The sequence below is a fragment of the Pigmentiphaga humi genome (assembly GCF_900606115.1).
GTDB lineage: Bacteria > Pseudomonadota > Gammaproteobacteria > Burkholderiales > Burkholderiaceae_B > Pigmentiphaga > Pigmentiphaga humi.
The window spans coordinates 1-110924 of record NZ_UWPJ01000022.1; the positions used below are offsets into that span (position 1 = coordinate 1).

The window sequence follows — 110924 nt, forward strand, 5'->3', positions numbered from 1 at the left end:
CGGCCTGGCCGGTCCGCCAGCGCCGCCCCCCCTGGGCCCGGCGCCGGGCCGCCCCAAGGCGGGCCCAGGCCCCCTCGGGGGGCTGCCGCGTAGCGGCTGGGGGCCCACCACTCTGGGCCCGCGAAGCGGGCAGGGGGTGGGCTCCCTCCTGCTAAACTGCGGCGATCCCTCGTTTTCTACAGGACCCAAGACCATGGGCTTTCTCGCCGGCAAACGCATCCTCGTCACCGGGGTGCTGTCCAATCGCTCCATCGCCTACGGCATCGCCAAGGCCTGCCGCCGCGAAGGCGCCGAACTCGCCTTCACCTACGTCGGCGAACGCTTCAAAGACCGCATCACCGAATTCGCCGCCGAATTCGACAGCAAGCTCATCTTCCCCTGCGACGTCGCCGAAGACGCCCAGATCGAGGCCACCTTCGCCGAACTCGGCAAGACCTGGACCAAGCTCGACGGCCTGGTCCACGCCATCGGCTTCGCGCCGCGCGAAGCCATCGCCGGCGATTTCCTCGACGGCCTCTCGCGCGAGAGCTTCCGCATCGCCCACGACATCTCCGCCTACAGCTTCCCCGCCATGGCCAAGGCCGCCCTGCCCCTGCTGCAGGGCCCCGAAGGCAACGGCACCGGCGCCGTGCTCACGCTGAGCTACCTCGGCGCCGAACGCGTCGTAGACAACTACAACACCATGGGCGTCGCCAAGGCCGCGCTCGAAGCCGCGACCCGCTACCTGGCCACCTCGCTGGGCCCCAAGGGCATCCGCGCCAACGCCATCTCGGCCGGCCCCATCAAGACCCTGGCCGCCGCCGGCATCAAGGATTTCTCGAAGATCCTCAACTTCGTCGAGACCTTCGCGCCGCTGCGCCGCAACGTCACCATCGACGACGTCGGCAACGTCGCCGCCTTCCTGCTCTCCGACCTCGCGGCAGGCGTGACCGGCGAAGTGACGCACGTCGACGCCGGCTTCTCCACCGTCGTCCCGGGGATCGCGTAAGCCGCTGCATGACCCGTCGCCCGCCCGTCCGGCCCGCCGACCGCCACGCCTTCGACACCATCATCGACGCGCGCTCGCCCTCGGAGTTCGCGCTGGACCACATCCCCGGCGCGATCAACTGCCCGGTGCTGGACGACGAAGAACGGCGCATCGTCGGCACGCTCTATAACCAGACCGGCGCGTTCGAAGCGCGCCGGGTCGGAGGCGCCATGGTGGCTGCCAACCTGGCCCGCCATCTGCATGAGCGATTCGCCGACCAGCCCGCGAACTGGAAGCCGCTGGTGTACTGCTGGCGCGGCGGTCTGCGCAGCGGCTCCATGGTGACCTGGATGCGGCTGGTGGGCTGGGACGCGCAGCAGCTGGCCGGCGGCTACAAGGCTTTCCGCCATCACGTGGTGGACTTGATCGACACCCTGGCGCCCCGGCTCGACCTGCGCGTGCTGTGCGGCGCCACCGGCAGCGCCAAGACCCGCATCCTGCACGCCCTAGCCGAGCGCGGCGCCCAGGTGCTGGACCTGGAATGCCATGCGTGCCACAAGGGCTCGCTGCTGGGCGCGCTGCCCGGCGTGGAGCAGCCCGGCCAGAAACGCTTCGAGACCCTGGTCGGCCAGGTGCTGGAATCCGTAGACCCGTCCCGGCCGCTCTATGTGGAAGGCGAAAGCGCGCGCATCGGCAGGCTGTCGCTGCCCTTGCCACTGGTCGCCCGCATGCGCGCCGCGCCGTGCATCGAGATCCAGGCTCCAGCCGCGGCGCGCCTGGACTTCCTGCTGCGCGACTATGCCTACCTGGGCGACGATCGCGAAGCGCTGGCCGACAAGCTCGACTATCTCAAGGCCCAGCAGGGCGGCGAAACCGTCCAGCGCTGGCAGGCCTGGGCCCGTGCCGGCAACCTGCCGCCGCTGTTCACCGAGTTGATGGCGCAGCACTACGATGCCCACTACGAGCGCTCGCAGGCCCGCCATTTCTCCGCCTGGCCGCAACGGACGGCGGTCGCCGCCGCCGAACTGACGCCGGCCGGCATTGCCGCCGCGGCACAGGCCGTGCTCGCTCTGGAAACGGCGCGCCCAGTCCCTGCGCCTGCCGATTCGTGAAGCCGCAAAAAATGCCCCCACGCTAGGCCCTGTGGGCCGTCGCTGCCCCCCGAGGGGGCGCTTTTTGCCTCGGGGCGGCCCAGCGGCAAAAAAGCCCCCACGCTACGCCTTCGGCTGCGCTGCCCCCCGAGGGGGCGCTTTTTGCCTCGGGGCGGCCCAGCGGCAAAAAAGCAAAAAGCCACTCGGTGGCGAGTGGCTTTTCACATTGCGGACCAGCGCGTGCGGGTGAGGCAGGCGGGCCCGGATCAGGCGCTCAGGCGCGCTTGATTTTCTCGAGCATCTTGAAAATGCCCTTGGGCGCCCCCACAAAAAGACGTTTGAAGGGCTTGCCCAGGCAGCGGCGCTCCAGGGTGTTGCGGCGCGTGCGTTTCTTTTCGGCCATGTCAATCTCCAGTCGATGAATCCGGTTAACCCGGCATTCTAGCCGATATTCGGCCTACTGGGGGGCCGGCGCATCGGCGGCGGCGGCGGGTTCGAATTCGAGCGCCCCGCCGACGAACTTGGCGGTCTGCTGCTCGGCGCGGCCCAACACCCGGCCCAGGACCTTGCCGGTCTGGTGGGAGACCACGTGCCAGACATGGCCGACCTCGGGAACGGTATGGACGGCAACGGTGCCACCCAGCAGAGCAAGCGCCAACGCGACCGTCACCACCACGCGCAGGCTGCGCGGAGGCGGCGGAACGTCGCCCAGCGTCGGCGGCGGGAGATAGACGCCCGCCTCGGCGCCGAACAGATCGGCCTGGGAGGTTTTTTGCTTGCTCATGACGCTATCGTACCTTGCGGCCTGCTGCGGGTTTGTGCGTTCTTGTTACCTAGGCTTGTCAAATGTTGCGATTTTCGCGGCGCTCTCTAACCAGCTACGATTGAAAAATTGCCGGCGTTTTTCCGGCCTCTGAAGCGAACGATGTCCTCCTCCCCCAATACCCCCCAGGACGCCAGCGCCGAACCCGAGATCCGGGTGATCGGCGCGCGCCAGAACAACCTCAAGAACCTGAGCCTGACCCTGCCGACCAACGAGCTGGTGGTGGTCACCGGCGTGTCCGGCTCCGGCAAGAGCTCGCTGGTCTTCGACACGCTCTATGCCGAAGGCCAGCGCCGCTACGTCGAGACTTTCTCGCCCTATGCGCGCCAGTTCCTGGACCGCATGGACAAGCCGCAGGTGGACCGCATCGAGGGCATACCCCCGGCCATCGCGATCGACCAGACCAATCCGGTGCGCACCTCGCGCAGCACGGTCGGCACCATGACCGAGCTGAACGACCACCTCAAGCTGCTGGTCGCCCGCGCCGGCCGGCTCTTCTGCCGCCAGTGCGCGCGGCCGGTGCAGAAGGACACGCCCGAATCCATCTATGCTTCGCTGGCGCGGCGCAGCGCCGCGGCCGGCGATCCGCGCCTGGCGGTCACCTTCCCGGTGCAGGTGCCGGCCAACTACAGCGAAGACGAGATCCGCGGCTTCCTGGAGCGCCAGGGCTATACCCGGGTGCACGCCCAGCGCAAGGTCGGCACCGGCAAGCATGCGGTGCAGCAGCTGGACGTGGTGCAGGACCGCTTCCGCTTCGGCAACGCCGAGCGCGCGCGCGTGATGGAAGCGCTGGACGCCGCGCTGCGGCTGGGCGCCGGGCGCGTGGACGCGCGCGTGCTGGGCGACGACGGCGCCGAGACCGCGCTGTGGAAATACAGCGACGAACTGCACTGCGCCGACTGCGACATCGCCTATTCGACCCCCACGCCCAGCTCGTTCTCGTTCAACTCGCCGCTGGGCGCCTGCGAGGCCTGCCGCGGCTTCGGCCGGGTGATCGGCGTGGACTACGGGCTGATCGTGCCGGACGAGGGCAAGACCCTGCGCGGCGGCGCCGTCAAGCCCTGGCAGACCGCCAGCTACAAAGAGTGCCAGGACGACCTGGTCAAGTACGCGGCCCGCGCCGGCATTCCGCTGGACGTGCCCTGGCGCAAGCTCACCGATGCCCAGCGCGAGTGGGTGCTGCAGGGCACCTCCGACTGGAAGGGCGGCAACGACGCCTGGAAGACCCAGTGGTACGGCGTGAAGCGCTTCTTCGACTGGCTGGAGACCAAGGCCTACAAGATGCACATCCGGGTGCTGCTGTCCAAGTACCGCGCCTACACGCCGTGCCAGGCCTGCGGCGGCGCCCGCCTCAAGCCCGACTCGCTGCTGTGGCGGGTGGGCGGCAAGGAAGAGGCCGACAGCGTGCTGCCCGAATCGGACGGCACCTACACGCGCTTCCGCCCGGTGGGCGCATCGTGGGGCGCGGCCACGCTGGCCGCGCTGCCCGGCCTGTCCATCCACGATCTGATGCTGTTGCCCATCGAACGGGTGCGCACCTTCTGCGACGCCTTGCGTTTCGAAGGCGCGATGGATGCGGCCACCGAGCTGCTGCTGCAGGAAGTTCGCGCGCGCCTGAAATTCCTGTGCGACGTCGGCCTGGGCTACCTGACGCTCGACCGGCAGAGCCGCACGCTGTCGGGCGGCGAGGTCCAGCGCATCAACCTGACCACCGCGCTCGGGACCTCGCTGGTCAACACGCTGTTCGTGCTCGACGAGCCTTCCATCGGCCTGCACCCGCGCGACATGAACCGCATCGTCGAAGTCATGCACCGGCTGCGCGACGCGGGCAATTCGCTGGTGGTGGTCGAGCACGATCCGCAGGTCATGCTGGCCGCCGACCGCGTCATCGACATCGGCCCGGGGCCGGGCGAGCGCGGCGGCCACATCGTCTTCAACGGCTCGCCCGAGCAATTGCGGCAGGCCCCCACGCTCACCGGCGACTACCTCTCGGGCCGGCGCCACGTGGCCGCGCCGCGGCCCATGCCGGTCAACGCGAACACGCCGCGCCTGATCGTGGAAGGCGCGCGCGAACACAACCTGAAGAACCTGCACGCGGAGTTCCCGCTGGGCCGGCTGGTCTGCGTGACCGGCGTCTCGGGTTCGGGCAAGTCCACGCTGATCCAGGACGTGCTGTATCCGGCGCTGCTCAAGCGCAAGGGCAAGCCCACCGAGGCGCCCGGCGCGCACGACCGCATCCTGGGCGACGACTGGATCGCCGAAGTGGTGATGGTGGACCAGTCGCCCATCGGCAAGACCGCGCGCTCCAACCCCGCCAGCTACGTGGGCGCCTTCGACGGCGTGCGCAAGCTGTTCGCCCAGGCGCGGCTCTCGAAAGAGCGCGGCTATACCGCCGGCATGTTCAGCTTCAACGCCGGCGACGGCCGCTGCCCGACCTGCGGCGGCACCGGCTTCGAACACGTCGAGATGCAGTTCCTGTCGGACGTCTACCTGCGCTGCCCCGATTGCGACGGCACCCGTTTCCGGCCCGAGGTCCGCGAAGTCACGATCACGCGCAAGGGCCGCGAGGCCTCGATCTCCGACGTGCTGGAGATGACCGTGACCGAGGCGCTGGACTTCTTCGAAGGCGAGCGCGACATCCAATGGGGCCTGGCGCCGCTGGCCGACGTGGGCCTGGAATACGTGCGCCTGGGCCAGCCCGTGCCGACGCTGTCGGGCGGCGAGGCGCAGCGCCTCAAGCTGGCCGGCCACCTGGCCGAGGCCGCGCGCTCGGGCATCTCGACGCTGGGCGCCAAGCTCTCGAAGAAAGGCAGCCTGTTCCTGTTCGACGAGCCCACCACCGGCCTGCACTTCGACGACATCGCGCGGCTGATGGGCGCCTTCCGCAAGCTGCTGGCGGCCGGCCACACGCTGATCGTGATCGAGCACAACCTCGACGTGATCCGCGCCTCGGACTGGCTGATCGACCTCGGCCCCGAAGGCGGCGACGCCGGCGGGATGATCATCGCCGCGGGCACGCCGCGCGACATCATGGATTCGCCTGCCTCCTACACCGGGCAGGCGCTGCGCGAATATGAGCTGCAGATCGGCAGCCTGGAAACCGCGCAGGCGAAGACGAACGGCAGCACGGCGGCCGACGACACCGCCCAGCCGGCGCAGGCCGCCTATGCGGCCGAACCCGCGCAAACCGTGCCCGTCGTGGCCGAGGCGGCCGTTTCCTATGGCGCCGCCGACGCCGGCGTGCCGCTGCAGAACCTGCTCGCGCGCCGCCGCCACGCGGCGCGCGCCATCCAGATCAAGAACGCCCGCGAGCACAACCTGAAGAACGTCGACGTCGAGATCCCGCGCGACACCTTCACGGTGATCACCGGGGTCTCGGGCTCGGGCAAATCCACCCTGGCCTTCGACATCCTGTTCAACGAAGGACAGCGGCGCTACCTGGAGTCGCTCAACGCCTACGCCCGCTCCATCGTGCAGCCGGCCGGCCAGCCCGACGTGGACGCGATCTTCGGCATCCCGCCAACGGTGGCGATCGAGCAGCGCACCAGCCGCGGCGGACGCAAGTCCACCGTCGCCACGATGACCGAGACCCACCACTTCATGCGCCTGCTGTACATGAAGCTGGGCACGCAGTACTGCCCCAACTGCGACATCCCGGTCGAGCCGCAGACCTTCGACCTCATCGTCAGCCGCATCCTGCGCGACCTCAGGGGCCAGCACGTCGGCATCCTGGCGCCGCTGGTCAGCGCGCGCAAGGGCTACTACACCGACCTGGCCAAGTGGGCGGCCAACAAGGGCTATACCCACCTGCGCGTGGACGGCGCCTTCATCCCCACCGCCAAATGGCCGCGTCTGGACCGCTTCAAGGAACACGACATCGACCTGCCGGTGGCCGACTTCATCGTCGACGCCGCGCACGAAGCGCCGCTGCGCGCCGCGATCCACGAAGCGCTGGAACACGGCCATGGCGTGCTCAGCGTGGTCTGGCCGCTGCAGAAACTCCAGGTGGAGATGGCCAGCGGGGCCGACGCGCCGGCGCCCGAACTCGAGCAGCGCGTGTTCTCGGTCAAGCGGGCCTGCCCCTCGTGCGGACTGAGCTTTCCCGAGCCCGATCCGCGCATGTTCTCGTACAACTCCAAGCACGGCTGGTGCACCTCCTGCTTCGGCACCGGGGTCAGGCTGCCGGGCTTCGACGCCGAGCAGACCGGCGAAGAAACCGCCTGGAACGCCTGGTACGAAGGCGAGGCCCTGCCCTGCCCGGATTGCCACGGCCAGCGCCTGAACCGCAACGCGCTGGCGGTGCGCTGGCGCGGCCGCTCGATCGCGCAGCTGTCGTCCATGGCGGTGCGCGAGGCCGGCGGCTTCTTCCGCGAGCTGCGGACCGAAGGGCGCGAGGCCGAGATCGCGCGCGACATCCTCGCCGAACTGCGCAGCCGCCTCGAATTCCTCGAGGAAGTGGGCCTGGGCTACCTGGCCCTGGACCGCGCCGCGCCCACGCTGTCCGGCGGCGAGGCCCAGCGCATCCGCCTGGCCGCGCAGCTGGGCTCCAACCTGCAGGGCGTCTGCTACGTGCTGGACGAACCCACCATCGGCCTGCACCCGCGCGACAACCGCATTCTGCTGAACGCGCTGTCGCGGCTGGAAGGCAAGGGCAACACGCTGGTCGTGGTCGAGCACGATGAAGACACCATCCGCCGCGCCGCCCACGTCATCGACATCGGGCCCGGCGCCGGCGTGCGCGGCGGCACCGTGGTGGCGCAGGGCACGGTGGACGACATCATCGCCAGCCCGGACTCGCTCACCGGCAAATACCTCGCCCATCCCCTGCAGCACCCCCTGCAGCCGCGCCGGCCCGTCTCCCCGGACACGCCGCGCATCGCCGTGCGCAAGGCCAGGCTGCACAACCTGCGCGACGTCGACGCGAGCTTCCCTGTGGGACGCCTGACCGTGGTCACCGGCGTCTCGGGTTCCGGCAAATCCACGCTGGCGCGCGACGTGCTGCTCGACAACCTGCAGCGCCGCATCGGCAAGGACGCGGAGAAGCAGGCGGCCTGGACCGGCTGCGCCGCCATCGCCGGCTGGGAAGGCGTGGACCGCGTGCTGGAAGTCGACCAGACTCCCATAGGCAAGACCCCGCGCTCCTGCCCGGCCACCTACGTCGGCTTCTGGGACACCATACGCAAGCAGTTCGCCGACACTACCGAAGCGCGCATGCGCGGCTGGGCCGCAGGCCGCTTCAGCTTCAATACCGGCGAAGGCCGCTGCCCGGTCTGCGAAGGCCAGGGCATGCGCACCATAGAAATGAACTTCCTGCCGGACGTGAAAGTGCCGTGCGACGCCTGCAACGGCGCGCGCTTCAACCGCGAGACACTGGCCGTGCACTTGCGCGGCAAGAGCATAGGCGACGTGCTGGCCATGGAAATCGACGAAGCCGTCGACTACTTCGGCGCCCACCCGTCCATCCTCAACCCGCTGCAATTGCTGCAAAGCGTGGGCCTGGGCTACCTCACCCTGGGCCAGCCCTCGCCCACCCTGTCCGGCGGCGAAGCCCAGCGCATCAAGCTCGTCACCGAACTGGCCAAGGCCAGGCTCGACGAGGGCACGATGCGCACCGGACGCGCCTACAAGATGCCGCACACGCTGTACGTGCTGGACGAACCGACGGTGGGCCTGTCGATGGCCGACGTCGAGAAACTGATCCGCGTGCTGCATCGTTTGGTGGATGCCGGCAACACGGTCGTCGTGATCGAACACAACCTCGACGTCATCGCCGAAGCCGACTGGCTGCTCGACATGGGTCCCGAAGGCGGCGGCGAAGGCGGCCAACTGGTGGTCGAAGGCACGCCCGAACACGTCATGGAGCAGAGCGCCCGGTCGCATACCGGACAGGTACTGGCGGAATTCATGCAGACGGCGGCCGCCGGCAGCGCTGCCGCCGAAGCCCACGCCGAGGCAGGCTGATGCGCCCCCAGCTCATCGAAACCCTGCGCGTCGAAGCCGACGGACGCATGCCGCTGCTGCCCTGGCACCTGGAACGCCTGGGCAGTTCCTGCACCGAGCTGTCCTACCGCTGGTCGGTGGACGCCGTCCAGCGCGCCATCGCCCGCGCTGCCGCCACCTTGCCCGACGGCGTGCGGCACCGGATGCGCGTGCTCGTTTCCGACGACGGCGGCATCGCCGTCGAAACCACGCCGCTCCCCGACTTGCCGCCGCACCCGAAAGTCGCGCCGGCTTCCGAGCCGCTCGACTCCCACGCCCCACTGCTGCGCCACAAAACCACCTGGCGCCCGTGGTACCGGCAAGCCGCCGACTGGCTCGCCGCGCACCCCGACCACTTCGACCTGCTGTTCCTGAACGAGCGCGGCGAACTGTGCGAAGGCAGCCGCACCAACCTCTACCTCAAACTGGACGGCCGCTGGATCACCCCGCCCGTCGAATGCGGCCTGCTGCCAGGCGTGCAACGGGCGGCATTGATCGACGATGAACTCGCGGAAGAAGGCGTTCTCACGCTGGAGGATTTACGGCGCGCCGAAGGCATCCGCCTCTCCAACGCGCTGCGCGGCTGGTTCGACGTCGCGCTGTCCACGACGGCCTGAAGATCAGAGGCCGGCGGCCCGGGCATCCGTTCCGCCCGCCGCGATGAAACCAGACCAGAACAGGGAGTCCTGGCCGACATCGACGTCGTAGCGCCGGCGAAAAGCCAGCCCCCCTTTCTCGTCCACCTCGAAAACCGCGAGGCCCGGCGGAATCGCCGTCTCGACATCGCCTTCTCTGAGCAGGCGCTGCTGCATGTTGCCCACGACCATCATCGTCTGGGAAGGATCGATGGAGAAGGTGCGCGGCCGGTTTCCCCGCGTGTCCGCATGTTGGGCGAGCAGGGGTTCGCCGGTGGCGGGATCGAGATCGAAGCGCACGACGGCATTTTCGCCGCCCAGATGGACTTCGAGAGGATTGTGAGGCCCGCCGCGGTTGACGACGTAGAGCGCCTTGCCGGAGGGATGCAGGCCGATCGCGCCCACCACCTGCTTGTGGAAAATACGGCCCGGGTCCTTCAGGGTTTCCTTGATGTAGAGCGGCTCGTCACGAACGGTGCCGTCCACGGTTTCGAAAACGAACAGCTTGTTCTGGCGCTCCAGCGCGACGTAGATCCACGGCTTGCGCGGGTGGAAGACGATATTGCGCGGCCCGAATCCATAACCTCCGCCCGGCGCGACGCTCTTCTGGAAAGTCAGGCGGCCATCGTCGTAGTCGAACACCTTGAGCGCGCCCGGATCTTCCGGCCGGCCATCCTTGGCGTCGTTGCCGCGCGCGCACAGAATGGCGAGACGGCTGTCCGAAGACACCAGGATCTGGTGCGCGTAGACGCCCGCATCGAGGTCGGATGGCTGGGGCACCTCTTCGCCAACCGTGCCGTTCTCCTCCACGCGGTGCACCGACAGCCCGGAGGGCTTATGGTAGGCCACCAACAGGTGGCGGCCGCGCGGGTCGATGCAGACGTGAACCGGGCGCGAGCGCAGCGGCGCCGGCTTTCCATGGGCGGCAAGCATGCCTTGCCCGTCGATGCGGAACGCGCGAAGTTCGTGCGTATCGCCCGCGACCCGGGGCCCGCCGTTGCTGACGGCCGCGTAGAACAGCCCGGTCGCGGGTGCCTGGCAGGCATATTGCACCGCGCCCGCGAGCGGAATTTCCTGTATTGGCCGCAGGGAAAAATCCGCCGCATCGACGGCATGCACCACGAGTCTCGGCCCGACGCCGGCGCAGAAGAGGGAGGAATGGTTCATGTTTTCGCAGAGAGCCGGATCGGTCAGGAAAGCCTCGGACGAGCGATGAGACCGCGGTTGAGTTCGTCGATGGCGCGGCAGCCCAGAAAGGCCATGGTTTTCTCCAATTCGTTCGCCAGCAGGGCAAGCGCGCGTTTGGCGCCCTCCTTCCCGCCGACCGTCACGCCGTAAAGCGGCGCCCGGCCCACGAGCACGGAATCGGCGCCCATGGCGATTGCCTTGGCGATGTCGCTGCCGCGGCGGACGCCGCTGTCGAGAATGACGGTCATGCGGCCGCCGACCGCGTCGACGATCTCCGGCAGCACGTCGATCGAGGCGATCGAACTATCCATGTTGCGCCCGCCGTGATTGGAGACGACGATGCCGTCGGCGCCATGCTGGAGGGCGAGCCTGGCGTCTTCCGGATGCATCACGCCTTTGACCAGCAGCGGCCCCTGCCAGCGCGCGCGCAGCCGGTCCACGTCTTCCCAGACCAGGGAATCCGCCCGCAGCGCGGAGCGGGCCGTCGGATCGGCCGTGATCCTGACCTTGTATTCTTCGGGGAAATTTTCGTTGCGCGGCATGCCGCTGGTCATCATGTAGCGCAGCATGACCAGGGCGAACCAGCGGGGGTGCATGAGCATGTCGGCGACGGAGCGCGCGGAGATGCGGTAGGGAACGCTGAAGCCGTTGCGCTTGATCTTTTCGCGCAGGGAGCCCCGGCCGAAATCGGCGCTGACGAGCAGCGTGTTGTAGCCGCTGTCGCGGGCACGCTCCACCAGCCTGTACGAGAGTTCGCGCTCGCGCCACATGTAGAGCTGGAACCAGAGATTGCCGCCGGCTTCCCTGGCGACTTTCTCCAGAGGCGTGATCGAATTGGTCGACAAAATGAACGGCACGCCGACGTCGCGCGCGGCGCGGGCCAGCTCCACCTCGCCTTCGTACCAGCAAAGGCCGGATATCGCGGTCGGCGCGACGGCAAGCGGCAGGCTGACCGGCTGGCCGAACAGCGACGTCGCCAGATCCATGCTGGAGACGTCGTTCATGATCCGGCTGTACATCTTGACCAGGCGAAACGCCTCGCGGTTGTTGGCCAGGGAAACCAGGTCCTCGCTGCCCGAGTCCATGTACTCGAACACACCCCGGGGCAGAATGCGCCTGGCTTCCTGGCGCAGGTCTTCGATGTTCAGGTATTTTTTCAGATTGGACATACAACCCCGAAGGATCAAGTCTTGGCGCCAAGAAGCTTGACCGCGTCTTCGGCCAAGGACATGTCCGCGACCTGCGAGAACGGCAGGACGGTCTTCTGGGTATGGAAGCGCACGTTCACTTCCTGGACGTAGTTCATCCTCGCCTCGGAGACGACGATGTCTTCCGAATAGGGCTTGTATTTCTGGAGGAAATTCCACTGCGACAGGGCCTCGGCCTCGTGCCCTCCCCGCTGGCCTGTCGCGGCCGCGTATGCCTTCACGAAATCGTCGCGGGATTCCGGCGACTGGACGTAGCGGTAGAGTTTTGCAAAAGCCGCCAGCGCTTTCACCAGGCCGTCGCGCTTTTTGGCGATGGCTCGCTCGGACGTGTATGCTGTCTGATACGTGTAGTCGGGGATCTCTTCCCAGAAATTGCCGTGTTCCGGCACATGCACACCGTACTTTTCCTGCTGATCGTAGACGTCGATGCCGGAAGCTCCCGCGGCGATCGTGCCGCCGGCAACGGCTTTGAAGATCGCCGCATTGCTGCCGATGTTGCGGAACTGCACCTTGCTCACATCGACCCCGTTCTTCGCAAGCACCAGCGTGGTCAGCATGTGGACGGCGGCGCCGATGGCCCCCGAGCCCATGACCTTGCCTTCGAGATCCTTGAGGGTCTTGATGGCGGGGTCCTTCGCGTAGATCGCGGCCTGGTAGAGCATGGAGCTGCCGCCGATGATCTTGAGCTTGGCGCCCTTGGACATGGCGGGGAAAACGCCGTTGAAGGCGACGATCGTCGCCATGTCCATTTCCCCGCTGATCAGGCTCGGAATGACCTGGGAATTGTCGGTGACCTTGGTGACTTTTGCCTCGATCCCGAAATCGGCATCGTATTTCTTCTGCAGAAGCATCTGGATAAGCGTGTTGGTGAGCGTGGAGTTCGACGTGATGATGTTCACGCTCTCCCCGGCGGCGAACGCCAGGTTCACGAACGTCGACGTGCTCGCGGCGGACGCAAGTCCGGCGAACGCGCTGAAACGAAGAAATTCGCGCCTGTCTAAGCGGTTGTCCATGTCTCTTTCCTCCTGGTGGGTATCGGGCTCCATCCATGCAGGCGATGCGCCTTCGAAGCCTTGACTACGTCTTGCGGTATCCATCCCATCCGAGCCAAGCGCATACGGCTTTGCCCATGATGAGTTCCTTGTCGCGCCGCGACAGCCAGTCGATTTCTTCGGTGATGAACGTCACGCACTGGCGGTAGCTGCATGTCATGCGCGACAGGTCGGTACCCCAGAACACGCGCTCCGGGCCGAACGCATCGACCGTCCGGCGCAACGGCTCATGCAGATCGAGAAAGGGGTAGGCCTCGGCCGAATGCAACGGCAAGCCCGTGATCTTGACCGCGATATTCGGGTGCTTCGCCAGCGCCAGCAGTTCGGGCAGATGGTCGAATGCCCGGGGGCCTTTCCGGTTGCGTGTCAGCCCCATGTGATCGACGGCGAGGCGCAGCTGCGGGTGTGCCTGCGCGATCTTCGCGAAGCGATCGAGGTGGCCCGGCGCCAGCATCATGACCGGAATGCCGGCTGCCTCCGCGGCCGGCCATATCCAGTCCGCCTTGCCATCCACGAGGAGGTGGCTGTGCTCGGGATTGAAGACGAGGCGGATGCCGAGCGCGCCCGGCCGACCCTTCCATTTCCGCAGGATCTCGCGGCTTTCAGGCGCATCGACCTTGACGCGGCCCATGACCGCGAAGCGGTCGGGATGCGCGGCAGCGGCCGCGAAGGCATGCTCGTTGTCATCCCAGCTCGGCGGAACAATGATCACTCGGTCCACCCCAGCTCGGTCCATTTCCGGCAGCAGATCGTCCTTGGAAAAGACAGCCTGCTGGCGGTGGTGGGCGTTGGCGGGGGTCACTTTCCGTCCGCTCGTCCAGAGATGGACCTGGGCGTCGACGATCATCGTTCGGTAGAACCCAGGCGATCGAGCCGGTGGATTTCCGCAAGCTGATCCAGCGAGTTCCGCCATTCCGCGTCCGGCGCCTCGCGCAGAGCGGGACGCTGGTCCACGGCGTCGGCGACCCAGTCGATGCGCTCGGCGATGGCGCTGGCCATCAAGGGCGTCATGCCGATCTCCGCGACCGTGTCGGCGGACTCGCGCATTTCCGCCGCGCGGCGGCGGCCGTGTTCGAGCAGGCGGCCGATCTTGTAGCCGGCGAAATCTTCCCAGTTCATGCCGGGATAGCTCCGCTGCAAGGATTCCAGCACGCCCTCTTCGACGCCATAGAGCCGGGCGGCCAGCAGGCATTCGGTGGCAAGCGCTTCGAAGCCTTTCACCATCACGCTGCGGCACATCTTCAGCGCCGATGCGCGGCCGATCTCGTTGTCGCCGAGGGTCAGCTTCATGCCCGTCCCGTCCATGACCCGCTTCACTTCCGCCGAAGCCTTGCCGCCGAGCGTGATGGGCACCTTGATGCCGTAGGGTTTGATCGGCGACATCACGGCGGCCTCGACGTAATCCGCCCCCGACTGCTCGACGGCGGCGGCGTCCTTGCGCTTGGTGGCCGGAGACACCGAGTTCAGATCGACGAAGATCTGGCCCGGACGCAGGTAGCCGCCGGCTTGCGCGGCGACGTCGTAGGCCGAGGCCGCGGTAACGGCCGAGAAAACGATCCTGGCATCCCGCGCCGCTTCCGCCGCGGATCCGGCTATCGAGACGCCATTCGACCGCGCGGCCTGCGCCAGCGGATGCCGGGTCGCGTCCCGGTCGAACAGGATGTCGTAGACCGTGACGTCCTTCAGGCCCGAGGCGACGAACTCTTTCGAGAATCGCGCCCCCACTTCGCCGAAACCGATAATCGCGATCTTGCGGTTGCCGTCAGTCATGTTCAGTCCTCTCTCCAAACTCTCCAGGGGGCGATCCAGGACTCGACGCGCCGGGCAAGCACCGTCAGGATGACGCCCATCAGCATCAGGACGAAGATCGGCACGAACATCGAAGCCGTATCGAACTGGTTTCCGTACTTGACGATCAGCGCGCCCAGCCCCGTGATCGAGGTAAAGAACTCGGCGACGACCATGCCGATGATGCCCCGGCCGATGCCCAGGCGGACGCCCGTCATCATGTAGGGAAGCGCGGAAGGGAGGATGATCTTGACGAAGACCTGGTGCTCCCTGGCGGCGAAGGCATTGCCGACGTCGAGTAGCGCGGCCGGCACGTTGCGCACGCCGGAAATGGTGTTGATCAGGACCGGGAAGATCGTCAGGATCACGACGATGAAGAGCTTGGACGTGTTGCCCAGGCCGAACCACAGGATGACCAGCGGAATGATGGCGATCAGCGGCGTGGCGTACAGCGCGTTGACGAGCCAGTCGGTGGCCGCCTCCACCGCGCGGTACCGGCCGATGACCAGGCCCAGGACCAGGCCGAGAACCGTGGCGATCGCAAAGCCGAAGAGCAGGGTCTGCAGGCTGCTCGACATGGCGGCCGGCAGTTCGCCGTTCATCGTCATTTCGTAGGCGGCCATGCCGATGGCCGAGGGATAGGACATGAACAGCGGGTCTATCTGCCGGCCGAAGATCTCCCACATCGCGAATGCGAAAACGATCGAACACAGCCGGATGATCCGCAGCCGCCTCGCGGGAGATGCCGCCTCCAGATATTCGATCTCATGGGCAGCGGCGTCCGGCGCATCCGGTTTGCCGTCGTCTTTCCTGGTCATGCCGCGGCCTTTTCGTCGTTGCGGATGAGATCCCACATGTGGGCGCGAATGCGGAGGAACTCGGGATCGCCGCGCAATTGGGCGATGTCGCCGCGATCGCGGGGAAAGGGGATGTCGATGATCTTCCGCACCCGCCCGGGCCTGGCGCCGAGGACGATGACGCGATTGCTGATGTAGATCGCCTCGTCGAGATCGTGCGTGACGAACAGCACGGTATTGCGGGTTTCGGTCTGAATGCGCAGCATCTCGTTCTGAAGCACCTCGCGCGTCTGCGCGTCCAGCGCGCTGAACGGTTCGTCCATCAACAGGATGGATGGGTCGATGGCGAGCGCGCGGGCGATTCCCACTCGCTGCTGCATGCCGCCGGACAATTCGTGCGGATACTGGTTCTCGGCATGGACGAGGCCGACCAGCTCCAGCAGCTCCCGGGCTTTGCGGGCGCGCGCGGCGGACGGCACGCCCTGCAGTTCCAGGCCGAACTCGACATTCGCGCGGGCGGTGCGCCAAGGCAACAGGCTGGCCTGCTGGAACACGAAACCGCGATCGCGTCCGGGGCGCCGGATGGGCACGCCGTCCACCTTGGCCACGCCTGCGTCGTAGTGGACAAGGCCCTGGATGATGCGCAGCAGGGTGGTCTTGCCGCAGCCGCTCTCGCCCACCAGCGTGACGACCTCGTTCTCGTGGACGTCGAAGCTGATCTCTTTCAGAACCGGAAACAAAGAATCTTTTTTGTTATTGCCATCGCCCCGGACCCGAAAGGATTTGGATAGTTTCTCCACGGAGAGTTTCACTTTCTGCACGATGCTTGTCCCTTCTCAGATCTACTCTATGGTGCGGCGCGAAACGCCCGTGATCCGTCCGTTCTCATGGCGTGCCGCCTGGCCTTTCGGCCGGCGCGCTCGAGAATTCTTTATGGCCGTGAGACTAGCACCGGCCTGGCCGAATGCCTTATTGGATTACTGCCGGACGGCATAAGTTTTCTGCTTTGCGGGAGGATTTCTAATGATCCGAAGCGCACCATTGACGTCTCAAGAAACAAGAGCGAGTTCTCATCGATGAACCTGTCAACGTTTCCCAATCTTCGGCACTTGCGCGTGTTCGAGGCGGTCGGGCGATTGCAGCGGCTGGGCCTGGCTGCCGCCGAACAGAACATGACGCAGCCCGCGGCGACCCAGGCCATCTGCAAACTCGAAGAGCAATTCGGCGCCACGCTGCTCACCCGCAGCCAGAACGGATCGACGCTTACCGAGGAAGGCAAAATGCTTGCGGCACGGCTGGCGCGCTTCTTCGACCAGATCAACGCGGCGCTCTCCGAACCGCTGCTGCCGGCCAACCGAATATCGGTCGAGCAGATCAGGAACCGGATCACCAGCGGACACTTGTGCGCCCTGGCGGCGCTCGCGGAAAGGGCCGGCATCGACAAGGCCGCCCAGGCCCTGGCTATTTCGAAGCCCTCCTTCCAGCGCATCGTGCGCGAGGCGGCGCGCATTCTTCACCGTCCGATCTGCCAGCGCACGGCGCATGGCATCGTGCTTACGCGTTTCGGCACGGAGCTGTCACGCCACATGAAGCTGGCCACGCTGGAGATCGAGGGCGCGGCCGAGCAGATTCAATCGATGTCGGGCCCCATCCAGGCATGCATCAAGATCGGCATCCCGCAGTTGGGGAACTCGGTCTTCCTCGGCACGGTGCTGAGCGAGCTCATGAAGAAGCATGGCGAGATCCAGCTTCTGGTTACCGAGCGGCCGAAAGACGTCCTGCTGCAGGAACTGCACTTCGGCACGCTGGACATTATTTACGGCACGCTGAGCGAAACCGACATCGGCAACGACTTCGTTGAGGAGTCTCTGTTCCGCGATCCCTATTGCCTCGTCGTTCGGACCGGCCATCCGCTGACCGGCGCAGCCAGGATTTCTGTCGGCGATCTGGCGAAGTACAAATGGATCGTGCCCCGGGTCGGGTCCTTCAGGCGCGGCATTTACGAAAGCCTGTTCGCCAGGCATGCCCGGAAGCCGAAGACCGCCATCGAGACCACATCGCTGAACATCCACTTATCGCTGCTGCAGACCAGCGACTACGTGACCTTGATGAAACACGAGGAGATCATGCTCCACGAGCGCCTTGGCACCCTGATCACGCTGCCCCTGCCGCTCAGGAATCTGCACGGAACCGTCGGCATCACCACGCGCGCGGGCTGGCATGCGACGCAGGCCCAGTCGCATCTTCTGGAAATCATGCGCGAACAGGCGGCCCGAATGCCGCCCGCGACGCCTCATGCGGCGCGACGCGCGCGAATGCCGCGCGGGGATGCCTCCATCTGAAAAAGAATGCCCCGCCGGCGCTCCGGCGGCGACCGCATCGGCCATTCAATCCGTCATCGCGGACGCCCGTCCAGTACGCCCCTCACCACCTCGTTCGCCGCAGCCAGCCCCATCCCCGCCGTCACCATCACCACCGAGCCATACCCCGCGCAAGACAAGCCCTGCGGCGCCTCTCCCGCGCGCGCCGAGTCCGCAGCGGCCCATACCGCGGGCAAGGTGGCAGCCTGGTCCACCCACAACGCCCGCACCTTCATCTTGGGCACGCGCCGCGCTACCTTGCCCCCCGCCGCGCCCGCCTTCGGGAACCCGTGCTGGCGCCGCAGCTGATTGCGTATCTTCGCCAGCAGCGCGTCGTTCGCCGCCTCCGACAGATCCCCCGCCCGCAGCGCCAGCGGATCGGTCTTTCCTCCCGCCCCGCCGCACACCACCAACGGCATCCCGCTGCGCCGCGCATGCAGGATCATCGCGATCTTCGCCGACACCTGGTCCGTGCAATCCACGATGGTTCCCGCCCCCGCCAGCAGCGCTTGCGCGTTATCCGGACCGAGAAAATCGTCCACCAGTTCCAGTTCGCACAGCGGGTTGATATCGCGGATGCGCTCGGCCATCGCCTCGACCTTCGACTGCCCCAGCGTGCGGCCCAGCGCATGCACCTGGCGATTGATGTTCGACTCGGCGATATGGTCCAGATCGATCAGCCTCAGCGCTCCCACGCCACACCGGGCCAGCGCCTCGGCCGTCCACGCGCCTACGCCGCCCAGGCCCACCACGGTCGCGCGGGCGGCACGCAGCGCCTCCAGCGCGCCCGGCCCATAGAGCCGGTCGATGCCGCCGAAGCGGCGTTCGGTATCGAAATCGCAGGAATTCATCATCGAGACTCCGCCCCACGGGGGCACATCCAACGGCGAGAGAAACACCGTACGCCGCCCTGGCGGCGCGGAAAAGCGCCGATAGTAGCAGGCGGGCGTCGCCGGGCGGGCCTTCGCGGCGAGGCATCGCAAGAGTAGAATCGGAGCACGACACGACTCCAACACGAACACAATAGCCGGCGGCCCCGTCCCGCACCGGCGTGCCTCACGACTTGCCCGACACCCAGCCGCACCTCCCCTCTCCCGCCCCCGAGCCGCCCCGCCCAGAGCTCGAGGCGGACGCGGGCGCGCACGCCGCGCCGCTGGACAATACCGGCGTTGCCATTTTCTGTTGCCTGGCCATCCTCACGCACATGGCGTTGACGGGCGGGCGCGTCACCGTCGCCCTGGGCGCGCTCGCGCAGGGCGCGTCCAGTTTCACGGTGGGCATCCTGATGGCGCTGTTCGCGCTGGTGCCCATGCTGATGTCGGTGCACGCCGGCCGCTGGGTGGACCACGTGGGCGCGCGCCGGCCCATGGCCACGGGCGCCGGCCTGCTGATCGCAGGCAGCCTGCTGCCCGCCATCCTGCCGCACACCTACGTGCTGTTCGCATCCAGCTGCCTGACCGGCATAGGCTGCTTGGTGTTCCAGATCGCGGTGCAGAACCTGATGGGCTTGCATGCGGGTCCCGACCGCCGCATCGTCAACTTCTCGCGCCTGTCGCTGTCGATGTCGATTTCCGGCTTCGGCGGACCGCTGGTGGCGGGCCTGGCGATCGACAACCTGGGCCTGCGCTGGGCATTCTGCCTGCTGCTGATCGGCCCGCTCGCCGCACTGGCCGTCTACCTGCGCCAACGCGACCGGCTGCCGCCTCCGGCCAGCGCTCCCGTCCAGGCCGCGCCGGCGCAGATCCGCGACCTCCTGGCCGCGCCCATCATGCGGCGCGTGCTGATCGCCACCGCGCTGCTGTCGGGCTCGTGGGACCTCAACTCCTTCATGGTCCCCATCTTCGGCACGTCCATCGGCCTGTCCGCCACCACCATAGGCGTGATCCTGTCGGCCTTCGCCGTCGCCACCTTCGTCATCCGCATACTGCTGCCGTGGATCCAGCGCCGCCTGGCTCCCTGGACGCTGCTGCGCACCGCCATGTTCGCGGCCAGCGCGGTCTACGTCGCCTATCCGTTCTTCCGCGACGTGCCCGTGCTGATCGCGCTGGCCTTCGTGCTGGGGCTCGCGCTCGGCAGCGGCCAGCCCAGCCTGCTGGCGCTGCTGCACGCGCACGCCCCGCACGGCCGCGCCGCCGAAGCGCTGGGCCTGCGCATGGCCATCATCAACGGCGGCCAGTTCGCGCTGCCGCTGGCTTTCGGCAGCCTGAGCGCGCTGGCCGGCATCGGCCTGCCGTTCTGGACCGTGGCCGTCCTGCTGCTGGCCGGGGGCATCTTCAACCGCGCGCCGCGGCCCGGCCGTGGACGCGGCGCCTGAACGCCGCCCGCCGTCGCAAGGCAATCCCCCGCTTCCCGGCATCATGCACGCATCCGCTCCCGACCTGCCCCTGCTCACGCCCGCCCAGCGCCAGGCATCGATCGGCGCCGCGCTGACGGGCTGGAACGGCCACGACGACGTCTGGGTCTTCGCCTACGGCTCGCTGATCTGGAATCCCGGCTTCTCCGTGGCCGAGCGCCGCATGGCGCGCGTGAGCGGGCACCACCGCTCGCTGTGCCTGTGGTCGCGCGTGAACCGCGGCACGCCGGCCAATCCTGGGCTGGTGTTCGGCCTCGACCGCGGCGGCAGCTGCCGCGGCTGCGTGCTGCGCGTGGCGGCGGCCGAGGTTCCCGCCATCTTCGCCGCGCTGTGGGACCGCGAAATGATGACGGGCGCCTACCTGCCGCGCTGGCTGCGCTGCCTCACGCCGGCAGGGCCGGTGCAGGCCCTGGCCTTCGTCATCGACCGGCGCGGCTCCGGCTATGCCGGCGCGCTGGAAGAAGCCCGCCTGCTGGCGGCCATCCGCGGCGCGCACGGACGCTACGGCGCCTGCGTGGACTACGTGCTGGATACGGACCGCGCGCTGCGCGATCACGGCATCCGCGACCGCCAACTGGAAAGGCTGGCGCGGCTGCTGGCGCCGCTCGCAGGCGCGCCGGCCGACCCGGTATAGTTGGGGCTGCACCTTTTTTCCGTTCGATCATGTCCATCGCCGACATCCGCCTGAACTACCAGCAAGGAGCCTTGCTGGAAGCCGACGCCCCCGCGTCGCCCATCACGCTGTTCGGCGCCTGGTTCGGCCGCGCCGTATCCGACAAGCTGCTCGACCCCAACGCCATGTCGCTGGCCACGGTGGACGAACGCGGCCGGCCCGCGGTGCGCACCGTCCTGCTCAAGGGCTACGACGAGCGCGGCTTCGTCTTCTATACCAATTACCATTCGCGCAAAGGGCGCGACCTGGCCCACCTGCCCTACGCCAGCCTGCTGTTCTTCTGGCCGGCGCACGAGCGGCAGGTGCGCATCGAAGGCCGGGTGGAACTGGCGGCGCCGGAAGAGTCGGACGCCTACTTCCACAGCCGCCCGCTGAGCTCGCGCATCGGCGCGTGGGTGTCGGAGCAGAGCAGCGAGATCCCCAATCGCGACCTGCTGCGCGAACGCGAGGCGCGCCTGCTCGCCGAATTGGGCGAGCATCCGCCCCGGCCCGAGCACTGGGGCGGCTACCGCGTCGTGCCCGACTCCATCGAATTCTGGCAAGGCCGCCCCTCGCGCCTGCACGACCGCCTGGTCTACCGGCCGGAACCGGAAGGCGCTTGGCGCATCGTCCGGCTGGCCCCTTGAAGCAATGACTCGGCAAGACCGCACGCCCGACGACCGCGAACCGCAAGACGCGGAGAACGGCGGCGCTTCCCAAGGGTCGTTTTTCGACGATGCGCCCGCGCCCGCCAAGCCGGCGGCGAAGCGGCAGAAGACGATTCCGGCTGCCGAGCATCCCGCCGCGCTGCGCGCGCTGGGAGAAGGCAAACCGCCGGGCTTGTACCTGGGCACCTCGTCGTGGTCTTTCCCGGGATGGGAGGGCATCGTCTATGGCGCCAAGGCCAGCGAATCGCTGCTCTCGCGCGAGGGGCTGCCGGCGTATTCCGCGCATCCGCTGCTCAACAGCGTCAGCCTGGACCGCACCTTCTATGCGCCGCTGACGGCCGAGCAGTACGCGCGCTACGCGGCGCAGGTTCCCGACGGCTTCCGCTTCGTGGTCAAGTGCCCGAACCTGGTCACCGATGCGGTGCAGCGCGACGACCGCGGCGCGCCCACCGGCCCCAATCCCAGCTTCCTGGACCCGGTGCTGGCCGCCGACCATTTCGTCTCGCCCTGCCTGGAGGGCCTGGGGAACAAAGCCGGACCGCTGGTCTTCCAGTTCTCGCCGCTGCCGCCCGAGATCCTCGGCGATCCGGCGGGCTTGGTGGCGCGGCTGGGGGATTTTCTGGCGGCGCTGCCGCCGCTGCCCGCATCCGAAGGGCACGTCCGGCCTTTCTACGCGGTGGAGTTCCGCGATCCGCAAGCCGTTACGCCGCGCATGATGAAAATGCTGGCCGAGCGCGGCGTGCGCTACTGCGTGGCCATCCACGCGCGCATGCCGTCCGCGGCCCGGCAGATGCAGGCCGTGGCGGCGACCGGGCCGGGGCCGCTGGTGGTGCGTTGGAGCCTGCTGGCCGGGCAGCGCTACGAAGCCGCCAAGGCGCGCTTTTTCCCGTTCGACAAGATCCAGGTGGAAGACCCGGAGACCCGCCGCGTGCTCGCCGCCGCGGCGCGCGCCGCGCAGGCGGCCGGCCAGCCGGCGTGGATCGTCGCCAACAACAAGGCCGAAGGCTGCGCCCCGCGCACGCTGGAGCTGCTGGTAGGGGAAATCGCGGCGCCGGCCGGCTCGCAAGGCTAGAATGGGGGTTTCCGAGCCACATCGGCTGCGCGGCCCAGCAAGCCGGCGCGCCGCCCTCCCTGGATGCCAGCAGCTCTTCCGGACTTCGACTCCTCCGCTTTCCGTTCCGCCCTGGGCCGTTTCGCCACCGGCGTGACCGTGGTTACCGCCGTCCATCCCGACGGCCACCCGCTCGGCCTCACGGTGAGCTCCTTCAATTCGGTATCGCTGGCTCCGCCGCTGGTGCTATGGAGCCTGTCGCTGACGTCGAGCTCGCTGGCCGCGCTCGAGGCGGCCAGCCACTACGCCATCAACGTGCTGGCGGCCGATCAGATCGACATCGCCAGGCGCTTCGCCACGCGCGGCAACGCCGCCGAGCGTTTCACCCAGCTCGCGTGGCGCCCGGGCGCCAGCGGCGCGCCGCTGCTCGAGGGCTGCACCGCCTGGTTCGAATGCCACAACCGCAGCCGCTACCGCGAAGGCGACCATTGCATTTTCGTCGGCGAAGTGGAACGCTGCGGCCATACGGATGCCATGCCGCTGGTGTTCCACGCCGGCGGCTTCGACCTGACCCCGCAACGCCCCCGCAAAACGCCTTCCACGCCCTGATCCGCCATGACCCTGCTCCCGCCCCTGCGCCGTGCCGCCCTGCTCCTGCTCTGCACCCTGCCGCTGGCCGCCTGCAATTATTTCGGCTCGTCGGACGACGACGGCGGTGGCGGCGGCAACAGCGATGCCCAAGGCATCTGGAATGGCTCGCTGACCAGCGACACCCTGGCGCTGCACATGCTGGTGGCGCCCAATAACGAGTTGTGGGCCATGTCCTGGAGCGAGCAGTACACCCAGGTGCGCCGCATGACCCGAGGCACGGGCTCGCTCAACGGCAAGAGTTTCTCCGGCACCGGAACCACCCTGGGGACCGGCGACACCACCGCGGAAAACGCCACGATCACCGGCACGGTCGCCACCGGCGCCAGCTTCGACGGCAACCTGGGGCAGAACGTCACGTTCACCTCGACCTTCAACAGCCAGTACAACAATGCCTTCGAACTCGGCAGCTTCGCGGGCACCTGGCAAGGGCGGGACAGCACCAACTCCGCCGTCAACTTCACCATCCAGTCCAACGGCGACCTGGAAGCGCGCTTCACCATCAGCGGCCGGCCCGACGATTGCATCGTCCGCGGCGCGCTGGCCAAGCCGTCTTCCGGCAAGAACTACGCGACGCTGTCGGCAAGCTTCGGCAACGCCACCAATTGCCTGAGCCAGCATGCCGGCGCTTCCATGCAGGGCGTGGCGATGCGCTTGACCGAACAAGACAAGCAGCCGCTGCTGCTGGTCATGGCGACCAACACGGGCAAGACGGCGGGATGGTTTGCCTATGCGCGCCTGAACGCGGCCGAGGTCGACGACGAGACCGAGACCGAGACCGAGACCGGAACCGAAGACAAAGCCGAATAGCGCGTGAATCCCGGCCGGGCGCTCAAGCGCCCGAGCCCACCGCGGCGCGGTCCAGGCGGTCGCGCACGGCGGTCCATTCCGGACCGGCCGGCGGCTGTTCGAAAATCAGCAGGTCCAGCCCCTTGCCGTCGAACGCGCGCAGCGTCGCATACAAGGCCTGGGCATAGCGAGCGGGCTCGGCGGGCGCCTCGATCCAGGCCGCCGCTCCGCCCGGGTCGCGCACGGACCACACCCCTACCTCCTGGCCGCGCGCCGTGGCTGCGGCGATCTCGGCCCGCAATTCGGCGCCGCCCGCCAGCCTGAGCGGCGTGCGCGGCGCATAGTGCGCCGACAGCGAACCCGACACGCGCGGCACGTCGCGGCGCGCGTCCATCTCGGCGCGGGTCAGCACCACCGTGCCGAGCACCGCCGACAGTTCGACCGGGGAAATATGGCCGGGGCGCAGCAGGATGGGAATCTCGCTGGAAACGTCGACGATGGTCGATTCGATGCCGACGCCGCAGGCGCCGCCGTCCAGCACCACCGGCACGCCTGTGTCGAACTCGTCGGCCACGTGCTGCGCCGTGGTCGGGCTGACCCGGCCGAAGCGGTTGGCCGACGGCGCCGCCAACCCGCCGCCGAAAGCCTTGAGCAGTGCCTGGGCGACCGGATGGGCGGGACAGCGCACGCCCACCGTGTCCTGGCCGCCGGTCACGGCATCGAGCACGCCGGTCGCGCGCGGCAGGATCAAGGTCAGCGGGCCGGGCCAGAAAGCGGCCATCAGTTTGCGCGCGGCCGCCGGCACCCGCACGGCCCAGTGCGACAAGTCGTCGCCCTCGGCCACGTGCACGATGACGGGATGGTCGTTGGGCCGCCCCTTGGCCGCGAAAATGCGCGCAACCGCCTCGGCGCTGGACGCGTCGGCAGCCAGCCCGTAGACCGTCTCGGTAGGCATGCCGATGGGCTGGCCGGCGCGCAGCAGCGCGGCGGCCTCGACAATGGCCTCGGGAGTCGGCGGCAGGATGCGCGCGGGCACGGGGCTACGGGAAGGCGATGCCCAGCACGGCCGCCGCATGGGCGGCGCTGCGTCGGGCCTGCTCAGAATCCAGCCCGAGGCAGGTGACGTGGCCCATCTTGCGTCCCGGCCGCGCGTCGGTCTTGCCGTACAGGTGCAGCTTGGCGGTGCCGGTCTGCAGCAGCTCGCTCCAGGCCGGCTCCGCCTGGCCGCCCTGCGTGAACCAGGCATCGCCCAGGATGTTGAGCATGACGGCCGGCACCATCTGGTTGGACAGGCCCAGCGGCATGCCCGCCAGCACCCGCACCTGCTGCTCGAACTGGCTGGTGACGCAGGCGTCGATGCTGTAGTGGCCGCTGTTGTGCGGACGCGGGGCGATCTCGTTGACCACCAGGCGATCGCCCGCCAGCACGAAGAATTCCACGCACAGCACGCCGTGATAATCCAGCCCGGCGGCGACCTGCAGCGCGGCGGCGGCGGCGCGGCGCGCGATATCGGCCGAAGCGCGCGGCGACGGCGCGGTGGTGATCGCCAGAATGCCGTCGCGGTGCACGTTCTCGGCCACGGGGTAGGTCATGACTTCGCCGTCGAAGCCGCGCGCCACCACCACCGAGACTTCGAACTCCAGCGGCAGCATGGCTTCGAGCACGCACGGCACGCCGCCGAACGACGCGAAGGCGGCGCGGGCCTCCGCGGCCGACGCGACGCGGGCCTGGCCCTTGCCGTCGTAGCCCAGGCGGGCCACTTTGAGAATGCCGGGGAACAGCGAGGCCGGCGCGGCCTCGATGTCGGATTCGGCGCGGATCTCGGCATAGGGCGCGACCGGCACGCCTATCGAGGCGATGTAGCCTTTCTCGGCGATGCGGTCCTGCGCGATGGCCACCGCGCCCGCTGCCGGGCTGACCTGGCAGCGCTCGGCCAGCTTCTGCAGGCTGGCGGCCGGGACGTTCTCGAATTCGGTGGTCACGGCCCGGCAGCGCTCGGCCAGCTGCGCCAGGCCCGCTTCGTCGTCGTAGTCGGCGCGGATGTGCAGGTCGGCCACGGCGCCCGCCGGACACGAGGCGATCGGGTCGAGCACCGCGACGCGATAGCCCATGCTCTGGGCCGCATGGCAGAACATGCGGCCGAGCTGGCCGCCGCCGAGCAGGCCGAGCCAGTCGCCCGGCTGGATCTTGCGCACGTTCGGCTTGTCCGTCATGCCTGGCCTCCCGGCGGCAGCGCCATGGCGCGCGCGGCTTCGGTCTGGCGGGCGCGGAAAGCTTCGAGCTTCTGGCGCAGCGCCGGATCGGTACAGGCGATGTTGGCGACGGCATGCAAGGCGGCGTTGGCCGCGCCGGCCTCGCCGATGGCGAAGGTGGCGACCGGCACGCCCTTGGGCATCTGCACGATGGACAGCAGGGAATCCTCGCCGCGCAGGTACTTGGACGGGACCGGCACGCCGAACACCGGCACCGCGGTCAGCGCGGCCATCATGCCCGGCAGGTGGGCCGCGCCTCCGGCGCCGGCGATGATCGCGCGCAGGCCGCGGCGGGTCGCCTCGGCGCCGTACTCGACCATGTCGAGCGGCATGCGGTGCGCCGAAACGACGCGCGCTTCATGCGGGACGCCGAATTCCTCGAGGATGGCGACCGCGTGTTTCATGATTTCCCAATCGCTGGAAGACCCCATCACGATGCCGACTTGCACCGGCTGGGGGGAAGAAGAAGGAGTGGACATGGTGGACCTTGCGGGCGTCCGCGGCCGCAAGGCACGGGACGGACATCTAAAGCGGGGATTTTAACCCGCCGCCGCCGCGCCGGCATGGCCGGCTGCGCACAGGCGCGGCCCGGCCGTGGCGCCGCAGGCCGGCCATGCCCCGAGGGTGTCCGTTTATCCCAACAGCGCGTTCACCGCCGCGCCGCCCCCCACCAGCCAGACGAACAGCGCGCCCGCCAGCACCAAGGGCTTCAGCCCGGCGCGGCGGATCGCGCCCACGTGCGTGGTCAGGCCCAGGGCCGCCATGGCGATCGCCAGCAGCAAGGTATCGAAGTCGATCAGGGCCGACTTCATCGGCGCCGGGATCTGCACCAGCGAATTGAATGCCACCATGGCGATGAAGCCGACCGCGAACCACGGGATGCACAGGGCCGCCAAGCCGCGCGGCCCGCCTTGCTCGCCCGCGCGCGACTTCGCGCCGTCCCAGAACAGCCAGGCCGACAGCGCCATCAGGAATGGCGCCAGCATCATCACCCGCACCATCTTGGCGATGACGGCGGTGTCGGCGGCCTCGGTACCCACTGCCCGCGCAGCCGCGATCACCTGCGCCACCTCGTGGACGGTCGAGCCGATGTACACGCCGAAGCCGTGCGTGCCGCCAGGCAGCAGATGCCCGCCCAACTCGTACATCAGCGGATACAGGAACATGCCCAGCGTGCCGAACACCACCACCGTCGCCACCGCCACGGCGACCTGGTCGGCCTTGGCCCGCACTACCGGGGCGGTCGCCATCACCGCGGCGGCGCCGCAGATCGCGCTGCCTGCGCCGATCAGCCAGGCCGAGCTGCGGTCCATCCGGAATACCCGCGTGCCGAGCAGCCAGGCCAGTCCGAACGTGGACAGCAGCATGATCGCGTCGATCGCCACGCCCGCGGCTCCCACCCCGCCGATGTCCTGCCAGGTCAGGCGCAGGCCGTAGAGCACCACGCCGGCGCGCAGCAAGGTCTGCTTGGCCACGCCGACGCCGGGCGTGGCGGCGGCCGCGACGCGGGGGTAGACCGTATTGCCGGCCACCATGCCCAGCACGATGGCGAGCGTCAGCGCGCTCAGGCCGCGGCTGGCGAACATGTCGAGATTACCCAGCAGCACCGACGCCACACCGATCGCGCCGGCCAGCAGCAGGCCGGGGCCCGCCTGCCTGCAAAAGCGCATGGCGGCCTGCCCGGGGGCAGGCGTCGATATGGAAGAAATCGATGGATAAGGCATAAGCTAATAACTTCTGGAATTAATGCCATCACTCTACCCATCGAAATCGATCCACGGAAACGGTTTATTTTTGTATATTCAACCTACAAAACAGGTTGAAAACATTCATGGACACATTGCGTCTGACTTTGCGGCAACTGCAGATTTTTGCCGCCGTTGCCGCGGCCGGCAGCACCAGCGCGGCGGCCTCGGCCGTCTCGCTGTCCCAGTCGGCCACGAGCGCCGCCGTCAACGACCTCGAGCGCGCGCTCGACATGGCGCTGTTCGACCGTGTGGGCAAGCGGCTCGTGCTCAACGACAACGGCCGCGAGCTGCTGCCCCAGGCGCGCGAACTCCTGGATCGCGCCGCCGCCATCGAACGCTGGGCGCAAGACGGCCAGGGCCACGTCGGCCTGTTGCGCATAGGCGCCAGCACCACCATAGGCAATTACGTGCTGCCGGCCCTGCTGGCGGGTTTCCAGCGCGACCTGGAAGCCTCCGGCCAGCCGCGCTGGACCGCCCACGTCGCCATCGCCAATACCCTGGCCATCGCCAACCAGGTCGTGAATTTCGAACTCGACCTGGCCCTGGTCGAAGGCCCCTGCGAACAGCCCGAGCTGACGGTGGAGCCCTGGCTGGACGACGAGCTGGTGATCGTGGCCGGCGCGGGCGATCCCATCGTGCCGCCCGAGCGGGAGATCGTGGGCACCGGGCAGCTGCGCAACGCCACCTGGCTGCTGCGGGAGGAAGGGTCGGGCACGCGCGAGACCATACGCGAAGCGCTCACGCCGCACCTGCATCACATGAAATCGGGCATCGAGTTCGGCAATTCGGAGGCGATCAAGCGTGCCGTGGCGGGGGGATTGGGCATTACCTGCCTGTCGCGCTGGGTGGTGGGCGACCTGATCGAGAGCGGCGAGCTCATCGAACTGCGCACCGACCTGCCGCGGCTGGCCCGCAGCTTCTACCTCATCGCCGACGCCCGCAAACGCGCCACCCCGGGGGTGCGCCGGCTGCTGGACTACCTGCGCGGCTACGCGCGCGATCCCGTGCGGCGTCCGCCCATGCCGCGCCAGCCAGCTCCGCCAAAATGAAGCACAATCTCTTTTTGCACATCGCTACATAGGACTTCCCGGCATGGATGTCACGCTCGCCAATTTCGAGCGCGAGGTATTGCAGGCCTCGCGCGACGTACCCGTCCTGGTGGACTTCTGGGCGCCGTGGTGCGGCCCCTGCCGCTCGCTGACGCCCATCCTGGAAAAGCTGGAACGCGATTACGCCGGCCGCTTCAAGCTGGTCAAGGTCAACGTCGACGAAAACCAGCAGCTGGCCGCGCACTTCCAGGCGCGCAGCATCCCGCTGGTCGTGGCCCTCCTGGACGGACGTCCGGTGGACCAATTCACCGGCGCCCTGCCCGAAGGCCAGATCCGCGCCTTCATCGACCGCCTGCTGCCGCTGCCCCACGAGCAGGAGCACCAGCAAGCCATGGCCGCCATGCAGGCGGGCGACGTCGCCACCGCGGAAAAGCACCTGCGCGCCGCGCTGGTGCTGGACGCCGGCTACGATCCCGCGCGCATGGACTACGTCGAGCTGCTGCTGACCACGGGCCGCCCGGAAGACGCCAAGGCCCAGTTCGAGTTGCTCACGCCCCAGGCCAAGGCCGAGCCCCACTACGCCAACCTGGAAACCGCGCTCAACGCGGTCGAACAGGCCCAGGACTCCCCCGAGGAAACCGACCTGCTGGCCCGCATCCAGCAGAACCCGGACGACCTGCAGGCGCGCCTGGATCTCGCCAACAAGCGCATCGCCCGGCGCGCGTGGGCCGGCGCGATGGACGAACTGCTGGAAATCGTCCAGCGCGACCGCGGGTTCCAGGAAGAGATCGGCAGGAAAACCATGATCGCCGTATTCGACATGGCCTCCGCCCAACCCGAACTCGTCTCCCAGTACCGCCGCAAACTGTCGACTGTATTGTTCTAAGCCCCTGCGCGCTTACGCGCCCCGGGGGCGAAGTTTTTATCCCAGGGCACAGCGGATCCGGCTCCGCCGGTCCGCCAGTGCCGCCCCCTGGGGGGCGCGCGTAAGCGCGTACGGGGGGGCCCTACTCTATTTTGATGCCGCTCTCGGTCACGACCTTGCCCCAGCGCAGCGTTTCGTCATGCACCAGCTTGGCCAGGTCCGCCGGCGACGAGGCGGCGGGCTCGGCGTAGACGCCGGCCAGCTTGTCGGTCACCGATTGGGTCTTGGCGCCTTCGGCCACCTGGCGGGAGAGCCAGTCCACCACCGCGGGCGGCGTGCCCTTGGGAGCGAAGAGCGCGAACCATCCGCCCGATTCGAGCCCATCGACGCCGGCTTCGGCGAAGGTGGGAATATCGGGTGCGAAACGCGAGCGCTGGGTGCCGGTAACGGCGACCGCCTTGATGCGGCCGTCCTTGACCAGCGGCATCGCCGGCGGCATGCCCGCCACGACCAGGTCCAGTTCGCCGCGCGCCAGCGCCGGCAGCGCCTCCGCGAAACTGCGGCTGTACGGGATGTGCAGCAGCTTCAGGCCGTAGCGGCTCTCCAGGTAGGCGGCCATCAGATGCAGATTGGTGCCCACTCCCGGCGTGCCGTAGCGCAGTTCCTTCTGTTTGGCCAGCGCGATGAATTCCTGCGGGGTGGACACCGGCAGCTTGGGCGCCGCCAACAGGATGTTCTGGATGCGCGCCAATAGCGCGACCGGCGCGAAATCCTTTTCGGGATTCACCCGCCATCCCGGATACAAGTGCGTCAGGATGCCGTGCGTATCCTTGCCGCCCAGCAGCAGCGTGTAGCCGTCCGCCGTCGCGTCGGCCACGGCCTCGGTGCCTATCTTGCCGCCGGCGCCGAGCCGGTTCTCCACCACGAAGGCCTGTCCGGACTGCCGTCCGAGCTGCTCGGCGTAGACCCGCGCGATCAGGTCGGGCCCGGTGCCCGGCCCATAGGGCACGACGATGCGCACGGGGCGCTCGGGGTAGGAAGGTGAAGGTTTCTGCGCCGCGGCCGATGCGCATACGAACATGGCTGCGACCGCGCAGCGCGCGATGAATCGATGCATGAATGTCTCCTCGTAAAACGCACGCCGCAGTCGTCGAGTGTCGTATCCGGTATGCGTAGCCATGATGCTAAACCTCAAAAGCTCAAAAATCTATACTTTTGATTTTTATGAGTCTAGAATGACTGCGCTGATCGAACCGCAGGAGCATCATGGCACGCCTACCCCTCACCATCGCCACCTGGGACTACGACCGGGTCCGTCCGCTGCTGGACGGCCGCGTCGAGGTCGAAGGCTGCGACATCAACTATCTCCCCATGCCGGTCGAGGAATGCTTCCACCGCGCCTACTTCCACGGGGAATTCGACGTCGCGGAAATCGGCTTCAGCCCCTTCCTGATCGCGCTGTCGCGCGGCATCGCGCCCTACGTCGCGCTACCCGTGTTCCTGTCACGCACCTTCCGCCACTCGGCCATCTACATCCGCAATGACCGCGGCATCGCCAGCGCGGCCGACCTGCGCGGCAAGCGCATCGGCCTGCCGGAATACCAGATGTCCGCGGTGCTGTGGGTGCGCGGTTTCCTGAAGGACGAATACGGCATCGAGGCGGACGACATCACCTGGGTGCAAGGCGGATTGGAGCAGTACGGCCGCAAGGACAAGTTTCCGCTCAACCTGCCGCCCGGCTTTCCGCTCGAGAGCGCGCCCGAGGGGCGCTCGCTGTCCAGCCTGCTGGCGCAGGGCGAGCTGGATGGCGTCATCTCCGCGCGCGCGCCTTCCTGCCTGACGCAAGGGCACCCGCACGTGCGGCGCCTCTATCCCGACTACCGCGCGGTCGAGCAGGACTACTACGCGCGCACCGGCATGTTCCCCATCATGCACGCGCTGGGCGTGCGCAAGGAGCTCGCGCAAGCCCATCCGTGGCTGCCGGCCAGCCTGTACAAGGCCTTCGTCCAGGCCAAGGAAATCGCGGAACGCGACCTGCGCGAGGTCACCGCGCTGAAGATCGGCCTGCCGTGGGTGACGGCCGAGCTGGAATCGACCGAGGCGGTCATGGGCAAGGACTTCTGGCCCTATGGCGTGGAGGCCAACCGCAAGACGCTCGATGCCATGGCCCGCTACTCGTACGAACAGGGACTTGCCGTGCGCAAGCTGGAGGTGGACGAGCTGTTCGTCCCGAGCACGCTGGACCTGGTCCACATCTAGGAGGCTGCCATGCCCGCCCAACTGATCTGCTGCTCGCACAGTCCGCTGATGATGGCGGACATCGAGGCGTCCGAGCCCGAGGGCCAGCGCGCCTTCTTCGACACCATGGACGCCGTCTCCAAAGAGGTCCATGCATTCTCGCCCGACTTGGTCGTGTGCTTCGGTCCCGATCACTTCAACGGGTTTTTCTACGATCTGATGCCCGCCTTCTGCCTGGGCATGGCGGCGCACGGCACGCACGACTGGGGGCTGCCCGGCGGCCCGCTGCGCGTGCCCGCCGACCTGGCGCTCGACTGCGCCCGCGCGCTGCACCGGCAAGACCTCGATGTGGCCGTGTCCTACGACATGTGCGTGGACCACGGCAATGCGCTCTCGCTGACGCAGCTGACCGGCGCGCTGGCGCGCTACGACGTGCTGCCGGTCTTCCTGAACTGCGCCGCCGATCCGCGCCCGTCGATGCGCCGCTCGCGCCTGCTGGGCGAGGCGGTCGGCCGCTTCCTGGCCGACCGCGGCCTGCGCGTGACCTTCATCGGATCGGGCGGCCTGTCGCACGATCCTCCCACGCCGCGGCTGCGGCAGACGCCATCGGACATCGCCCAGCGGCTGATCAAGCGCCACACGCCCTCGGCCGAAGAACTGGCCGCGCGCGAGGCCCGCGTGATCCAGGCCGGCCGCGACCTGGTCGCCGGCAAGGGTCCGTGCATGCCGCCCGACCAGGAATGGGACCATGACTTCATGTCGCGGCTGTGCGCCTGGGACGTCGAAGCGCTGGACGCCATGGACGATGCGCAGATCGACCGCAAAGGCGGCTTCGGCGGGCACGAGATCCGGACCTGGGTCGCGGCGGCGGCCGCCGCGCGCGCCATCGCCGCCCACCCCATGCAGGTGCGCTACTACCACGTCATTCCCGAATGGCTCACCGGCATGGGCATCGTCACGGCCGGCTGAACACGACGCAGAATCCACCAGGAGGCAGCATGTCCCAACCCGAGCATTCCACCGGCTGCGCCCCGAGCGGCGAGGTCGAGATCTTCTACCGCCGATTCGGCACGCCGGGCGCCACGCCGCTGCTCATCGCCCACGGCCTGTCGTACATCTCGTACGACTGGACCGGCATCGCGCAGGAATTGGCGAGCGACCGCGAAGTCGTGGCCATCGACCTGCGCGGCTTCGGCGAATCCGGACGCAGCCCGCAGCGCAACTATGAACTGCGTGACTTCGCCGGCGACATCGTCGCCGTGCTCGACCACCTGCAATGGCCGCGCGCCATCCTCGCGGGCCACTCCATGGGCGGCCGCATCTGCCTGTGCACGGCGCATTGGCATCCCGAGCGGGTGGCGGCGCTGGCCTGCCTGGACTTCGCGCCCGACGTGGCCGCCGCCGGCCGCCGCAACGTCGCCCTGCGCATCGGCAACCAGCCCGACTTGTTCGAATCGGTGGACCAGGCCATGGCCTACCACGGCCTGCCCGCCGGCCTCCCGGCCGATGCGCCCGAGCGCAAGCGCTACGAGGCTTTCCTGAAACCCGTGGCGGGCGGCTACGAACTCAAGCGCGACCTGCATTTCCGCGACAACTTCCGCCAGACCCTGCAGGGCAAGCCCGCTCCCGCACCCGCCGGCCTGGACCTGTGGGCCATGGTGCGCGAGCTGTCCATGCCAGCGCTGTTCGTGCGCGGCAGCCGGTCCGACATGTTCGAGGCGCCGACGATGGACAAGCTGCGCCAGGCCAACCCGCATGCCCGCGTCGAGCAGATCGACGCCAGCCACGACCTGGCCGGCGACAACCCGCACGACCTGGCGCGCGTGCTGCGCGCGTTCATCGCCCCGCTCTGATTCGCGGGCCCGCGCCCGCCACCGGATACGACAACGATCAAGGAGGAAGACATGTCCCACGAAAAACTGCTGCCGCGCCATCGCGACCTCTACTACGGCGGCGCCTGGCACCGCCCCGAGGGCGGCTACGTCGATTCGTTCAGCCCGTCCACGGGCGAGAACCTCGGCCCCTGCGCGCAGGCCAACCGCGCCGATGTCGATGCCGCGGTGCGCGCGGCGCACCAGGCCTACCGTTCATGGCGGCGCACCGCGCCGGGCGAACGCGCCGCGGTGCTGCGCCGCATCGCCGAGACGATGCGCGAGCACCGCGAGGAGCTGGCGATGATCGACGCCATCGACTGCGGCAACCCGGTATCCGCGCTGATGAACGACGTCGACATCGCCACGCAGCTGATCGATTATTTCGCCGGCCTGGTCTACGAATTGCGCGGCTCCACCATCCCGATGGGCGAAGGCGTGATCGACATGACGGTTCGCGAACCCTACGGCGTATGCGCGCGCATCGTCGCCTACAACCACCCGCTGATGTTCACCGCCAGCCGGCTGGCTGCGGCCGTGGCGGCGGGCAACACGGTCATCATGAAGCCGCCGGTGCAAGCGCCGCTGTCGGCCTATCGGCTGATGGAACTGATCGACGGCATCGCTCCGCCCGGAGTGATCAACGTGCTGTCGGGCGGCACGGAATGCGGCCAGGCGCTGGTCGATCATCCGCTGGTGCCCAAGGTCACGCTGATCGGCAGCATCGCCACCGGCAAGGCCATCGCGCGCGGCGCGGCGGAGAACCTCAAGAGCGTGAGCCTGGAGCTGGGCGGCAAGAACGCGCTGGTCATCTACCCGGACGCCGACCTCGACCGCGCCATCAAGGGCGCCGTGGCGGGCATGTGCTTCACCTGGTGCGGCCAGGCTTGCAGCTCGACCACGCGGCTGTTCGTGCACGAGTCGGTCTACGACCAGGTGGTGCAGGGCGTGCTCGAAGGCGTGCGCGCCTACGCGCCGGGCATCCCGACCGACAAGGCCACCAGCATGGGCGCCATCGTCTCGCGCGAGCAGTACGACAAGATCATGCACTACATCGAGCTGGGCAAGCAGGAAGGCGCGCACCTTGCCGCGGGCGGCAAGCACCCGGCCGATCCGGCGCTGGCCAAGGGCTACTTCATCGAGCCCACGGTGTTCACCGGCGTGACCATGGACATGCGCATCGCGCGCGAAGAGATCTTCGGCCCGGTGCTCTCCATCCTCAAGTGGTCGGACGAGGACGAGATGTTCGACCAGGTCAACGCGCTGGAATACGGCCTGGCGGCGGGCGTCTACACCACCCGCCTCGACACGGCCCACCGCGCCGTGGGCCGGCTCGAAGCCGGCTACGTCTGGGTCAACAACGCCGCCAAGCACTTCTTCCCCGCGCCCTTCGGCGGCTACAAGCAATCGGGCAACAACCGCGAAGAGTCCTTCGAGGAGCTGGTGTCCTACACGCAATTGAAGAACGTCTACATCACGCTGTGAACCACGAGGAAGAGACAGGCATGAACTTCGATCAATTGAAGAACGTCAAAGTCGAGATCGCCGACGGCATCGGCTGGGTCACGCTGAACCGCCCCGACAAGCGCAACGCGATGAGCCCGGACCTGCACTTCGAAATGGTGGACGTGCTCAAGGAACTGGCCGAGGAACCGGCGGTGCGCGTGCTGGTGCTGACCGGCGCCGGCGAGAGCTGGTGCGCCGGCCAGGACATCGGCCTGTTCTTCCGCGCGCTCGACGACAAGCCCAGGCAGCGCCACCTGGCGCGGCTGGCCAACCACGAATGGCGCTGGACGCTGCTGAGCAGCTTCCCCAAGCCCACCATCGCCATGGTCAACGGCCACTGCTACGGCGGCGCCTTCGTGCAGTTGTTCGCCTGCGACTTCGCCGTCGCCGCGGACGAAGCGCAATTCGGCCTGTCAGAAGTGAACTGGGGCATTCTGCCCGGCGGCCTGGTCGGCAAGGTCATCGTCGACGGGCTGGCCTATCGCGACGCGGTCTACTACGCCATGACCGGCGAGCCCTTCGACGGCAAGGCGGCCGCGCAGATGCGGCTGGTGACCGAATCCGTGCCGCTGGAGCGCCTGCGCGCGCGCACGGTCGAACTGGCGAGCACGCTGGCGCGCAAGAATCCGCAAACCCTGCGCACCATCAAGGAAAGCCTGCGCCTGGTGCGCGGCATGAGCGTGGACCAGGCCGCCGACTACCTGCTGGCCAAGGAACGCGAAATGCGCTTCATGGACAACGAAGGCGGGCGCGAGCAGGCCATGACGCAGTTCCTGGACGACAAGACCTACCGCCCCGGCTACGGCGAGTACCAGCGGGGCGCGCAGTGAGCGCGCCCGCCCGGCCGCCCGAAGGGCGCGCGTCCTCCCCCGGGGAGGATGCCGCGCAGCGACAGGAGGGCACGCCAATGAGCGCGGCGGGCGGCGACGTGCTGCAGGGCGTACGGGTGCTGGAGCTGGGCAACTTCATCACCGGCCCCTACGCCGGCATGCTGCTGGCCGACCTGGGCGCCGACGTGATCAAGGTCGAACGCCCGGAGGGCGATCCGTTCCGCGCCTTCCGCGACGGCCAGTACAGCCCCAACTTCGTCGCCTTCAACCGCAACAAGCGCAGCGTCCGCCTCGACCTGGGCAGCGCGGCGGGACGCGACGCGCTGCTGCGGCTGATCGATACGGCCGACGTGCTGATCGAGAACTTCCGTCCGGGCGTCATGGAAAAAATGGGACTGGGATGGGAGACGCTGCACGCGCGCCGGCCGTCGCTGGTCTACTGCGCCATCGGCGGCTTTCTGCCTGGCAGCCGCTACGAAGGCCAGCCCGCTTTCGACACGATCGGCCAGGCGCTCAGCGGCATGCTCGACACCTTCCTGGATCCGGACCGCCCGCAGGTGCGCGGCCCGACCATCTCGGACCAACTGGCCGGCATGTACGCCTGCTACGGCATCCTGGGCGCGCTGTACGCGCGGCAGGCCGGCGGGCCCGGGCGGCGCGTGGACGTCAACATGATCGAAGCCTCGATGTCCTTCATGCCGGACTTCTTCGCCAGCCATACGCGCGAAGGCACGCGCATGAACTCCACGACGCGCGCGTCGTACTCGCACAGCTTCGCCTTCGAATGCGCCGACGGCGCGCGCATCGGCCTGCAGCTCTCGTCGCCGGGCAAGTTCTGGGAAGGGCTGCTGCGCGCGCTGGAGATGCCCGAACTGCGCGACGACCCGCGCTTCGCCAGCCGCTCGGCGCGCATCGCCAACTTCGACGCCTTGTCGGAGATCCTGCGCGAACGCTTCCGGACGCGGCCGCGCGGCCACTGGCTGGATGCGCTGCGCGCCGCCGACGTGCCCCATGCGCCGGTGCTGACCGTGCCCGAGATCGTCGATGACCCCGAGTTCCGCGCCGCCGGCAGCTTCCACGACCTGCACCATCCGGCCATGGGAGCGGTGCGCGCGCTGAGCCGGCCGGTGCGCTACGACGGCGAGCGCCCGCCCAGCCGCTACGCGCCGCCCATGCTGGGCGAACATACGGCCGAGATCCTGGCCGAGTGCGGCCTGCCGCCGGCGCAGATCGCCGCGCTGGAGAACGGGCGTCCCGGCTGAATGCCCACTTGCCCTGACGGTACGCCATACAACCCCATCCGCGCATCCGGCACCGAACCGGACGCATAGAGGAGACAAGACATGCCAGACGACCGCAACAACCCGATCACCCGCAGAACCTTCCTGGCGGCCGGCGCCGGCCTGGCCGTGGCCGCCGCGCCCGCTGCGCGCGCCCAGGACAGCGCCTACCCCAGCCGCACCGTGCGCGTCATCGTGCCGTTCCCGGCCGGCGCCGGCGCCGATTCCAACGCGCGCCTGGTCGCGCAGAAGCTGACCGAGCGGCTGGGCCAATCCGTCATCGTGGACAACCGGCCCGGCGCCAACGGCATCATCGGCACCGAGGCCGTCGCCAGGGCGGCGCCGGACGGCTATACCGTGCTGTTCGTCGACCGCGGTGCGCTGGGCATCAACCCCAGCCTGTACAAGAAGCTGCCCTACGATCCGCTGAAGGATTTCTCCTACGTGGGCATCGCCGTCTGGGGGCCTTATGTGCTGGTGGCCGGGTCCAAGCAGCCGGCGCGCACCATGCAGGAACTCGTCGCGGCCGCCCGCAAAGCGCCCGGCCGGCTGACCTACGCCAGCTTCGGCAACGGCAGCATGACCCAGCTGGGCACCGAATCGCTGTGCGCGCGCCTGGGCATGCAGCTCACGCACGTGCCCTACAAGGGCGGCGCGCCGGCATTGACCGCGGCCATGTCGGGCGAAGTCGACATGGCGCTGGTCACCATCGGGCCGGCCCTGGGGGCGATACGCGAAGGCCGCGTGCGGCCGCTGCTGGTCGGCGGCAGCCGGCGCTTCCCCTTGCTGCCCGACGTTCCGGCCGTCACCGAGATCGGCGGCGAGGAGAACACCATCCCGCACACCTACTTCGGCTTCGCGCTGCCTGCGGGCGCGCCCGCCGCGATCCGCGATCGGCTTTCCCGCGAAGTGCGCGAGGTGCTGGCCGACCGCGCGATCCGCGCCCAGCTGGCCGCCAACGGCTTCGAACCGGCACAAGGCACGCCCGAGGAAATGCGCGCCACCGTCGAACGCGACATCGCCGCCTTCGGCCAGCTTGCGCGCGAGCTGAAGATCCAGCCCGAATGAGCATGCTGCCGGCACGATAATGGCAGGGATGGAATAATCGCGGTCAGCCGCCGGGCGTCCCCGGCGGCCGGACGCACACCCAGGATCCGTTCTTTCCCATGCCCGCATTCACCGACACCACGCTCGACCGGATGGCACGCTACCTGCAGCTGGCGTCGCTGTTCCGCAATAAGATCATCACTGGGGATTGGCCCGTCGGCGGCCGCATCCCCAACGTTGCGGATCTTGCCGAGCGCTTCGAAGTGGCTCGCGGCACGATCCGCGAAGCGCTCGGCGTGCTGGAAGACGAAGGCCTGATCGAGCGCTTCCGCGCCAAGGGCAGCTTCGTGCGCAACACGCCCAAGGAACGCAGCGCGCACCGCCTGGCGATAGACTGGGCCTCGCTGATCTCCGCCCACGAGGGCGCGGGCATCGAAGTACTGGAACAGCACGATCTGGACGAACTGCCCGCCTTCGCAGCGGGCGAAGGCGAACCGGCCCGGCGCTACACCATGATGCGCAGGCTGCACTCGCGCGACGGCCATCCCTACCTGGCGGCGCGCTTCATTCTCGACCAGGAGCTGTTCGAACAAGGCCCCCCGGAGCGCTTCCGGCACGAGGCCACGCTGCCCATCCTGCACGAGGTCGCCGGCAAGCGCATCGCCCAGGCCAACCAGGTCATGACCATAGGCAGCGCCGACCGCGACATGGCCGCCTTGCTCGAATTGCCGATGAACGCGCCCGTGGCGCACGTCGTGCGCCGGGCCATCGATACTTCGGGCCGGCTGATCTATGTCGGGGAAGGGATATACCGCGGGGATTCGGTCAGGCTGGAGATCGCGCTGATCTGAAGCAGGCGGCGCGCGGGTTCAGAGCAGCTTGTCCAGCACGGCCATCACGCCTACGGCGACGACGAGCAGCGAACCCAGCTTGATGGTCATGCGTTGCTCCAGGAGGCGCAGCTCGCCTTTGAGCGAGGCTTCGATCCGTTCGCCATCTGCATGGGTAAGCAGATCTCCCGTACTGGCGCCCAGCACGTGCGCCAGCGCTTCGGCCTGGGCTTCCGCCAAGGGCGCGGCCATGCCGGCCTGCTGCAGGCGTTTGGAATACTGCAAGGTATCGAAGGTCAGGGCGGCGGTCATGGGCACATTCTAGCCCGCATCGCGTCCATGAAAAACTACGGGCAGGACGTTTCCGTCCTGCCCGTTCCACTCGAAACCGCTGCGTTTCCCGCCCTCAAGCCCCGAGCCGCACCTTGGCTTCGCGGTACTTGTCGGAGGTGCGCTCCAGCACGTGCTGCGGCAGGCGCGGCGCGGGCGCGGTCTTGTTCCAGGGCTGGGTTTCCAGCCAGTCGCGCACGAACTGCTTGTCGAACGACGGGGGACTGGTGCCGGGCTTGTAGGAATCGGCCGGCCAGAAGCGCGAGGAGTCGGGCGTCAGCACCTCGTCCATCAAATGCAGCACGCCTTTGTCGTCCAGGCCGAACTCGAACTTGGTATCGGCGATGATGATGCCGCGCTGGGCCGCGTATTCCGAGGCTTCGCGGTAGATCCGCAGCGACACGTCGCGGATCTGCTCGGCCAGTTGCTGGCCGACTTCCCTGACCACGTGGTCGAAGCTGACGTTCTCGTCGTGCTCGCCCAGCTCGGCCTTGGCGGCCGGCGTGAAGATGGGTTCGGGCAGTTTCTGCGCCTGCACCAGCCCGGCCGGCAGCTGGATGCCGCAGACCGCGCCGGTCTGCTGGTAGTCCTTCCAGCCCGAGCCGATCAGGTAGCCGCGCACCACGGCTTCGACCAGCACGGGCTTGAGGCGCTTGACCACCACCGCCCGGCCGGCGACCTGCTCGCGCTCGCCCGGCTCGACCACGCTCTCCGGCGCCACGCCGGTGGTGTGGTTGGGGATGATGTGCGCGAGCCTGTCCAGCCAGAAATTGGTGAGCGAGTTCAGCACTTCGCCCTTGCCGGGGATGGGGTCGTCGAGAATGACGTCGAACGCCGACAGGCGGTCGGACGTCACGATCAGCAGCTTGTCGTCCCCGACGGCATACATGTCGCGCACTTTGCCGCGCGCCAGCAGCGGCAGGGAACGAATGGTGGATTGGTAGAGCGGTGCGGACATGATGCGGCCTGCTTCGACGGTTGAGTGCTTATTTGACGATTTGGGCCAATTTGCCAGAAGCGTAGTCGGCGGCGATCTGGCTGAGCGGGATCGACTTGATCTTGCCGGCGTTGCCGGCGGTGCCGAACTGGTTGTAGCGCTCGACGCAGATCTTCTTGGCAGCGGCGCGGGCGGGCTTGAGGTACTCGCGCGGGTCGAACTTGGAAGGGTTCTCGGCCAGGAACTGGCGGATCGCGGCCGTCATCGCCAGGCGGATGTCGGTGTCGATGTTGATCTTGCGCACGCCGTGCTTGATGGCTTCCTGAATTTCCTCGACCGGCACGCCGTAGGTTTCCTTCATGTCGCCGCCGAATTCGCGGATGATGGCCAGCAGGTCCTGCGGCACGCTGGAGCTGCCGTGCATCACCAGGTGGGTGGTCGGCAGGCGGCGGTGGATTTCCTTGATGCGGTCGATGGCCAGGATGTCGCCGCTGGGCTTGCGCGAGAACTTGTAGGCGCCATGGCTGGTGCCGATGGCGATGGCCAGCGCATCGATCTGGGTGCGCTTGGCGAAGTCGGCGGCCTGCTCGGGATCGGTCAGCAGTTGCTCGCGGGTCATGGTGCCCTCGGCGCCGTGGCCGTCTTCCTTGTCACCCTTCATGGTTTCGAGCGAGCCCAGGCAGCCCAGCTCGCCTTCGACCGAAATGCCCTGCACGTGGGCCATCTTGACCACCTGGGTGGTGACGTCTACGTTGTAGTCGTAGTCGGCGATGGTCTTGCCGTCGGCCAGCAGCGAGCCGTCCATCATGACGCTGGAGAAGCCCATGGCGATGGCGCCCTTGCAGACGTCGGGCGACTGGCCGTGGTCCTGGTGCATGACCACGGGGATGTGGGGATAGGACTCGACCGCCGCGGCGATCAGCGCCTTCAGGAAGCCTTCGCCGGCATACTTGCGGGCGCCGGCCGAGGCCTGCATGATGACCGGGCTGTCGGTCTCGTCGGCCGCTTCCATGATGGCCTGGACCTGTTCCAGGTTGTTGACGTTGAACGCCGGGATGCCGTAGCCGTTCTCTGCCGCGTGGTCCAGCAGTTGGCGCATGGAAACGAGTGCCATAGTGTGCTCCTGAATGTCCTGAATGATATGGGAATGGGTTGCCGGGTCAGCCTTTCTGGCCCACCCGCACGATTTTCAGCGTATTGGTTCCACCGGGCGAGCCCATGGGCTCGCCTACCGTAAACACGATCAGGTCGCCCAGGCTCGCAACGCCCTTCTCGACCAGCAGCTTCTCGGCCGCCAGCAGCGCGGCGTCGCGGTCGCCGACGTCCTCGAGCTGCAGCGTGCGCACATTGCGGTACAGCGCCACTTTACGCTGGGTCGCCAGGCGCGATGTCAGCGCGTAAATCGGCGTCGCGCTATCGTGGCGGCTCATCCACAGCGTGGTCGAGCCCGAATGCGTCAGCGCGCAGATGGCCTTGCAGCGCATGTGGTGCGCCGTGAACAGCGCGGCGCAGGCAATGGACTGGTCCACGCGCAGGAAGGTCTGGTCGAGGAAATCCTTGTCCAGCGCGGAATGCTGGGACTTCTCCGCCTCGATGCAGATCGAGGCCATGGTCTCGATGGTTTCCACCGGATAGCGGCCCACCGCCGTCTCGGCCGACAGCATGACCGCGTCGGTCCCGTCGAGCACCGCGTTGGCCACGTCGGACACTTCGGCGCGCGTGGGCATCGCATTGGTGATCATGGATTCCATCATCTGCGTGGCCGTGATGACGGTGCGATTGCGCGAACGCGCCATCTGGATCATGCGCTTCTGCAGCGCCGGCACGGCCGCCGCGCCGACCTCGACGGCCAGGTCGCCGCGCGCCACCATGATGCCGTCCGAAGCGTCGATGATTTCCTCGAGCACGGCGATGGCCTCGGCCCGCTCGATCTTGGCGATCAGCTGCGGGCGCGGCCCCGATCCGGCGGCGACGGCCACCAATTGGCGCGCCATTTCCATATCGGTGCGGTTCTTGGGGAAGCTGATGGCGATGTAGTCCACGCCCATCTGCACCGCGGTGCGCAGGTCTTCCATGTCCTTGGCGGTCAGCGCCGGCGCGGTCAGGCCGCCGCCCTGGCGGTTGATGCCCTTGTTGTTGGACAATTCCCCGCCGACCACGACTTCGGTATGGATCTCGGTGCCCGAGACGCGCACGACGCGCAGCCGGATCAGGCCGTCGTTGAGCAGCAGGATGTCGCCCGCGCGCACGTCGCGCGGCAGGTCGGGGTAATCCAGCCCCACCTTGCCGTCGTCGCCCAGTTCGCAGGAGGCATCGAGGATGAAGGGCTGGCCGGGCTGCAGCTCGACCTTGCCGTCGGCGAACTTGCCGACGCGGATCTTGGGGCCCTGCAGGTCGGCCATGATCGCAACCTCGCGCTCACAGGCCGCCGCGGCCTCCCGGACCATCTGGCCCCGCGCCAGGTGATCCTGCGCGGTGCCGTGGGAAAAATTGAGCCGCACGACATCCACGCCGGCACGGATCATCCGTGCCAGCATCTCGGCCGAGCTGGAAGCGGGGCCGAGTGTCGCGACGATTTTGGTGGCGCGTGCGGCGATCAGGTCCATAGCGATCAGGCGCCCTGGCGGGCGCGCTCCTCCAGGATGGCGACGGCGGGCAGCGACTTGCCTTCCAGGAACTCCAGGAACGCGCCGCCGCCAGTAGAAATGTAGCCCACTTGTTCGGTGATGCCGTACTTGGCGATCGCCGCCAGGGTATCGCCGCCGCCGGCGATCGAGAACGCCTTCGACGCCGCGATGGCGCGCGCCAGGGTCTCGGTGCCGTGCGAGAACGCGTCGAACTCGAATACGCCCACCGGGCCGTTCCAGACGATGGTGCCGGCGGCCTCGAGCAGCCCGGCCAGGCGCGCGGCCGTCTGCGGGCCGATGTCCAGGATCAGGTCGTCGGCCGCGACGTCCGCGGCGCCCTTGGTCTGGGCCGGCGCATCGGCGGCGAAGGTCTTGGCGCACACCACGTCGGTCGGGATGGGCACGGCGGCGCCGCGCTTCTCCATGACCTCGATGATGGCCTTGGCCTCGTCCACCAGGTCGGCCTCGGCCAGCGACTTGCCGATGGGCAGTCCCTTGGCCAGCATGAAGGTGTTGGCGATGCCGCCGCCGACAATGAGCTGGTCGACCTTGTCGGCCAGGGTCTTGAGGATGGTCAGCTTGGTCGAGACCTTGGAGCCCGCCACGATGGCCACCAGCGGACGCCGGGGCGCCGACAGCGCGCGGCCCAGGGCATCGAGCTCGGCCGCCAGCAGCGGGCCGGCGCAGGCCACCGGGGCGAAGCGCGCGATGCCGTGCGTGGTGGCCTCGGCGCGGTGCGCGGTGCCGAAGGCGTCGTTGACGTAGACGTCGCACAGCGCAGCCATCTTGCGGGCCAGCGCCTCGTCGTCTTTCTTCTCGCCCTTGTTGACGCGGCAGTTCTCGAGCAGCACGACCTGCCCCGGCTCGACCCGGACGCCATCGGTCCAGCCGGCCAAGAGTTCGACCGGCTGGCCGAGCAGTTCGGCCAGACGTTCGGCCACCACCGCCAGCGAATCGGCAGGCGTCAGGGTGCCCTCGGTGGGACGGCCCAGGTGCGAGGTGACCATGACCGCGGCGCCGGCGTCCAGCGCCAGGCGGATGCCCGGCACCGACGCGCGGATGCGCGTGTCCTCGGTGATCCTGCCCTGGTCGTCCTGGGGCACGTTCAGATCGGCGCGGATGAAGACCCGCTTGCCGGCCAGTTGTCCCTTGGCCGCCAGATCGGCCAGCGTGATGACCTTGCCCATGCTTACTTGGCCGACATCAGCGCGACGGTGGTGTCCAGCATGCGGTTGCTGAAGCCCCACTCGTTGTCGTACCACGACGAGACCTTGACCAGATTGCCGTTGACCTTGGTCAGCGTGGCATCGAAGGTGCTGGAGGCCGGATCGTGGTTGAAGTCGGACGAGACCAGCGGCTCGGTGGTGTAGTTCAGGATGCCCTTGAGCTTGCCTTCCGAGGCTTCCTTGAGGATGGCGTTGACTTCTTCGACGGTGGTGTCGCGCTTGGCGATGAAGGTCAGGTCCACCACCGACACGTTGATGGTCGGAACGCGGATGGCGTAGCCGTCCAGCTTGCCGTTCAGTTCGGGCAGCACCAGGCCGACCGCGGCGGCGGCGCCGGTCTTGGTCGGGATCATGTTCTGCGTGGCCGAGCGGGCGCGGCGCAGGTCTTCGTGGTAGACGTCGGTCAGCACCTGGTCGTTGGTGTAGGCGTGCACGGTGGTCATCAGGCCCGAGACCAGGCCCAGCTTTTCATGCAGCGGCGCGACCAGCGGGGCCAGGCAGTTGGTGGTGCACGAGGCGTTGGAAATCACGGTGAAGTCGGACTTGAGCACGTCCTGGTTCACGCCGAACACCACGGTGGCGTCCACGTCCTTGCCGCCGGGGGCCGAGATGATGACTTTCTTGGCGCCGCCCTTCAGGTGGGCGCCGGCCTTTTCCTTGGAGGTGAAGAAGCCGGTGCACTCCATGACCACGTCCACGCCCAGCTCGCCCCAGGGCAGTTCGGCCGGGTTGCGGTTGGCCAGCACGCGGATCTTGTCGCCGTTGACGACCATGTAGTCGCCCTCGACCGTGACGGTGCCGGGGAACTTGCCATGGGCCGTGTCGAAGCGGGTCAGGTGGGCATTGGTCTTGGGATCGCCCAGATCGTTGATAGCAACGATCTCGATATCGTGCTTCTTGCCGCCTTCGTAGTGGGCGCGCAGGACGTTGCGGCCGATGCGGCCATAGCCATTGATCGCGACACGGATGGTCATGGTATTTCCTTTGCCTTTGATAAGAAGAATTTTCGACGACTCGAATGGGCCTCGCCCCGCTCAGCCCACCAGTTTCCGAACGGCCTCGACGACGCGCTCGGCGGTAAATCCGAAATGCTTGAACAATACGCCGGCCGGCGCGGATTCGCCGTAGCTGTCGATGCCTACGACCTCGCCTTCCAGCCCCACGTACTTGCGCCAGTAATCGGTCACGCCGGCCTCGACGGCCACGCGCGGCAGGCTCTTGGGCAGCACGCGCTGGCGCCACGCCGCGTCCTGGCGGTCGAAGGCCTGGGTGCAGGGCATGGAGACCACGCGCACGAACACGTCCTGCTGCGCCAGGGCTTCCTGCGCGGCCAGCGCCAGCGCGATCTCGGAGCCGGTGGCGATGATGACGGCGCGCGGGTTCAGCGCGTCGCGCAGCACGTAGCCGCCGCGCGCGATCTCGGCGATGGTGGCCTGGTCGCGCTCGACGAAGGGCAGATTCTGGCGCGACAGCAGCAGCGCGCTCGGGCCGCCCGCCTTCACGTCCATGCCCACGCTGGCCGGGCGGCCGACCGCAGCGCCCCACGCCACCGCGGTCTCGATGGTGTCGCAGGGACGCCAGACGTCCAGGTTGGGAATCAGGCGCAGGCTGGCCGCATGCTCGATCGACTGGTGGGTGGGGCCGTCTTCGCCCAGGCCGATGGAGTCGTGGGTGAACACGAAGGCCACGCGCTGCTTCATCAGCGCCGCCATGCGCAGGGCATTGCGGGAATAGTCGGAGAACGTCAGGAAGGTGCCGCCGAACGGCAGGTAGCCGCCGTGCAGCGCGATGCCGTTCATGATGGCGCTCATGCCGAATTCGCGCACGCCGTAGTTGATGTGGCGGCCGAACTCGATGCCGTCCTTGCCGGCGCGCACCGGCGCCACGCCTTTCCAGTCGGTGTAGTTGGAGCCGGTCAGGTCGGCCGAGCCGCCCAGCAGTTCCGGCAGGATGCCGGCCAGCGCGGTGATGCTCAGCTGCGAGGCCTTGCGGGTGGCCAGGGTTTCCTGCTTGGCATTGGTCTCGGCCACGAAGGCGGCGAACTTCTCGGCGAAGTCGGCCGGCAGGTCGCTGCGCATGCGGCGCTCGAATTCCCTGGCCTCGGCGGGGAACTGGGAGGCGTACTTGGTGAACAATTCGTTCCAGGCGCCTTCGAACTGCGTACCGCGCTGCTTGGCGTCCCAGAAGGCATAGGCTTCGGCGGGAATCTCGAACGGCGCGTAGGGCCAGCCGATGGCGTCGCGCGTGGCGGCGATTTCCTTGTCGCCCAGCGGCGAGCCGTGGACCTTGTCGGTGCCCTGCATGCCGGGCGAACCCTTGCCGATCACGGTGCGGCATTCGATCAGCGTAGGGCCGGCATGGGCGGCCTTGGCCTGGGCGATGGCGGCCTCGACCGCCTGGGCGTCATGGCCGTCCACGCCACGGATCACGTTCCAGCCATAGGCCTCGAAGCGCTTGGCGGAGTCGTCGGCGAACCAGTCCTTGATCTCGCCGTCGATGGAGATGCCGTTCGAGTCGTACAGCACGATCAGCTTGGACAGCTTGAGCGTGCCCGCCAGCGAGCAGACTTCGTGCGAGATGCCTTCCATCAGGCAGCCGTCGCCGACGAAGGCGTAGGTGTAGTGATCGACGATGGGCAGGCCCGGGCGGTTGAACTCCGCCGCCAGCAAGGCCTCGGCCAGCGCCATGCCGACCGCGTTGGAGATGCCCTGCCCCAGCGGGCCGGTGGTGGTTTCGACTCCGGGGGTGATGCCCACTTCGGGGTGGCCGGGCGTCTTGGAGTGCAATTGGCGGAAACTGCGCAGCTCGTCCATGGACAGGTCGTAGCCCGTCAGGTGCAGCAGCGAGTAGATCAGCATCGAGCCGTGGCCGTTGGACAGCACGAAGCGGTCGCGGTCGGCCCAGGCCGGATTGGCGGGATTGTGGCGCAGGTGTCCGTGCCAGAGGGCCAGCGCGATCTCGGCCATGCCCATGGGCGCGCCGGGATGGCCGGAGTTGGCCTTCTGGACGGCGTCCATCGAGAGGGCGCGGATGGCATCCGCCATGTTGAGTTGGGGGGCGGCTTGGTTGCTCATGAGGACACTCGTTCCGACGGGAAATCCCGCAGCTACAAAGCTTTCGAGTTTAACATTCGTCCATGGCCCCCGCCCTCGCGGGGGTCGGAACGTTCGTTGCCAGTTATATCCGTTACGCCGCCATGCCACTGCCCCGCTTCCATATCGACCTGCCCATGAGCCCCGGCGCGCGCCTGGCGCTGCCCGACGCCATCGCCCACCATGCGCTGCGCGTGCTGCGCCTGCGCGAAGGCGAGGCGATCGTGGTGTTCGACGGCCGCGGCGGCCAGTATCCGGCGGTGCTCGAGGCCGAAGGCAAGCGCGGCTACGCCCGGCTCGGCGCACACGACGCGCGCGAGGCCGAATTGCCCGGCCGCATCGTGCTGGCGCAGGCCATTCCGTCGGGCGACAAGATGGACTGGGTCATCGAGAAAGCGGTGGAGGTCGGCGCGGCGGCGATCCAGCCGCTGGCGGCCGCGCGCAGCGTGCTCAGACTGTCCGGAGAGCGCCTGGAAAAGCGCCTGCAGCACTGGCGGCGGGTGGCCGTGGCGGCCTGTGAGCAATGCGGCCGCAACCGCGTTCCGGAGGTCGGCGCGCCGCTCACGCCGCAGCAATGGCTGGAGACGCCGCCGGCGGACGGCGCGGTGCGCCTGTTGTGCGATCCCGACGCCGGCGTGCGCCTGACCGACTGGGCCGGCGCGCCGGCCGCGCCGCCCGCCGCCATCGAATTGCTGGTGGGGCCGGAAGGCGGCTGGTCGGACGAGGAATACGCGCTCGCACAGCGCCACGGCGTGCGCATGGTCCGCTTCGGCGACCGCATCCTGCGGACCGAGACCGCCGGCACCGCGCTGGTTTCGGCGCTCAGCGCCAAGCTGGGCTGGATCTGACGCTGCCCCCACGGCGCGCGGGCCTCAGCCGGGAATCACGCCGCAGGCCATGCGCGCGCCGCCGCCGCCCAGCGGCAGCGGGTGGTCGGAGTGGTTGTCGCCGCCCATGTGCACCATCAGCGAACGCCCCTTGATGTCTGCCAGCGACTTGAGCCGCGGCGCCAGCACGGGGTAGGACGCCTTGCCTTCGGTGTCGACCACCAGCGCCGGCAAGTCGCCCAGGTGCGCGCCGTCGTCCCAGGGCTCGCCGTGCTTGCCGGTTTTCTTGGGGTCCAGGTGCCCCCCTGCGGCCAGCGCGGCGACCGGCTTGCCGTCCTGCCGGCCCGGCTCGCAGCTCGGGTTGGCATGCACGTGGAAACCGTGCATGCCCGGCGCCAGGCCTTTCAATTCGGGACGGAACACCAGCCCGTAGGCGGTTTCCGCCACCTTCACCGTGCCCAGGTCGCGCCCCTTGCCCTGGGCGTCGACGGCGGAGACGGGAATGGACAGATCGGCCCAGGCCGGCGCGCCGGCCAGCGACAATGCCAACGCGAACCCCAAGTGCAGCTTCATGGCGAACTCCTTTGGTAGTGATGCACCCGGCGGCGTCAGCCGGCCGGCGGCGCGATCGCGGCCGGCTCGGCGGCGCCATCGGCCTTGTCCAGGATGAAAGCAAAGGTCTTGCCGTTCTCGCGCGCGAACTCGACCACGTCCTCGCCCACTTGCGCGATGGCCGGCGCATGCTCGGCCAGGCCCGGGTCGTCTTCGTGGATCCGGCGCAGCGCCAGCACCATGCCGACATCCTGGTCCAGCACGGTGTCGCACAGACAGTCGTAGAGGGCATCCAGGTTGCCGCCGAAATGCTCGGGAAAATCGACCGCGTTGGCGATGGCGCGCAGCACCGCCGACTTGCTCTTGGCGCGCGAACAGTCCACGTCGAACAGCGCCAGCTTCAAGGCCTGCGATTCCCGCTTGAGCGCCTGCGCGTCAATGCCCCGCCCATGCAGGGCGCCGCCTGTCGTGAGGCACTCGCTCAGTGTTTTCGCGTCCAGGGACATGGCTTACTCCCGTATGCGCCGGAACGATGCGTAGTGATCGGATGTATACCAGTATTCGCCGCTGGTGGCCGGATCGCCGGTGCCGCCCCTGCCGGCGACGATGCGGCGCGCGCCGCGGTTGCGCGCGCCCGGCGTGGGTACCGTGTACTCGATATAGTAACCACGCTGCCGCTGCGGCAAAAGCCGCTCGCGGTTATAAAACGTGATCCCGTCGCGCGGATGGGCAAACGGCCGCCGCGCCTGGATCTGCACCAGCACCTGCCGCGCCTCGGGCGGCAGGTCGCGCAGTTCGACGACGCCAGGCCCGCCACGCCCCCAGGCTGCCGCTGCGAGCGCGGCGAACAACAGTCCTGCCGCGAGCCAGCCCAGCAGGCCGCCGGCCCGGCGCGCCGCGACATTGCTGCGTGACATGGCTACTCCTCGTCCGTGCGGAAAAAGGCGAGCACCTCTGCGCTGCGGTCCAGCGTATCGCCAAACCCCAGGGCGATCAACTCGCGCGTATATCCCGGTTCGAACATGAGGTACGAGGCGAACGAGGTGCCGGTCGCCTCGTCGTTGTCGGCGGACGCGCCCATCCCGCGCAGCAGCGTGCGCAAGGTGCCCGGCAGGCTGTCCAGGTGGCGCCCGGCGATCTCGTCCAGCCGCTGGCTCGGGGAAATCGCCAGCACCCTGACCGGGCGCAGCGGGCCGCGCCAGCGTTCGGCGGCGGGCAGCCTCGCCAGCGTCTGGTTGATGCGCGTCACCCGCTCGATGTCGGAATCCAGGCTGTCCAGGAAGATATTGGAAAGCGCGTGGCCGCCTATCTGCGCCAGGGTCGGATAGGCGGCCCCGGCCGCGCGGCGCTGCGGATCGACCTCGGTATCGGTGCGGCCGCCGCCGACGATCAGCACGCGCGTCGCGCCCAGATGGATGGCCGGGCTGATCGGCGCCAGCTGACGCATCGAACCGTCGCCGCACCACTCCGGCTCGCCATGCACCAGCAGGCGCCGCGCCGGAAAGATGAAAGGAATCGCGCTCGATGCCAGCAGGTGGTCGACGCCGATCTCGGATCGCACCGCCGCGCGCAGCGAGCGCCGCCAGGGTTCGATCTCGTAGGCCGACTGGTAAAAAGTGATGTGCTGGCCGGAGGTGTAGCCGGTGGCCGCGATGGCCAGCGCCTGCACTACCCCGCCTGCGAGATTGGCCTGCAGCCGACCGAAATCCAGCACGCCGCGCAACAATTCGCCCAACGGCTCGTTATCGAGCAGCGAAGGCCGTTTCTTGCGTCCGACCCGCGCCAGCATCAGCCCGAAGGACAGCATGGACAGCCAGCCGCTGCGGCTCAGTCCCTGGAGCGCATCGGTGCGGTAGACCTGGTTGCAATGGAAGTTCTCCCATACGTCCAGCATGTGCTGGACGGTCAGCGCCAGGCGGTCGGCGCCGCAGGCCAGCACGGCGGCATTGATGGCGCCGGCCGAGGTGCCGCACAGGATGTGGAAGGGATTGGCATGCAGGCCGCCGGGCCGCTGGCCCAGGATGTGCAGGATGGCCTTGAGCACCCCCACCTGGTAGGCGGCGCGAGCGCCGCCTCCGGCGAGGATGAGGCCAGTGCATGCGGGACGCAGCACCGGCAGGGTGGAGGCCGCGCGCGCGGCCTCCCGGACGGGATCAGCGCTGGCCGCTGCCATCCAGGCGCGAGGCGTTGGCATCCATGACGGCCAGCGCGGTCATATTGATGATGCGCCGCACCGTCGAGCTGGGTGTCAGAATGTGGACCGGCGCCTGGCAGCCCAGCAGAATGGGGCCGATGGCCACGTTGTTGCCGGCCGCCGTCTTGAGCAGGTTGTAGGCGATGTTGGCGGACTCGATGGTCGGGCACACCAGCAGGTTGGCCTCGCCCTTGAGCGTGCTGTCGGGCATGACGCGGTTGCGCACGGACTCGTCGAGCGCGCAGTCGCCATGCATCTCGCCGTCGATCTCCAGCCAGGAAGCACGCTCCTGGATCAGCGCCAGGGCTTCGCGCATCTTGGCGGCCGAGGGCGCGTTGCTGGTGCCGAAGTTCGAGTGCGACAGCAGCGCCGCCTTGGGCTCCACGCCCAGGCGCTTCATTTCCTCGGCGGCCATGATCGTGATCTCGGCCAGTTGCTCGGCGCTCGGGTTCTCGTTGACGTGGGTATCGACCAGCACGACGGTGCGCTGGGGCAGCACCAGGAAGTTCATCGCGGCGTAGACCTTGGCCTGCGAGTTGCGGCCGATGACCTCGTCGACGAATTGCAGGTGGTTGGTGTAGGGGCCGACCGTGCCGCAGATCATGCCGTCGGCGTCGCCCTGGCGCACCATCATCGCGCCGATCAGCGTCAGGCGGCGGCGCATCTCGATCTTGGCGTATTCCTTGGTGATGCCCTTGCGCTGGGTCAGCTCCCAATAGATCTGGGAGTAGTGGCGATGGCGCTCGTCGAACTCGGTGTTGGTGACCTCGACGTCGTGGCCCAGGCGCAGGCGCAGGCCGAGTTTCTCGATGCGCTTGGCCAGCACGGCCGGACGGCCCACCAGGATGGGCCTGGCCAGGCCGTCGTCGACCACCGCCTGCACGGCGCGCAGCACGCGCTCGTCTTCGCCCTCGGTGTAGACGATTCGGGCCTTGCCGCCGTCGCGCACCGTGCGGCGCGCGGCGCCGTACAGCGGACGCATGAAGGCGCCGGAATGGTAGACGAATTGCTGCAGCTGCTCGACATAGGCGTCCATGTCGACGATGGGCCGCGTGGCCACGCCCGAGTCCATCGCCGCGCGCGCCACGGCCGGCGCGATGCGCACGATCAAGCGCGGGTCGAAAGGCTTGGGAATCAGGTACTCGGGGCCGAACGACAGGTCGTTGACCTCGTAGGCGGCGGCCACGATCTCGCTCTGCTCCTCCCGCGCCAGTTCGGCGATGGCGTGCACGGCGGCGATTTCCATCTCGCGCGTGATGGTGGTCGCGCCCACGTCCAGCGCGCCGCGGAAGATGTACGGGAAGCACAGCACGTTGTTGACCTGGTTCGGATAATCCGAACGGCCGGTGGCGATGACCGCATCGTCGCGCACCGACGTGACCACTTCGGGCAGCACTTCGGGCGTAGGATTGGCCAGCGCCAGGATCAGGGGCTGCTTGGCCATGGACGCGACCATCTCTGGCTTGAGCACGCCGCCGGCGGACAGGCCCAGGAACACGTCGGCGCCGTCGATGACCTCGGCCAGCGTGCGCGTATCGGTTTCCTTGGCGAAACGCTCCTTGTCGGGATCCATCAGCGTCGGGCGGCCCTTCCAGACCACGCCGTCGATGTCGGTGACCCAGATGTGCTCCACCGGCAGGCCGAGATCCACCAGCAGGTTCAGGCAGGCCAGCGCCGCGGCGCCCGCGCCCGAGGTGACCAGCTTGACGTTCTCGATGCTCTTGCCGACCACCGCCAGGCCATTGATCACCGCCGCCGCCACCGTGATGGCGGTGCCGTGCTGGTCGTCGTGGAATACCGGGATGTTCATGCGCTCGCGCGCTCTGCGCTCGACCGCGAAGCACTCGGGCGCCTTGATGTCCTCGAGGTTGATCCCGCCGAAGGTAGGCTCGAGCGCGGCGATGATGTCGACCAGTTTGTCGGGGTCGGTTTCATTGACCTCGATGTCGAACACGTCGATGCCGGCGAACTTCTTGAACAGGACGGCCTTGCCCTCCATCACGGGCTTGGAGGCCAGCGCGCCGATGTTGCCCAGGCCCAGCACCGCGGTGCCGTTGGAGATCACCCCCACCAGGTTGCCGCGCGCGGTGTAGCGGAACGCCGCGGCCGGATCGTCGACGATGGCCTCGCAGGCCGCGGCTACCCCCGGGGAATACGCCAGCGCCAGATCGCGCTGGTTGAGAAGTTGCTTGGTCGGGGCAATCGAAATCTTGCCCGGACGACCTTGCTCGTGATAGGCAAGCGCAGACTTGCGCAGATTGGGGTCGAGCGGTTGAGCCATGGACATACGCCCCGGGGAAGGGGTTACACAAAAGTTGGGCAAGGAGCGGATTATCCGCCGGTCAGACACGTTACACAACCGGAGAGGGAAAAACGCCTCCCGGATCGAAGGCGGCCTTGATGTAGGCGTCGAGCCGGTCGGCGGGGGTTTCGCGGCCGGAGCCTGCGCCCTCGCGCTCCCGGGCATCCCGCAGCGGCACAGGCGTGCCGGCCGCGCGCAGGCGCAGGCGCAGTCGCACCGGCCAGGCCAGGGCGCCTGCGCTGCCCAGCAGCAGGTGGGCCGGATTCGGTACGGCATCGCGCTCCGGCGCCGGCGCATGCGGCACCATCGCGTCGATGCGGTAGCCTCCGCTCCAGGCCGGCTGCGCCATCAGGCCGGCCACCGCGGGGTCGGCGGACAGCTGGAACAGCTCGGGCACGAGCCGGCTGCCCGCGGCGCTGCGCAGCGGCTGGGTCGAATCCGCGCCGAAAGGCCCGAGTTGCTCGAAGGCCCCTCCGGCCAGCATGACCTGCGCCGCATCCAGTCCCGAATCTGCGCAGCGGCCCGGCAGCCAGCCGTGCGTACGCTGCAGCCAGCGGCCGATGGGCTCGGCGTCGGCACCCTCGTGCCATTGCCAGGCGGAGCCGGCCAGGCGGGCGCGCAGCGACGCCATCGTGCATCCGGCCTGCACCACCGCGATGCCGTGCCGTTCGTCGAACGATTCGATGGCGTCCATGGCGGTTTCGTCCAGCAGCAGCCACTGGCGGTCGGCCGGCAGCGCCTGTTCCGGCGTGGCGGACGGCACCAGCAGCACGCCGAACTCGGCGCACAGCGCGCGGGCGTGATAAACGTCCTCTTCCCGCGCCGCGGCCAGGCGCGCGCGGCCGGGCGTGCCGGGCGCGGCGGTCTCGTCGCTCACGGCTCCCTTGGCCTGGCGCGCCAGGCGCTGGCAGAACGCGGTCCACGGCGTATCCGACAGCATGCGCGGCAGGAAAAAGGCACGGCGGCCAGGCTTCATGGCCGTCCTTCCCAAGCGAATGGCGGCGCCGGACGCCGGCCGCGCTCCATCATGGGCATGGCCGGCAACGGGCGAAAAGAAGATGGCCTGTTCATGTCCGGCATTGTATCGTTCCGCCATGCTCCGCCTCTCCCCCCGCATTGCCCGCATTTCCCCTTTCCAGGCCATGGAAGTCGTCAAGCAGGCCGCCGCGCTGCAGGCGTCCGGACGGGATATCGTGCAGATGAGCATAGGCGAACCCGATTTCACCGCCGTTCCGGCGGTGGTCGAGGCCCTGGAGCGCGCCGCGCGCGAAGGCCGCACCCAGTACACCGAGGCTGTCGGCCTGGCCGCGCTGCGCGAGGCCATCGCCGGCTTCTACCAGACCCGTTTCGGCGCCCGCGTGGACCCGTCGCGCATCATCGTCACCGCCGGCGCATCCGGCGCGCTGATGCTGGCCTGCACGGCGCTGCTCGATGCCGGGGCGCAGGTGCTCATGCCGGACCCCACCTATCCGGCCAACCGCCACATCGTCACCGCGGCCGGCGGCGAACCCGTGCTGATCCCGGCCGGGCCGGCAGACCGCTTCCAGCTCTCGGCCGAGCACGTGCGCCGCCATTGGACGCCCCGCACGGCCGGCGCGATCGTCGCGTCGCCCGGCAACCCCACCGGCACCTCCGTCGCGCCCGACGCGCTGGCCGAACTCGTGCGCGAAGTCCGCAGCCGGCAGGGCTTCACGCTGGTGGACGAGATCTACCTCGGACTGGGCTACGACGCCGAACGCCGCTCGGCCGTGGCGCTCGGCGACGACCTGATCATCGTCAACAGCTTCTCGAAGTATTTCCACATGACCGGCTGGCGCCTGGGCTGGCTGGTCGTTCCGCCGCAACTGGTTTCCGCTTTCGAGAAACTTGCGCAGAACCTGGTGATCTGCGCCCCGACGCTGTCGCAGCATGCGGCGCTGGCCTGCTTCGCGCCCGACTCGCTCGCCATTTTCGAGGCGCGCCGGCAGGCCTTCCGCGAGCGCCGCGACTACCTGCTGCCGGAGTTCGAACGTCTCGGCCTGCACGTTCCGGTCGCGCCGGACGGCGCCTTCTATATCTATGCCGACGTGCGTGCCCATGCATCGGACAGCACGGCATTCGCCAAGCGCCTGCTGAACGAGGCCGGCGTATGCGCCGTGCCTGGCGCGGATTTCGGCCAGGCCGAAACAGCCGCCTACCTGCGCTTCTCGTACGCCACGGAACTGGCGCGGCTGCGGGAAGGCGTGGCCCGCATGGGACACATGCTGGGCCGCTAAAGCTGCCCTACCCGACGAACAAACAAAAAAGTGCCGGTGTCAAGTCTTTCGTGCCAATCACGCAAGGCTTGAAACCGTATATGGGACAGTAGGTTAGCTCTTTTCCAGGCCACTTTGCAGAAGTTTGGCCGCGTGGGCTAGGAGCCACATAAGAGCGTCGGGAGAGAAAGCCGCATCGCACTGTGTCGTGCTGGATTGCCGAGGAACGGCGGGCCTGTCGCAGCATCATAGCCCAAGCGGCTCTTGGCGGCGTCCAGAATGAAGAACGCGCAGCCTTGGGCTGCGCGTTCAATGGCTGCCGCTGGATGATGGGCCAGGCCATCATGTCGGCTTCGGTGGCGCGCTCCGCGTCGCGGTGCCCTTCTTGAACCCCCGATCCCCCGCCATGAACGCCTCCAGCATGTGCGGGATCAACTTCTCGGCATCGACCGCCTCGCCGTAGGTCTGCGCGTGCAGCGCGGCGTAGCGGTCGAGGTCGGCTTTCAAGCTGGCCGGGCAGGCAAAGGTTAGCTTGACGCTCTCGGTCTTGGGCAGCGGCCCGAGCCGCAGCTTCTTCGTGCTCATTGCGAAGCCCCCCGGTTGAAGAACAGCGGCTGGTACGGCCGCAGCACCAGATCCCGGTTCACGATGACGCGAACCGGCAGGCCCGGCCTGATGGTCAGCGTCGGCTGGATGTCCATGTTGCGCCGGGTAATCTCCTGGCCGACTTGGTTGATGCTGTCCTGGGCACCATCGCGCCCGGCGATGATGATGCGGTTGCCGTCCTGGCGATTCTCCGGCGAGGCCAGCTCGGCACCGACCCCTAGCAGTGTCGTCAGCACCGCGCCTGCAACGATGCGATCCCAGTGCCAGTCCACGTCATCCTCCAGGCCGGAGTAACCGGCCGGGTCGGTGCCGATGAGGTTGTCGAGCGTCAGCGAGGACGTGTCGGGCAGGATGACCCGATTCCAAACCACCTGCACGCGGCTCTGCCCGTGGCTGACTCGGCTGTTGTAGCGCCCGAGGATCCGCGATCCCTGCGGAATCAGCAGGAACTTGCCTGTGGCCGAGTCATAGACTGGCTCCGTCACCGTGGCGATCACGTCGCCCGGAAGATCGGACTTGATGCCCGTCACCAGCGCGCCCGCGATCACCGTTCCGGCCATGACCTGATAAGGCGACGCGGGCAGCGCCAGATTGCCGGAATTGCGGGTTTCCGTAGAACCGCTTTGCAGGAATGCTTCGTTCTGGTCTTGCCGACTCCGCGCAGCGGCTGGGGCGGCAACCTGGGCCGCCACCGAGGCCGGCCCGGCAGCGAGCGGGTCGAAGGCCGCGAGCGCATTGGCAGCACTAGGCACACCCGGCGCCGTCTGCGCCATCGTGGCGGTGGCGGTGGCGACGGCCTGGCCCTGACCGCCCGAGCGGAAGAACACCGACGAAGCCGCTGCGGCTTCGGCCTCCTTGCGCAAGGCATCGTTCGGATCGTGGCCGGGGGCCGCGTAAGCGGCCACGGCTGGCTGCTGCGAGTTCACGATGGCCGGGCCGAGGTCGCCCGGCAGCGGCGGCCCCAACTCGGGCGCCTTCGGCGGCAGCTTCGAGTAGTCGGCCGGCAGGCCATCCAGCCCTTCAGACTTCGAGACGCGATCGACGTTGTAAAGCTCGGTCTGCTCGTTGGCACCACGCCGCTGCGGTTGCAGCGACCAGATCGTGGCCCCGAGCACGGCGACCGACAGGCCGCCGACGAGGACGGCCAGCGTGCGCCGGTTCAACCGGGTCACAGCACGCGGCTGGGCGCGCAGTGCCACCGCCTCGGGCGCGACCTTGCCCGCTTGCGGCGTGGCGAGGTCGGGAGTGTCGTCCTGGCTCATGGTCAGTTCCTCCGTGCCACGCCGTCCGTGCGCTCGATCCGCACCACGTCGCTCTTGTCGCCGCCCAGGCGCAGCTCGGCCGCGCCAAACAGGCGATCCACGATGTAGTACGGCGAGCGGAAGCGGTAGTTCACCAGTTGGCCGTCGCCTTCGGCCCCGATCACGAACAGCGGCGGAAGATCGCCCTGCGCGATGCCTGCGGGAAACTGGATATAGACCTTCTGCCCGTCGTCGAAGGCGCGCAGCGGCTTCCACGGCGGATTGCTGCCGCTGATCGCGTAGCGGAAGCGCAGGTTCTCCAGCGACAGGCCGCTATCGACCGGCGCGGCGGCGCTGGCCGCCTGCGCCTGGCGCTGCAAGGCCAGCATCCGGTCGCGCGGGTACTCCCAGGAAACCGACGCCATCCACGTCTTTTCCGTGGAAGTCAGCTCCAGCAGGTACGTCCTGCGGCTGGTGGTGATGACCAGATTGGTTTTCAGGCCCGACCGAATGGGCTTCACCAGCACGTTGACGCGCAAGTCGGCACCGCTGCCGCTGGATGTGTCGCCCACGATCCAGCGCACCGTATCGCCGGCGGCCACCGTCACCAGTTCCTCGCCCGGCTGGAGCGAAACCACGGTCACGCGGCCCACGGCCGCATAGACCTGATAGAGCGCGCCATCGGTGAAGGGCCACACCTGAATCGCGTTGACATAGCCCTCGCGCGTGGGCGCGACGCGCGCCTCGGTATTGGCCCGCGAGACGCGCACCTTCTCGTCGGCAGGTTCAGGCGCGGGCTTGGCGTCCTCGGCTTCGGGAGCCGGCATCAACTGCGCCGGCATCGGCAGCACCTCGGGCACGGCCACCACCTCCACCGGCGCGGGCGGCTCGGGCAGCGGCTGGGCCTGCACCGGCTCATCGAGTGAGATGGTCGGCGGCGGCTTGCCCTGCGTGGCGCAGCCCGCGAGGGCCAGCACGATCAACGACAAGGCGGATTTACGGAAAAGATCATTCATGGTTTTGCTCCTTCGGAAGAATCCAGTTCACGGCTCCACGACAGGCCGTTGACGTAGATGCCTAGCGGGTTCTTGCGCAGGCGTTCTTCGGTGCGCGGCGGCTGGAGCACGATGGACACCACCGCCGTCCACCGCTCCAGGCCCGCCGCGGCGCCGTTGACGTAGCGCCGTTCCGTCCAGCGCACGTTGAAAGACGTGTCGCTGGCGCGCACGACGCTGGTGATCTGCACCGTCACCGACTCCTTTCCGATGCGCGCGAACGGGTCGTTGACCCGCGCGTAATCGTTGAGCACGGCTGCGCCCTTGTCGGTCGTGTAGTCGTAGGCGTCGAGCCAGTTCTGGCGGACGACGATGGGGTCGATGGACAGCGAGCGCACCAGCGTCACGAAGCGCGCGATGTGGTGCGCCGTCTGCGCATCGCCCGGCCGGTACGGCGTGGCGGCTTCACCCACTGCGCGCACCTGGCCCGCGTTGTCCACCTCCACGACGTAGGGCGTGACGATGGACTGCGCCGAGCGCCACACCAGGCCGCCGGCCATCAGCAGCGCGAGCGTCAGGCAGCCGAAGGCCATCAGGCGCCAGTTCTTCGCCTGCACGCGCGGCGAGCCGATACGGTCGTCCCACACCTGGCCGGCAGCTTGGTACGGCGTGGCAGGCTGCGGCGTGTCGGCGTAGCGCACCTGCGGTTTCTTGAATCGCATGGTCAGTTCTCCTTATGAATCGGAATCGCGCAGGCTCGGCCCCTGGCCGGAGCCGCCGCCATCGCCACCGCGGAGCGTGTGGGCGGTGGTGGTCGCGGCCTGGGTGAGTTGCTGGCGGCGTTGCAGCCGCTTGGCCCAGGCGGGCTGCTCGGAGGGCTGTGCAGCGGCAGCGCCTGCGGGGGCTTCGCTGGTGGCGGCCTGGCCGGCTGACGCGCCGGCGTCGCCATTCCAGCCCGCGCGGAACGGCGCGGCCATGCGCTGCCCGGCAGCGGAAGCGCGGGATGCGGCTGCGCGTCCGGCAGACTGCGCGCCGGTCTTGGCGACGTTGCCCAAGCCCGCCATCGCGCCTTTGGCACCGCCGCCTGCTGCTGCGGAACCCGCCTGGAACGCCGACTTCGCGCTGCCAGCCGCCGACGTGGCGGCACGCGCGCCGCTGCCGGCCAGCTTGGCGGCGGCCGGTGCCATGCGAGCACCAGCGGCCACCGCACCGCCCACGCCCGTCGCGGCGGCACCGACAGCCACTGCGGTTCCGGCTGCACCGACGGCGGCGCCGGCCATCGCGCCTGCGCCGAGTTGGGGCGCACCGGACACGAGGCCCGTGGCGATGCCAGGGCCGAAGATCCCGAGCGCCAGCAAGGTGAGCGAGGCCAGCATGATGACCAGCGCGTGGTCGATGTTCGGTTCGGCGGGATGGACTTGGAACTGCGAGAACAGGCCCGAGCCGATGCCGACGATCACGGCCAGCACCAGGACCTTGATACCGGCGGCCACGACATTGCCCAGCACCTTCTCGGCGAGAAAGCTGGTCTTGTTCCACAGCGCGAACGGCACCAGCACGAACCCGGCGAGCGTGGTCAGCTTGAACTCGATCAGCGTGATGAAAAGCTGGATCGCCAGCACGAAGAAGCACAGCACCACGACCAGCCACGCGAGGAACATCACCACGATGGGGTCGAGGTTCACGAACACCTCGGGGAAGCCGGCCATCTCGCCGATCTGCTCCAGAATCGGCGCCCCGGCGTCGATGCCGGTCTTCGCGAGCCGGCCCGGCTGCAAGAAGTTCTCCATCGTGATGGACGAGCCGGTGGCGGTGATGCCCAGCCCAGCGAACGAGCGGAACACGATGCTGGCCAGCCAGTTGAAGTTGTTGAGGATGTAGGCGAAGGCACCGACGTAAAGCACCTTGCGCAGCAGCTTGGCGATCACGTCATCGCCCTGGCCGGTAGCGTGGCTCATGGCCCAATACAGCCCGGCGATCGTCATGTCGATGACGATCAGCGTGGCCGTGAGGAACGCCACTTCGCCGCGCAGCAGCCCGAAACCCGAGTCGATGTAGGTGGCGAAGGTGTTGAGGAACTGGTCGATGATGGTCACGTCATTCATGGCGTGCCCTCCGGGGCGGCGGGCAAGGCCGGCGCGGTGCCATCGGCCGGTTCCTCGAAGCTGGGCGGGATCGGCGGCATGTCGGCCAGCGTCCGGTATTCATCCGGCCCGGCCTCGCCGGAAAAGAAGCGCCGCCGGAAGGCTTCGGCGGCGGCGCGGCAAGCGTCCTCGCCCGTGGCCTCCCGGTCGGCCGCGCATTGCGCGCGCAACGCCTTGAGCCGCGCGGGGTCGGCAGCCAGGGCATCGGCGAGGTTGTCGGCCGGCTGCTCGCCGCAAGCGGCCAGCAGCACGGCACCAAGGACGAGGACGCATCGCATGTCGGCCCCCGTCAGTCGCGGTAGAAGTTGACGGACTGCGGCGTGTACGGCGTGCCTTCCCCGAGGAAGCGCCGCCGCACTTCGCGGGCGCGCTCGGTCGCCGCCGCCTGCCGCGCCAGTTCCAGCGAGGCGGCCCGGTCTTGCGTGATCTGGAGCCGCTGCGACTGGATCGACTGCTTGGCCTGCAAGGCGAGCAACTGGTTCGTGGCCTGCATCGCCTGCAACGCGCCTTGCGCCGACTGGCTCTTGCCAACCAGATCGGCCAGCACGCTTTCGTCTTCGCCCAGGTTCTGCGACACCTGCGCCTGCATCTGCATGGTGGTCTGCAAGCCGTTGAGCGTGTTCTTCCACCGCTCCTGGGCATCGCGGTACATCTGGTCGCCGCTGACGGTGGCGGCGTACTGCTCCGGGTACAGGCGGGCAAACTCCCGATCCAGATTCGTCACGTCGTAGGCCAAGCCTCGGGCCTGGGCGATCAGCCGCTCGGTCGTCGCCAGGTTGGCGCGCAACTGGCCGACCACGCTGGACGGCAGGCTGGCGAGGTTGCGCGCCTGGTTCATCAGCATTTGCGCTTCGTTCTGGAGCTGGCGAATCTGGTTGTTGATCTGCTCCAGCGTGCGGATCGCGGTCATCGTGTTCTGCACGAGGTTGGTGGGGTCGATCACGACCCATTGCGCATGGGCAGTGGCGGTGCAAAGCATGGCCGCGATGGCAGCGGCGACAAGGCGCTTCTTCATGGCAGGATCTCCTGTGGGTGGTCAGCGAAGGAACCCGGCGCGAGGCCGGGGAACGAGGGCAGCAGGTCAGCCGCCCAATCGAGGCCGCGATGGCGCAGCCAGGCGCCCGCGAAGCCAGGCGTGCCGGCGTCCAGCAGCACGCGGTCTATGTCGCGCTGGTCTTGCGGCGTGGAAGCGCCCGCAAACGCCAACGCTGCCGGCCCCAGGTCGAGGTCGAATAGGCGGTTGCCGAGGCGGGATTGGTAGTAGTAGTCGCGCTTGGGCTGCGCGGTGGCGACGATCTCGATCTGCCGCGAATTTAGGCCGAAGCCTTCGTAGATCGTGCGAATCTGCGGCTCGGTCGCCTGCGGGTTCGGCAGGAAGATGCGGCTTGCACAGCTTTCGATGATCGCGGGCGCGATGCTCGAATCCTTGATGTCCGCAAGCGACTGTGTGGCGAAGATGACGCTGACGTTCTTCTTGCGAAGCGTCTTGAGCCACTGCCGGATGCGCGCGGCAAACACGGGGTCATCGAGGAACAGCCACGCTTCATCGAGGATCAGCAGCGTGGGCGCACCGTCAAAGCGTTCATCGAAACGCGCAAAGAGGTAATGCAGCACGGCCATGACGGCGGCCTTGCTGTGCATCAGCTCCTCCATCTCGAAACCCTGCACGTCGGCCATGCCCAGCCGGTCGTGATCGGCATCCAGCAGCTTGCCGTGCGCGCCGCCGAGCACATACGGCGCGAGCGCCTGGCGCAGCGCATTGCTCTGCAACAGCACGGACAGCCCGGTCATCGTGCGCTGCTCCACCGGCGCACCGGCAAGGCTGCCGAGTGCCGACCAGATGGCCGCCTTCTCGTCCGGGCCGACCGCCACGCCTTCGTGCAGCAAGCGCCCCTCGATCCATTCGGCGGCCCAGGTGCGGTAGCCCTCGCGGTCGATGCGGGCGAGCGGCTGGAAGGCGATTTCGCCATCCATGCTCAGGTCGTAGTGCTCGCCGCCCAGCCCGAGGATGGTGGCGCGCATCGAGCGCCCCATGTCGAAGGCGAAGATGCGCGAGCCGCGATAGCGGCGGAACTGCATCGCCAGCGTGGCGAGCAAGACCGACTTGCCCATGCCGGTCGGGCCGGCGACCAGCGTGTGGCCCACGTCGCCGATGTGCGTCACCAGCCGGAACGGCGTCGCGCCATCGGTGCGTGTGACGATCAGCGGCGGGCCGCCCAGGTGGTCGTTCTTCTCCGGCCCGGCCCATACCGCCGACACCGGCATCATGTGCGCCAGGTTCAGCGTCGAGACGATGGGCTGGCGCACGTTGGCGTAGGCGTTGCCGGGGAGCGAGGACAGCCACGCATCCACGGCATTGAGCGTTTCGGGGATGGTGACAAAGCCCCGGCCCTGGATGACGCGCTCCACCATGCGCAGCTTCTCGTCGGCTGCGCCGGCGTCCTCGTCCGTGACGGTGACGGTCGCCGTCAGGTAGCCGAAGGCGACTTGATCGCTGCCCAGCTCCTGCAAGGCGGCATCAGCGTCGGCGGCCTTGTTGTTCGCGTCGGTATCGACCAGCGGGCTTTCCTGCTGGAAGATCGTTTCGCGCAGCAGCGCAATGACGTTCTTGCGCTTGGCAAACCACTGACGGCGCAGGCGGGCGAGTTCTTTTTCCGCCTCGGATTTATCCAGGCACAGAAAGCGCGTACTCCAGCGATACCCAAATCCCAGGCGGTTGAGGTCGTCCAGAATCCCCGGCCAGGTCGAGGTCGGGAAGCCCCGCACCGACACCACACGCAGGTGCCGGTCGCCCAGCATGGGCGCCAAGCCACCGACCAGCGGCGAGTCGGTCAGCAGCGCGTCGATGTGGAAAGGCACCTCGGGCACGCCGACGCGAAAGCGCCGCGTCGAGATAGTCGAATGCAAATAGGTCAGAGTCTGCGCGTCGTCCAGCCAGGCGATTTCCGGCATCACGCCATCGAGCAGGTCGAAGACGCGATCCGTTTCCGCGACGAAGGCTTGCAGCCGCTCGCGCCAGTCCACGCCACTCGTCGGCGTGTTCTCGTAGAGCATCTTGGCGGCTCGGGCGCGCGATTCCTCGGGCGGCAGGTACACCAGCGTCAGGTGATAGCCGCTCTCGAAGTGGTGGCCGGTATCCTCGAAGGCCGAGCGGCGTTCTTCGTCCACCAGCCACGAAAGCGGCTCGGAAAAGTCCGAGTGCGGGTAGTCGGCGGCGGCGCGGCGCTCGGCCTCGATGAACAGCGCCCAGCCCGAACCCAGCCGGCGCAGCGCGTTGTTCAAGCGCGCCGACGTGGCGATCAGCTCGCCTTGCGTTGCACTGTCGAGGTCAGGCCCGCGAAACCGGGCCGTGCGCTGGAAACTGCCGTCCTTGTTCAAGACGACACCCGGCGCGACCAGTCCGGCCCAGGGCAGCCAGTCGGCGAGCAGCGCGGGCCGCTGGCGGTATTCGGCGAGGTTCAGCATGGCGGCCCCCTCACACGTCCAGCAGCGGGCGGTGTTTGATGTGCCGGGCGAACACGGCCATGAACTGCGGATCGACGCGCGCACCCCATACCGCCAGCGAATGGCCGACGATCCAAAGCACGACGCCCGGAATCCACAGTTGCAGGCCCAGCCCGACGGCGGCGGCCAGCGTCCCGTTGGCAATCGCCACGGTGCGCGGTGCGCCGCCCAGCAAGATCGGCTCGGTGAGCGAGCGATGCAGCGGCACCTCGAACCCGGCTGCGAAGCTATCCGGGGCGCTCATACGACAGCCCCGCCCGAGAACGAAAAGAACGATAGGAAGAAGCTCGAAGCCGCGAACGCGATGGACAGGCCGAACACGATCTGGATCAGCTTGCGGAAACCGCCCGACGTGTCGCCGAAGGCCAGCGCGAGGCCCGTGGCGATGATGATGATGACGGCCACGATGCGTGCCACCGGCCCCTGGATGGATTCGAGGATGGATTGCAGCGGGCCTTCCCACGGCATCGAGGAACCGGCGGCCTGCGCGGTTCCGGCCAGGAACAGCAGCAGCGCGGCCAGCAGCAGCCCTTGCCCCGCAGGGCGGCCCAGGCAGCGCAGCCGCGCGAGGATGGACAGGTGCGAAGGCGGATTTACGGAAACACGGAAGGCATGGGCGTGCGTCATGGCAGTTCTCCAGAGGGATTGAGGGACGGGGATGAGGAAGTCGCCGCAGCGGATGCGGCATCGGGAACTGGCGACAGCTCGGGAAACGGCGTGTCCATCGCATCCGCCAGTTGGTAGCCAACGCCGTCGAAGCCGACGACGCGGGCGATGCTCTCGATGCGGCGCTTCCGTCCGCGCCCGGCGATGTGGATCACCACGTTGACCGCCTCGGCGATCAGCGCACGCGGCGGGTTCACCGCCACTTCGAGAATCAGTTGCTCCATGCGCAGCAGCGCGCCCAGCGCGGAACCGGCGTGGATCGTGGCGATGCCGCCGGGATGGCCTGTGCCCCACACCTTGATGAGATCTAGTGCCTCGGCTCCGCGCACCTCGCCGACGACGACGCGATCAGGCCGCAGGCGCATGGATGAGCGCACCAGCTCGGTCATGGACACCACGCCGGAGCGCGTGCGTAGCGGCACGTGGTCGCGGGCGACGCATTGCAGTTCCACGGTGTCTTCGAGCACCAGTACGCGGTCGCCGGTGGCGGCTATCTCGGCCAACAGCGCGTTCGCCAAGGTCGTCTTGCCGCTGCTGGTGGCCCCGGCGATCAAGACGTTCTGGCGCTCGCGCACGGCGCGCACCAGAAAGCCTGCCTGGGCGGCGGTCATCATTCCGTCCACGACGTACCGCTCCAGCGGGATCACGCCGATGGCGCGCTTGCGCAGCGCGAAGGCCGGCCCCGGCGCGGCGGGCGGCAAGATGCCCTCGAAGCGTTCGCCGGTTTCGGGCAGTTCGGCGGACAGCAGCGGCTGGCCGCGATGCACCTCCGCGCCGACGTGGGTCGCGACCAGGCGGATGATTCGCTCGCCATCGGCTTCGGGCAGCTCCACGCCCATAGGCGCGCGGCCCGACGACAGGCGATCCACCCAAAGGGTGCGGTCGGGGTTGAGCATGATTTCCACCACGTCGGGGTCTTCGAGCGCGGTGGCGATTAGCGGCCCCATTGCCGTGCGCAGCATCTGGATGCGCCGGTCGAGCGACGTGGCACTCATGGATTGGGGAACGGCACTCATGACGCACGCTCCCGCGCCTGAGCCGCTGCGGCGGCGTCCTCCATCCGCATCGGGTCGGGGTGCAGTTCCTCCACCACGTCGCGCACCAGGCTGCGTCCGCGCATCAGGTGGCGGCCAAGCTGCTCGGTGAACTGCTCGAAGCGCGCCTTGCCCTGAGCACGGGCCGCGTCTTGGTGCGCTTCGGGAACCGGCGTGCTGACGGTCAGGTAGTAGCGGATGAAAAGCGCCAGCGTCTCGATGGCGATGTTCTGGTCGCGCTCCATGCGCTCGGCCTGGCGCGACAGCCGATCAAGGCGCTTGGCGATAGCGGCCTCGCGCTGGTCGGCGGCATCGGGCGACAGCCACGATGCGAGCGCCGCCGCGACGATGGATGACTTGGACACGCCTTTCTTGGCGGCCAGTTCATCGAGCCGCTGGGCGTGCTCGGGCTGAATAAAGAGGTTCAGGCGGTAGCTCATAGCTCGATTCCGTCGTTGGGGTCGAGGGACGCCAGCCGGGCCACGCGCTGCATGGGCGGATCAAGCTGGCGAGGAAGGGGAAGCGGCAGGTCGTCGTCGTCATCGAGCAGCGCCAGGTCGGCCGCGGGCGCGGCCAGCTCGGGGTCGTAGGCGACGGTTTCGGAAAGCTCTGGCTGACGGCGCGGGCCGCCGTCGTCAGTGCTGGCCGGGAAGCCCTCGGCTTCTCCGGCGGCAGGCGGAGTCAGCACGGCGGGGATCGCCAAGCCGCTCCAGTCGTCAGCGCGCGCAGGCGGCGCGTCCGCGTACTGCCCGTCCGCCAGCGCAGGCGGCGGCATGACACGCTGCTTGAAATTGGTGTCGGCGTAGTAGCGCAGCTTCGTGGCCTTGATGGGGGCCACGCTGGACACCATCACCACGGCCTCATCGGGCGGAAGCTGCATGACTTCACCCGGCGTCAGCAGCGGGCGGGCCGTCTCTTGACGCGACACCATGAGGTGGCCCAGCCACGGCGCGAGCCGGTGGCCTGCGTAGTTGCGCTGGGCGCGCAGCTCGGTCGCGGTGCCCAGCGTCTCGGAGATGCGCTTCGCTGTGCGTTCGTCGTTCGTGGCGAACGTCACGCGCACATGGCAGTTGTCGAGGATGGAGTGGTTCTGCCCATACGCCTTGTCGATCTGGTTGAGCGACTGCGCGATGAGGAAGCTGCGGATGCCGTAGCCCGCCATGAAGGCCAAGGCCGTCTCGAAGAAGTCGAGCCGGCCCAAGGCCGGGAACTCGTCGAGCATCAGCAGCAGCTTGTGCCTGCGCGCTATGCCGTCCGAGCCGTCCAGCGATTCGGTCAGGCGCCGGCCGATCTGGTTGAGGATCAGGCGGATGAGCGGCTTTGTGCGGCTGATGTCCGAAGGCGGCACCACCAGGTACAGCGACACCGGGTGCTCGGCGGAGATGAGATCGGCGATGCGCCAGTCGCAGCGCGACGTGACTTCGGCCACCGTGGGATCACGATAGAGGCCCAAGAACGACATGGCGGTGCTCAACACGCCGGAACGCTCGTTGTCCGACTTGTTGAGCACTTCGCGCGCCGCCGAAGCGACGACGGGATGCGGGCCATCGCCGAGATGCGGCGTGGTCATCATCCGGTGCAAGGTCAGCTCGAAGGGGCTGGCCGGGTCACTGAGGAAGTTGGCGACGCCGCGCAGCGTCTTGTCTTCGCTCGCGTAGAGCACATGCAGGATGGCCCCGACCAGCAGCGCGTGAGAGGTCTTTTCCCAATGGTTGCGCTTCTCCAGCGCGCCTTCGGGATCGACCAGAATGTCCGCGATGTTCTGCACGTCGCGCACTTCATGCGCGCCGCGCCGTACCTCCAGCAGCGGGTTGTAGGCCGCCGACTTCGCATCGGTCGGGTTGAACAGCAGGCAATGGCTGAAACGGCTGCGCCAGCCGGCGGTGATCTGCCAGTTCTCGCCCTTGATGTCGTGGATGACCGCTGAAGCCGGCCAGCTCAACAAGGTGGGCACCACCAGGCCGACACCCTTGCCGCTGCGCGTGGGCGCGAAGGTCAGGACGTGCTCTGGCCCTTCATGGCGCAGGTACTGGCGGTCGTGCTGGCCGAGGAACACGCCCGCTGGCTGCGTGAGGCCCGCCTTGCGAATGTCCTGCGCGTTCGCCCAGCGGGCCGACCCGTAGGTCGTGACCAGGCGTGCCTGCCGCGAGCGCCAGACCGACATGGCAATGGCGACGGCCACGGCGACCATGCCACTGCTGCCCGCGATGGCTCCGCCGGTGTCGAAGGTTTCCGGGGTATAGGCGCCGTAAGAAAACCACCACTCAAACAGCTTCCACGGGTGATAGATCGGCGTGCCAAGAAGATCGAACCAAGGCGAGCCAAGGCGTACTTGATAGCCAAGGGCTGCTGCTGTCCATTGTGTGGCGCCCCACACTCCGGCGATCACGATGCCGAATACCACGGCGATCTGACCGAATAGCACGTTCGTCCCTTGCATGACCTCGCCTCCGATTTCTCCTGCGCTGATTCCTCATGGAAAAAGCGGCACACGGACGTGCCGCAGGCGTCAGGATCGGTGCCGGGCCAGTGCCGGTCAAAGACCGTTTAGGACAGAAAGGTCGAACAAAAAGAAAGAATTAGCGCACTGGCGAGCCAAAGAAAAACGCCGCAAGCGCGGGCGCATTGCGGCGTGTTGGGCGGAAAAATGAAGGTAATGCGGCGAACCGACAACAATCAGAACTTGGGCGATTCCTTCGGTGGCGTGTACGGGGTTTCTCCGTCGCCATAGAACCGCTTGCGCGTGGCTTCGGCGACCCGATTACACAGCACGTCGCCCAGCTTGGCACGGTCGGTTTTGCATTGCTGGCGCAGCTCCTTGAGCCGTTCGGGGTTGGCTGCCAGTTCTTCCACCGTCGGGATATTTGCCTCCGAATCGGCGGCTTTCTGCGGCGCCTCGGATTGGCCGCAGGCGGTCAATGCGGCCGCCAGCAAGAAAGGAATGGTCTTCTTCACGGCGTAGGTACCTCCGGTAGGTCAAGAGTATGGCCCGTGATGGGCCGGGGAGATTCCGGTGATTCGATAGCCTGCACACGTTTAATGAAGCGTGTCAGCACATCGGAGGGGAAATTCTCTGGGCGGAGCAGGTACGTCGTCAGCGGCGGTACACGGGACGCCAGTGGTCGCGCTACCACGCCCGGTTCACGGCTTGCGACAATGTGCGCTGCACCCGCCAGGCCAAGTGCGAAGCCTGCCGATACGAGCGCCATCATCAGGTCGCAGGAAGCGACCCGCTCCGCAATTAGCGGCTCCATGTCCGCCCGACGCAGCACTCGATCAACGTGTTTGGCATGGCCTTCGCACACTTGCGGGTCGCACAAGACAAGCGGGTAGCGCAGCAACTCATCCAGAGGGATGCGTTTGTGGGCCAATAGCGGATGCCTCGCCGGCACCGCCACCATAAGCGGATCGCTCCAAGCCGGTAAAGCGACGATGCCATCGCCTGCCTCCCTGGACTGCGCGAATCCTACGTCGTACAGATCGTCATGTAGTCCCTTGATCTGTTGTGACAGTGGCACCTCGAAGAATCGGATTTCGACCTCTGGTTCTTCTTGTCGGCAGACGGCGAGCAAAGCAGATAGGCGTGACGGGGTGATGCCGTCGGACAGCGCCACGCGCAACTGTCCATGAAATCCATTGGCCGCTGCCCTCACACTGTCCCGTGCTTGTTCCAAGGCGGCGAAGACGCGGCGCACGTGCTCCAGAAACAGTTTCCCGGCGCGGGTGAGTTGAGTGCTGCGAGTGGTTCGAGCAAACAGCACAACGCCCAGTTCTTCTTCCAACTCTTTGATAGCACGCGACAACGGTGATTGCTCGATGTGCAGCTTCTCCGCGGCGCGGCCGAAGTGGAGTTCTTCGGCTACGGCCCAGAAATAGCGTAGATGGCGCAACTCCATGAGAACTTCCCTATATATAGGCGTGTGCCGCCTTCTCCACGCGCATGCATATCTACAGCCTTGTCGCTCTGAAACTGTCAACGCGCTAGCAGAGCGTGTAATCAGACCGAGTTGTCGTAACTGAAAAACTCAAATGTTCGTGTTGCCGACCAACTTATCTTTAGGCCCTCACGATGCAGATTGACTACCCCATCAGGCGGCAATGGGGCCTCGTTCCAAAACAGACGACTGCCTTGTGGCGATCGCCTCTTGCTACCGCAGTAAGAGCGTTGGAATGCGTGACGAGCGCAATAAGTCCGTCGTCTTGCTTCCAAATAGCAGGCCGCGCAGTGGTGAATGACCAAATGCGCCCATGATGAGCATGTCAATGGACTGTTCTTTCACTGCCGTTGCAATCACTGTTTCGGCATCTCCGGGAACCAGTGAAACCGTCACCTCGAAGCCTGCTGCTTTCAGGGTGTCCCTGGCCCAATCAAGCGATTTGGGTGCGTCTCTGCTTTGCTTGCCGGACATCAGCAATAGGATGGGCAATCCGCGAAACAGCGGGCTGCCCGCCACCATTTCAACGCCGCGCCGTGTGACGGTGCCGCCATCGAAGGCGATCATCACCCGTTGGGGCGCCTTGAAGTCTTCGGTCACGGTCAGGATGGGGCGATTCAGAGCGCGAACCAGATGCTCGACATGATGGCCCAGCTCACGTCGCGCCACTTCGGCCCCTGCACCTCGTCGGCCCAGCACTAACAGACGCACGCCTTGCGCCTGTTCCACCACTGTGTCTTCCAGTGCGCCGTGACGCTGCCGCACATCGACGCGCGCCGCACCCGCCGCCAATGCGCGTTCGCGCAGTTGGTTCAGGAACAGCCGGCCTTGCTCTCTCGCGCTCTTGGCGCGTGCTTCGTCCTCGGCTGACAGTTGTGCCAACAGGCTTTCCTGAGCGTCGACGCCGATGGCACCGCTGTGGTCGTCGCCCGGTCCCCGCTCGGGATGGCTGTCGATCACGTGTAGGAACTCCAGCGGTGCATCCATGCGGTGGGCCGCCCAGGCCGCGCAGTGGGCCACATGAACCGCGTATCGTGATTGATCGACGCAAGCCAGCACCTTATTCTCGTTTTTCATGATCCGTTCTCCTTGTTAGTGGCCCGCGAGCATGTCGGCAGCGCCGTCCTTGTCGTGGACGCCGAACTTGTCCACCATCGTGGTGCTGGCCTCGTTCAGGCCGATCACTTCCACTTCCGTGCCTTCGCGCCGGAACTTGATGACCACCTTGTCCAAGGCGCTCACCGCGGTGATGTCCCAGAAGTGGGTGCGGCTGACGTCGATGCGTACTTTGTCGATGACTTCCTTGTAGTCGAAGGCATTGACGAAGCGTTCGGCCGATGCGAAGAACACCTGGCCGGTGATGGTGTAGGTGCGTATGCGGCCTTCGTCCTCCGTGAGGGAGGACGCATGGAAGATCCGGCCGACCTTGTGGGCGAAGAAAAAGCCCGAGAGCAGCACACCAACCAGCACGCCCTTGGCTAGGTCATGGGTACCTACCGTCATGGCGACAGTCGCGAGCATCACCACGCTGGAACTCTTGGGGTGCGCGCGCAGGTTGCGAAACGATGTCCAGCTAAAGGTACCGATGGCCACCATGATCATCACTGCAACCAGTGCAGCCATTGGAATGCGCGCCACCCAATCTCCGATGAACACCACCATCAGCAGCAGGAATACACCGGCTGCAAGCGTGGACAGCCGGCCCCGGCCACCCGACTTCACGTTGATGACCGACTGGCCGATCATGGCGCAACCCGCCATGCCGCCGAGAAAACCGCTGGCAATGTTCGCCACGCCTTGGCCTACGCATTCACGGTTTTTGTTGCTGTTCGTGTCGGTCAGGTCATCGACGATGGAAGCCGTCATCATGGATTCCAACAGGCCCACCACGGCCAAGGTGGCCGACACCGGGAAGATGATCTTGAGCGTCTCCAGATTCAACGGCACATCGGGCAGTAGGAACACCGGCAGGCTGTCGGGCAACTGGCCCATGTCACCCACGGTGCGGATGTCGAGGCCAAGGACGATCGCCACGGCGGTCAGCACCACGATGGCCACCAGGGGGGACGGCACGGCCTTGGTGATACGGGGGAAGAGATAGATGATGGCCAGGCCCGCCGCCGTCATGGCATAGACGTGCCAGGTCACGTTCGTCAGCTCGGGCAACTGGGCCATGAAGATCAGGATCGCCAGCGCGTTGACGAAGCCGGTGATGACCGAGCGCGAGACGAAGCGCATCAACGCGCCGAGCTTTAGCCAGCCAGCGATGATCTGAAGTACACCCGTCAGCACCGTGGCGGCCAGCAGGTATTGCAGTCCGTGTTCTTTGACCAGCGTGACCATCAGCAGCGCCATCGCGCCGGTGGCCCCCGAAATCATGCCCGGTCGGCCGCCTGTGAAAGCAGTCACTGCGGCGATGCAGAATGAGGCATACAGGCCGACCTTGGGATCGACGCCTGCGATGATCGAGAAGGCGATGGCTTCGGGGATGAGGGCGAGCGCTACGACGACGCCAGCCAATAGGTCGTGCCGGACGTTGGAGAACCAGTCCTGGCGCAGGGATTTCATCATTGATCTATTCCGGGGGCAGGCTCGGCCGCAGGCTGGAACGGATCTAGGCGCGAATGCCTCTTTCCGAACCCGGAATAGAGAACAGCCCAAAAAGTAAGGGCTGGCAAAACACAGCCAGTCGAACGTACAGCCTCGTGCGAGCGAAGTTTGAAATTAGAAAAGCGGCTCGCTGCGAGACTGATAGTTACACTGGTAAGAGCTCCAAATAGGTGGCTGTGTGCTGATGGGTAGTGCGGGGATTGTAACTGCTTTTGCGCACCGCAGCAAGTCCCGGCAGCGCGTCTCTTGCTAGGTTGCTGCCGTTCCCGATGATTGCCCAGACGCTTGGTAGCTTCTAAGGTCTCTTTCTTAGCGACCGCTCGGCGATGTCCGAGTTCTGCGACTCATGTTCAATGCCAGCACTAGAATGGGTCATGTCCCATTGCGGTCGTATGTCTTGGAAGCATCAGCCTGCCTTGGTTGGTCGGCCACTTCCTTGCGGCTACTTCTTCCCTGTGACTCCGCCCTGAGCGCACATCGTGTGCTTGTCGGCAGTCGCCAGGTTGACCACGAATAGCCGAGTACGCCTCACCCCCTGTCTTGAGGGCGTGAACCTCGTAGCTCATTGTCGGCAACATGAAAGTGTGACTTCCTCGCAGATGTCGATCTAGCGAGGATGTCGAGCTACGAGAAGATGGATGGAACAGCCTAAAGGGCATCTAACCATCAGATCCTGCGATTCCGCAGGCCCTCGCCGATCTGTCATGTACGGAGTCGGTGTGAAGACCGACCAACATAGAACCGACATGGGCCGACATGCGTTGCCAGACAGATTCCGTACAACCCGCCGACTCGCCTGCCGAATGGCCTTTTCATACCGTCTATCTTTGGGACGCACAAACAAGACTCGCTCCGTTGCTACTTCTGGTAGGGGCGTTCGGCTCATGGCTGACGGTGGACATGCTTCGGTGGCAGACGTTTCACTGTAGCCTGGATGTAGCGTTGCCTTGGCTTGCCCTGTTTCATGTGCTATGGCCACTGTTCGGGCCGCGCGGTGCAGCCGTGCGAGCGCAGTTGGGCGCAAGCTGGAATTGGCACAGTTCCCTGGCGCCTTGGTCATTAAGAATGCTCGGCCCAGGTCATCAAGGATTAGCCATCAGAGCACTGGTGCTATTGCTTGCGCTAGGAATGGCCTTTTCCGCCATGTTCTCCCGCACGTGGCACCAAGGACTGGCCTCCGTCTTGGTGCTGGCCGTCGTTTTGCAGATGTTGGGCCAACTATGGGTGCATTGGCGTGCAGGTGACGCACTGCTGCCAGCACTGCTACATGGCATGGGCCCAAGTCGCCTCAATGAAGCCTTGCCAAAACACGCACGTGGCATGGCACTGATTCTGACAATGGTGATTCCGGTCTGCTGGGGATGGCAAGAGGTACGCATTGAACCTTAACTGTCCTGTAGCAGAGCTGAAATTGGGGGTTGGTTATCGCCCGAATCCTCGCTGCCGCCCAATCTCCCACGACACCCTACCGCCGCGCACCGTGGCGGCAAGCTGCTGCCCCAAGCGTTGTTCGATCACCGGCTTCCACGGCACCAGACTGAATCCCATGCCGTCATCGAGCATCGCGTAGCGCCCGCTGGCGAGCATGACGGAGCGCCGGTAGATTCCGGCCACGCGCTGCCCGTCGGCGACCGGGCGATGCTCCAGGCCGGTATCAGCAGCAATGGCCTTCGCGGCCTGTGCCAGTTCCCGGTTGCGCAGCGTGCCCAGCAGGTTGCGCGCCAGGATCACGCGCTGCCCGCGCCGCTCGGCCAGCCCTTGTTCGGCGAGGAAGTCGGCGCGCTGCTGCATCGCCTGCTTGGCCTCGCCGCCAAACCCCAGGTCGCCCAGGCCAGTGCCGCCGCCGATCAACTGTTGGTCAAGCCAGGTGGCCCCGATCACGCGCGCCTGCCGCTCGATGGGCAGGTGCGATTTCAGCTCCACGGCCACGCCGCCCAGGCGCTGCGCGTCGTAGCGGCGGCCCTGCTCGGGCAGGTCGCCCGGCACCTTCCATAGCCCCTCGGCTACGCGCTCCACGATGCCCGCCCGGCGTAGGGCTTCCAGCCTGCGGACATGGGCCGCCACAACTTCCTGCGGATCGCGTCCGGGGACGGCCTGGCCCTGTGTCACGGCCAGGTGGTGGTCGGTGCGGTACAGGCCATCGCTCGCCAGCGCGGCAATGTTCCTGTCGGCCGCGCGCACGTCGGCCGATCCCTTCACCTCCACCACGGCCCCGGTCGGATAGTTCGCCAACTCGTCGCGGGCGTTGAGCGCGACGTAGTGGGCCTTGCCGTCCACGCCGTCGATGACCAGATAGCCCCGGTCGTGCAGTTCGTCGGCCAGCCCCTTCGCGGCCACGCGGCCGACGATGGTGCGGCCATCCTCGCCCGGCTCGAACACCGCCAGCTCGCGCGGCTGGCCGCTCATGGCCCGCTGCATGGTGCGGATAATGTCGCCGCGCTCGCCCAAGGCGCGCAAGGTCTTCTCGGCATCGGCATGGATGGCCCAGGAGCCGGGCTGCGTCTCGTCGGCCAGGCCCAGGCGCTGCAAGCGTTGCAGGCGGCCGATCAGCAACAGGCGTTGGCGCTGCAAGCGAGGTTCGTTGAGCCGTTCGACATGCACCAGGCCATCGTCGCCGGCCTCGCGCTTCAAGGTGCGATCCAGACTCGTCCACCGCTCTTGCTCCACCTCGCGCTGCAAGGTCTGCTGGATCTCCAGCTCAGTGCGCGGCCCCAGCCACTCGGTCGCCAGTTCGGCGGCGCGGTGGCGGAAGCCGTCGGCGATGTAGTCGCCCGCGATGATGAGGTCTTTGCCGGTGTCGTCGCGCCCGCGCACGACGATGTGCGTGTGCGGGTTGTCGGTGTTCCAGTGGTTCACGGCCACCCAATCGAGGCCCGTGCCCAGGTCGGCCTCCATGCGGCCCATGAGGTGCCTCGTGTAGGTGCGCAGGTCTTCCAGCTCCGCGCCATCCTCGGGCGAGAGGATGAAGCGGAAATGGTGCCGGTCGTCGGCGCAGCGTTCCTTGAAGGCGTCGAGGTCGGCCACGTCTGTCTGCGCTCCGTAGGCTTGACCCGGTTCACCGTCGCGTCCCACACCGTCGCGCTCGATGTAGCGCAGGTGCTTGGCGAGCGACTGCGGGCTGGCCCGCTGGTGATTCACCAGCAGCGTCTTGATGGTCACGCGCCGGGACATGGGCGTCAGCTTCGCGTCCGCGAAGCGCGCCGCCGTATGGCCGCGCCCCAGGCGCGAGCCGGGCCGCTGGCCGGTGCCACCCGTCGCGCCAGGACGGCGCACCGAGGACTTCCCGCCGCTGGCCTTGCCGGTCTGCTTGAGCACCTTGGAAACGAAGCTCTGCCCCTGTCCCTTGCCCCGGTTCTTCGGGGCGCTGGGGCGCACGCGGAAATCGTCATCGCGGCGGTCGCTCATGGCTGCGTTCCATGAAAGCTGGGGCGTGCCCCGGCGTGCGAAGCACGCGGGCCGCCCTGTCTTGGCGTGGGCCTCGCACCACACGCGGCACGGCGGCGAAGCCGCTCCGTGCCGTGCCAACCCCACGTGCAGACTGGCTTTCGACGCGGCCCGGTGCCGCGTACTTTTGTCTTGCCTTCCGCCTTTGCCCCTCGCTGACGCTCCGGGCAGCGGCGGCCCGGCGGCGTTGCTGCGCGAGCAGCCAGCGCGCCGGCGAACGCAGCGACGGCCAAAGGCCGGGCGCATTCGAGGCAAGACGCCTGCACATGGGAAGGCAGCGCGAAGTGCGGCGCCCGATACGTAGGATCGGCGCTCGCACGGCACGCGCGACGACATGAGGAAAGCCACGGGATCGGCACGCCCGATGGCACGACAAGATGCACGGCAACGTGCAGTGAGTCGGCGGCCATCATGGGTGGGCCTCCAGCCAGATCGGGCGCGCGACGCCGATCACGGCAGATGCGCTGACCGGCCCGAAATACCGGCTGTCGAACGACGCCGGATTGGTCACACTGAGAAGGAACAGTTCGCCAGGCCGAAGCTGCCGGCACTGCGGCCAGGATGGCAGCGGGCGGCCCAGCCGGTCGGCGGGCCGAACGGCAGCCACCGGCACGCCGTCGATCCACACCAGCGCATCGAAAACGCAAACGTGCTGCGGCGCGACTGCGCCTACACGTTTGAGCAGCGGCACGCGCACCGGCAGATAGCCGCGCTGCGCAGCGAGTGCGGCGGCCGTGGTCGGCAGCGGCACCAGCACGATGCTGTCCACGGACAAGGGACGTGGCAGCGAGGCGGTGCGTGGGTCGAACGGGTCGATGCGATACCAGCCGACCGCCACGCTGTCGGACGGGTTGTAGATCAGGCGCGGCAGCGGATGAACGAAGGACGCCCAGGCCAGCGCAGCGAGGCCGCAGGCGGCGAGGCCCGCGAGCACGATGCGAGCGCGCAAGCGTGAGCGGGTGTGCGAGCGAGGACGCGGCGCAGTGCCGCCAGTGGAAACGGCGGTCATGGCAGCGCCCTCCCGGTCAGCCAGGCGGCGTGCCGCTCGGTGGTGTATTCGGGCAGCGGCAGGCGCGCAGCAAGCCGGTTGGCGAGCGTGCGCCAGTACGCGGGCGAGACGGCGATGGCTGCGATGCCCAGCGCCTCGATGGCGTCGATGCGCTCCAGCACGGCGCGCACTTGCCCGTCGCCCTCGGCGTGCAGCAGCAGGCGCGCGCCCGGCTGCACGCCGGGGATGCGCTGCGCGCCGTCCAGCGGCGTGCAAGCCTGCATCACCATGAGCTGCCAGCGCACGGTGCCGAAATCGTTGGACTGCCAGCGCACGCGGCAGAACACCGCACCCGGCAGGAACACCGCGCTACGCCGCCAGCGGTCGAGCTGGTGCGTGCGCGCGGGTTCGCCGAAGCGCAGGTAGAGCTTGAAACGGGCCTCGATGTAGGCCAGCGCCACGCGCGTCAGCGGCGCGCTGGCGGGCTGGCCGGAAGGCGCGCTGAATGATGGCTGTGGCGCAGCCGTGGCCGCGCCAGCGGCAGGCGCGGCAGCAGGTGCAGTGGATGCGGTCATGGTGTGTTCTCCCTGCGGTTCTCGGAAAACTCCCGCTCCAGCAGGCCGCGCAGCAGGTCGGCCACGGTCACGCCTTGCGTGAAGGCCGATACCTTGATGCGCGCCCGCATGGCGGGCGTGATGTCGAGCGTGAGGCGGGCGGTGTAGAGGTCGCCCTTGCCCAGCGCATCGGCGTCGCCTTGCCGAATCCACGCTTCAGCGTGCGGATTCGCGGGCGGACGCGCGCCTATGCCGACGCGCTTTGCTGCGCGCTTGCCGTTCGGTGGTGGCTTCGCTGTCATGTCGTCCACCGCAGCAGTTCGTCCACCAGGACGGTGATTTCACGGGCGGCGGCGCTGTCCGGTGCCGTCTCGCGTGCAAGCCGGCCAGCGGCCACGCTGTCGGCGAACACGATGCGCTGATGCACTTCCGCGCGCAGCGCAGGAAGCGGCTGGTCGGCGAGCGCCTGGCGTGCTTCGCGCCCGATCACGGTGGTACTGACACGCCGGTTGATGACGAAGGCCGCGCGCAGCGCAGGCCGAAAGACTTGCGCCTCGCGGATCAGCGCCACCATCTCGGCGCTGGCCCACAAGTCGTAGGGGCTGGGTTGCACCGGGATCAGCACGCGCTCGGCCGCCAGCAGCGCGGAGCGCGCCAAGGCGGCGATGCGCGGCGGGCCGTCGATGACGACGTGATCGGCGCGGCGTGCCAGCTCTGGCGCTTCCTGATGCAGCGTCTCGCGTGCGAGGCCCACGGCGCTGAACAGCCGTGGCAAGCCTTGCTGGCTTCTGCGTTGCGTCCAGTCCAGTGATGAACCCTGCGGGTCGGCGTCCAGCAGCACGACGTGCTGGCCGCGCATTGCCAGTTCGCCAGCGATGTGGGTGGCGAGCGTGGTCTTGCCCACGCCGCCTTTCTGGTTGAGTAGCGCGACGATCATGGCTTGGCCCTCCATGTTGGAAAGCCCGGCTGTTGCTGCTGCGTTGATGGCCGCGTGGCGGTTATCCACCGCAGCGGCGTTTCCCTACTAAAAGTTAGAGAAATTAAGTTAGGGAAGTTAGAGGGCGCGCAAACCCAGTGCTGGCGCGGGTTTGCGGCCGATTTTGTTGCCTGATAGCACGATAGTTCGTTGCCTGATAGCACGATACTTCTGTTGCCTGATAGCACGAGTCCGTCCACAGGCTCTCCCGCACTTATCCCCGTGCCGTGGACGGCACGGGCCGGAACGTGAGCAGCGGCGACGAAAGCCCGGATACGTGCTCGATGCCCAAGTGGTAGCCGGGCAAGGACTGCCGCGCGACCAATGCCCGCAGGTCGGCGGCGAAGTCGTAGTAGCGCGCCACGCTGCCCGATTTGCGGTACAGGTGCTGAAAGTCGAACTGCCAGCCGTGTTCCTGCCTGCCGCCGTGCTTGCGCACCAGGCGGTACAGCCACCGCTCGATGCCGCCGGTCAATCGGAAATACGCCGGGTCGATGGTCAGCACCAGGGCGGCGTCGATCACGCCCGCATAGAACCAGTCCGGCAGGATCAGCTCGATGCCCAGCGGCGTGCCGCTGGCATCGGCCAGTTCCTTCCATTCGTTGATCCATGAGAACCGATGCAGGCGCCGGCCTGTCGTCTCGCGGATGGACGTGGCCACGGTGGTCGATTGCAGGCGATCCAAGGCCGCTTTGAGGCGCTGGTAGTCGCGCAGCGACGTGCCGCGCCCGATGAAGCGCAGGATCTCGTAGGGCGTGGCCTGCATCAGCCGCGACGGGCGCAGGCCCGCGTCGCGCGCTTCCACGATCTGGCTGGCGGCCCAGATCAGAATGTCGGCATCCCAAATCGTGGCGATGCCGTGCTCGGCTGTGCCCTCCACGCGGATCGTGACGTTGCCGGCCCGGAAGTCGATTGGCGCAACGCGCCGAGACTTCGCCAGCGAGAAGAACGGAAAGGCCATCAAGTCCTGGCTGTCGCGCGGCGCCATGTCGCCCGGCAAGGCGCGGAACAGGTCGAGCTGTTCGCGCTCTTGCATCGGCCGCTGCCGCACGGGCAGCGCGGGGCTGGACATGACGATGGCCTGACGCGCGCCAGCGATCAGCGCGCACGGCTGTCCGCCGAGTGGTGCTCGGCGTACTCGGGATCGGAAGTCGTCTCGAAGCTGCGGTCGGCGGCCCAAGCATCGAGGTCGGCCACGGCGTACATGACGCGCCGGCCGAACTTGCGAAAGCGTGGGCCGCCGCCGATCACGCGCTGCTTTTCCAGCGTGCGCGGCGACAGGCGCAGGTACTCGGCGGCTTCGTCGTTGGTGAGGTAACGCTGCGGCTGCGCGGCAGCGGTCGAGACAGTGGCGGCAGGCCGCAAGGGAGCGGGACGCATGGTGTGAACCTCCATCGGTTGAAAACGACCAGCCACACAGCGCGACCGGATGGAGGCAGTCTCAAGAAGCGAGGGGTTTTCGATCAGGGACGTTTTGCGTCGGCTGCAAAACGTCCCTTCTCAAGCGGCGCAAGCTGTGCTAGGCGGCGATAGCCGCCGCGCATCAGCGCATCGCCGCGCCGTACCAGACGGCGCACGCGGGCGCGCAGATCACCGTCGGCGTGCCAGTCGGCCGCCACGGCATCGGCGCCGAACAGCCCTTCGGCGATTTCGCGCAAGGACGCGCCCGCCAGGGCTGCGTCGAGCGCCTGCAAGGTGTGCAGTTCCAGCAGCGCGGCGAGTGTCGGCCGGGGCTTCGTATCGGCCATGTCGGAGCTGGGCAGATGCCCATGCACCGGCGCGGCAGCGCCGCCGCGGTGGGCATAGGCGACAGCCATGCCGTCCTCCAGGCCGGGCGCCAGCACGAAGCGCACGCATCGGCCAGGGCTGCGCGCGATCAGCGCCAGCCCTTTGCCGTCATGCAGCAGTTGCTTGTGCCCAGGGATGTGCCAGAACGCAAAGACCGCCGCATCGAGCGGCGGGTCGGCGTCGGGATAGAGTTGCACCACGGCAGCGTGGCCGGGCAGCCAGGCTGGATGCGCGTCGCGCACATCCAGCACCGGGTCTTCCAGAAGGCGCAAGCCCCAGCGATGCGCCGCGTCCTGTGCCGCCTGCGGCCGGCGATGACGGCGCAGCCAGTCGAGCCGGTAGTCGGGATGCCTGCGCAGGTATTCCCAGGCGAGCGCGAGGTCGTCCAAATGCAGCGCGTACAGGTACGCGGCAGTCGGATACCAAGGCTCGGCGCTGCGATCGACCATGACGCAACCTCCCTGCGAACAGGACTGGCCGCCACGGAAGAACTACGCGCTACATCGGTATCGTCAGAACGTCATGGGTTAAAAAAGATGGATGGACCTGTCAAGACCGATTGGCTCCGACGCGTTGCGGTAGTCGTCTCAATGGCGGGGCAGCGGCGCCCCAGCCGTGGGACGCCGTATCGTCCAGCCTGCCGCAGCCCGCGCGGGGCATCATGTCTATTTGGATCAGACTGGCGTGGGTATGCCGCAATAATCCCGATTGAGACTTGCCCGGTATGACAAAAGACTGAAAAAGTCACAGTCGGCGGTGGTCAATCTGGAATGGCCCCGTCTCGCTCGGCTAGGCGGGTGTACTCCGACAGCGTGCGCGTGGGCCGGAAATAGAGGTCGCGCAGTACGGGCTGCTGGCGCGGCCCGACGATGCCGGCCAGCTCGGACAGCTTGACGGTGCCCTGCGCGGGCATCCCGATCCCCAGGTCGATAAGGCCCCAAGCGGTGTCGCCATCGGCGGGATCGAGCGCCGCCAGCAGCCAAGTCACATGCGCGTCGGGCGTGAACAGCCGCACCACGGGCACCGGGTCGATGGCCCGGCCAGCGGCACGGGCCTCGCCGTTGGCGAGCAGTTGCGCGCGCTCTGGGTCGGTGGCGAGTGGCTGGGGCATGGTCGGTAATCCCACGAATCCAATGATGCACGGATGCGGTTTCGCGCCAAAGCGCAGAACTGCCGAGCCGGATTTGTGCCTTCGTGCGCAAGCACGGACGCGGTTCCGTGGCTTTGCTGGAACCCGCCGATGCGGATTTCCGTAAAGGCACAAAAACGGATAGCAACACCAAATGAACACTATAGATTGTAGTCCTATAGGGCGCAATGGGCTGTCATCTTGGTTTTTTGAGGGAAACCATAGGTGGCGGCTGGGTATTCATTGGCAAAGGCGTTGAAGACGGTCAGAAAGGCGCGTGGCTTGAGCCAGGAAGCCTTCTCTGACGTGTCCAGCCGCACCTATATGAGTACCCTCGAACGCGATCTGAAAAGCCCGACCTTCTACAAGCTGGCGGAGTTGTGCGAGGTGATGGAGATCCACCCGCTCACGCTGCTGACGCTGGCCTATGCGGGCAACAGCCCGAGCAAGGCCGACGAGCTGCTGGCGCAGGTGCGCCAGGAGCTAGAGGCGGTGTTGAGCGAACGCGACGCGGCGAAGCCGCGTGCGTGATGCGGTGATGTGCTGCGATCAGCAGCACAGCGCCCCGCCGCGATGGGCGGGGCGCTGTGGCGGTCACGCCGCCTGGGGCTTGCTGCGCGACCAGATCAGGTCGTGCGTGCCGTCCTCGCCTTCGATCAGGCGGGCATAGACCGGCGCCGGGAACGAAGGATCGTCAATGCTCACGGACTTGTAATCCCGCCCGGCCTCGCTTTTCTTGTTCCATGCCGCGCCGATGTCGTGACCGGCGGCCTGGAGCCGGAAGTCGGGAGCGTTCTCGCTGCTGCCCTTGTCGTTGGGAACCAGTTTGACCTTGACATTGAGCGTCAGGGTGCGAAGCGTGCCGGTGAAGCCGTCTTTGTCTGCGGTGAAGGTGCCGATGTTGGCCATGATGTTTTCTCCTGTCGGTTGAACAAGGTTCGCGCCCATCGCGTCCTTGTTGTGATCCGGCTGGCGGGAGACGGGCTGGCTGCACCGCTTGCGGTCGAAACGCAGTGGAGAACCGGAAGGCGAAAAGAATTTGCTGCGCGAGGAAGCCGCGCAGCGGCGGGGAAATTGTTTTCGCCGGACGGTTGCAGTCATGAAGCCCGAGGCGCAGCCGCGCCACCGCCAGGATTCACAACGAGACAAGGACGCCTTGGGCCGAACCGCTCCGAAAGGAGATGGGGCCGGCTCGGCATCCCCGCATGAAGGCTGCTCCGGCTCGCCCGCTGACGCGGGCCAGGTCAACCACCCGACGACAGGCGAGAACGCCCCTGCCGCACCTTGCGGTGCCGGTCTTGAGGCGTGGTGTGGAAGCTCCATAGCGATGTCGGGCGGGTTGTCCGTGAACCGTCCTTCGTGACGTGACAGGCAGGAACCGCCAGCGTTGAGGACCGCACGCATTTGCACAACCCGCCGCAGCAAGCGCCAGCGTGTTCGCCGGCACGCCGTCCATCGCGGCGGGGCGCTGGCCGAGCCGATCCGGCGCAGCCGGTTCGGCGGCATCAAGGGGCGCCAAGCATTGCGCGGCGGGGGATAGCCCGCAGGGCTTTCCCCTGGACATAAGCGTAGCGCGCAGGTATGGGCCGGGCGAATGCTCGGCTGCTCTAACGCCGCCGCCTGAGCCACCGCGAAGGCGGCGGCGTTCTGATTCGGCTGTTGGCCTTGAACACCGGGCGCGGCCACCGCCGCGCCCGGATTTTCTTTTCACCGCGCCCAGGGCGGAACGGCCTGGGCGCGGTGCTGTTCGGGTTATTCCTTCGTCTCGATGAGCCACCACACGGCACGCGGCAAGGCGCGGCCCGTGATGGGGTGAATGTCGGTGAGGTCGGCGCGGGCTGACCAGCCCGAGGGCGGACGGTAGCCGCGCACGTCGCCGTCGCCGTGCCAGCGGCGGGCGCGTACCACGCCGGGGGCATAGATCGCCGCCATGCGTGGGCGGCTGGTGGTAGTGCGGGTCATGGGGCGTTTTCCTTCCAGCGAAGCGCCCCGGTCGAGGCCGGGGCGCTTGCTGTCGGCGCGGGTCAAGCGGCCAGCGCCACGGCGGGTTCATCCGCCATTGCCTCGGAATCCTCCGGGGCGTCGTCCTGCTCCTGCGGTTCTGCCTGCGGTTCTGCCTGCGTGGCTGCCTGCGTGCCTTCGGCCTTGAAGATGGCAGGCATCCAGCCTGTGCCGTTCGCCAGCCGCTCGGCTTCGCTGGCAATGTCGGCCTTCTTCAACTTCGCCAGCCGGGAAACCTGCTCTGGCGCGTACTCGCCCACGGCTTGCAGGATGGCGGCCTTGGGAACGTGCTGGAAGTAGCCTTCCGCGCTCGGCTGCCACCATGCTGCCATGTCGAGGCCCACGGCCTGCGCCAGTTCCTCGCCGGGCTGGCGCAGCATGGCGCGAGGCGTCACCACGTCCACCGTGGAAGCCACGCACACGGCCAGCAGCCGCACCAGTTCGTCTTGCGGCTTTGCCAGCAGCGCGGCGAACAGTTCGGCGCTGTCCTGCGGCAAGCCTTCACCGGCCACTTGTTGCAGTTCGCGCAGCGCCACGGCGGCGGGCGATTCCGGCCAGTCCGGGGCCATGCCTTCCAGCCGGTCTTGCATTTTCAGGCTCACGCCCAGCGGCAAGTCGTGGCCGTAGCGGCTTTCCTGCAAGACGGTCTGCACCATGCCATGCACCAGCGCGGCCAGCGCCACTTGCGGATGCCGGGCGACTTCGATTTGCAGCGCGGCGGTGCGGTGGGCGCTCAACCGTTGCGCCAGCCGGTCGGACATGGCGGCGGTCTTTGGCTGCCCGTCGCCGTCGCCGTCTCCGTCCTCGCCTTCGTCGTCGTTCCCGGCATCCTCGCCGCTGAAACCTTGGCGCAGGCGTTCCAGCGTGCGCAGCGCCTTGGCCTCGGCCTCGCGCATCAGCCCGCGATGAATCACGGCCTGCCCGTTGCGGTCGATGGTGACGATGGCACCGGCTGCGGCCTTCGCGGTCGGGCTGTAGTCCTGCAAGCCATCTTCCAGCGCCTGCAACTGCTCGCCCACGGCTTCGCCTTCCTCTTGCAGTGCATCGGCCTTGTCCTCGTCCTCGGCGTCCAGCGCGTCATCCACGGCTGCGGCCAGTTCCTGCATCTTGGATTGCAGCTTCTCGATGCGCTGCGCTTCGCGCTTGGTCGGCTCGCGCCGCTCCCTCGGCGCACGTTGGAAAGCGTGCAGGTCAGCATGGGTCACGCCCGGCGTGGCATCCACCCATGCCCAGCCTTCGGCCTTCACCTGGGCGGCCATGCCCGCCAGCCGGTCTTGCGCCAGCCTGTCCAGCAGCGCGGCATCGGTCAGATACACGCCCGCGTCACCTTCGGCGAACAGATCACGGCGCACGCCACCGCCTGCGGCTTCATAGGTGTCCAGCCCGACGAAGTGCACCAGCGGATGCCGGTAGGCGTCGATTTCCCGCTCGGTGAGGCGGTCGCGCAGCGCGGACGGCTGGCGCTGCCACGTCGGCGCATCGTAGAAGGCGGCTTCCTGCGCGGCGTGGTCGTCGGTGATGGCAAGGGCCATCAACTGGTCAAGGCTTACGGCTTCGGCGCGGTAGTCGGCCAGCAGCCGGGGCGAGACGTTCGCCAGCTTCAAGCGGCGCTGCACCACCAGCGGGGACACGCTGAAATCGGCGGCTATGTCCTCGATGGGTCGGCCTTCGGCCACCAGCGCGGCGAATGCCTCGAACTGGTCTGCGGGGTGCATGGCTTCGCGCTGCACGTTCTCGGTCAGGCTGGCGGTGCGCGCCGTGCCATCGGCCACCAGCAGGCAAGGCACCTCCCATTCCTTGCTGATGCGGTGCTTCTTCGCCAGCAGCTTCAACGCGGCCAGCCTGCGGCCACCGGCCACGACTTCGTAATGTTCGCCATCGGCGGCGGCAATCACGATCAAGTTTTGCAGCAGGCCCACGCGCTGGATGCTCGCGGCCAGTTCGGGGATGGACATGCGCGGGGTCTTGCGCACGTTGCGGCCCGTGGGGCGCAGCACCAGCCGCGACAGCGGAACCAGAATCAGGTTCTTGGTCGGGTCGGCGGCTTCCAGCGGGATAGCGGCGGCGGCATTGACGGCGCGGGCTTCGGTGTAGGTGGTTGCGTTCATGGTGATAACTCCTAACGGTTCAGGGATGCAGCAGCGAAAGAAGCGGCAAGGGCTGCTGCCTGCCCCTGCCGCGTGGGGAATCAGGCTTTCAACTGGCGCAGGCCATCGGCCAGCATCCAGAGGGCGCGATTGAGGCGCACATCGGAATCAATGCCCTGCACGGGGCGGGTCTGCTGGCGGCGTCCGTTGGCGCTGCGGCCATGCAATCCGCCTTTGGTCAGGTTTTCTTGCGTGCGGTTGAACACGCTCCACAAGTCCGGGCGGCGGTCGTCGAACCGGCGCGGCATCAGGATTTGCGATTCGGTGATGGGCGCGGGCTTGTTGTCGGTGGGGTCGTACTTGAGGGCCAGCGCGGCGCGGGCGAATACTTCGGCCTCGCCTTCGTCCAGCGTGATCGCACGCATGGCATCGCGGGAATCCTTCACCCGGTCGAAGCCGCGCAAGACTTCGTAAGCGCCTTCGATGACATGCCCGGAAACGTCGCCCTTGTGGGGTACGCGCACATCGGCCACGGTGTCGCCACACACCAGCCCATTGCTGCACACGAACCGGAACATGCCCGCGAGCATCTGATAGCTGCTCGTGCCATCGTGCGAGTTCAACAACACGATTTCATTGGCCTCCGCGCCGTTGATCTGGCTGGCGTGGCGCAGGCGCAGCATGTGTTTCGTATGCTCGCGCTTGCCTTCATCGCGCACGCGGGTTTGCGTCACCAAGAAGGGCTGGAACCCTTCTTTGCGAAGCTCGGCCAGCACGGCGGCGGTGGGGATATAGGCGTACCGCTGCGAACGGCTTTCATGCGGCGCGTCCGCGAAGATGGACGGCGCTACGCGGTGAATCTGGTCATCGGACAGCGGGTAGTCGCTGCGCAGCGAGGGGGAGCGGGAAGCGAAGCGGGATGCGAGTTGCATTTCATTTCTCCTGACAAAGAAAAAAGGGTTTGCTGTTCACCGCACACCGGATTCCTAGATTCGGAGCCCAGCCTTTCGGCTGTTTGGTGCGGTCGGCGAGAGGAACCCGGTTGGCCCTGTTGCCACCGTCTTCCTGAGTTCATCGCCCGCGACGGTCAGGAGCGCGCGGACGGGGGCCGTCAAGGAAACAAGCGCAGGGGGTGGTGCGGCCCGCAGGCGTAGCCGAGGACACGGCCCTGCGCGCCTTGATGGCACGCGGGAGCGGGCTACAGTCGCGGACAAGGTGATGAAGTCAGGGGAGACGGCTGGACATGGCAACGGCCTTCCCCTTGCGCTGACTGCACGGCAAGCGAAGCGCGCAGGCCCGGATCTGGAAGCCGGGCCGAAGGCGTCAGCCGAGCGGAGCGAGGGAACGATGGAAGCCCGACAGGGGCGAGACGCCGCAGGCGGCTCGATGCGCTACGCGCACGACAGCGCGACCGGCCATGTTTCTTGGCCGGGGACGCCCAGCCTTCAAGGTTCGATGAGCACCAGGCGCACTACGCCCCACGCATCGGGAAGCGGGTTCTGCTGTGGCTGCGGATTTCTGGCCGAGCCGACGCAGCCGGTTCGGCGGTCTTTAGGGGTGCCAAGCATCGCGCGGTGGGGATAGCCCGCAGGGCTTTCCCCTAGAGGCAAGCGAAGCGCGCAGCGCCCCGGAAGGGGCGCGAAGGCATCAGGCCGAGCCATCAGGACGCAGGCTGGATTCCGCAACCGGCATCCACGGCGATGCCGAGTCCAGCAGGTAGCGCGCACCGCGGGCGTACATACCTGAAAGCCCGGTGGGCTGATAGAACCCGGTGACGCGGAGCCGGAACTGTGCGCCGTACTCGTTGGTGAAGATCACCGCGTCGCCGATCTTGAAGCGCAGCGGCTGGCCGTTTTCCGGCGCGAACGGCTTGAGCGCATCGTGCTGCGCGGTGATTTCGATGATGTAGTCGTGATGGCTGCTCATGGCATTGATCTCCTGTGATGGTCGAGAAAGCGCAAGGAGCGCCTTGCGGCGCTCCAGGTGCGAGGTCAGAGAACGATCCGCCCAGCCAGCCGCGCATCGCGCGCATAGCCGCTCAACCGCTTCTCGGCCCGGAAATACAGGTCACGCTCGATCGGCAGGCCCAGCCCGCCGCGCACGGTCGCCAGCTCGTTCAAGCTGACCCAGCCGATTTCCGGCTCGCCCAGGCCCAGGTCGAAAAGACCAAAGGCGTGGTCATGGTTGTCGGGATCAATCTCGGTCAGCAGCCAGGTCGCGCCACCGTCCGGCGTGAACAGCTTGACCACCGGGGCCGGATCGAAGTCCGGGTTCTCCAGCGATGCGCGGCCGTTGGCCTGCAGCACGATGCGCTGCTCGGCAGTGATGAGTGCGTTGTTCATGGTGAACTCCTGAAAGGTTGCCGGGCGGAATTGCCCGACCCTTCCGGGGCACGGCGCAGCGCAAGCAGTCAGGGGTCGCAGACGGCCGCCAGGACGCAAGCGCCATCGCGCGCAGCCCTTGACGGCGAGAACGCCGTGGCACGATGAAGGGGACAGCAAGACCGCCCCATACCTCCATGCAGGCCATGAATTTCCGAAACGCTGTCTCGGAAATCCGAGGCAGCGTTTTCGCCCGGCCCGCGCCGGGCGCAGCAAAAAGGGGCCGAAGCCCCTTGGTCAGATCAAGCCGCATTCGGCAAACGATGTGGTGTCGGTGCCCGCCACGATGACGTGATCCAGCACGCGCACGTCCACCAGCCCCAGCGCCTCCTTGAGCCGCTGGGTCAGCGCCCGGTCGGCACCGCTCGGCTCGGGATTGCCGCTCGGATGGTTGTGCGAAATGATGACCGCCGCCGCATTGAGCCGCAGCGCCTCCTTGACCAGCTCGCGCGGATACACCGATGCGCCGTCGATGGTGCCGCGGAACATTTCGGCGTATTCGATCAGCCGATGTTGCGTGTCCATGAACAGCACCGCGAACACCTCATGCTCGAAGCCGGCCAGCTTGGCGCGCAGGTACTCCTTGACCGCCGCCGGCGACGTGAACGACGTACCGCGTTGCATCTTGCGCTCGATGGCCTGGCGCGCGGCCTCCAGAATCTGCTCGGCAGTCGCCAGCAGGTAGCGGCCCTGTGCGTCACGCACCATCAGCGAGGAATCGAACGAGGAAAAGGACAGTTGCGACATGATCGTGCTCCGGTTGCTCGGGCGGAATTGCCCGGAACCGTGGAGAGCACGGCGCAGCGCAAGCAGTCAGGGGTCGAGGACGGCTGCCAGGCCGCAAGCGTGCAAGCACGCGCAGCCCTTGACGGCGAAAACGCCGTGATACGGTGAAGGGAACAGCAAGACCGCCCACACCCGCCCAATGCACACACTCGCCTTTGTGCAAGCGGAGCGCGCAGGCCCGCCAGGGCCGAAGGCGTCAGGGGTCAAAGCCGGATGGCCGCGATTCGGCACGAAGCGCGGGGCGCAGCCCGCGAACCCGACGGCGGTACGCCGGGACGCCACCAAGCGGTGTTTTCCTTTCTTCTTTCTATTAATTCTATAATTGTTGTATCATCGAATAATGAATGAAGATCAAGCCGTTTCCGCCCTGAGTGCGCTGGCCCACACGCAACGACTGCGTGTATTCCGCGCCCTGGTCGTCGCCGGGCCGGAAGGACGCACGCCCAGCGTCCTCGCCGATCAGCTCGACGTGGCCCGCAATACCTTGTCCTTCCACTTGAAGGAACTGGCCCACGCTGGCCTCGTTTCCATCGAGCAGCAGGGCCGCAACCTGATCTACCGCGCCGAGTACGGTCACATGAACGGCCTGATCGGCTACCTGACCGAGCATTGCTGCCAGGGCGGCGTCTGCGAGGTTTCCGAATCCCCTAACTGCAACTGCTGACGCCATGACCGACACCACCTACAACGCACTGTTCATCTGCACGGGAAATTCGGCCCGTTCCATCCTCGCCGAAGGCTTGCTCAATGAGCTGGGCCAAGGCCGCTTCCGTGCCTGGTCGGCCGGCAGCCACCCGAAAGGCGAAGTGAATCCGCTGGCACTCGCCACGCTGGAACGCCTGCGCCTGCCGACCACGGGCTACCGCAGCAAGAGCTGGGACGAATTCGTGGTTCCCGGTGCGCCGGTGTTCGACTTCATCTTCACCGTCTGCGACAACGCCGCCGGCGAGGCGTGTCCGCTGTGGCCGGGCCAGCCCGTCTCGGCGCATTGGGGCGTGCCCGACCCGGCCGCCGTCGAAGGCACCGAGGAACAACAGCGCAAGGCGTTCATGGACGCGGCCATCACGCTGCGCCGGCGCATAGAACTGTTCCTGTCGCTGCCGCTCCAGCGCCTCGATGCCATGTCCTTGCAGCGTGAGCTGCACGACATTGGACGCAAGTGAGGCAACCATGACCGCCAGTGCATCCGCCAGCCGCGCACCGACTGTTTCCGCCATGAGCGTGTTCGAGCGATACCTGACCGTGTGGGTGCTGCTGTGCATCGTCGCCGGCATCGCGCTCGGCCAGTTCGCGCCCGGCATGTTTCAGGCCATCGGCCGCATAGAAGTCGCCCAAGTCAATCTGCCGGTCGGCGTGCTGATCTGGGTCATGGTGATCCCAATGCTGCTCAAGGTGGATTTCGGTGCGCTCGGCCAGGTCAAACAGCACTGGCGCGGCATCGGTGTGACGTTATTCGTCAACTGGGCAGTCAAGCCGTTCTCAATGGCACTGCTGGCGTGGATCTTCATTCGGCACGTCTTCGCCGAGTGGCTGCCGGCCGACCAACTCGACAGCTACGTGGCCGGCCTGATCCTGCTGGCCGCCGCGCCCTGCACGGCGATGGTGTTCGTCTGGAGCCGGCTGACCGGCGGCGACCCCGTATTCACGCTCTCGCAAGTCGCACTCAACGACACCATCATGGTGTTCGCCTTCGCGCCCATCGTTGGCCTGCTGCTCGGCCTGTCGGCCATCAGCGTACCGTGGGACACGCTACTGATCTCGGTGGCGCTTTACATCGTCATCCCGGTCATCGTCGCGCAGCTCTGGCGGCGGGCGCTGCTGCGCCGGGGCCAGGCCGCATTTGACCGCGCCCTTGAACGCATCGGCCCGCTGTCCATCGCCGCGCTGCTGCTGACGCTGGTGCTGCTGTTCGCCTTCCAGGGCCAAGCCATCCTGCAACAACCACTGATCATTGCCATGCTGGCGGTGCCGATCCTGATCCAGGTGTTCTTCAATTCCGGCTTGGCCTATTGGCTCAACCGCAAGACAGGCGAGCAACACTGCGTCGCCGGCCCGTCGGCCCTGATCGGCGCGAGCAACTTCTTCGAGTTGGCCGTGGCCGCGGCCATCAGCCTGTTCGGTTTCCATTCCGGCGCGGCGCTGGCCACCGTGGTGGGTGTGCTGATCGAGGTGCCGGTGATGCTGCTGGTGGTGCGCGTGGTCAACCGCTCGCGCCGCTGGTACGAGCGCGGCCACGCAACGAACTGAGAGAAACCCATGAGCAACATCACGATCTATCACAACCCGAACTGCGGCACCTCGCGCAATGTGCTGGCCCTGATCCGCAACAGCGGCGAGGAACCCACGGTCATTGAGTACCTGAAGACGCCACCGACGCGGGAAACGCTGGTCAAGCTGCTGGCGGACGTGGGCCTGAGCGCGCGCGAGGTGCTGCGCGAGAAAGGCACGCCCTATGCGGAGTTGGGCTTGGCCAACCCAAAATGGACGGATGATCAGTTGCTCGATGCCATCGGGCAACATCCGATCCTGATGAACCGGCCCATCGTGGTCACGCCGCTGGGCACGAAGCTGTGCCGCCCCTCGGAAACCGTGCTGGACATTCTGCCGAATCCGCAGCGCGGCGCGTTCAACAAGGAAGACGGCGAGGCGGTAGTGGATGCAAAGGGGCAGCGTGTCTGATACCCGTATCGGCCTGCCGAACCTCGATGCCACGCTGTTCCAGCAGCCGGACAAGGAACGGCTCCTGACACCCGAACGCGCCACGCACGCGCCGCGCTTCCTGCTGCTCTACGGCTCGCTGCGCGACCGCTCGTACAGCCGCCTTGCCGCCGAAGAAGCGGCGCGCATCCTGCGTGCGCTCGGCGGCGAAACACGGTTCTTCAACCCGTCGGGCCTGCCGTTGGTGGACGATGCCGGCGACGATCATTCGAAGGTAAAGGAACTGCGCGAACTGGCGCAATGGATGGAAGGCATGGTGTGGTGCTCGCCGGAGCGCCACGGCGCGATGACCGGCCTGATGAAGACGCAGATCGACTGGATTCCGCTGTCCTCCGGAGCGGTGCGCCCGACCCAGGGCAAGACGCTGGCGGTGATGCAGGTATCAGGCGGCTCGCAGTCATTCAATGCGGTCAACCAGATGCGCGTGCTGGGTCGCTGGATGCGGATGCTGACCATCCCGAACCAGTCTTCGGTCGCCAAGGCATATCAGGAGTTCGATGAAACCGGGCGCATGAAGCCCTCGGCCTATTACGACCGCATTGTGGACGTGATGGAAGAACTGATGAAGTTCACGCTGCTCACGCGCGACGCGGCACCGTATCTGGTGGATCGGTACAGCGAGCGCAAGGAAAGCGCCGAAGCGTTGTCCAAGCGCATGAAACAGGAGTCGATTTGATGCCAGAGCCAGCCACCGCAGAGCGCGACAACGCCGGGCGCGTTTTTCTGGTCTTTCTGCGGCTGGGGCTGACCTCCTTCGGCGGGCCAATCGCGCACTTGGGCTACTTCCGCACGGAGTTCGTCGAGCGTCGCCGCTGGCTGGACGATCGCAGCTACGCCGATCTGGTCGCGCTGTGCCAGTTCCTGCCGGGGCCGGCCAGCAGCCAGGTCGGCATGGCGCTTGGCTTGGGCCGTGCTGGTGGGTGGGGCGCACTGGCGGCTTGGGTCGGATTCACGTTGCCCTCAGCGCTCGTACTGATCCTGTTCGCCTACGGCATTTCCGAATACCACCCGCTCGCTGAAGCCGGTTGGGTGCATGGCTTGAAAGTGGTTGCCGTCGCCGTGGTGGCGCAAGCGGTGTGGGGCATGGCGAAAACGCTGTGCCCCGACCGGCCCCGCGCCGCGCTAGCGATCCTGGCCGCGTTGCTGACACTATTGCTGCCGTCGGCCTGGGTGCAAGTCGCGGCCATCGTCATGACGGGCCTGATCGGTCGCTGGTGGCTGCAACTGCCGCCGCTGCCGGCAGCGCATCTGGCCTCGTATGCGGTGTCGCGCCGTACTGGCGCGATAGCGTTGGGCTTGCTGGCCGCGTTGCTGCTCGGTCTGCCGTTGTGGGCGGCGGCCAGCGGCTCGACGATGGCTGCGCTGATCGACGGCTTCTTCCGCGCCGGCGCACTGGTGTTCGGTGGCGGCCATGTCGTGTTGCCGCTGCTGCAAGCAGTCACCGGCTCGACCGGCGCGGTCGGCAATGCCGATTTCCTGGCCGGCTACGGTGCGGCGCAGGCCGTACCGGGGCCGCTGTTCACCTTCGCGGCCTATCTCGGCACTGTGGCCGACTGGCCCTTGCACGGCTGGCTTGGCGGGCTGGTGCTGCTGATCGTGATCTTCGTGCCAGCCTTCCTCGTGCTGATCGGCACGCTACCGTTCTGGCAGCGGTTGCGCCACCGGCCGAGCATCCAGGCTGCAATGGCGGGCATTAACGCAGGGGTGGTCGGCATCCTGCTGTCCGCGCTCTACGACCCCGTATGGACAAGCGCCATCCACGGACGCACCGATTTCGCTCTGGCCTTGGCCGCCTTCGGCCTGCTGGTCTATGGACGCTTGCCGCCGGTGCTGGTGGTTGTGCTGGCCGCCATAGCGGGGCAAATCCTGTCTGCCTGATCCTGCGCAGAATCAGGAGGGCGCTACGTCATGCACCTGGGTGTGCTGGGCATCAGGCGCATGCGGGTAGGCAAACGGGATGAGTGTGATTCGGAGCGAAACGCGGGGTGCAGCCCGCGAACCCGACGGCGGCACGACAGGACGCACAAATGCTGCTTGGCCTACTCCGTGTCCTGCGTGCGCTGTTCGATCTGTAAGCGCGCCCGCTCGGTCGCCTGCTGCAATCGTTCGCCCAACACCGCACGCGGCGGCAAGGTGGTCAGGTACTCGGCGACGTGGATGCCCGACTTGTCCAATTCCAGTAGTTCGATTTGCTCGCGCTTCTTGCCCGTGCAGAGGATGATTCCCAGCGGCGAGGCTTCTTCCGGCTCCCGCTCGTGCTTGTCCAGCCAGCGCAGATAAAGCTCCATCTGCCCCTTGTACGCTGCCTTGAACTCGCCGATCTTCAATTCGACGGCCACCAGCCGCCGCAGCTTGCGGTTGTAAAAAAGCAGGTCAAGGTGAAAATCCTCGTCGTCAATCGGGATGCGCTTCTGCCGGGCAACGAAGGAAAAGCCCGCGCCAAGCTCCAGCAGGAAGGCTTCCATTTCGCGGATGATCGCGGCTTCCAAGTCGCCTTCCTGCCAGCTATCCCGCAGGCCCAAGAAGTCGAGGATGTACGGATCGCGCATGACCAGCGCCGGGGTCATGCGCTGCGCATCGCGCAGGGTCGCCAGTTCCTGCGCGATGGTTGCTTCCGTCTTTTGGGACAGCGCCGTGCGCTCGTACAGCATCGAGTCGATGCGCTCGCGCAACGTCCGCACGCTCCAGCGTTCGGCGCTCGCCATCTGCGCGTAGTAGTCCCGCTGGAGCGGGTCTTTCAGCGGGATCAGGGCGATGAAGTGCGTCCAGCTCAATTGTCGTATCAGTGATACGACAATTCGCTCGTCCGGGTAAGCGACGGCGAACTGCACCATCCGACGCAGATTCTTGACCGAAAAACTGCTGCCGTACTCCTTCACCAGTTGCGCTGCCAAGGTCAGCACGACTTCCTCGCCGTAGTCGGCCCGCCGACCTTCCAAGACCTGCGTATGGATGCGCTGGCCGATGCGCCAGTAGAGCATCGACAGCTCGCTATTCACCGCCGAAGCGGCGCGCTTGCGCGCCGCTTCGATCAATGTCCGAATGTCGCCCAGCAGCGCCGTCGGCGCTGCGGGCGAAGGAACAGATGCTTTGCGCCTGTTCATGCGATGGCCTCCTGGGGCTGCCGCGCGCCCGTGATGGCCTGCCGCCGGCTCGCCACCAGTTCGGCCGCATCACGCACCGGCTTGTCCTCGGTGTGAACGTAGTGCATGAACATTGCCACGGTCTTGTGGCCCGTCAGCTTCATACCTACCTTGGTCGGCACGCCCGAATTGGCAATGTCGGTAGTCGAGCGATGGCGGATGCCGTGCGTACCGACATGCGGAACACCGGCGGCCTTGAGCACGCGGCACCAGCCGCCATAGTGCTCGCCAAAGGTCAGGTGCTTGGTCGGGTCGTTGGGCGACGGCAGGACGTAGGGGCAACCGTCCCGGCGCGGTGCGGTCGAGAACAGCCGATAGGCTTCCGCGCTCATGGGCTTGGAAAGGCCGCCGGTCTTGCTGTCCGGCCACACCACGCGCCGATTCTCCAGGTCGATCCAGCTCCATTCGAGCGTGCAGATTTCGGAGCGACGACCGGCAAACTCGAATTGCAGGCGGATCGCCAGCGGGATGACGTAGTTCTCCAGCCCTTCCGCCTCCAGCTTCTCCAGTTGGCGGAAGATCAGCGCCAGCTCGTCGTCCACGATGAGCCGGGTTTCCTCGCCGGGCGGATACATCGGGACGTGGCGGCACGGGTTCGTGCCGTCCGGGCGGAAGCCCCACACTTCGGCCAGGTTGAACATCTTGCGCAGCACGCCAAAGGCATTGTTCGCCTCGGCCGGCTTGTAGGCCAGCTTCTCCATCAGCCCGGCAATGTCGGGCCGCTTCACGTCCTGCACCTTCTTAGGGCCGATCAGCGGGACGATACAGCGGTCGATGACCGCCTGATAGCCGCGCTGCGTGCTGGGCTTGTTGCGCTTTTTGGAGTAGTCCTCCATGAACTTCTTGCACAACGCTTCGACCGTGGGTGCCTTGCGCGCCTCGGCCTTGGCACCGCCGGGATCGCCGCCCCGGCGAACCTCGGCCAGCCAGTCTTGCGCCATGACGCGGGCCTGCTCCACGGTCAGTTCCCCGAACAGGCCCAGCGAGGGCTTGCGAGGCTGCCCGGAGTTCGTGCGGTACTGGAGCATGAACACCCGGCGGCCCTTCGGGGTAATCTTGCAGAGGAAGCCGGGCACAACGGTATCCCGTAGTTCGATGTCCTTCGCCTGGGGTTGCGCAGACTCTACGGCGGTCTTGGTGAGCTTGATTTTTGCCATGATGACTCCTTGGAACGACCCGGATTCCAAGAGCCAGATAGGAGCGGCGCGAGGGCAAACCGGGTCAGATTTCAGAAAGCACCGGCATATGATGGACGCGCGTAAGCTATTGATAAACCTGCTGTATCGAGCTGCTGCGCAGTCCAGCGAACTACCGGGCTGGAGTCATCGTCAAACAAAAAAACCCGCCACAAACGAATCTGGCGGGTTTCTCAATGACGGCTACGGCATCTGTTTCGACCCAGGGCGCCGCGGATCCGGCTTTGCCGGTCCGGCGCCGGGCCGCCCCAAGGCGGACCAGGCCCCCTCGGGGGCTGCCGCGTAGCGGCTGGGGGCTCACCATCCTGGGCCCGCGTAAGCGGGTAGGGGTGGGCCTTACACTTACATCACGGCAGGCGAATCCGGCTCGGCACTCTTGACCGACACGGCCTCGCCTGCGCGCGACGGAATGGGCATGGCGCCGGCGGACTTCGGCGGCGGCGCAAGGTTGGGCAGCTCACCGGACAAGCCCGCGGCCGAAGCCAGCCTGCGGCGCTCGGCCAGCACCTTGTCGCCATAGGGGCTGGAACCGTCCGGCCCCACGCCCACATACATGCGCAGGCCCACGATCAGCGAGCCGCCGCGTTCGATGTATTCCTTCAGGATCGCCGCCCCGACCCGGATGTTGGCCACCGGATTCCAGGCCGCCTGCTCGCCGCCGAAAGGCTGGAAACGCTCGACGTGGACACGGGTCAGCACCTGCATCAGGCCCTGCGCGCCCACATGGCTTTCGGCAAACGGGTTGAAGCTCGATTCGATGGCGATGATGGCCAACAGCAGCAACGGGTCGATACCCATTTCCTGGCCCACGCCGTAGGTGGTGGAAATCAGCATCTGGGTGGCTTCGTTCGACACCCGGTACTTGCGGGCGATGTAGCGGCCCAGCGATTCGGCCTGGGCCGAGGACACCTTGATGACCGGCAGCTTCTGCGCCAGGTCGCCATTGCCGACGGACCCCAGGAACGACACGGTGCGCTCATGCGACGGCCGCGCGGGAACCGGCTGCCAGTCCGCAGGCAGGGCATTGAGTTCCGCGGCCGGCGCCTGGGCCACGGCGGGCGCCACGCGCGGCTGTCCGATCTGGGCGCGCAGATCGGGCACGGACAGGATTGCGATGGCCGCCACCGCGGCGGCCGTTCCTACTATATAGCTGGTAATCGAGCTGGACCACTTCGCCATGACCTGTCGGACCTGGACGGCGCCCTGCCCGGACGACGAGCGCAATTGCGCGTCGGGCATGCTTACCTCCTTGCACTGGCGGGCCATAAAAAAACACCGCATCCGGGAAACGATGAACACCGGACGTGTTGGCCTCGACCTGCTTGGCTGCACATCGCACCGCTGCCAGGACGACAGCGGTACACCTGCATGGTCGCTATCGTGGATAGCCTGGGACCATGCCTGTTTCGGGCAGAGGGCGCGAAGCGCCGCTAGAGAACTCCAGTATGGTGGGCGCCCGATGGCCCGTTGAATTCGTCCCGGTGCTGATTTGCCGCCCGGCCTTCGTAGGGCTGGTAGGGGCGGCGGCACCGGGCGCACGCTGAAAGTGGGCGGATTGTAGAAACGCGATTCGGTCTGGTCAACCTTACATGCGCCCCATTTTGGTGCCGACCGTGGGGAAGCCCGGTCATTGCTATTTTCTATCACTATTGATGAGACCGTATACGGCTACATCAAAATAAGTAAGTATTTACTATCACGACGAACGCAGCAGAATATGAAAAAATTGTAAAAAGCGTGGGATCTGTCCGATGTGCTCGTCCATTGCGGGCTTCGGCCGGCCTGTGCGGCAGCCGGGTTACAGTGGCGATGCTCATGATTGCCGCCAAGGTACTGCCACCGTGAAATACCGCGACCTCCGAGACTTTCTTCGCCAACTCGAAGCCCAGGGCGATCTCAAGCGCATCGCTACCGAAGTTTCCACGCACCTGGAGATCACCGAGATCAGCGACCGCGTGCTGCGCGCCGGCGGCCCCGCCCTGCTGTTCGAAAACGCCCGCCAGCCGGGGCGCGGCAAGGCCGCCATGCCGGTGCTCGCCAATTTGTTCGGCACCCCGCGCCGGGTCGCGCTGGGCATGGGCGCGGACGATGTCGGGGCGCTGCACGAAGTAGGCGAACTGCTGGCCTCGCTGCGCGAGCCCGAGCCGCCGCGCGGCCTGCGCGACGCGCTGGGCAAGGTGTCCATGCTGAAGTCCGCGCTGTGGGACATGGCGCCGCGCGAAGTCCGCAACGCCCCGTGCCAGGAAATCGTCATCGAAGGCGACGACGTGGACCTGTCCAGCCTGCCCATCCAGCATTGCTGGCCCGGCGACGTCGCCCCGCTGCTGGCGTGGGGCCTGGTGGTCACGCGCGGGCCCAACCGCAAACGGCAAAACCTGGGCATCTACCGGCAACAGCCCATCGGCCGCAACAAGCTGATCATGCGCTGGCTGTCGCACCGCGGCGGCGCGCTGGATTTCCGCGAACACATGCTGGCCCATCCCGGCCAGCCCTTTCCGGTGGCGGTGGCGCTGGGCGCGGATCCGGCCACCATCCTGGGCGCCGTGACGCCCGTGCCCGACGCGCTGTCGGAGTACCAGTTCGCGGGCCTGCTGCGCGGCGGCCGCACCGAGACGGTGCGCTGCCTGGGCAGCACGCTGAGCGTGCCGGCCTCGGCCGAGATCGTGCTGGAGGGCCACTTGTTGCCGCTCACCGATCCACGCGCGGCCGCGCCCCGGTCGGCCGCCGGCGCGCCGGCGGCGCCGGACACCGGCTACGAGATGGCGCTGGAAGGCCCCTACGGCGACCACACCGGCTATTACAACGAGCAGGACTGGTTTCCCGTCTTCACCGTCGAGCGCATCACCATGCGCCGCGACCCCATCTACCACTCCACCTACACCGGCAAGCCGCCCGACGAACCCGCCGTGCTCGGCGTGGCGCTCAACGAGGTTTTCACGCCGCTGCTGCGCCGGCAATTGCCCGAGATCGTCGATTTCTACCTGCCGCCCGAAGGCTGCAGCTACCGCCTGGCCATCGTGTCGATCCGCAAGCAGTACGCCGGCCACGCCAAGCGGGTGATGTTCGGAATCTGGAGCGTGCTGCGCCAGTTCATGTACACCAAGTTCATCGTGGTGGTGGACGAGGAAATCGACGTACGCAATTGGCCGGACGTCGTGTGGGCGATCACCACACGCATGGATCCGGTGCGCGATACCCTGCTGACCGACCGCACGCCCATCGACTACCTGGATTTCGCCTCGCCGGTTTCAGGCCTCGGCGGCAAGATGGGGCTCGATGCCACCAATAAATGGCCGGGCGAGACCGACCGCGAATGGGGCCGGCCCATCGAGATGGACCAGGCGGTCAAGCAGCGCGTGGACGATATCTGGCAGGAACTGGGGATCTGATCCGGCCGGGCCGGACGGCGCAATCCCCGGCGGGGGATTGCGCAATGGGCCGCTCAGCGAGGGTCGGCCCGCGAACCTCGGTCTTGTTTGATGGCGCTCCAGAGCTTGTAGCCCTGGTAGGCCGCCAGGGCGGCCCCGCCCAGCTTGGCGACACGCCAGATGCCGCGCGGACGGATGCGGGTCAGCAGCATGGATGCCGCCGACGAGACGAAGGGATAGCGGCGCAGGATGCGCCACGCCTGCATCGCGCTGCCCACGCCGCCGCTGGAGGCCAGCTTTGGCCAGACCGTCTTCAGGAGCCGGCCGGGCGAAGCCGCGGCCTGGACCTGGTGCAAATGGCTGGCGAACTCCAGCCGCTCGATCGTCGAGCGCGCCAGCAGCAGTTCCTTGCGGGCCTGCATGTCGACATGGCGGTGGCGGCTCATGGGCGGCTCCGGGATTCGGCGTCGGCAACCGCCGCCAGCATGTCGCGGTCGCGCTGCAGTTCAGCCAAGGTTTCCTCGAACGCGATGGGCGCCCCGAAAGCCTGGCGCCGCACCATCAGCAGCATGACGAGACCGACCAGCAGGTAGGCCGCGCCCACCAGCGCAATCGCCAAATGGCGATATTCGGTATCCCAGAACACCACTACCACCAGCAGCGAGAACATCATCAGGCCCAGGGTCAGGCACAGCAGCGCGGCGAGCGCCACCAGCAGCATGCCCATCAGGCGGGATTTTTCCTCGGCCAGTTCGATGGCGACCAGTTCGAGCCGGGTACGCAGGATGCCGACCGACGTGGCAGCCAGCGCCCGGAGCGAACGCAGCAGATGCGGAGACTCGGACACCGCGCCGCCCCGATCAGCGGCGGCCGTTGACGAGCAGACCGGCCAGGAAGCCGATCGCAGCGCCGATGCCGATGGCGCGCCACGGGCTGTCGTGCACGAAATCGTCGGTGGCGCGGGCGGCAGCCTTGCCGCGCTCGAACATCGACTCCTGCACGTCGACCAGCTTTTCGCGGGCGCGCTTGAGGGACGTCATGGCGCGCTCGCGCAGTTCGACGGCGCGATCGCCCGTGCTCGAGGCCGCCTGTTTGAAAAGGTCTTCGGCGTCGCTCAGCACGACCTTGACGTCGGAGAGGAGTTTTTCTTTGCCGGCGTTATTGGTTGTCATGGTCTTGCGCTCCCTGTGTTGTATTGCGGTTGGACGGTTCGATGATAGCAGCCGATTTCGCATACCGGAACCCTGCAAGAGCTGCGCGCTCCCGCCCGAAACCCGCGCCGCCCGGGCCTGAGCAGCCAGCGGGGCAGGATCGGGTAACACTTGCAACCTCATACTTGCATCATTGCGCCGTCAGCCATGCCACCAGTTTGTCGTGAAAGCCATTGGCCTGCTGCGCCTTCTCGTCGTTGACCAGGCTCACCACCGTATAGCGCTGCCCGCTGGCGCCCAGCGCATAGCCGGCCAGCGCGCGGACGTCGCGCAGCGAACCGCTCTTGAGGTGGGCCATGCCCGCCGCCTCGGAATTGCGCAGGCGCCGCCGGACGGTGCCGTCCACCCCGGAGATCGCCAGCGAGGACACGAATTCCGGCATGACCGGCGAGCGCCACGCCGCGCCCAGCAGGCGCGCCAGGCTGTCGGCCGAGATCCGGCCATTGCGCGACAGCCCGGAGCCGTTGTCCAGCATCAATTCGGGAAACCGCAGCCCGCGCGCCGCGAGGATGTCGTCCACGGCGCGGCCGCCGCTGGCCACGGTGGCCGGCCCGGGCTCGTAGCCGGCGCCCAGCGCCAGCAGCAGCAGGCGCGCCATCACGTTGTTGCTCAGCTTGTTGATCTGCCGCACCACCTCGGCCATCGGCGCCGAATCGTGGACGGCGAACAGTACCGCGTCGCCCGGCACGCGGCCCTCGCGGACGCGGCCCTGCATGCTGCCGCCCATTTCCTGCCACAGCACGCGGAACACCGCCTCCGCATGACGAGGCTGGGACAATGCCAGCCGATACAGGCTGAACTCGCCGCAGCCGCCGGCCACGGTGCCGGACAGCCGCAGCGACACCCCGGACGAGGTCAGGAAGGGTTCGGTCTGGACCGAGGGCGCGCCCGGACAAGCCTGGTCGGACCATTTCACCCCGCCTTCGACCTTGACGCCCGGCAGTTGCGGGTCGAGGCTGACGTGCCACTGGCGGGTGCGCGGATCGGGCGTGAACAGCAGACGCACCGCGCCGAACCCGACCATCCAGGCATCCGGACTGGCGTTATAAGGGCGCGAGGGATCCCCGTCGAAGGCACCGGGATCGATGGCCACCGGCCCGAACACCGATCGGTCCACCACCAGCTCCGGGATCCGGCGCACGCCGCGCACGCGCAGTTCGCGCAGCAACTGCCACAGGTCTTCCAGACGGAATTGGGGATCGCCGCTGGCTCGCAGGTACAGCGGGCCGGACAGCGTACCGTCGGCGCCGATGGTCGTGCCCGGATCCACCAGCAATTGCGTGCGCCACACGTAGGCCGGCCCCAGACTGTCGAGCGCGGCGAAAGTGGTGACCAGCTTCATGACCGAGGCGGGATTGCGCGGCTGCCCCGCGTTGACGGCAAGCAGCCGCGTGCCGTCCATGCGCTCGACCACCAGCGAAAGCGCGCTTTCCGGCAAGCCGGTGGCAGCCCAGGCCGCCGCCAGGTCGGGCGGCAGCGCCTGCGCGCGCGCCCACGCGGCAGGCATGCACACCAGGCACCACAACAGGACGACGCGCGCCGCCCTCCCCACGCCGGCCATCCGGCTTCGGCAACGATCCGCGAACGGACCAGCCTGCACTCGACGATGCTGCAACGCCTATCCCCTATACCCGATCGGCCGCAGACGACGCGGCCGGCACGCTTTGAACAGAGGCTAGAGCATAACGGTTCGCGCCGGCGGGCTCAGCGGTACAGCGAGGTTTCGTAGCGCACCAGCAGATGCTGCATGTCGCCTACGGTGCCCTTGAGCGCTTCGGTCGCCTGCGCGAGCGAAGCAACCGAGGTCGACGTGCGCTCGACCTCGTTCGAGATGCCTTCCATACTCTCGGCCACTTCCTTGGAAGCCGACGACTGCTGCATCAGCATGCCGGAGATGTCGCGCGCGCGCTCCACCACGAGCGAGGAAGAATGGCGCACGCGTTCGAAGAAGCCGGCGCTCTCGCGGATCTGTTCGCCGCTGTACTGCACCGAGGTCACCGCTTCCTGCATGGACGTCGACGTCTCGGTGGCGAAGCGGGTAATGGCTTCCAGCGCATGGCCGATGTCGCCGGTGCTGCCCGCCGTGCGGTCCGACAGGGTGCGGACCTCTTCGGCAACGACACCGAAGCCGCGGCCGTTCTCGCCGGCGCGGGCGGCCTCGATGGCCGCGTTGAGCGACAGCAGGCGGGTCTGGTTGGCGATCTCGCTGATGGCCTGGGTCACGCCGGCAATGGTCGAGACCAGGTCGTGCAGCGAGCCGATCTGGGCATTGGTGCGCCCCACCGCCTCGGCCACCGAGTTGGTGCCGCGCACCGAATCGCCGATCTTGGCCTCGGCGGTATCCACCTCGTTCAGCGCCGATTCGGACAGCGACAGCGCCGTGCCCGTATGCTGCGAAGCCTCGCGGATCGCTACGCTCATCTGCTCGACCGCCGCGGCGATGCGCGTCAGGCGGTCGCGCTGCTCGTCGATCACGCCGCGTATGGCCATGATCTCGCCATTGACGCGATTGGCGCTGCCATCGACCGCATTCGCCACCTGCAGCACGTCGCAGAGCGTGGAACGCATGTGGATGCGGGTGGATTCGACCCGCATCGGCAGGCCGCCGAGATCGAACTGGTGCCGACTTTCGACCCGCTCGGACAACCGGCCTTCGCCGATGGCGGCCAGCGCGCTGCCGATGCGCTGCAGCGGCGTGGCGATGCGGACCCGCCAAACCGCGGCCAGCGCGGCGATCACGCCGGCCTGGGCCACCAGCCAGCCCCAGTGCGGCAGCAGCCAGCCGCCCAGCGCCACCAGCAGTGTCGCGATGGCGCCCGCCGCGCTCCAGGGGCCGGGGCGATGCCACCAGTGCGGCCGGTGCGTGGCCGGAAAACGCGCCTTGCCGGCCGCCATGTCGGCATAGAGCGCCTCCGTCGCGGCGACCTCGGTCCGGTCGGGCGCGTTGCGCACCGACATATAGCCGACGTGGGCGCCGTTCTCGTGCAGCGGCGTGACGTAGGCCTCGACCCAGTAGAAGCCGCCGTCCTTGCAGCGGTTCTTGACCAGGCCGCGCCAGGGCTGGCCGCGCTTGATCGTCTGCCAGAGGTCGGCAAAGGCTTCCACCGGCATGTCCGGATGGCGCACGATGTTGTGCGGCTGCCCGACGAGTTCGTCGCGGGCAAAACCGCTGACCTCGACGAATGCCGGATTGGCGTAGGTGATGCGCCCTTTCAGGTCGGTGGTGGTGACGATCGGGCGGCTTTTCTCGACGAACCGCTCGACCGACGTGACAGGCAGATTCTTGCGCATAGACTTCTTAAAAAGGTAGGCCATCCGGACCCGCCCCCTATCCGCTTGCGCGGGCTCCCTCGAGAGGAGGCGGCGCTGGCGGACCGGCAAAGCCGGATCCGCGGCGCCCGGGATGGGACACGGCTGGCTTCATGCGCTGCGACAGCGTGCAGCGCCGAAGGAAATTCGTCCGATGCATCGTTGTCGGCCAGAAGTCCTAGGAACTTTAGGGGTATTTGCCGCCGGACCGCGTCGAGAGAAGGCGCCCCTTCCGGAGCGGCGCACTAGAATGCGGGGGAACCACGCAAGAAGGATCCCTATGTCCAGCCTGGAACTCCTCAGCCAGCATGCCTGCTTCGGCGGCCAGCAACGCTTCTACAAGCACGATTCCGCGCAGATCGGCCTGCCCATGCGCTTCTCGGTCTATCTGCCGCCGCAGGCCGGGGCCGGCCGCGTGCCGGTGCTGTTCTATCTCGCGGGCCTGACGTGCACCGAAGAGACCTTCATGATCAAGGCTGGCGCCCAGCGCCTGGCCGCCCGGCACGGCATCATGCTGGTGGCTCCCGATACCAGTCCGCGCGGCGCCAACCTGCCCGGCGAGACCGACAGCTGGGACTTCGGCGCGGGCGCCGGCTTCTACCTCGATGCCACCGAGCAGCCCTGGGCCCGGCACTACCGCATGCACAGCTACATCGTGGAGGAACTGTTCGGCATCGCGACCGCCGAGCTGCCCGGCGATGGCGCCCGGGCCGGCGTCTTCGGCCACTCCATGGGCGGCCACGGCGCGCTGGTACTGGCGCTGCGCAATCCCGGCAAGTTCCGTTCGGTCTCGGCGTTCGCCCCCATCGCCCACCCGAGCGATTGCCCGTGGGGCCACAAGGCCTTCGGCAACTACCTGGGCAACGACCGCGAGCAATGGAAGCAGTACGACGCCACCGAGCTGATGCGCGGCGCGCGCCAGCCCTTCCCGGGCGGCATCCTGGTCGACCAGGGCCTGGCCGACCAGTTCCTCGACGCACAACTGCGCCCCGAAGCCTTCGAAGACGCCTGCCGGCAGGCCGGCCAGCCGCTGGAACTGCGCCGCCACGCGGGCTACGACCACGGCTATTACTTCATCTCCACCTTCATGGAAGACCACCTGGCCTTCCATGCCAAAGCGCTGGGCGCCTGAACGGCCCGGAGTTCAGAACGACGTCCGCAGCCCCACCTTCACGCTGCGCCCGCCCAGCGGCGCGATGTCCCGCAGGATGGAGGTGGCGCTGCGCGCCTCCTTGTCGGTGAGGTTGTCGGCGCGCACGTAGGCCAGGCTGCTCAGTCCGTTCCAGCGGAAACGGTAGCTCAGCGAAGCGCCCAGCAGCACGTAGCCGGCGGTCGGCGTGTCGTTGGCCGGCACCCGCGACTGCCTGGCCACGTAGTCCACGTTCAGGCGCGCGTCCCACGGGCCGCTGCCGTAGATCAGCGACGAACCGGCGCGCCAGGGCGCCAGCCTCGGCAGCGGTTCGCCGGTGTCGCGGTTGCTGCCGCGCACCGTATCCGCGCGCAGCGCCACGTCCAGCTTGTCGGCGGAAGCCAGCAGGCCGCGCGCGACCGTGGCCCGGCCTTGCGCTTCCAGGCCGTACAGCCGGGCCGGCACGCCCAGGTAGCGGTACTCCGGCAGGGCGTCGCCGCTTCCCGGCGCCACCGCATTGCCGTCCTCGTCGCGCGCCGCGCCGGTCGCGGCCAGGGCCAGATAGTTGCTGAAGCGGCTGTAGTAGGCCGATACGCTGCCCTGGTAGGCCTCGCGCCGGACTTTCAGGCCGATGTCGAGCGACACCGCCTTTTCCTTGGCCGCGTCGGGGTCGCCCTGCTCGTACGCGCCGGTGGCCACGTGGGGGCCGTTGGCATAGAGCTCGTAGAAAGTGGGCGCGCGCTCGGTATAGGCGAGATTGCCGGTCAGCGTGCGCGCCTCGTCCAGTTTGTACAGCAGCCCTGCCGATGCGCTGCCGGCGGTGAAGCTGCGGCTGGCGTCGCGGAAACGGCTGTTGCCCGCGGCGCTGGCCGAGATGGCGCTGTGGTCCGCGCGCGCCCCCAGGTCCAGCTTCAGGCTGCCCGAGGCGTTCAAGGGCCGCTCTTCGAAGACGAACAAGGCGGCGGTGTCGGTGTCCGTGGACGGAACGAACGCCTCTTCGCCCAGCGCGGAGAAACGCTTCTGCCCGACTTCCGCCCCGAGCACGCCGGTCCATAGGCCCAGCGGCCCATGCTGGGCTTCCACACGCCCTTCCCAGCCGCGATTGCGGAACACCGTGCCGGTCTCGCCGCCTTCGATCTCCTTGTGTTCGTAGTCGCTGTAGCCGAGCTTGCCACGCACGGTGTGGAACAGCCCGCCCGCCAGGCCCAGGCCGCGCGCCTCGCCCTCGAGCGCGAAGTTATCCTGCTTCATGTCGATGCGGACGTCCTCTTCGGCCACGGTGCCGTAGTTGCTGCGGTAGCCGCTGTAGCTCGCCCCCAGGTAGCCGTCCGCCCAGGTGCGCGAGATGCCCAGGGCGCCGCCGTACTGGCGGGCGCTGCTGTTGGGCAGGCGACCCTGCGCCTCGGTCTCGCCGGCGTCGAGCGGCTCGGCGGCGCGCAGGCGGGCGCTGCGCGCGTAGCCGGGAATGTGCAGATCGCTGGTCTCGCGGTCGAAGGCATCGGCATGCACGGCGAGCTCGCCATTGCCGCCCTCGACCATGACGCTGCCGCCGCGCTCGGCGTCGGCGCCGCCTGCGCGCGCATCAACCGCGCCGTGCATGCCCCGCACCGGCTCCTTGGGAATGCGGTTGTTGATGACGTTGACCACGCCGCCCATGGCATTGCCGCCATACAGCAGCGCCGCCGGACCGCGAACCACTTCCACCCGGTCCACCACCAGCGGATCGATAGGCACCGCATGGTCGTATGACAGCGCGGAGGCGTCGAGCGAAATCCCGCCGTTCTGCAGAATGCGGATGCGGTCGCCGTCCAGGCCGCGGATGACGGGCCGGCCGACATTCGGGCCGAAGCTGCCGTTGGCCACGCCGGGCAGCCCGTCCACGGTGTCGCCGAGCGTGCTGCCGCGCCGCACCGCGAGTTCGTCGCCTTCCAGGCTGGAGACGGCCGGCACCAGGTCCATCAGGTCGCTGCCGAGCGGATTGCCGGTCACCACGATGCCGCGCAACTGCACGGTGGGCGCGGCGGGCGGCGTATCGGCGGCCTGAGCGAAGGAGGATGAGGAAAACAGGATCGGCCAAGCGGCCGCAAGCGGCGTGAGCCGCCGAATCGAACGTATTGTCATGGAAGAAATCCCGTCCCCTCGCGCTTCGCATGCCGGCATGGCCGGCTCCCGGCCGCTATGCAGCAGCCTCCATGGAGCCAGGGTCGGGAATGCCAAGCGCAGGGGGATCGTTGGAAGGACGCCTCGCCGGCCGGGGCCGGAGAGGTGCGAAGACAGGCCTATGGCCTGCCGGCATCGTTCCGATCAGGCGGGAAGCTGCGGCGGGGCTCGGCTCAGGAAGCGGCGTGGCGCCGCCAGGTGCGGCGTCGCGCCCGCTTCGGCCAGGACGGCCGGCAGATGCGAAGCAAGCGGTGGAACCAGGACGATGGGCAGCGCGGGCGGGCCGTCGGACAATGCCGCTGCCGCGTAGAGCACGCAGGAATGGCCGGCATGGCCATAGGCCTTGGCCGGCCCGCCAGCGAGGCCGGCCGGCGACTCGGACCAGCCGTGCTCGATCTCGTGCAGCACGCCGGCCCATTGCGCCACGCACAGAGCAAGGACGAGCCAGGCCGCCAGCATGCGGACGGACCGCGCGCCGGTCCAGCCAGCGCCGAGGCGGCGCTTTCTGCTCGAGACCATGACCATGCCCGCAGGATCGCATGCGCGCGCTGAACGCAAGCTGAACCCGCATCGCACCGCCGCGCCCCTGCCGAAGGCGGGCACCTGGATGGTAAGGTTGTGGCCTTCCGGTAAACACGCCGCCCATGCACGCATCGCCCCTCTCCTCCTTTCCCGCCAGGCGCGCGATACGCGCGCGCCTGCGGCTGGCCGGCCTGCTCGCCGCAGGCCTGGCGGCCTGTGCCGGGGCCGCGGCGCAGGCTCCCGATACCGCGCCCGAGGCCCAGACGGCCTACACGCCCAAGCAGGCGGCGATGGCTCGCCGCTTCATGGCGGTCACCGCCCATCCGCTGGCGACCGACGCCGCCTGGCGCGTCCTGGACCGCGGCGGCCACGCCATCGATGCCGCCATCGCCGCGCAAGCCATGCTGAGCCTGGTCGAGCCGCAGTCCTCGGGCCTGGGCGGCGGCGCGTTCCTGCTTTATTACGACGCCGCCACAGGCACGGTCTCCGCGTTCGACGGCCGCGAAACCGCGCCCGCGGCCGCTGGCGCCGACCGTTTCCTGGAAGACGGCCGGCCGATGGAATTCGCGCAGGCGGTCGATAGCGGCAAATCGGTGGGCGTGCCAGGCATGCTGCGCGCGCTCGAGCTGGCCCACGCCCGTCATGGCAGGCAGCCATGGCGCACCTTGTTCGACGACGCGATCGCCCGCGCGCGGCACGGTTTCCCGGTATCGCAGCGGCTCGCGGCGCTGCTGGACGGCAACGCGCGCCTGGCCGCCCAGCCGGCGGCGCGCGCCTATTTCTTCCACGCCGACGGCACGGCGCGCCGCCAGGGCGAGATCCTGCGCAACCCCGCGCTGGCCCGCACGCTGGCGGACATCGCCCGCCACGGCGCCGACGCCTTCTACCATGGCGCGCCGGCGCAGGCCATGGTGGACGCGGTCCGCGCCCATCCGCAGCCGGGCGACCTCTCGCTGGCCGACCTGGCAGGCTACGCCGCGCGCGAGCGGCCGGCGCTGTGCCGGCCCTACCGCGCCTATACGGTCTGCGGCATGCCGCCGCCCAGTTCGGGCGGCCTGGCGGTCGCGCAGATGCTGGCCCTGCTCGACGCTACGCCGCTCGCCCGGTACGCTCCCCTGTCGGCCGAAGCCGTCCACTATTTTTCCGAAGCCGGCCGGCTGGCTTACGCCGACCGCGACCGCTACGTAGCCGACCCCGACTTCGTCGACGTCCCGGTGCAGGCGTTGCTGGAGCCGGCCTACGTGGCCCGGCGCGCCGCGCTGATCCGCCCCGACCGCGCGATGGGCCGGGCCCACCCCGGCGAGCCGCTGCCGGGCGCGCTGTCGCGGCACGGCGAAGACGATACGCCCGCCCTGCCCTCGACCACCCATTTGTCCATCGTCGATGCCGAGGGCAACGCAGTCGCGATGACCGCCTCGATCGAGCAGGCCTTCGGCAGCAAGATCTTCGTCGGCGGCTTCCTGCTCAACAATGAACTGACGGACTTCGCGCTCTCGCCGCGGGACGCGCGCGGCCGCCCTGCCGCCAACCGGGTCGAGCCGGGCAAGCGTCCGCGCAGCACCATGGCCCCCACCATCGTGCTGCGGCGCGACGGCGCCGGTCCGGCCCTGCGCCTGGTGGTGGGCGCGCCCGGCGGCGTCGCGATCGCGAATTACGTGGCCCAGACCGTGCTCGCCAATCTCACGTGGGGCCTGGACATCCAGAGCGCCATCGACCTGCCGCGCTACGGCAGCCGCAACGGCCCGACCGAACTCGAGCGCGGCACCGTCCTCGAATCCCTGCAGCCCGCGCTGCGCGCCATGGGACATGCCACCGCGGTCGTGTCCTCGCCCAGCGGCCTGCACGGCGTGGAAATGATGAGCAACGGCATGCTGCGGGGCGGCGCCGACCCGCGCCGCGAAGGCATGGCACGAGGGCGGTGAACACATGATGCGAATCCCGTTTCCAGGCGCTGCAGCGCGGCAATCGCTACATCCGGTAGTACTTGTACACGCAAGCATCCCCATCGGAACGGCCATAGCCTCTAAAATCGCCGTTCCAGAATTCTCGCCATACCCGGACGACCATAGATCCGTGACTGACTTCCCTCTCCTTGTTTCCCGGAAGCGCCTGCGCGCCTCCCGCGTCCTGCTGTCCGCCCTGGCGTTGACGGTCGGCCTGCTGGCCGCCGCGCCTGCGAGCGCTTTCGATTTCTTCGATGTCACCCGGCGCGCCAAGGCGCTGGCCAACGAGAAATACAAGGCGCCCAGCAGCGCACTGCCCAAGGAGTTGCGCGAACTCAAGTACGCCGATTACCAGCAGATACGGATCAAGCCGGACCGGCAGCTCTGGGCCGACGGCCGCACGACCTTCCAGGTCGCCTTCCTGCACCAGGGCATGGCCTTCGACCTGCCCATCAAAATCAACGAGATCGACGCAGAAGGCGTGCGCGAGATCAAATACGACCCCGACGACTTCGACTTCGGCACACGCAAGCCTGACCTGAAGCAGCTCAAGAACCTCGGCTTCGCGGGTTTCCGCGTGTTCCATTCCTTCGGCGACCGGGCCAACAAGCGCGACGGCGAGCTGGCCTCGTTCCTGGGCGCGAGCTACTTCCGCGTGGCCGGCAAGGGCCAGGTCTTCGGCGTGTCCGCGCGCGGCCTGGCCATCGACACGGCGGTCGCCTCGGGTGAAGAATTCCCGCGCTTCCGCGAATTCTGGATCGCCCGTCCGGCCAACAACGACAAGCACCTCGTCATCTACGCGCTGCTCGACTCGCCGCGCGCCACCGGCGCCTATCGCTTCACCATCAATCCCGACGAAGACACCACGGTCCAGGTGCGTTCGCGCGTCTACCTGCGCGCGCCGGTCGGCAAACTGGGCATCGCCGCGATGTCCAGCATGTACCTGTACGGTTCGGCCCAGCCCTCTTCAGCCGCCAATTTCCGTCCCGAACTGCACAATTCCGACGGCCTGGGCATACGGGCCGGCAACGGCGAATGGCTGTGGCGCCCACTGAACAATCCGCGCCGGCTCGCCAGCAGCTCGTTCGCCGTCGAGAATCCGCGCGGTTTCGGGCTGCAGCAGCGTTCGCGCGATTTCCGCCTCTATGAAGACCTGGACGAGCGCTACGACCTGCGTCCCTCGCTGTGGGTCGAACCCGAGGGCGACTGGGGCAAGGGCCGCGTGGAACTGCTCGAACTCCCCACCTCCGACGAGACCAACGACAACATCGCCGCGTTCTGGGTCCCGGAGAGTCCGCCCAAGCCCGGCGCGGCGCTGGACCTGAACTACACGCTGCGATGGACTCGCAACGAAACCGCGCTGGCCGACGCGAAGCTGGCGCGCGTGCTGCAGACGCGGCGCTCGACAGGCGAAACCCGCGGCGCCGACCAGATCCGGCGGCCGGACGGCAGCATCGCGCTGATGGTGGA

105 protein-coding genes (1 of these 105 running past the window's edge) are annotated in these 110924 nt (G+C 67.5%); 34 read left to right on the plus strand and 71 right to left on the minus strand.

Annotated elements, in window-relative coordinates; translation table 11 throughout:
- Window positions 1–193 precede the first annotated feature (193 nt).
- The gene (fabI, locus tag PIGHUM_RS13195) at window positions 194–988 is read left to right on the plus strand and encodes an enoyl-ACP reductase FabI (RefSeq protein WP_124080071.1); all 795 of its coding nucleotides are present in this window, start codon (window positions 194–196) and stop codon (window positions 986–988) included.
- A gap of 8 nt (window positions 989–996) precedes the next feature.
- Window positions 997–2079: a tRNA 2-selenouridine(34) synthase MnmH gene (gene mnmH, locus PIGHUM_RS13200; protein ID WP_124080072.1), complete on the plus strand. Its 1083-nt coding sequence runs from the start codon at window positions 997–999 to the stop codon at window positions 2077–2079.
- A 253-nt stretch (window positions 2080–2332) separates the two neighbouring features.
- Here mnmH and PIGHUM_RS24355 read toward each other — a convergent pair whose 3' ends face one another.
- Together PIGHUM_RS24355 and PIGHUM_RS13205 are read right to left on the minus strand one after the other, a co-directional pair.
- Window positions 2333–2461, minus strand: coding sequence for a hypothetical protein (locus PIGHUM_RS24355; RefSeq protein WP_281279078.1), 129 nt, complete (start codon window positions 2459–2461; stop codon window positions 2333–2335).
- Between the two features lie 54 nt (window positions 2462–2515).
- Entirely contained in the window at window positions 2516–2842 is a 327-nt protein-coding gene (locus tag PIGHUM_RS13205) for a hypothetical protein (RefSeq protein ID WP_124080073.1), read from the minus strand.
- A gap of 141 nt (window positions 2843–2983) precedes the next feature.
- Here PIGHUM_RS13205 and uvrA point away from each other — a divergent pair, with 141 nt between their 5' ends.
- Both uvrA and PIGHUM_RS13215 read left to right on the plus strand, forming a co-directional pair.
- Window positions 2984–8842, plus strand: a complete 5859-nt coding sequence (uvrA, locus tag PIGHUM_RS13210) for an excinuclease ABC subunit UvrA (protein ID WP_124080074.1) — start codon at window positions 2984–2986, stop codon at window positions 8840–8842.
- Window positions 8842–9477 (plus strand): aminotransferase class IV family protein, encoded by a 636-nt coding sequence (locus tag PIGHUM_RS13215; protein ID WP_124080075.1) that lies wholly within the window; start codon window positions 8842–8844, stop codon window positions 9475–9477. The genes uvrA and PIGHUM_RS13215 overlap by 1 nt, the downstream gene beginning before the upstream one ends.
- 3 nt (window positions 9478–9480) lie before the next feature.
- Here the strand turns inward: PIGHUM_RS13215 and PIGHUM_RS13220 are convergent, their stop codons facing one another.
- From PIGHUM_RS13220 to PIGHUM_RS13250, 7 genes are read right to left on the minus strand one after another with little or no spacing between them, the layout of a single operon-like run.
- The gene (locus tag PIGHUM_RS13220) at window positions 9481–10662 is read right to left on the minus strand and encodes a lactonase family protein (protein WP_124080076.1); all 1182 of its coding nucleotides are present in this window, start codon (window positions 10660–10662) and stop codon (window positions 9481–9483) included.
- A 23-nt stretch (window positions 10663–10685) separates the two neighbouring features.
- Window positions 10686–11852, minus strand: a complete 1167-nt coding sequence (locus PIGHUM_RS13225; RefSeq protein ID WP_124080077.1) for an alpha-hydroxy acid oxidase — start codon at window positions 11850–11852, stop codon at window positions 10686–10688.
- A gap of 14 nt (window positions 11853–11866) precedes the next feature.
- Window positions 11867–12988, minus strand: coding sequence for an ABC transporter substrate-binding protein (locus PIGHUM_RS13230; RefSeq protein WP_124080078.1), 1122 nt, complete (start codon window positions 12986–12988; stop codon window positions 11867–11869).
- Entirely contained in the window at window positions 12969–13790 is an 822-nt protein-coding gene (locus tag PIGHUM_RS13235; protein ID WP_160142253.1) for an amidohydrolase family protein, read from the minus strand. The genes PIGHUM_RS13230 and PIGHUM_RS13235 overlap by 20 nt, the downstream gene beginning before the upstream one ends.
- Window positions 13787–14713: an NAD(P)-dependent oxidoreductase gene (locus PIGHUM_RS13240; RefSeq protein ID WP_124080080.1), complete on the minus strand. Its 927-nt coding sequence runs from the start codon at window positions 14711–14713 to the stop codon at window positions 13787–13789. The genes PIGHUM_RS13235 and PIGHUM_RS13240 overlap by 4 nt, the downstream gene beginning before the upstream one ends.
- A 2-nt stretch (window positions 14714–14715) precedes the next feature.
- Entirely contained in the window at window positions 14716–15549 is an 834-nt protein-coding gene (locus PIGHUM_RS13245) for an ABC transporter permease (RefSeq protein WP_124080081.1), read from the minus strand.
- Window positions 15546–16268 (minus strand): ABC transporter ATP-binding protein, encoded by a 723-nt coding sequence (locus PIGHUM_RS13250; RefSeq protein ID WP_246013168.1) that lies wholly within the window; start codon window positions 16266–16268, stop codon window positions 15546–15548. The genes PIGHUM_RS13245 and PIGHUM_RS13250 overlap by 4 nt, the downstream gene beginning before the upstream one ends.
- Window positions 16269–16604: 336 nt before the next feature.
- On the opposite strand from PIGHUM_RS13250, the gene PIGHUM_RS13255 reads away from it, so the two are divergent.
- Entirely contained in the window at window positions 16605–17870 is a 1266-nt protein-coding gene (locus PIGHUM_RS13255) for a LysR family transcriptional regulator (RefSeq protein ID WP_281279079.1), read from the plus strand.
- A 53-nt stretch (window positions 17871–17923) separates the two neighbouring features.
- Here PIGHUM_RS13255 and PIGHUM_RS13260 read toward each other — a convergent pair whose 3' ends face one another.
- Window positions 17924–18742, minus strand: a complete 819-nt coding sequence (locus tag PIGHUM_RS13260; RefSeq protein ID WP_124080084.1) for a tRNA threonylcarbamoyladenosine dehydratase — start codon at window positions 18740–18742, stop codon at window positions 17924–17926.
- 197 nt (window positions 18743–18939) lie between these two features.
- Here PIGHUM_RS13260 and PIGHUM_RS13265 point away from each other — a divergent pair, with 197 nt between their 5' ends.
- The 6 genes from PIGHUM_RS13265 (at window position 18940) to PIGHUM_RS13290 (ending at window position 24070) form a co-directional block, all read left to right on the plus strand.
- Window positions 18940–20202, plus strand: coding sequence for an MFS transporter (locus tag PIGHUM_RS13265; RefSeq protein ID WP_246013171.1), 1263 nt, complete (start codon window positions 18940–18942; stop codon window positions 20200–20202).
- 43 nt (window positions 20203–20245) lie between these two features.
- Entirely contained in the window at window positions 20246–20875 is a 630-nt protein-coding gene (locus tag PIGHUM_RS13270) for a gamma-glutamylcyclotransferase (RefSeq protein ID WP_124080085.1), read from the plus strand.
- 26 nt (window positions 20876–20901) lie between these two features.
- The gene (gene pdxH / locus PIGHUM_RS13275; protein WP_124080156.1) at window positions 20902–21540 is read left to right on the plus strand and encodes a pyridoxamine 5'-phosphate oxidase; all 639 of its coding nucleotides are present in this window, start codon (window positions 20902–20904) and stop codon (window positions 21538–21540) included.
- Between the two features lie 4 nt (window positions 21541–21544).
- A complete protein-coding gene (locus PIGHUM_RS13280) occupies window positions 21545–22633 on the plus strand; it encodes a DUF72 domain-containing protein (protein WP_124080086.1) in 1089 nt (362 codons plus the stop codon).
- A 63-nt stretch (window positions 22634–22696) separates the two neighbouring features.
- Window positions 22697–23221: a flavin reductase family protein gene (locus PIGHUM_RS13285; protein WP_124080087.1), complete on the plus strand. Its 525-nt coding sequence runs from the start codon at window positions 22697–22699 to the stop codon at window positions 23219–23221.
- 6 nt (window positions 23222–23227) lie between these two features.
- A complete protein-coding gene (locus PIGHUM_RS13290; protein ID WP_124080088.1) occupies window positions 23228–24070 on the plus strand; it encodes a hypothetical protein in 843 nt (280 codons plus the stop codon).
- Between the two features lie 22 nt (window positions 24071–24092).
- On the opposite strand, the gene PIGHUM_RS13295 is transcribed toward PIGHUM_RS13290, so the two are convergent.
- From PIGHUM_RS13295 to PIGHUM_RS13310, 4 genes are all read right to left on the minus strand, one after another.
- Entirely contained in the window at window positions 24093–25124 is a 1032-nt protein-coding gene (locus PIGHUM_RS13295) for an L-threonylcarbamoyladenylate synthase (RefSeq protein WP_124080089.1), read from the minus strand.
- Window positions 25090–26262: a 5-(carboxyamino)imidazole ribonucleotide synthase gene (locus tag PIGHUM_RS13300; protein ID WP_124080090.1), complete on the minus strand. Its 1173-nt coding sequence runs from the start codon at window positions 26260–26262 to the stop codon at window positions 25090–25092. The genes PIGHUM_RS13295 and PIGHUM_RS13300 overlap by 35 nt, the downstream gene beginning before the upstream one ends.
- Window positions 26259–26780, minus strand: coding sequence for a 5-(carboxyamino)imidazole ribonucleotide mutase (gene purE, locus PIGHUM_RS13305; protein ID WP_124080091.1), 522 nt, complete (start codon window positions 26778–26780; stop codon window positions 26259–26261). Before purE ends, PIGHUM_RS13300 begins: the two co-directional genes overlap by 4 nt.
- A 153-nt stretch (window positions 26781–26933) precedes the next feature.
- Window positions 26934–27971, minus strand: coding sequence for a YeiH family protein (locus tag PIGHUM_RS13310; RefSeq protein WP_246013184.1), 1038 nt, complete (start codon window positions 27969–27971; stop codon window positions 26934–26936).
- Between the two features lie 161 nt (window positions 27972–28132).
- On the opposite strand from PIGHUM_RS13310, the gene PIGHUM_RS13315 reads away from it, so the two are divergent.
- Entirely contained in the window at window positions 28133–29098 is a 966-nt protein-coding gene (locus PIGHUM_RS13315; protein ID WP_342773198.1) for a LysR family transcriptional regulator, read from the plus strand.
- A 43-nt stretch (window positions 29099–29141) separates the two neighbouring features.
- A complete protein-coding gene (gene trxA / locus PIGHUM_RS13320; RefSeq protein ID WP_124080093.1) occupies window positions 29142–29984 on the plus strand; it encodes a thioredoxin in 843 nt (280 codons plus the stop codon).
- 121 nt (window positions 29985–30105) lie between these two features.
- On the opposite strand, the gene PIGHUM_RS13325 is transcribed toward trxA, so the two are convergent.
- Entirely contained in the window at window positions 30106–31080 is a 975-nt protein-coding gene (locus PIGHUM_RS13325) for a Bug family tripartite tricarboxylate transporter substrate binding protein (RefSeq protein ID WP_160142255.1), read from the minus strand.
- Between the two features lie 149 nt (window positions 31081–31229).
- On the opposite strand from PIGHUM_RS13325, the gene PIGHUM_RS13330 reads away from it, so the two are divergent.
- From PIGHUM_RS13330 to PIGHUM_RS13365, 8 genes are all read left to right on the plus strand, one after another.
- Window positions 31230–32222: an ABC transporter substrate-binding protein gene (locus tag PIGHUM_RS13330; protein ID WP_124080095.1), complete on the plus strand. Its 993-nt coding sequence runs from the start codon at window positions 31230–31232 to the stop codon at window positions 32220–32222.
- 9 nt (window positions 32223–32231) lie between these two features.
- Window positions 32232–33170 (plus strand): 3-carboxyethylcatechol 2,3-dioxygenase, encoded by a 939-nt coding sequence (locus tag PIGHUM_RS13335; RefSeq protein WP_124080096.1) that lies wholly within the window; start codon window positions 32232–32234, stop codon window positions 33168–33170.
- Between the two features lie 29 nt (window positions 33171–33199).
- On the plus strand, window positions 33200–34054 hold the full coding sequence (locus PIGHUM_RS13340; RefSeq protein ID WP_160142256.1) for an alpha/beta fold hydrolase: 855 nt from the start codon (window positions 33200–33202) through the stop codon (window positions 34052–34054).
- Window positions 34055–34105: 51 nt separating this feature from the next.
- On the plus strand, window positions 34106–35557 hold the full coding sequence (locus PIGHUM_RS13345; RefSeq protein ID WP_124080098.1) for an aldehyde dehydrogenase family protein: 1452 nt from the start codon (window positions 34106–34108) through the stop codon (window positions 35555–35557).
- 20 nt (window positions 35558–35577) lie between these two features.
- Entirely contained in the window at window positions 35578–36408 is an 831-nt protein-coding gene (locus PIGHUM_RS13350) for a p-hydroxycinnamoyl CoA hydratase/lyase (RefSeq protein ID WP_124080099.1), read from the plus strand.
- A 77-nt stretch (window positions 36409–36485) separates the two neighbouring features.
- Complete coding sequence (locus PIGHUM_RS13355; RefSeq protein ID WP_124080100.1) at window positions 36486–37670, plus strand: CaiB/BaiF CoA transferase family protein; 1185 nt, start codon at window positions 36486–36488, stop codon at window positions 37668–37670.
- Window positions 37671–37751: 81 nt separating this feature from the next.
- On the plus strand, window positions 37752–38756 hold the full coding sequence (locus tag PIGHUM_RS13360; RefSeq protein WP_124080101.1) for a Bug family tripartite tricarboxylate transporter substrate binding protein: 1005 nt from the start codon (window positions 37752–37754) through the stop codon (window positions 38754–38756).
- A 98-nt stretch (window positions 38757–38854) separates the two neighbouring features.
- A complete protein-coding gene (locus PIGHUM_RS13365; RefSeq protein WP_124080102.1) occupies window positions 38855–39586 on the plus strand; it encodes a GntR family transcriptional regulator in 732 nt (243 codons plus the stop codon).
- Between the two features lie 18 nt (window positions 39587–39604).
- Here the strand turns inward: PIGHUM_RS13365 and PIGHUM_RS13370 are convergent, their stop codons facing one another.
- The 7 genes from PIGHUM_RS13370 to tkt form a co-directional block, all read right to left on the minus strand.
- Window positions 39605–39877 carry a DUF1640 domain-containing protein gene (locus tag PIGHUM_RS13370; RefSeq protein WP_124080103.1) on the minus strand — a complete coding sequence of 91 codons (273 nt, stop codon included), beginning with the start codon at window positions 39875–39877 and terminating at the stop codon, window positions 39605–39607.
- 94 nt (window positions 39878–39971) lie between these two features.
- Window positions 39972–40853 (minus strand): phosphoribosylaminoimidazolesuccinocarboxamide synthase, encoded by an 882-nt coding sequence (locus PIGHUM_RS13375; protein WP_124080104.1) that lies wholly within the window; start codon window positions 40851–40853, stop codon window positions 39972–39974.
- 28 nt (window positions 40854–40881) lie between these two features.
- Complete coding sequence (gene fba, locus PIGHUM_RS13380) at window positions 40882–41946, minus strand: class II fructose-bisphosphate aldolase (RefSeq protein ID WP_124080105.1); 1065 nt, start codon at window positions 41944–41946, stop codon at window positions 40882–40884.
- 46 nt (window positions 41947–41992) lie between these two features.
- Entirely contained in the window at window positions 41993–43438 is a 1446-nt protein-coding gene (gene pyk, locus PIGHUM_RS13385; RefSeq protein WP_124080106.1) for a pyruvate kinase, read from the minus strand.
- Between the two features lie 5 nt (window positions 43439–43443).
- A complete protein-coding gene (locus PIGHUM_RS13390; protein ID WP_124080107.1) occupies window positions 43444–44646 on the minus strand; it encodes a phosphoglycerate kinase in 1203 nt (400 codons plus the stop codon).
- Between the two features lie 2 nt (window positions 44647–44648).
- Window positions 44649–45659, minus strand: a complete 1011-nt coding sequence (gene gap / locus PIGHUM_RS13395) for a type I glyceraldehyde-3-phosphate dehydrogenase (RefSeq protein ID WP_124080108.1) — start codon at window positions 45657–45659, stop codon at window positions 44649–44651.
- Between the two features lie 60 nt (window positions 45660–45719).
- Complete coding sequence (tkt, locus tag PIGHUM_RS13400) at window positions 45720–47759, minus strand: transketolase (protein ID WP_124080109.1); 2040 nt, start codon at window positions 47757–47759, stop codon at window positions 45720–45722.
- Between the two features lie 122 nt (window positions 47760–47881).
- Here tkt and PIGHUM_RS13405 point away from each other — a divergent pair, with 122 nt between their 5' ends.
- The gene (locus PIGHUM_RS13405) at window positions 47882–48625 is read left to right on the plus strand and encodes a 16S rRNA (uracil(1498)-N(3))-methyltransferase (RefSeq protein ID WP_124080110.1); all 744 of its coding nucleotides are present in this window, start codon (window positions 47882–47884) and stop codon (window positions 48623–48625) included.
- 24 nt (window positions 48626–48649) lie between these two features.
- Here the strand turns inward: PIGHUM_RS13405 and sodC are convergent, their stop codons facing one another.
- From sodC to PIGHUM_RS13435, 6 genes are all read right to left on the minus strand, one after another.
- Window positions 48650–49177 (minus strand): superoxide dismutase family protein, encoded by a 528-nt coding sequence (gene sodC, locus PIGHUM_RS13410; protein WP_124080111.1) that lies wholly within the window; start codon window positions 49175–49177, stop codon window positions 48650–48652.
- A 35-nt stretch (window positions 49178–49212) separates the two neighbouring features.
- Entirely contained in the window at window positions 49213–49662 is a 450-nt protein-coding gene (locus PIGHUM_RS13415) for a barstar family protein (protein WP_124080112.1), read from the minus strand.
- Window positions 49663–49665: 3 nt separating this feature from the next.
- A complete protein-coding gene (locus PIGHUM_RS13420; RefSeq protein WP_124080113.1) occupies window positions 49666–50073 on the minus strand; it encodes a guanyl-specific ribonuclease in 408 nt (135 codons plus the stop codon).
- 2 nt (window positions 50074–50075) lie between these two features.
- Window positions 50076–51350, minus strand: coding sequence for a patatin-like phospholipase family protein (locus tag PIGHUM_RS13425; protein WP_246013173.1), 1275 nt, complete (start codon window positions 51348–51350; stop codon window positions 50076–50078).
- Window positions 51310–53631 carry an NADP-dependent malic enzyme gene (locus PIGHUM_RS13430; protein WP_187697789.1) on the minus strand — a complete coding sequence of 774 codons (2322 nt, stop codon included), beginning with the start codon at window positions 53629–53631 and terminating at the stop codon, window positions 51310–51312. Before PIGHUM_RS13430 ends, PIGHUM_RS13425 begins: the two co-directional genes overlap by 41 nt.
- A 70-nt stretch (window positions 53632–53701) precedes the next feature.
- Window positions 53702–54628 carry an FAD-binding oxidoreductase gene (locus PIGHUM_RS13435; protein ID WP_160142257.1) on the minus strand — a complete coding sequence of 309 codons (927 nt, stop codon included), beginning with the start codon at window positions 54626–54628 and terminating at the stop codon, window positions 53702–53704.
- Between the two features lie 118 nt (window positions 54629–54746).
- Here PIGHUM_RS13435 and PIGHUM_RS13440 point away from each other — a divergent pair, with 118 nt between their 5' ends.
- Window positions 54747–55907, plus strand: coding sequence for a pyridoxal phosphate-dependent aminotransferase (locus tag PIGHUM_RS13440; RefSeq protein ID WP_124080116.1), 1161 nt, complete (start codon window positions 54747–54749; stop codon window positions 55905–55907).
- A 321-nt stretch (window positions 55908–56228) separates the two neighbouring features.
- Here the strand turns inward: PIGHUM_RS13440 and PIGHUM_RS13445 are convergent, their stop codons facing one another.
- The 26 genes from PIGHUM_RS13445 to PIGHUM_RS13580 all read right to left on the minus strand — a co-directional run bounded on the left by PIGHUM_RS13445 (window position 56229) and on the right by PIGHUM_RS13580 (window position 81482).
- Window positions 56229–56471: a DUF2274 domain-containing protein gene (locus tag PIGHUM_RS13445; protein WP_023121617.1), complete on the minus strand. Its 243-nt coding sequence runs from the start codon at window positions 56469–56471 to the stop codon at window positions 56229–56231.
- Window positions 56468–57754 carry a TraB/TrbI/VirB10 family type IV secretion system protein gene (locus PIGHUM_RS13450; protein ID WP_023121618.1) on the minus strand — a complete coding sequence of 429 codons (1287 nt, stop codon included), beginning with the start codon at window positions 57752–57754 and terminating at the stop codon, window positions 56468–56470. The genes PIGHUM_RS13445 and PIGHUM_RS13450 overlap by 4 nt, the downstream gene beginning before the upstream one ends.
- A 2-nt stretch (window positions 57755–57756) precedes the next feature.
- Complete coding sequence (gene trbG, locus PIGHUM_RS13455) at window positions 57757–58749, minus strand: P-type conjugative transfer protein TrbG (protein ID WP_023121619.1); 993 nt, start codon at window positions 58747–58749, stop codon at window positions 57757–57759.
- Complete coding sequence (gene trbF, locus PIGHUM_RS13460; protein WP_023121620.1) at window positions 58746–59450, minus strand: conjugal transfer protein TrbF; 705 nt, start codon at window positions 59448–59450, stop codon at window positions 58746–58748. The genes trbG and trbF overlap by 4 nt, the downstream gene beginning before the upstream one ends.
- A gap of 12 nt (window positions 59451–59462) precedes the next feature.
- Entirely contained in the window at window positions 59463–60833 is a 1371-nt protein-coding gene (gene trbL, locus PIGHUM_RS13465) for a P-type conjugative transfer protein TrbL (protein ID WP_023121621.1), read from the minus strand.
- Window positions 60830–61150 (minus strand): hypothetical protein, encoded by a 321-nt coding sequence (locus PIGHUM_RS13470; protein ID WP_023121622.1) that lies wholly within the window; start codon window positions 61148–61150, stop codon window positions 60830–60832. The genes trbL and PIGHUM_RS13470 overlap by 4 nt, the downstream gene beginning before the upstream one ends.
- Window positions 61151–61161: 11 nt before the next feature.
- Entirely contained in the window at window positions 61162–61887 is a 726-nt protein-coding gene (trbJ, locus tag PIGHUM_RS13475; protein WP_023121623.1) for a P-type conjugative transfer protein TrbJ, read from the minus strand.
- The gene (gene trbE, locus PIGHUM_RS13480; RefSeq protein WP_023121624.1) at window positions 61884–64337 is read right to left on the minus strand and encodes a conjugal transfer protein TrbE; all 2454 of its coding nucleotides are present in this window, start codon (window positions 64335–64337) and stop codon (window positions 61884–61886) included. Before trbE ends, trbJ begins: the two co-directional genes overlap by 4 nt.
- 10 nt (window positions 64338–64347) lie before the next feature.
- Window positions 64348–64620, minus strand: a complete 273-nt coding sequence (locus PIGHUM_RS13485) for a VirB3 family type IV secretion system protein (protein ID WP_023121625.1) — start codon at window positions 64618–64620, stop codon at window positions 64348–64350.
- Window positions 64617–65003, minus strand: a complete 387-nt coding sequence (locus PIGHUM_RS13490) for a TrbC/VirB2 family type IV secretion system protein (protein ID WP_023121626.1) — start codon at window positions 65001–65003, stop codon at window positions 64617–64619. Before PIGHUM_RS13490 ends, PIGHUM_RS13485 begins: the two co-directional genes overlap by 4 nt.
- On the minus strand, window positions 65000–66058 hold the full coding sequence (trbB, locus tag PIGHUM_RS13495; RefSeq protein WP_023121627.1) for a P-type conjugative transfer ATPase TrbB: 1059 nt from the start codon (window positions 66056–66058) through the stop codon (window positions 65000–65002). The genes PIGHUM_RS13490 and trbB overlap by 4 nt, the downstream gene beginning before the upstream one ends.
- On the minus strand, window positions 66055–66516 hold the full coding sequence (locus PIGHUM_RS13500) for a hypothetical protein (protein ID WP_023121628.1): 462 nt from the start codon (window positions 66514–66516) through the stop codon (window positions 66055–66057). Before PIGHUM_RS13500 ends, trbB begins: the two co-directional genes overlap by 4 nt.
- Window positions 66513–68516 (minus strand): conjugal transfer protein TraG, encoded by a 2004-nt coding sequence (locus PIGHUM_RS13505; RefSeq protein ID WP_033457389.1) that lies wholly within the window; start codon window positions 68514–68516, stop codon window positions 66513–66515. The genes PIGHUM_RS13500 and PIGHUM_RS13505 overlap by 4 nt, the downstream gene beginning before the upstream one ends.
- A gap of 236 nt (window positions 68517–68752) precedes the next feature.
- Window positions 68753–69031 (minus strand): EexN family lipoprotein, encoded by a 279-nt coding sequence (locus PIGHUM_RS13510; protein ID WP_023121630.1) that lies wholly within the window; start codon window positions 69029–69031, stop codon window positions 68753–68755.
- A complete protein-coding gene (locus PIGHUM_RS13515; RefSeq protein WP_023121631.1) occupies window positions 69028–69972 on the minus strand; it encodes a LysR family transcriptional regulator in 945 nt (314 codons plus the stop codon). Before PIGHUM_RS13515 ends, PIGHUM_RS13510 begins: the two co-directional genes overlap by 4 nt.
- A 252-nt stretch (window positions 69973–70224) precedes the next feature.
- A complete protein-coding gene (locus PIGHUM_RS13520; RefSeq protein WP_023121632.1) occupies window positions 70225–71088 on the minus strand; it encodes a universal stress protein in 864 nt (287 codons plus the stop codon).
- A 15-nt stretch (window positions 71089–71103) separates the two neighbouring features.
- Entirely contained in the window at window positions 71104–72582 is a 1479-nt protein-coding gene (locus PIGHUM_RS13525) for a SulP family inorganic anion transporter (RefSeq protein WP_023121633.1), read from the minus strand.
- 1461 nt (window positions 72583–74043) lie between these two features.
- Window positions 74044–76026, minus strand: a complete 1983-nt coding sequence (locus PIGHUM_RS13530; protein WP_023121635.1) for a relaxase/mobilization nuclease domain-containing protein — start codon at window positions 76024–76026, stop codon at window positions 74044–74046.
- A 448-nt stretch (window positions 76027–76474) separates the two neighbouring features.
- Window positions 76475–77074: a S26 family signal peptidase gene (locus tag PIGHUM_RS13540; RefSeq protein ID WP_033457388.1), complete on the minus strand. Its 600-nt coding sequence runs from the start codon at window positions 77072–77074 to the stop codon at window positions 76475–76477.
- A complete protein-coding gene (locus PIGHUM_RS13545; protein ID WP_023121637.1) occupies window positions 77071–77628 on the minus strand; it encodes a DUF2840 domain-containing protein in 558 nt (185 codons plus the stop codon). The genes PIGHUM_RS13540 and PIGHUM_RS13545 overlap by 4 nt, the downstream gene beginning before the upstream one ends.
- On the minus strand, window positions 77625–77909 hold the full coding sequence (locus tag PIGHUM_RS13550) for a hypothetical protein (protein ID WP_023121638.1): 285 nt from the start codon (window positions 77907–77909) through the stop codon (window positions 77625–77627). Before PIGHUM_RS13550 ends, PIGHUM_RS13545 begins: the two co-directional genes overlap by 4 nt.
- Window positions 77906–78544 carry a ParA family partition ATPase gene (gene parA, locus PIGHUM_RS13555; RefSeq protein WP_023121639.1) on the minus strand — a complete coding sequence of 213 codons (639 nt, stop codon included), beginning with the start codon at window positions 78542–78544 and terminating at the stop codon, window positions 77906–77908. The genes PIGHUM_RS13550 and parA overlap by 4 nt, the downstream gene beginning before the upstream one ends.
- Before the next feature lie 253 nt (window positions 78545–78797).
- Window positions 78798–79655: a replication initiator protein A gene (locus PIGHUM_RS13565; RefSeq protein ID WP_023121640.1), complete on the minus strand. Its 858-nt coding sequence runs from the start codon at window positions 79653–79655 to the stop codon at window positions 78798–78800.
- 26 nt (window positions 79656–79681) lie between these two features.
- On the minus strand, window positions 79682–79963 hold the full coding sequence (locus PIGHUM_RS13570; protein WP_003107109.1) for a helix-turn-helix transcriptional regulator: 282 nt from the start codon (window positions 79961–79963) through the stop codon (window positions 79682–79684).
- Between the two features lie 83 nt (window positions 79964–80046).
- On the minus strand, window positions 80047–80820 hold the full coding sequence (locus PIGHUM_RS13575) for a DUF2285 domain-containing protein (protein WP_023121641.1): 774 nt from the start codon (window positions 80818–80820) through the stop codon (window positions 80047–80049).
- Between the two features lie 311 nt (window positions 80821–81131).
- Window positions 81132–81482, minus strand: a complete 351-nt coding sequence (locus PIGHUM_RS13580; RefSeq protein ID WP_023121642.1) for a DUF2958 domain-containing protein — start codon at window positions 81480–81482, stop codon at window positions 81132–81134.
- 243 nt (window positions 81483–81725) lie between these two features.
- On the opposite strand from PIGHUM_RS13580, the gene PIGHUM_RS13585 reads away from it, so the two are divergent.
- Window positions 81726–82031: a helix-turn-helix domain-containing protein gene (locus PIGHUM_RS13585; protein WP_023121643.1), complete on the plus strand. Its 306-nt coding sequence runs from the start codon at window positions 81726–81728 to the stop codon at window positions 82029–82031.
- Between the two features lie 63 nt (window positions 82032–82094).
- Here the strand turns inward: PIGHUM_RS13585 and PIGHUM_RS13590 are convergent, their stop codons facing one another.
- From PIGHUM_RS13590 to radC, 7 genes are all read right to left on the minus strand, one after another.
- Window positions 82095–82409 carry a DUF736 domain-containing protein gene (locus PIGHUM_RS13590; RefSeq protein ID WP_023121644.1) on the minus strand — a complete coding sequence of 105 codons (315 nt, stop codon included), beginning with the start codon at window positions 82407–82409 and terminating at the stop codon, window positions 82095–82097.
- Between the two features lie 843 nt (window positions 82410–83252).
- Window positions 83253–83462: a hypothetical protein gene (locus tag PIGHUM_RS13600; protein ID WP_023121645.1), complete on the minus strand. Its 210-nt coding sequence runs from the start codon at window positions 83460–83462 to the stop codon at window positions 83253–83255.
- Between the two features lie 62 nt (window positions 83463–83524).
- Window positions 83525–85609 carry a ParB/RepB/Spo0J family partition protein gene (locus PIGHUM_RS13605; RefSeq protein ID WP_023121646.1) on the minus strand — a complete coding sequence of 695 codons (2085 nt, stop codon included), beginning with the start codon at window positions 85607–85609 and terminating at the stop codon, window positions 83525–83527.
- 80 nt (window positions 85610–85689) lie between these two features.
- Complete coding sequence (locus PIGHUM_RS13610) at window positions 85690–86520, minus strand: DUF932 domain-containing protein (RefSeq protein ID WP_023121647.1); 831 nt, start codon at window positions 86518–86520, stop codon at window positions 85690–85692.
- Between the two features lie 715 nt (window positions 86521–87235).
- Window positions 87236–87514, minus strand: a complete 279-nt coding sequence (locus PIGHUM_RS13620) for a hypothetical protein (RefSeq protein WP_023121648.1) — start codon at window positions 87512–87514, stop codon at window positions 87236–87238.
- A gap of 65 nt (window positions 87515–87579) precedes the next feature.
- Window positions 87580–87930 (minus strand): DUF2958 domain-containing protein, encoded by a 351-nt coding sequence (locus PIGHUM_RS13625; RefSeq protein ID WP_023121649.1) that lies wholly within the window; start codon window positions 87928–87930, stop codon window positions 87580–87582.
- A gap of 276 nt (window positions 87931–88206) precedes the next feature.
- Window positions 88207–88716, minus strand: coding sequence for a RadC family protein (gene radC, locus PIGHUM_RS13630; protein WP_023121650.1), 510 nt, complete (start codon window positions 88714–88716; stop codon window positions 88207–88209).
- A 379-nt stretch (window positions 88717–89095) separates the two neighbouring features.
- Between radC and PIGHUM_RS13635 the strand changes: the two genes are divergently transcribed.
- The 6 genes from PIGHUM_RS13635 to chrA are packed head-to-tail and all read left to right on the plus strand — an operon-like array spanning window position 89096 to window position 93351.
- The gene (locus PIGHUM_RS13635) at window positions 89096–89419 is read left to right on the plus strand and encodes an ArsR/SmtB family transcription factor (protein WP_023121651.1); all 324 of its coding nucleotides are present in this window, start codon (window positions 89096–89098) and stop codon (window positions 89417–89419) included.
- A gap of 4 nt (window positions 89420–89423) precedes the next feature.
- Window positions 89424–89918: an arsenate reductase ArsC gene (locus PIGHUM_RS13640; RefSeq protein ID WP_023121652.1), complete on the plus strand. Its 495-nt coding sequence runs from the start codon at window positions 89424–89426 to the stop codon at window positions 89916–89918.
- A gap of 7 nt (window positions 89919–89925) precedes the next feature.
- Window positions 89926–91002 (plus strand): ACR3 family arsenite efflux transporter, encoded by a 1077-nt coding sequence (arsB, locus tag PIGHUM_RS13645; protein ID WP_023121653.1) that lies wholly within the window; start codon window positions 89926–89928, stop codon window positions 91000–91002.
- Window positions 91003–91011: 9 nt separating this feature from the next.
- Window positions 91012–91434 carry an arsenate reductase (glutaredoxin) gene (arsC, locus tag PIGHUM_RS13650; protein WP_023121654.1) on the plus strand — a complete coding sequence of 141 codons (423 nt, stop codon included), beginning with the start codon at window positions 91012–91014 and terminating at the stop codon, window positions 91432–91434.
- On the plus strand, window positions 91412–92149 hold the full coding sequence (arsH, locus tag PIGHUM_RS13655) for an arsenical resistance protein ArsH (protein WP_023121655.1): 738 nt from the start codon (window positions 91412–91414) through the stop codon (window positions 92147–92149). Before arsC ends, arsH begins: the two co-directional genes overlap by 23 nt.
- Entirely contained in the window at window positions 92149–93351 is a 1203-nt protein-coding gene (chrA, locus tag PIGHUM_RS13660) for a chromate efflux transporter (RefSeq protein ID WP_023121656.1), read from the plus strand. The genes arsH and chrA overlap by 1 nt, the downstream gene beginning before the upstream one ends.
- Before the next feature lie 161 nt (window positions 93352–93512).
- On the opposite strand, the gene PIGHUM_RS13665 is transcribed toward chrA, so the two are convergent.
- The 3 genes from PIGHUM_RS13665 to PIGHUM_RS13675 all read right to left on the minus strand — a co-directional run bounded on the left by PIGHUM_RS13665 (window position 93513) and on the right by PIGHUM_RS13675 (window position 97051).
- Window positions 93513–94577, minus strand: coding sequence for a PDDEXK nuclease domain-containing protein (locus tag PIGHUM_RS13665; protein WP_023121657.1), 1065 nt, complete (start codon window positions 94575–94577; stop codon window positions 93513–93515).
- A complete protein-coding gene (locus PIGHUM_RS13670; RefSeq protein WP_023121658.1) occupies window positions 94574–95773 on the minus strand; it encodes a tyrosine-type recombinase/integrase in 1200 nt (399 codons plus the stop codon). Before PIGHUM_RS13670 ends, PIGHUM_RS13665 begins: the two co-directional genes overlap by 4 nt.
- Before the next feature lie 381 nt (window positions 95774–96154).
- Window positions 96155–97051 (minus strand): transglycosylase SLT domain-containing protein, encoded by an 897-nt coding sequence (locus PIGHUM_RS13675; RefSeq protein WP_124080117.1) that lies wholly within the window; start codon window positions 97049–97051, stop codon window positions 96155–96157.
- A gap of 602 nt (window positions 97052–97653) precedes the next feature.
- On the opposite strand from PIGHUM_RS13675, the gene ubiD reads away from it, so the two are divergent.
- A complete protein-coding gene (gene ubiD, locus PIGHUM_RS13680; protein ID WP_124080118.1) occupies window positions 97654–99201 on the plus strand; it encodes a 4-hydroxy-3-polyprenylbenzoate decarboxylase in 1548 nt (515 codons plus the stop codon).
- A 53-nt stretch (window positions 99202–99254) separates the two neighbouring features.
- On the opposite strand, the gene PIGHUM_RS13685 is transcribed toward ubiD, so the two are convergent.
- The 5 genes from PIGHUM_RS13685 to PIGHUM_RS13705 form a co-directional block, all read right to left on the minus strand.
- The gene (locus PIGHUM_RS13685) at window positions 99255–99626 is read right to left on the minus strand and encodes a hypothetical protein (protein WP_124080119.1); all 372 of its coding nucleotides are present in this window, start codon (window positions 99624–99626) and stop codon (window positions 99255–99257) included.
- Window positions 99623–100027: a phage holin family protein gene (locus PIGHUM_RS13690; RefSeq protein ID WP_246013175.1), complete on the minus strand. Its 405-nt coding sequence runs from the start codon at window positions 100025–100027 to the stop codon at window positions 99623–99625. Before PIGHUM_RS13690 ends, PIGHUM_RS13685 begins: the two co-directional genes overlap by 4 nt.
- Window positions 100028–100040: 13 nt before the next feature.
- Window positions 100041–100352, minus strand: coding sequence for an ElaB/YgaM/YqjD family protein (locus PIGHUM_RS13695; RefSeq protein WP_124080120.1), 312 nt, complete (start codon window positions 100350–100352; stop codon window positions 100041–100043).
- Between the two features lie 169 nt (window positions 100353–100521).
- On the minus strand, window positions 100522–101898 hold the full coding sequence (gene dacB, locus PIGHUM_RS13700; protein ID WP_246013176.1) for a D-alanyl-D-alanine carboxypeptidase/D-alanyl-D-alanine endopeptidase: 1377 nt from the start codon (window positions 101896–101898) through the stop codon (window positions 100522–100524).
- Between the two features lie 197 nt (window positions 101899–102095).
- Window positions 102096–103682, minus strand: a complete 1587-nt coding sequence (locus PIGHUM_RS13705) for a methyl-accepting chemotaxis protein (protein WP_160142258.1) — start codon at window positions 103680–103682, stop codon at window positions 102096–102098.
- A 298-nt stretch (window positions 103683–103980) separates the two neighbouring features.
- Here PIGHUM_RS13705 and fghA point away from each other — a divergent pair, with 298 nt between their 5' ends.
- Window positions 103981–104832 carry an S-formylglutathione hydrolase gene (fghA, locus tag PIGHUM_RS13710; RefSeq protein ID WP_187697790.1) on the plus strand — a complete coding sequence of 284 codons (852 nt, stop codon included), beginning with the start codon at window positions 103981–103983 and terminating at the stop codon, window positions 104830–104832.
- Between the two features lie 12 nt (window positions 104833–104844).
- Here fghA and PIGHUM_RS13715 read toward each other — a convergent pair whose 3' ends face one another.
- Both PIGHUM_RS13715 and PIGHUM_RS13720 read right to left on the minus strand, forming a co-directional pair.
- Complete coding sequence (locus tag PIGHUM_RS13715; RefSeq protein ID WP_246013178.1) at window positions 104845–106950, minus strand: TonB-dependent receptor; 2106 nt, start codon at window positions 106948–106950, stop codon at window positions 104845–104847.
- A 183-nt stretch (window positions 106951–107133) separates the two neighbouring features.
- Window positions 107134–107508: a hypothetical protein gene (locus tag PIGHUM_RS13720; protein ID WP_124080123.1), complete on the minus strand. Its 375-nt coding sequence runs from the start codon at window positions 107506–107508 to the stop codon at window positions 107134–107136.
- A 125-nt stretch (window positions 107509–107633) separates the two neighbouring features.
- On the opposite strand from PIGHUM_RS13720, the gene ggt reads away from it, so the two are divergent.
- Window positions 107634–109433 carry a gamma-glutamyltransferase gene (ggt, locus tag PIGHUM_RS13725; RefSeq protein ID WP_124080124.1) on the plus strand — a complete coding sequence of 600 codons (1800 nt, stop codon included), beginning with the start codon at window positions 107634–107636 and terminating at the stop codon, window positions 109431–109433.
- Between the two features lie 205 nt (window positions 109434–109638).
- Window positions 109639–110924: the 5' portion of a glucan biosynthesis protein G gene (locus tag PIGHUM_RS13730; protein WP_281279081.1), read on the plus strand. It continues 259 nt past the right edge of the window; only the first 1286 of its 1545 coding nucleotides appear in the window; its start codon is at window positions 109639–109641; its stop codon lies off the right edge, out of view.

Excerpts from the sequence above, each read along its gene's own strand:
- PIGHUM_RS13340 (WP_160142256.1), top strand. The coding sequence starts at position 33,200 with ATGTCCCAACCCGAGCATTCCACCGGCTGCGCCCCGAGCGGCGAGGTC.
- fghA (WP_187697790.1), top strand. The coding sequence starts at position 103,981 with ATGTCCAGCCTGGAACTCCTCAGCCAGCATGCCTGCTTCGGCGGCCAG.
- trbJ (WP_023121623.1), bottom strand. The coding sequence starts at position 61,887 with ATGAAGAAGCGCCTTGTCGCCGCTGCCATCGCGGCCATGCTTTGCACC.
- arsH (WP_023121655.1), top strand. The coding sequence starts at position 91,412 with ATGCAAAGGGGCAGCGTGTCTGATACCCGTATCGGCCTGCCGAACCTC.
- PIGHUM_RS24355 (WP_281279078.1), bottom strand. The coding sequence starts at position 2,461 with ATGGCCGAAAAGAAACGCACGCGCCGCAACACCCTGGAGCGCCGCTGC.
- PIGHUM_RS13370 (WP_124080103.1), bottom strand. The coding sequence starts at position 39,877 with ATGACCGCCGCCCTGACCTTCGATACCTTGCAGTATTCCAAACGCCTG.
- PIGHUM_RS13335 (WP_124080096.1), top strand. The coding sequence starts at position 32,232 with ATGCCCGCCCAACTGATCTGCTGCTCGCACAGTCCGCTGATGATGGCG.
- ggt (WP_124080124.1), top strand. The coding sequence starts at position 107,634 with ATGCACGCATCGCCCCTCTCCTCCTTTCCCGCCAGGCGCGCGATACGC.
- PIGHUM_RS13255 (WP_281279079.1), top strand. The coding sequence starts at position 16,605 with ATGAACCTGTCAACGTTTCCCAATCTTCGGCACTTGCGCGTGTTCGAG.
- PIGHUM_RS13425 (WP_246013173.1), bottom strand. The coding sequence starts at position 51,350 with ATGCCAACGCCTCGCGCCTGGATGGCAGCGGCCAGCGCTGATCCCGTC.
- PIGHUM_RS13225 (WP_124080077.1), bottom strand. The coding sequence starts at position 11,852 with ATGTCCAATCTGAAAAAATACCTGAACATCGAAGACCTGCGCCAGGAA.
- PIGHUM_RS13290 (WP_124080088.1), top strand. The coding sequence starts at position 23,228 with ATGACCCTGCTCCCGCCCCTGCGCCGTGCCGCCCTGCTCCTGCTCTGC.
- fba (WP_124080105.1), bottom strand. The coding sequence starts at position 41,946 with ATGGCACTCGTTTCCATGCGCCAACTGCTGGACCACGCGGCAGAGAAC.
- PIGHUM_RS13540 (WP_033457388.1), bottom strand. The coding sequence starts at position 77,074 with ATGACCGCCGTTTCCACTGGCGGCACTGCGCCGCGTCCTCGCTCGCAC.
- PIGHUM_RS13520 (WP_023121632.1), bottom strand. The coding sequence starts at position 71,088 with ATGAAAAACGAGAATAAGGTGCTGGCTTGCGTCGATCAATCACGATAC.
- PIGHUM_RS13240 (WP_124080080.1), bottom strand. The coding sequence starts at position 14,713 with ATGACTGACGGCAACCGCAAGATCGCGATTATCGGTTTCGGCGAAGTG.
- PIGHUM_RS13705 (WP_160142258.1), bottom strand. The coding sequence starts at position 103,682 with ATGCGCAAGAATCTGCCTGTCACGTCGGTCGAGCGGTTCGTCGAGAAA.
- PIGHUM_RS13610 (WP_023121647.1), bottom strand. The coding sequence starts at position 86,520 with ATGCAACTCGCATCCCGCTTCGCTTCCCGCTCCCCCTCGCTGCGCAGC.
- trbB (WP_023121627.1), bottom strand. The coding sequence starts at position 66,058 with ATGAGTGCCGTTCCCCAATCCATGAGTGCCACGTCGCTCGACCGGCGC.
- PIGHUM_RS13575 (WP_023121641.1), bottom strand. The coding sequence starts at position 80,820 with ATGGTCGATCGCAGCGCCGAGCCTTGGTATCCGACTGCCGCGTACCTG.
- PIGHUM_RS13675 (WP_124080117.1), bottom strand. The coding sequence starts at position 97,051 with ATGCCCGACGCGCAATTGCGCTCGTCGTCCGGGCAGGGCGCCGTCCAG.
- mnmH (WP_124080072.1), top strand. The coding sequence starts at position 997 with ATGACCCGTCGCCCGCCCGTCCGGCCCGCCGACCGCCACGCCTTCGAC.
- PIGHUM_RS13360 (WP_124080101.1), top strand. The coding sequence starts at position 37,752 with ATGCCAGACGACCGCAACAACCCGATCACCCGCAGAACCTTCCTGGCG.
- parA (WP_023121639.1), bottom strand. The coding sequence starts at position 78,544 with ATGATCGTCGCGCTACTCAACCAGAAAGGCGGCGTGGGCAAGACCACG.
- trbG (WP_023121619.1), bottom strand. The coding sequence starts at position 58,749 with ATGAATGATCTTTTCCGTAAATCCGCCTTGTCGTTGATCGTGCTGGCC.
- dacB (WP_246013176.1), bottom strand. The coding sequence starts at position 101,898 with ATGCCTGCCGCGTGGGCGCGCGCGCAGGCGCTGCCGCCCGACCTGGCG.
- PIGHUM_RS13270 (WP_124080085.1), top strand. The coding sequence starts at position 20,246 with ATGCACGCATCCGCTCCCGACCTGCCCCTGCTCACGCCCGCCCAGCGC.
- PIGHUM_RS13440 (WP_124080116.1), top strand. The coding sequence starts at position 54,747 with ATGCTCCGCCTCTCCCCCCGCATTGCCCGCATTTCCCCTTTCCAGGCC.
- PIGHUM_RS13285 (WP_124080087.1), top strand. The coding sequence starts at position 22,697 with ATGCCAGCAGCTCTTCCGGACTTCGACTCCTCCGCTTTCCGTTCCGCC.
- PIGHUM_RS13450 (WP_023121618.1), bottom strand. The coding sequence starts at position 57,754 with ATGAGCCAGGACGACACTCCCGACCTCGCCACGCCGCAAGCGGGCAAG.
- tkt (WP_124080109.1), bottom strand. The coding sequence starts at position 47,759 with ATGAGCAACCAAGCCGCCCCCCAACTCAACATGGCGGATGCCATCCGC.
- PIGHUM_RS13325 (WP_160142255.1), bottom strand. The coding sequence starts at position 31,080 with ATGCATCGATTCATCGCGCGCTGCGCGGTCGCAGCCATGTTCGTATGC.
- PIGHUM_RS13525 (WP_023121633.1), bottom strand. The coding sequence starts at position 72,582 with ATGATGAAATCCCTGCGCCAGGACTGGTTCTCCAACGTCCGGCACGAC.
- PIGHUM_RS13435 (WP_160142257.1), bottom strand. The coding sequence starts at position 54,628 with ATGAAGCCTGGCCGCCGTGCCTTTTTCCTGCCGCGCATGCTGTCGGAT.
- fabI (WP_124080071.1), top strand. The coding sequence starts at position 194 with ATGGGCTTTCTCGCCGGCAAACGCATCCTCGTCACCGGGGTGCTGTCC.
- uvrA (WP_124080074.1), top strand. The coding sequence starts at position 2,984 with ATGTCCTCCTCCCCCAATACCCCCCAGGACGCCAGCGCCGAACCCGAG.
- PIGHUM_RS13415 (WP_124080112.1), bottom strand. The coding sequence starts at position 49,662 with ATGTCCCTGGACGCGAAAACACTGAGCGAGTGCCTCACGACAGGCGGC.
- PIGHUM_RS13545 (WP_023121637.1), bottom strand. The coding sequence starts at position 77,628 with ATGACCGCATCCACTGCACCTGCTGCCGCGCCTGCCGCTGGCGCGGCC.
- PIGHUM_RS13375 (WP_124080104.1), bottom strand. The coding sequence starts at position 40,853 with ATGTCCGCACCGCTCTACCAATCCACCATTCGTTCCCTGCCGCTGCTG.
- arsB (WP_023121653.1), top strand. The coding sequence starts at position 89,926 with ATGACCGCCAGTGCATCCGCCAGCCGCGCACCGACTGTTTCCGCCATG.
- PIGHUM_RS13720 (WP_124080123.1), bottom strand. The coding sequence starts at position 107,508 with ATGGTCTCGAGCAGAAAGCGCCGCCTCGGCGCTGGCTGGACCGGCGCG.
- PIGHUM_RS13685 (WP_124080119.1), bottom strand. The coding sequence starts at position 99,626 with ATGAGCCGCCACCGCCATGTCGACATGCAGGCCCGCAAGGAACTGCTG.
- PIGHUM_RS13635 (WP_023121651.1), top strand. The coding sequence starts at position 89,096 with ATGAATGAAGATCAAGCCGTTTCCGCCCTGAGTGCGCTGGCCCACACG.
- purE (WP_124080091.1), bottom strand. The coding sequence starts at position 26,780 with ATGTCCACTCCTTCTTCTTCCCCCCAGCCGGTGCAAGTCGGCATCGTG.
- PIGHUM_RS13490 (WP_023121626.1), bottom strand. The coding sequence starts at position 65,003 with ATGACGCACGCCCATGCCTTCCGTGTTTCCGTAAATCCGCCTTCGCAC.
- PIGHUM_RS13590 (WP_023121644.1), bottom strand. The coding sequence starts at position 82,409 with ATGGCCAACATCGGCACCTTCACCGCAGACAAAGACGGCTTCACCGGC.
- PIGHUM_RS13445 (WP_023121617.1), bottom strand. The coding sequence starts at position 56,471 with ATGAGCACGAAGAAGCTGCGGCTCGGGCCGCTGCCCAAGACCGAGAGC.
- PIGHUM_RS13570 (WP_003107109.1), bottom strand. The coding sequence starts at position 79,963 with ATGCGTCCCGCTCCCTTGCGGCCTGCCGCCACTGTCTCGACCGCTGCC.
- PIGHUM_RS13280 (WP_124080086.1), top strand. The coding sequence starts at position 21,545 with ATGACTCGGCAAGACCGCACGCCCGACGACCGCGAACCGCAAGACGCG.
- PIGHUM_RS13390 (WP_124080107.1), bottom strand. The coding sequence starts at position 44,646 with ATGGGCAAGGTCATCACGCTGGCCGATCTGGCGGCCAAGGGACAACTG.
- PIGHUM_RS13405 (WP_124080110.1), top strand. The coding sequence starts at position 47,882 with ATGCCACTGCCCCGCTTCCATATCGACCTGCCCATGAGCCCCGGCGCG.
- PIGHUM_RS13300 (WP_124080090.1), bottom strand. The coding sequence starts at position 26,262 with ATGACGGACAAGCCGAACGTGCGCAAGATCCAGCCGGGCGACTGGCTC.
- PIGHUM_RS13245 (WP_124080081.1), bottom strand. The coding sequence starts at position 15,549 with ATGACCAGGAAAGACGACGGCAAACCGGATGCGCCGGACGCCGCTGCC.
- PIGHUM_RS13350 (WP_124080099.1), top strand. The coding sequence starts at position 35,578 with ATGAACTTCGATCAATTGAAGAACGTCAAAGTCGAGATCGCCGACGGC.
- sodC (WP_124080111.1), bottom strand. The coding sequence starts at position 49,177 with ATGAAGCTGCACTTGGGGTTCGCGTTGGCATTGTCGCTGGCCGGCGCG.
- PIGHUM_RS13260 (WP_124080084.1), bottom strand. The coding sequence starts at position 18,742 with ATGATGAATTCCTGCGATTTCGATACCGAACGCCGCTTCGGCGGCATC.
- PIGHUM_RS13355 (WP_124080100.1), top strand. The coding sequence starts at position 36,486 with ATGAGCGCGGCGGGCGGCGACGTGCTGCAGGGCGTACGGGTGCTGGAG.
- PIGHUM_RS13330 (WP_124080095.1), top strand. The coding sequence starts at position 31,230 with ATGGCACGCCTACCCCTCACCATCGCCACCTGGGACTACGACCGGGTC.
- PIGHUM_RS13420 (WP_124080113.1), bottom strand. The coding sequence starts at position 50,073 with ATGTCACGCAGCAATGTCGCGGCGCGCCGGGCCGGCGGCCTGCTGGGC.
- PIGHUM_RS13295 (WP_124080089.1), bottom strand. The coding sequence starts at position 25,124 with ATGCGGCGGCCGTGCTGGGCATCGCCTTCCCGTAGCCCCGTGCCCGCG.
- PIGHUM_RS13215 (WP_124080075.1), top strand. The coding sequence starts at position 8,842 with ATGCGCCCCCAGCTCATCGAAACCCTGCGCGTCGAAGCCGACGGACGC.
- arsC (WP_023121654.1), top strand. The coding sequence starts at position 91,012 with ATGAGCAACATCACGATCTATCACAACCCGAACTGCGGCACCTCGCGC.
- PIGHUM_RS13365 (WP_124080102.1), top strand. The coding sequence starts at position 38,855 with ATGCCCGCATTCACCGACACCACGCTCGACCGGATGGCACGCTACCTG.
- PIGHUM_RS13600 (WP_023121645.1), bottom strand. The coding sequence starts at position 83,462 with ATGACCCGCACTACCACCAGCCGCCCACGCATGGCGGCGATCTATGCC.
- PIGHUM_RS13470 (WP_023121622.1), bottom strand. The coding sequence starts at position 61,150 with ATGCGATGCGTCCTCGTCCTTGGTGCCGTGCTGCTGGCCGCTTGCGGC.
- PIGHUM_RS13315 (WP_342773198.1), top strand. The coding sequence starts at position 28,133 with ATGGACACATTGCGTCTGACTTTGCGGCAACTGCAGATTTTTGCCGCC.
- PIGHUM_RS13715 (WP_246013178.1), bottom strand. The coding sequence starts at position 106,950 with ATGACAATACGTTCGATTCGGCGGCTCACGCCGCTTGCGGCCGCTTGG.
- PIGHUM_RS13605 (WP_023121646.1), bottom strand. The coding sequence starts at position 85,609 with ATGAACGCAACCACCTACACCGAAGCCCGCGCCGTCAATGCCGCCGCC.
- trbF (WP_023121620.1), bottom strand. The coding sequence starts at position 59,450 with ATGCGATTCAAGAAACCGCAGGTGCGCTACGCCGACACGCCGCAGCCT.
- trbE (WP_023121624.1), bottom strand. The coding sequence starts at position 64,337 with ATGCTGAACCTCGCCGAATACCGCCAGCGGCCCGCGCTGCTCGCCGAC.
- pyk (WP_124080106.1), bottom strand. The coding sequence starts at position 43,438 with ATGGACCTGATCGCCGCACGCGCCACCAAAATCGTCGCGACACTCGGC.
- PIGHUM_RS13640 (WP_023121652.1), top strand. The coding sequence starts at position 89,424 with ATGACCGACACCACCTACAACGCACTGTTCATCTGCACGGGAAATTCG.
- PIGHUM_RS13230 (WP_124080078.1), bottom strand. The coding sequence starts at position 12,988 with ATGGATACCGCAAGACGTAGTCAAGGCTTCGAAGGCGCATCGCCTGCA.
- PIGHUM_RS13235 (WP_160142253.1), bottom strand. The coding sequence starts at position 13,790 with ATGATCGTCGACGCCCAGGTCCATCTCTGGACGAGCGGACGGAAAGTG.
- PIGHUM_RS13220 (WP_124080076.1), bottom strand. The coding sequence starts at position 10,662 with ATGAACCATTCCTCCCTCTTCTGCGCCGGCGTCGGGCCGAGACTCGTG.
- PIGHUM_RS13695 (WP_124080120.1), bottom strand. The coding sequence starts at position 100,352 with ATGACAACCAATAACGCCGGCAAAGAAAAACTCCTCTCCGACGTCAAG.
- trbL (WP_023121621.1), bottom strand. The coding sequence starts at position 60,833 with ATGAATGACGTGACCATCATCGACCAGTTCCTCAACACCTTCGCCACC.
- PIGHUM_RS13310 (WP_246013184.1), bottom strand. The coding sequence starts at position 27,971 with ATGCGCTTTTGCAGGCAGGCGGGCCCCGGCCTGCTGCTGGCCGGCGCG.
- PIGHUM_RS13345 (WP_124080098.1), top strand. The coding sequence starts at position 34,106 with ATGTCCCACGAAAAACTGCTGCCGCGCCATCGCGACCTCTACTACGGC.
- gap (WP_124080108.1), bottom strand. The coding sequence starts at position 45,659 with ATGACCATCCGTGTCGCGATCAATGGCTATGGCCGCATCGGCCGCAAC.
- PIGHUM_RS13550 (WP_023121638.1), bottom strand. The coding sequence starts at position 77,909 with ATGACAGCGAAGCCACCACCGAACGGCAAGCGCGCAGCAAAGCGCGTC.
- PIGHUM_RS13620 (WP_023121648.1), bottom strand. The coding sequence starts at position 87,514 with ATGAGCAGCCATCACGACTACATCATCGAAATCACCGCGCAGCACGAT.
- PIGHUM_RS13485 (WP_023121625.1), bottom strand. The coding sequence starts at position 64,620 with ATGAGCGCCCCGGATAGCTTCGCAGCCGGGTTCGAGGTGCCGCTGCAT.
- PIGHUM_RS13665 (WP_023121657.1), bottom strand. The coding sequence starts at position 94,577 with ATGAACAGGCGCAAAGCATCTGTTCCTTCGCCCGCAGCGCCGACGGCG.
- PIGHUM_RS13500 (WP_023121628.1), bottom strand. The coding sequence starts at position 66,516 with ATGAGCTACCGCCTGAACCTCTTTATTCAGCCCGAGCACGCCCAGCGG.
- trxA (WP_124080093.1), top strand. The coding sequence starts at position 29,142 with ATGGATGTCACGCTCGCCAATTTCGAGCGCGAGGTATTGCAGGCCTCG.
- radC (WP_023121650.1), bottom strand. The coding sequence starts at position 88,716 with ATGTCGCAACTGTCCTTTTCCTCGTTCGATTCCTCGCTGATGGTGCGT.
- PIGHUM_RS13565 (WP_023121640.1), bottom strand. The coding sequence starts at position 79,655 with ATGTCCAGCCCCGCGCTGCCCGTGCGGCAGCGGCCGATGCAAGAGCGC.
- PIGHUM_RS13205 (WP_124080073.1), bottom strand. The coding sequence starts at position 2,842 with ATGAGCAAGCAAAAAACCTCCCAGGCCGATCTGTTCGGCGCCGAGGCG.
- PIGHUM_RS13530 (WP_023121635.1), bottom strand. The coding sequence starts at position 76,026 with ATGAGCGACCGCCGCGATGACGATTTCCGCGTGCGCCCCAGCGCCCCG.
- chrA (WP_023121656.1), top strand. The coding sequence starts at position 92,149 with ATGCCAGAGCCAGCCACCGCAGAGCGCGACAACGCCGGGCGCGTTTTT.
- PIGHUM_RS13625 (WP_023121649.1), bottom strand. The coding sequence starts at position 87,930 with ATGAACAACGCACTCATCACTGCCGAGCAGCGCATCGTGCTGCAGGCC.
- PIGHUM_RS13580 (WP_023121642.1), bottom strand. The coding sequence starts at position 81,482 with ATGCCCCAGCCACTCGCCACCGACCCAGAGCGCGCGCAACTGCTCGCC.
- PIGHUM_RS13515 (WP_023121631.1), bottom strand. The coding sequence starts at position 69,972 with ATGGAGTTGCGCCATCTACGCTATTTCTGGGCCGTAGCCGAAGAACTC.
- PIGHUM_RS13670 (WP_023121658.1), bottom strand. The coding sequence starts at position 95,773 with ATGGCAAAAATCAAGCTCACCAAGACCGCCGTAGAGTCTGCGCAACCC.
- PIGHUM_RS13430 (WP_187697789.1), bottom strand. The coding sequence starts at position 53,631 with ATGGCTCAACCGCTCGACCCCAATCTGCGCAAGTCTGCGCTTGCCTAT.
- PIGHUM_RS13505 (WP_033457389.1), bottom strand. The coding sequence starts at position 68,516 with ATGCAAGGGACGAACGTGCTATTCGGTCAGATCGCCGTGGTATTCGGC.